Annotated in this window: 76 protein-coding genes, 1 tRNA gene and 2 pseudogenes; 59 read left to right on the top strand and 20 right to left on the bottom strand. The window is 75.1% G+C overall.

From position 1 onward, the window contains the following. The 14 genes from ACYVOF_RS08870 to ACYVOF_RS08935 all read left to right on the top strand — a co-directional run. Positions 1–1,016 (top strand): UDP-N-acetylglucosamine--N-acetylmuramyl-(pentapeptide) pyrophosphoryl-undecaprenol N-acetylglucosamine transferase (locus ACYVOF_RS08870; RefSeq protein WP_460865697.1); only part of this gene is annotated, 1,016 nt, incomplete at its 5' end. Positions 1,017–1,096: 80 nt separating this feature from the next. Continuing rightward, positions 1,097–2,479, top strand: coding sequence for a UDP-N-acetylmuramate--L-alanine ligase (gene murC, locus ACYVOF_RS08875; protein ID WP_460865866.1), 1,383 nt, complete (start codon positions 1,097–1,099; stop codon positions 2,477–2,479). Beyond that, positions 2,476–3,390 carry a cell division protein FtsQ/DivIB gene (locus ACYVOF_RS08880; RefSeq protein ID WP_460865699.1) on the top strand — a complete coding sequence of 305 codons (915 nt, stop codon included), beginning with the start codon at positions 2,476–2,478 and terminating at the stop codon, positions 3,388–3,390. Before murC ends, ACYVOF_RS08880 begins: the two co-directional genes overlap by 4 nt. A gap of 196 nt (positions 3,391–3,586) precedes the next feature. After that, positions 3,587–4,798, top strand: coding sequence for a cell division protein FtsZ (gene ftsZ, locus ACYVOF_RS08885; RefSeq protein ID WP_460865700.1), 1,212 nt, complete (start codon positions 3,587–3,589; stop codon positions 4,796–4,798). Continuing rightward, positions 4,795–5,523 (top strand): peptidoglycan editing factor PgeF, encoded by a 729-nt coding sequence (gene pgeF, locus ACYVOF_RS08890; RefSeq protein ID WP_460865702.1) that lies wholly within the window; start codon positions 4,795–4,797, stop codon positions 5,521–5,523. The genes ftsZ and pgeF overlap by 4 nt, the downstream gene beginning before the upstream one ends. Next, positions 5,520–6,257 (top strand): YggS family pyridoxal phosphate-dependent enzyme, encoded by a 738-nt coding sequence (locus ACYVOF_RS08895; protein WP_460865704.1) that lies wholly within the window; start codon positions 5,520–5,522, stop codon positions 6,255–6,257. Before pgeF ends, ACYVOF_RS08895 begins: the two co-directional genes overlap by 4 nt. A gap of 117 nt (positions 6,258–6,374) precedes the next feature. Further along, a complete protein-coding gene (locus tag ACYVOF_RS08900) occupies positions 6,375–7,118 on the top strand; it encodes a cell division protein SepF (protein ID WP_460865706.1) in 744 nt (247 codons plus the stop codon). Between the two features lie 140 nt (positions 7,119–7,258). Next, positions 7,259–7,540, top strand: coding sequence for a YggT family protein (locus ACYVOF_RS08905; protein WP_460865708.1), 282 nt, complete (start codon positions 7,259–7,261; stop codon positions 7,538–7,540). 66 nt (positions 7,541–7,606) lie between these two features. Next, the gene (wag31, locus tag ACYVOF_RS08910; RefSeq protein WP_460865710.1) at positions 7,607–8,578 is read left to right on the top strand and encodes a DivIVA-like cell division protein Wag31; all 972 of its coding nucleotides are present in this window, start codon (positions 7,607–7,609) and stop codon (positions 8,576–8,578) included. Between the two features lie 12 nt (positions 8,579–8,590). Continuing rightward, positions 8,591–9,382: a hypothetical protein gene (locus tag ACYVOF_RS08915; RefSeq protein WP_460865712.1), complete on the top strand. Its 792-nt coding sequence runs from the start codon at positions 8,591–8,593 to the stop codon at positions 9,380–9,382. Between the two features lie 256 nt (positions 9,383–9,638). Further along, positions 9,639–12,770, top strand: a complete 3,132-nt coding sequence (gene ileS / locus ACYVOF_RS08920) for an isoleucine--tRNA ligase (protein ID WP_460865714.1) — start codon at positions 9,639–9,641, stop codon at positions 12,768–12,770. 71 nt (positions 12,771–12,841) lie between these two features. Continuing rightward, complete coding sequence (locus tag ACYVOF_RS08925; protein ID WP_460865716.1) at positions 12,842–14,056, top strand: Tm-1-like ATP-binding domain-containing protein; 1,215 nt, start codon at positions 12,842–12,844, stop codon at positions 14,054–14,056. Then, positions 14,053–14,946: a phosphoenolpyruvate hydrolase family protein gene (locus tag ACYVOF_RS08930; protein ID WP_460865718.1), complete on the top strand. Its 894-nt coding sequence runs from the start codon at positions 14,053–14,055 to the stop codon at positions 14,944–14,946. The genes ACYVOF_RS08925 and ACYVOF_RS08930 overlap by 4 nt, the downstream gene beginning before the upstream one ends. Then, positions 14,943–15,347, top strand: a complete 405-nt coding sequence (locus ACYVOF_RS08935) for a cupin domain-containing protein (RefSeq protein ID WP_460865720.1) — start codon at positions 14,943–14,945, stop codon at positions 15,345–15,347. The genes ACYVOF_RS08930 and ACYVOF_RS08935 overlap by 4 nt, the downstream gene beginning before the upstream one ends. A 28-nt stretch (positions 15,348–15,375) precedes the next feature. Here ACYVOF_RS08935 and ACYVOF_RS08940 read toward each other — a convergent pair whose 3' ends face one another. After that, positions 15,376–16,893, bottom strand: coding sequence for an MFS transporter (locus ACYVOF_RS08940; RefSeq protein ID WP_460865722.1), 1,518 nt, complete (start codon positions 16,891–16,893; stop codon positions 15,376–15,378). Positions 16,894–17,114: 221 nt separating this feature from the next. On the opposite strand from ACYVOF_RS08940, the gene ACYVOF_RS08945 reads away from it, so the two are divergent. Both ACYVOF_RS08945 and ACYVOF_RS08950 read left to right on the top strand, forming a co-directional pair. Then, positions 17,115–17,495, top strand: a complete 381-nt coding sequence (locus tag ACYVOF_RS08945; protein ID WP_460865723.1) for a hypothetical protein — start codon at positions 17,115–17,117, stop codon at positions 17,493–17,495. Further along, positions 17,492–17,692 carry a hypothetical protein gene (locus ACYVOF_RS08950; protein ID WP_460865725.1) on the top strand — a complete coding sequence of 67 codons (201 nt, stop codon included), beginning with the start codon at positions 17,492–17,494 and terminating at the stop codon, positions 17,690–17,692. The genes ACYVOF_RS08945 and ACYVOF_RS08950 overlap by 4 nt, the downstream gene beginning before the upstream one ends. 16 nt (positions 17,693–17,708) lie before the next feature. Here the strand turns inward: ACYVOF_RS08950 and ACYVOF_RS08955 are convergent, their stop codons facing one another. Beyond that, positions 17,709–18,503: a sensor domain-containing protein gene (locus ACYVOF_RS08955; protein WP_460865727.1), complete on the bottom strand. Its 795-nt coding sequence runs from the start codon at positions 18,501–18,503 to the stop codon at positions 17,709–17,711. Between the two features lie 38 nt (positions 18,504–18,541). Then, entirely contained in the window at positions 18,542–19,561 is a 1,020-nt protein-coding gene (locus ACYVOF_RS08960; RefSeq protein WP_460865728.1) for a hypothetical protein, read from the bottom strand. 118 nt (positions 19,562–19,679) lie between these two features. Here ACYVOF_RS08960 and ACYVOF_RS08965 point away from each other — a divergent pair, with 118 nt between their 5' ends. The 6 genes from ACYVOF_RS08965 to ACYVOF_RS08990 all read left to right on the top strand — a co-directional run bounded on the left by ACYVOF_RS08965 (position 19,680) and on the right by ACYVOF_RS08990 (position 26,694). Continuing rightward, positions 19,680–21,158, top strand: a complete 1,479-nt coding sequence (locus ACYVOF_RS08965) for a potassium/proton antiporter (protein WP_460865730.1) — start codon at positions 19,680–19,682, stop codon at positions 21,156–21,158. A gap of 58 nt (positions 21,159–21,216) precedes the next feature. Next, complete coding sequence (lspA, locus tag ACYVOF_RS08970) at positions 21,217–21,864, top strand: signal peptidase II (RefSeq protein WP_460865732.1); 648 nt, start codon at positions 21,217–21,219, stop codon at positions 21,862–21,864. Beyond that, a complete protein-coding gene (locus ACYVOF_RS08975) occupies positions 21,857–22,792 on the top strand; it encodes an RluA family pseudouridine synthase (RefSeq protein WP_460865733.1) in 936 nt (311 codons plus the stop codon). Before lspA ends, ACYVOF_RS08975 begins: the two co-directional genes overlap by 8 nt. A gap of 11 nt (positions 22,793–22,803) precedes the next feature. Then, on the top strand, positions 22,804–23,454 hold the full coding sequence (locus ACYVOF_RS08980; protein WP_460865735.1) for a hypothetical protein: 651 nt from the start codon (positions 22,804–22,806) through the stop codon (positions 23,452–23,454). Between the two features lie 88 nt (positions 23,455–23,542). Then, entirely contained in the window at positions 23,543–24,970 is a 1,428-nt protein-coding gene (gene argG, locus ACYVOF_RS08985) for an argininosuccinate synthase (protein WP_460865736.1), read from the top strand. 101 nt (positions 24,971–25,071) lie between these two features. Next, positions 25,072–26,694, top strand: coding sequence for a long-chain-fatty-acid--CoA ligase (locus ACYVOF_RS08990; protein WP_460865738.1), 1,623 nt, complete (start codon positions 25,072–25,074; stop codon positions 26,692–26,694). 30 nt (positions 26,695–26,724) lie between these two features. On the opposite strand, the gene ACYVOF_RS08995 is transcribed toward ACYVOF_RS08990, so the two are convergent. Both ACYVOF_RS08995 and ACYVOF_RS09000 read right to left on the bottom strand, forming a co-directional pair. After that, entirely contained in the window at positions 26,725–26,940 is a 216-nt protein-coding gene (locus ACYVOF_RS08995) for a hypothetical protein (protein WP_460865740.1), read from the bottom strand. Positions 26,941–27,074: 134 nt separating this feature from the next. Continuing rightward, positions 27,075–27,905 (bottom strand): hypothetical protein, encoded by an 831-nt coding sequence (locus ACYVOF_RS09000; RefSeq protein WP_460865742.1) that lies wholly within the window; start codon positions 27,903–27,905, stop codon positions 27,075–27,077. A gap of 196 nt (positions 27,906–28,101) precedes the next feature. On the opposite strand from ACYVOF_RS09000, the gene dnaE reads away from it, so the two are divergent. The 3 genes from dnaE (at position 28,102) to ACYVOF_RS09015 (ending at position 33,041) form a co-directional block, all read left to right on the top strand. Continuing rightward, the gene (dnaE, locus tag ACYVOF_RS09005) at positions 28,102–31,701 is read left to right on the top strand and encodes a DNA polymerase III subunit alpha (protein WP_460865868.1); all 3,600 of its coding nucleotides are present in this window, start codon (positions 28,102–28,104) and stop codon (positions 31,699–31,701) included. Between the two features lie 210 nt (positions 31,702–31,911). Then, on the top strand, positions 31,912–32,460 hold the full coding sequence (locus tag ACYVOF_RS09010; protein ID WP_460865744.1) for a mycothiol transferase: 549 nt from the start codon (positions 31,912–31,914) through the stop codon (positions 32,458–32,460). Further along, on the top strand, positions 32,457–33,041 hold the full coding sequence (locus tag ACYVOF_RS09015; RefSeq protein ID WP_460865745.1) for a DinB family protein: 585 nt from the start codon (positions 32,457–32,459) through the stop codon (positions 33,039–33,041). The genes ACYVOF_RS09010 and ACYVOF_RS09015 overlap by 4 nt, the downstream gene beginning before the upstream one ends. 54 nt (positions 33,042–33,095) lie before the next feature. On the opposite strand, the gene ACYVOF_RS09020 is transcribed toward ACYVOF_RS09015, so the two are convergent. From ACYVOF_RS09020 to glgX, 7 genes are read right to left on the bottom strand one after another with little or no spacing between them, the layout of a single operon-like run. Then, a complete protein-coding gene (locus ACYVOF_RS09020; RefSeq protein ID WP_460865747.1) occupies positions 33,096–34,655 on the bottom strand; it encodes a GMC family oxidoreductase in 1,560 nt (519 codons plus the stop codon). After that, complete coding sequence (locus ACYVOF_RS09025; protein ID WP_460865749.1) at positions 34,652–36,187, bottom strand: APC family permease; 1,536 nt, start codon at positions 36,185–36,187, stop codon at positions 34,652–34,654. Before ACYVOF_RS09025 ends, ACYVOF_RS09020 begins: the two co-directional genes overlap by 4 nt. 60 nt (positions 36,188–36,247) lie before the next feature. Continuing rightward, positions 36,248–37,729, bottom strand: coding sequence for an aldehyde dehydrogenase family protein (locus tag ACYVOF_RS09030; protein ID WP_460865750.1), 1,482 nt, complete (start codon positions 37,727–37,729; stop codon positions 36,248–36,250). A 56-nt stretch (positions 37,730–37,785) separates the two neighbouring features. Then, the gene (gene treZ, locus ACYVOF_RS09035; RefSeq protein ID WP_460865751.1) at positions 37,786–39,522 is read right to left on the bottom strand and encodes a malto-oligosyltrehalose trehalohydrolase; all 1,737 of its coding nucleotides are present in this window, start codon (positions 39,520–39,522) and stop codon (positions 37,786–37,788) included. A gap of 49 nt (positions 39,523–39,571) precedes the next feature. After that, positions 39,572–40,414 (bottom strand): hypothetical protein, encoded by an 843-nt coding sequence (locus ACYVOF_RS09040; RefSeq protein ID WP_460865753.1) that lies wholly within the window; start codon positions 40,412–40,414, stop codon positions 39,572–39,574. A gap of 37 nt (positions 40,415–40,451) precedes the next feature. After that, on the bottom strand, positions 40,452–42,827 hold the full coding sequence (treY, locus tag ACYVOF_RS09045; RefSeq protein ID WP_460865870.1) for a malto-oligosyltrehalose synthase: 2,376 nt from the start codon (positions 42,825–42,827) through the stop codon (positions 40,452–40,454). Positions 42,828–42,857: 30 nt separating this feature from the next. Continuing rightward, the gene (gene glgX / locus ACYVOF_RS09050) at positions 42,858–45,026 is read right to left on the bottom strand and encodes a glycogen debranching protein GlgX (RefSeq protein ID WP_460865755.1); all 2,169 of its coding nucleotides are present in this window, start codon (positions 45,024–45,026) and stop codon (positions 42,858–42,860) included. An 85-nt stretch (positions 45,027–45,111) separates the two neighbouring features. On the opposite strand from glgX, the gene ACYVOF_RS09055 reads away from it, so the two are divergent. Genes ACYVOF_RS09055 through bioD form a run of 3 tightly spaced genes read left to right on the top strand, consistent with a single transcriptional unit; the run spans position 45,112 to position 48,192 of the window. Beyond that, complete coding sequence (locus ACYVOF_RS09055; RefSeq protein ID WP_460865757.1) at positions 45,112–46,380, top strand: adenosylmethionine--8-amino-7-oxononanoate transaminase; 1,269 nt, start codon at positions 45,112–45,114, stop codon at positions 46,378–46,380. A 22-nt stretch (positions 46,381–46,402) separates the two neighbouring features. Beyond that, entirely contained in the window at positions 46,403–47,521 is a 1,119-nt protein-coding gene (locus ACYVOF_RS09060) for an 8-amino-7-oxononanoate synthase (protein ID WP_460865759.1), read from the top strand. Further along, complete coding sequence (gene bioD / locus ACYVOF_RS09065) at positions 47,518–48,192, top strand: dethiobiotin synthase (protein ID WP_460865761.1); 675 nt, start codon at positions 47,518–47,520, stop codon at positions 48,190–48,192. The genes ACYVOF_RS09060 and bioD overlap by 4 nt, the downstream gene beginning before the upstream one ends. 24 nt (positions 48,193–48,216) lie before the next feature. Here bioD and ACYVOF_RS09070 read toward each other — a convergent pair whose 3' ends face one another. Next, positions 48,217–49,893, bottom strand: a complete 1,677-nt coding sequence (locus ACYVOF_RS09070) for a DUF885 domain-containing protein (RefSeq protein ID WP_460865763.1) — start codon at positions 49,891–49,893, stop codon at positions 48,217–48,219. A 345-nt stretch (positions 49,894–50,238) separates the two neighbouring features. On the opposite strand from ACYVOF_RS09070, the gene bioB reads away from it, so the two are divergent. Genes bioB through ACYVOF_RS09085 form a run of 3 tightly spaced genes read left to right on the top strand, consistent with a single transcriptional unit; the run spans position 50,239 to position 52,098 of the window. Next, a complete protein-coding gene (gene bioB / locus ACYVOF_RS09075; RefSeq protein ID WP_460865765.1) occupies positions 50,239–51,264 on the top strand; it encodes a biotin synthase BioB in 1,026 nt (341 codons plus the stop codon). A gap of 10 nt (positions 51,265–51,274) precedes the next feature. Continuing rightward, positions 51,275–51,481, top strand: coding sequence for a biotin synthase auxiliary protein BsaP (bsaP, locus tag ACYVOF_RS09080; RefSeq protein WP_460865767.1), 207 nt, complete (start codon positions 51,275–51,277; stop codon positions 51,479–51,481). Beyond that, complete coding sequence (locus ACYVOF_RS09085; RefSeq protein ID WP_460865769.1) at positions 51,478–52,098, top strand: DUF2567 domain-containing protein; 621 nt, start codon at positions 51,478–51,480, stop codon at positions 52,096–52,098. The genes bsaP and ACYVOF_RS09085 overlap by 4 nt, the downstream gene beginning before the upstream one ends. Here the strand turns inward: ACYVOF_RS09085 and ACYVOF_RS09090 are convergent. Then, positions 52,034–52,714 carry an LON peptidase substrate-binding domain-containing protein gene (locus ACYVOF_RS09090; protein WP_460865771.1) on the bottom strand — a complete coding sequence of 227 codons (681 nt, stop codon included), beginning with the start codon at positions 52,712–52,714 and terminating at the stop codon, positions 52,034–52,036. The genes ACYVOF_RS09085 and ACYVOF_RS09090 overlap by 65 nt on opposite strands. Before the next feature lie 51 nt (positions 52,715–52,765). Beyond that, a complete protein-coding gene (locus ACYVOF_RS09095) occupies positions 52,766–53,452 on the bottom strand; it encodes an NUDIX hydrolase (protein WP_460865773.1) in 687 nt (228 codons plus the stop codon). Positions 53,453–53,539: 87 nt separating this feature from the next. On the opposite strand from ACYVOF_RS09095, the gene nadA reads away from it, so the two are divergent. From nadA to ACYVOF_RS09120, 5 genes are read left to right on the top strand one after another with little or no spacing between them, the layout of a single operon-like run. Beyond that, positions 53,540–54,595 carry a quinolinate synthase NadA gene (gene nadA, locus ACYVOF_RS09100; RefSeq protein WP_460865774.1) on the top strand — a complete coding sequence of 352 codons (1,056 nt, stop codon included), beginning with the start codon at positions 53,540–53,542 and terminating at the stop codon, positions 54,593–54,595. Continuing rightward, positions 54,592–56,214: an L-aspartate oxidase gene (locus ACYVOF_RS09105; protein ID WP_460865776.1), complete on the top strand. Its 1,623-nt coding sequence runs from the start codon at positions 54,592–54,594 to the stop codon at positions 56,212–56,214. The genes nadA and ACYVOF_RS09105 overlap by 4 nt, the downstream gene beginning before the upstream one ends. A gap of 35 nt (positions 56,215–56,249) precedes the next feature. Continuing rightward, positions 56,250–57,122: a carboxylating nicotinate-nucleotide diphosphorylase gene (gene nadC, locus ACYVOF_RS09110; protein WP_460865871.1), complete on the top strand. Its 873-nt coding sequence runs from the start codon at positions 56,250–56,252 to the stop codon at positions 57,120–57,122. A 56-nt stretch (positions 57,123–57,178) separates the two neighbouring features. Beyond that, positions 57,179–58,495, top strand: a complete 1,317-nt coding sequence (gene hisD / locus ACYVOF_RS09115) for a histidinol dehydrogenase (RefSeq protein ID WP_460865777.1) — start codon at positions 57,179–57,181, stop codon at positions 58,493–58,495. Then, positions 58,492–59,601 carry a histidinol-phosphate transaminase gene (locus ACYVOF_RS09120; RefSeq protein ID WP_460865779.1) on the top strand — a complete coding sequence of 370 codons (1,110 nt, stop codon included), beginning with the start codon at positions 58,492–58,494 and terminating at the stop codon, positions 59,599–59,601. Before hisD ends, ACYVOF_RS09120 begins: the two co-directional genes overlap by 4 nt. A gap of 23 nt (positions 59,602–59,624) precedes the next feature. On the opposite strand, the gene ACYVOF_RS09125 is transcribed toward ACYVOF_RS09120, so the two are convergent. Beyond that, positions 59,625–60,386 (bottom strand): TMEM175 family protein, encoded by a 762-nt coding sequence (locus tag ACYVOF_RS09125; RefSeq protein WP_460865781.1) that lies wholly within the window; start codon positions 60,384–60,386, stop codon positions 59,625–59,627. Positions 60,387–60,549: 163 nt separating this feature from the next. Between ACYVOF_RS09125 and hisB the strand changes: the two genes are divergently transcribed. Next, positions 60,550–61,161, top strand: a complete 612-nt coding sequence (hisB, locus tag ACYVOF_RS09130) for an imidazoleglycerol-phosphate dehydratase HisB (protein ID WP_460865783.1) — start codon at positions 60,550–60,552, stop codon at positions 61,159–61,161. A 150-nt stretch (positions 61,162–61,311) separates the two neighbouring features. Here hisB and ACYVOF_RS09135 read toward each other — a convergent pair whose 3' ends face one another. Together ACYVOF_RS09135 and ACYVOF_RS09140 are read right to left on the bottom strand one after the other, a co-directional pair. Then, a complete protein-coding gene (locus ACYVOF_RS09135; protein WP_460865785.1) occupies positions 61,312–62,340 on the bottom strand; it encodes a TerC family protein in 1,029 nt (342 codons plus the stop codon). 130 nt (positions 62,341–62,470) lie between these two features. Then, positions 62,471–63,658, bottom strand: a complete 1,188-nt coding sequence (locus ACYVOF_RS09140) for a PucR family transcriptional regulator (protein ID WP_460865787.1) — start codon at positions 63,656–63,658, stop codon at positions 62,471–62,473. A 69-nt stretch (positions 63,659–63,727) separates the two neighbouring features. Here ACYVOF_RS09140 and ACYVOF_RS09145 point away from each other — a divergent pair, with 69 nt between their 5' ends. From ACYVOF_RS09145 to hisI, 6 genes are read left to right on the top strand one after another with little or no spacing between them, the layout of a single operon-like run. Further along, on the top strand, positions 63,728–63,880 hold the full coding sequence (locus ACYVOF_RS09145; protein ID WP_460865789.1) for a hypothetical protein: 153 nt from the start codon (positions 63,728–63,730) through the stop codon (positions 63,878–63,880). 21 nt (positions 63,881–63,901) lie between these two features. Further along, positions 63,902–64,558: an imidazole glycerol phosphate synthase subunit HisH gene (gene hisH / locus ACYVOF_RS09150; RefSeq protein ID WP_460865790.1), complete on the top strand. Its 657-nt coding sequence runs from the start codon at positions 63,902–63,904 to the stop codon at positions 64,556–64,558. A 24-nt stretch (positions 64,559–64,582) separates the two neighbouring features. Beyond that, positions 64,583–65,317 (top strand): bifunctional 1-(5-phosphoribosyl)-5-((5-phosphoribosylamino)methylideneamino)imidazole-4-carboxamide isomerase/phosphoribosylanthranilate isomerase PriA, encoded by a 735-nt coding sequence (gene priA / locus ACYVOF_RS09155; RefSeq protein ID WP_460865792.1) that lies wholly within the window; start codon positions 64,583–64,585, stop codon positions 65,315–65,317. Beyond that, entirely contained in the window at positions 65,314–66,141 is an 828-nt protein-coding gene (locus tag ACYVOF_RS09160) for an inositol monophosphatase family protein (RefSeq protein ID WP_460865794.1), read from the top strand. The genes priA and ACYVOF_RS09160 overlap by 4 nt, the downstream gene beginning before the upstream one ends. Further along, a complete protein-coding gene (gene hisF / locus ACYVOF_RS09165; protein ID WP_460865796.1) occupies positions 66,138–66,911 on the top strand; it encodes an imidazole glycerol phosphate synthase subunit HisF in 774 nt (257 codons plus the stop codon). Before ACYVOF_RS09160 ends, hisF begins: the two co-directional genes overlap by 4 nt. After that, positions 66,908–67,264, top strand: a complete 357-nt coding sequence (gene hisI / locus ACYVOF_RS09170; protein WP_460865798.1) for a phosphoribosyl-AMP cyclohydrolase — start codon at positions 66,908–66,910, stop codon at positions 67,262–67,264. Before hisF ends, hisI begins: the two co-directional genes overlap by 4 nt. Before the next feature lie 126 nt (positions 67,265–67,390). On the opposite strand, the gene ACYVOF_RS09175 is transcribed toward hisI, so the two are convergent. Further along, on the bottom strand, positions 67,391–67,846 hold the full coding sequence (locus ACYVOF_RS09175; RefSeq protein WP_460865800.1) for a peroxiredoxin: 456 nt from the start codon (positions 67,844–67,846) through the stop codon (positions 67,391–67,393). A 140-nt stretch (positions 67,847–67,986) separates the two neighbouring features. On the opposite strand from ACYVOF_RS09175, the gene ACYVOF_RS09180 reads away from it, so the two are divergent. The 13 genes from ACYVOF_RS09180 to ACYVOF_RS09240 all read left to right on the top strand — a co-directional run bounded on the left by ACYVOF_RS09180 (position 67,987) and on the right by ACYVOF_RS09240 (position 85,851). Continuing rightward, entirely contained in the window at positions 67,987–69,273 is a 1,287-nt protein-coding gene (locus tag ACYVOF_RS09180; protein WP_460865802.1) for a class I SAM-dependent methyltransferase, read from the top strand. A 14-nt stretch (positions 69,274–69,287) separates the two neighbouring features. Next, positions 69,288–70,100, top strand: a complete 813-nt coding sequence (locus ACYVOF_RS09185) for a DUF1295 domain-containing protein (protein WP_460865804.1) — start codon at positions 69,288–69,290, stop codon at positions 70,098–70,100. Positions 70,101–70,138: 38 nt separating this feature from the next. Further along, positions 70,139–71,665 carry an anthranilate synthase component I gene (locus ACYVOF_RS09190; RefSeq protein ID WP_460865806.1) on the top strand — a complete coding sequence of 509 codons (1,527 nt, stop codon included), beginning with the start codon at positions 70,139–70,141 and terminating at the stop codon, positions 71,663–71,665. Next, the gene (locus ACYVOF_RS09195; RefSeq protein ID WP_460865808.1) at positions 71,662–72,435 is read left to right on the top strand and encodes a TIGR02234 family membrane protein; all 774 of its coding nucleotides are present in this window, start codon (positions 71,662–71,664) and stop codon (positions 72,433–72,435) included. The genes ACYVOF_RS09190 and ACYVOF_RS09195 overlap by 4 nt, the downstream gene beginning before the upstream one ends. Next, positions 72,432–73,241 (top strand): indole-3-glycerol phosphate synthase TrpC, encoded by an 810-nt coding sequence (gene trpC, locus ACYVOF_RS09200; protein WP_460865810.1) that lies wholly within the window; start codon positions 72,432–72,434, stop codon positions 73,239–73,241. The genes ACYVOF_RS09195 and trpC overlap by 4 nt, the downstream gene beginning before the upstream one ends. Positions 73,242–73,323: 82 nt before the next feature. Beyond that, complete coding sequence (gene trpB / locus ACYVOF_RS09205) at positions 73,324–74,619, top strand: tryptophan synthase subunit beta (protein WP_460865873.1); 1,296 nt, start codon at positions 73,324–73,326, stop codon at positions 74,617–74,619. A gap of 35 nt (positions 74,620–74,654) precedes the next feature. Further along, positions 74,655–75,428, top strand: coding sequence for a tryptophan synthase subunit alpha (gene trpA / locus ACYVOF_RS09210; protein WP_460865874.1), 774 nt, complete (start codon positions 74,655–74,657; stop codon positions 75,426–75,428). After that, the gene (lgt, locus tag ACYVOF_RS09215; RefSeq protein WP_460865811.1) at positions 75,425–76,429 is read left to right on the top strand and encodes a prolipoprotein diacylglyceryl transferase; all 1,005 of its coding nucleotides are present in this window, start codon (positions 75,425–75,427) and stop codon (positions 76,427–76,429) included. The genes trpA and lgt overlap by 4 nt, the downstream gene beginning before the upstream one ends. A 210-nt stretch (positions 76,430–76,639) precedes the next feature. Continuing rightward, complete coding sequence (gene gltB, locus ACYVOF_RS09220) at positions 76,640–81,229, top strand: glutamate synthase large subunit (protein ID WP_460865812.1); 4,590 nt, start codon at positions 76,640–76,642, stop codon at positions 81,227–81,229. Next, entirely contained in the window at positions 81,222–82,721 is a 1,500-nt protein-coding gene (locus tag ACYVOF_RS09225) for a glutamate synthase subunit beta (protein WP_460865814.1), read from the top strand. Before gltB ends, ACYVOF_RS09225 begins: the two co-directional genes overlap by 8 nt. A 76-nt stretch (positions 82,722–82,797) precedes the next feature. After that, positions 82,798–84,222, top strand: coding sequence for a pyruvate kinase (gene pyk, locus ACYVOF_RS09230; RefSeq protein ID WP_460865815.1), 1,425 nt, complete (start codon positions 82,798–82,800; stop codon positions 84,220–84,222). Between the two features lie 19 nt (positions 84,223–84,241). Further along, positions 84,242–85,138, top strand: coding sequence for an acyl-CoA thioesterase (locus ACYVOF_RS09235; protein WP_460865817.1), 897 nt, complete (start codon positions 84,242–84,244; stop codon positions 85,136–85,138). Between the two features lie 164 nt (positions 85,139–85,302). Then, a complete protein-coding gene (locus ACYVOF_RS09240) occupies positions 85,303–85,851 on the top strand; it encodes an MmpS family transport accessory protein (RefSeq protein WP_460865818.1) in 549 nt (182 codons plus the stop codon). Between the two features lie 27 nt (positions 85,852–85,878). On the opposite strand, the gene ACYVOF_RS09245 is transcribed toward ACYVOF_RS09240, so the two are convergent. After that, positions 85,879–85,955: transfer RNA gene (locus ACYVOF_RS09245), tRNA-Leu, on the bottom strand. 124 nt (positions 85,956–86,079) lie between these two features. Here ACYVOF_RS09245 and ACYVOF_RS09250 point away from each other — a divergent pair. From ACYVOF_RS09250 to ACYVOF_RS09260, 3 genes and pseudogenes are all read left to right on the top strand, one after another. After that, positions 86,080–86,700: an ANTAR domain-containing response regulator gene (locus ACYVOF_RS09250; RefSeq protein ID WP_460865820.1), complete on the top strand. Its 621-nt coding sequence runs from the start codon at positions 86,080–86,082 to the stop codon at positions 86,698–86,700. Positions 86,701–86,902: 202 nt separating this feature from the next. Beyond that, positions 86,903–87,442: pseudogene (locus ACYVOF_RS09255) on the top strand (ABC transporter substrate-binding protein); the annotation flags it as partial. Next, a pseudogene (locus ACYVOF_RS09260) lies at positions 87,437–88,177 on the top strand (ABC transporter substrate-binding protein); the annotation flags it as partial. The pseudogenes ACYVOF_RS09255 and ACYVOF_RS09260, both read left to right, overlap by 6 nt. Between the last annotated feature and the right edge of the window lie 58 nt (positions 88,178–88,235).

The raw sequence follows: 88,235 nt of genomic DNA on the forward strand, positions 1-88,235 counted from the left end.
CGCTGCGCCGGGTCGCCCCCGGCACCCGCGTGACCGCCCTGGGCACGGCCCGCGGCCTCGAGACCACCCTGGTGCCGCAGCGGGGCTACCCGCTCGAGCTCGTGCCGCCGGTGCCGCTGCCCCGCAAGCCCACCGCCGACCTGCTGCGCCTGCCCGGCCGGGTGCTGGCCTCGGTCCGGCGCACCCGCGAGGTCCTCGACCGGGTCGAGGCGGACGTCGTGGTCGGCTTCGGCGGCTACGTGGCGCTGCCCGCCTACCTCGCCGCGCGCCGCGGCCGCCGCCGGGTGCCCGTCGTCGTGCACGAGGCCAACGCCCGGGCGGGCATCGCCAACAAGGTGGGTGCCCGCTGGGCCGCCCGGGTGCTCGCCGCCGTCCCCGGCAGCGGCCTGCGCGACGCCGAGGTGGTCGGCATCCCGCTGCGCGGGTCGATCACCGACCTCGACCGGGCCGCCGGCCGCGCCGCCGCCCGCGAGCACTTCGGCCTCGACCCCGACGCGCCCACCCTGCTGGTGTTCGGCGGCTCGCAGGGCGCCCGGAGCCTGAACGAGGCCGTCACCGCCGCGGCGCCCGCCCTCGCCGCGGCGGGGGTGGGGGTGCTCCACGCGCACGGGCCGAAGAACACGGTCACCGTCGAGCAGACCCCCGGTGCCCCCGCCTACGTCGCCGTGCCGTACCTGAGCCGGATGGACCTGGCCTACGCGGCCGCCGACGTGGCGCTGTGCCGCTCGGGGGCCATGACCGTGGCCGAGGTGTCCGCCGTCGGGCTGCCCGCCGCCTACGTGCCGCTGCCCCACGGCAACGGCGAGCAGGAGCTCAACGCCCGGCCCGTGGTCGACTCCGGCGGCGGGCTGCTGGTGGCCGACGCCGACCTGACCCCGGCCTGGATCGCCGACGTGCTCGTGCCGCTGCTCACCGACCCCGAGCGGGTCGCCGCCGCCGGGGCCGCCGCCGCGGCGTCCGGGCACCGGGGGGCCGCGGACGCCATCGCGGCGATCGTGCTGGCGGTGGCCCGGTGAGCCGCACGGCCGTGCCGCCGGGGACGCCCGACGCGCCGCGGACGCCACCGGACCTGCCGCCCGGGCTGGCGCGGGTGCACATGGTCGGCATCGGGGGAGCGGGCATGAGCGGCATCGCCCGCATCCTGCTGGCCCGCGGGGGGCAGGTCTCCGGCTCCGACGCGCGGGACTCCCGGGCGCTGCGCGCGCTGACCGCCGCCGGGGCCCGGGTCCGGGTGGGCCACGACCCGGCCGCCCTGGACCTGCTCGAGGGCGGTCCCACCGTCGTCGTCACCACCACCAGCGCGATCCCGGCCAGCAACCCCGAGCTGGTCGAGGCCCGCCGCCGCGGGGTGCCCGTCACCGTGCGGCCCGACGTCCTGGCCACGCTCATGACCGGGCACCGCAACGTGCTCGTCGCCGGCACCCACGGCAAGACCTCGACCACCTCGATGCTCGTCGTCGTCTGCCAGCGCGCCGGCCTCGACCCGTCGTTCGCGATCGGCGGGCAGCTCAACGACTCCGGGGCCAACGCCCACCACGGCAGCGGGGACGTCTTCGTCGCCGAGGCCGACGAGAGCGACGGCTCGCTGCTCGCCTACACCCCCGACGTCGCCGTGGTCACCAACGTCGACGCCGACCACCTCGACCACTTCGGCACCGTCGAGGCCTACGTCGCCGTGTTCGACCGCTTCCTCGCCCGGCTCGCCCCCGGGGCCCTGCTCGTGGCCTGCGACGACGACCCCGGCTCGGCCGCGCTGGCCGACCGGGCGGAGGCCGCCGGGCTGCGGGTCGCCCGCTACGGCCGGGCCGAGGGGCTCGCCGCCCGGCTCGTCGACCGCGACCCGGCGGGCACGGCCACCGTCGCGCTGGCCGGCGAGGACGGGACCCGCACCGTGCGCCTCGCCGTGCCCGGGGAGCACATGCTGCTCAACGCCCTCGGGGCGCTGCTCGCCGCGCGCGAGCTCGGCGTGACGACCGAGGAGGCGCTGGCCGGGCTGGCCGGCTTCGGCGGGGTCGGCCGACGCTTCCAGCCCGTCGGGCGCGCCCGCGGCGTGCGCGTGTTCGACGACTACGCCCACCACCCCACCGAGGTGCGGGCCGTGCTCACCGCCGCCCGGGACGTCGCGGGGCCCGGGCACCGCGTCGTCGTGCTGTTCCAGCCGCACCTCTACTCGCGCACCGCCACCTTCGCCGCCGAGTTCGGCGCGGCGCTGTCGCTGGCCGACGAGGTGGTGGTGCTCGACGTCTACGCCGCGCGGGAGGAGCCGGTGCCCGGCGTGACGGGCGCCCTGGTCGCCGCGTCGGTCACCGTGCCGGTGCACTTCCAGCCGTCGCTGGCCGACGCCCCGGCCCAGGTCGCGGCCCTGGCCGGCGACGGCGACGTCGTGCTGACCATGGGAGCGGGCGACGTCACCATGCTCGCCCCCCGGGTGCTCGCCGCCCTCGGCGGACCGGGCCCCGACGCCCCGGGTGCGGCGTGAGCGGGACCGAGCGCGCGACCGCGCGCGGCAGGACCACCCGGGCGGCCACCGGCGGGCGCACCGCCGGCAGCCGCGCCGCGGACGGCCGGTCGGCGGGGCGGACGGCGTCGGCGCGCAGCAGCAGCACCCGGTCCACCCCGGCGCGCACCACCCCGTCCCGCACCACCTCGGGGCGCTCCCCGGCCGCGCGCCCGACGAGCCGCAGCCGCGCCACCACACGCACCCCGCGCACCCGGCCGCCCCGCCGGCTGCTCGGCGTCACCCTGCGCACCTGGGCCGTCGGGGCGGTGCTGCTGGCCGGCGTGCTCACGGCCGTCGCCTGGCTGACCCCGGTGCTCGGCGTGCGCACCGTGACCGTCACCGGGGCCGTGGCCACCGACCGGGCGACGGTGCTCGCGGCCGTCGCCGTCGCCCGCGGCACCCCGCTGCTGCAGGTCGACCTGGACGCCGCGGCCGGCCGGGTCGCCCGGATCCCCACCGTCGGGCAGGTCGAGGTCCGCCGGGAGCTGCCCGGCACCCTCGAGGTCGTCCTCACCGAGCGCCGGGCCACCCTCGCCGTCGCCGAGCCGGACGGGACGCACCTGCTCGACGCGACCGGGGTCGACTTCGCCACCGGGGCGCCCGTGCCCGGGGTGCCCACCCTGAGCACGCCGACCCCCGGTCCCACCGACGCGGCCACCCGGGCCGCGCTGACCGTGGTCACCGCGCTGCCGCCGTCGCTCGCCGGCCAGGTCGGCGAGGTGCGCGCACCCAGCGCCGACGCGGTGTCGGTCGTGCTCCTCGACGGCCGGTCGGTGGTGTTCGGCACCGCCGCCGACGCCGCGCGCAAGGCCGCCGTCGCCGCGGCCGTGCTCAGCCAGCCCGGCACCGTCGTCGACGTCACCAGCCCGGACCTGCCCACCACGCGGTAGCCGCCGGGCCCGCCACGCCCGGGCTCACGGCGCGCCTGCTGGATCGGACCGCGGGTCGTGCCTACCGTCTGCCCCGACGCACTGCTTGACATAACTCTAAACCTGTGGTTCAGGTCGAGGGTTGACCCCCGGACCTGCGCCCACCCCCAGACTCCCGGCCACCCCGGCCGCCCACCCCCACCGAGAGGCGAGAGCCATGACGCCCCCGCACAACTACCTCGCCGTCATCAAGGTCGTCGGTATCGGCGGCGGTGGCGTGAACGCGGTCAACCGCATGATCGACGTCGGCCTCAAGGGCGTCGAGTTCATCGCGATCAACACCGACGCGCAGGCCCTGCTCATGTCCGACGCCGACGTCAAGCTCGACGTGGGCCGCGAGCTCACCCGCGGCCTCGGCGCCGGGGCGGACCCCGAGGTCGGCCGCCGTGCCGCCGAGGACCACAAGGACGAGATCGAGGAGGTCCTCAAGGGGGCCGACATGGTCTTCGTGACCGCGGGCGAGGGGGGTGGCACCGGCACCGGCGGCGCGCCGGTCGTGGCCAGCATCGCCCGCAAGCTCGGCGCCCTGACCATCGGCGTCGTCACCCGACCGTTCTCCTTCGAGGGCAAGCGCCGCGGCGGGCAGGCCGAGTCCGGCATCGGCGGGCTGCGCGAGTCCTGCGACACCCTCATCGTCATCCCGAACGACCGGCTGCTCCAGCTCGGCGACGCGGCCGTCAGCCTGATGGACGCGTTCCGCTCCGCCGACGAGGTCCTGCTCAACGGCGTGCAGGGCATCACCGACCTCATCACCACCCCGGGCCTGATCAACGTCGACTTCGCCGACGTCAAGTCCGTCATGTCCGGGGCGGGCAGCGCCCTGATGGGCATCGGCTCGGCCCGCGGTGACGGCCGGGCGGTGCAGGCGGCCCAGACGGCGATCAACTCGCCGCTGCTCGAGGCGTCCATGGAGGGCGCGCACGGCGTGCTGCTCTCCATCGCGGGCGGCTCCGACCTGGGGCTGTTCGAGATCAACGAGGCCGCCTCGCTGGTGCAGGAGTCCGCGCACGTCGACGCCAACATCATCTTCGGGACGGTCATCGACGACTCCCTCGGCGACGAGGTGCGGGTGACGGTCATCGCCGCCGGCTTCGACGGCAACGGCCCCGCCCGCACCACCACCGAGCCCACGGCCGTGGCCCCGCGCTCCGCTGCGCCCGACCGGTCACCGGGGTCGAACCAGGGCCTGCCGCCCACCCGGGACGGTGGTCGCCACGACGCCGACACCCAGGAGCGCTCCGCGGACCGCGCTGCCGGGCTGCCCCCCGCGGGCCAGCAGCGCACCGGGTTGTTCGGCGGCAGCCGGCCCGTGCCCGTCGAGGACGACGGCGACGACGAGGTCGACGTCCCCCCGTTCATGCGTCGGTGACCGCCCCGCGGGGCCGGGTCCGCGTCCGCCGGGTGCTCACCACCCGGGCGGGCGGGGCCTCCGCGGCGCCGTACGACACGTTCAACCTCGGCGACCACGTCGGCGACGACCCCGGGGCGGTGGCCGCCAACCGGCGGCGGCTGGCCGACGGGATCGGCCTCGCCCCCGAGCGGCTGGTGTGGATGGAGCAGGTCCACTCCCGCACTGTCACCGTCGTCGACGGGCCGCGCGCCGAGCCGGTGCCGGTGACCGATGCGCTCGTCACCGCTACCCCGGGGCTGGCGCTGGTCGCGCTGGCCGCGGACTGCACCCCGGTGCTGCTGGCCGACGAGGAGCGCGGCGTCGTCGCCGCGGTGCACTCGGGGAGGGTCGGCGCCCGCCTCGGGGTGGTGCCGGCGACCCTGGCGGTGATGGAGTCCCTCGGCGCCCGGGTCGGCGCGGTCACCGCGCTGCTCGGGCCGGCCGCCTGCGGGCGCTGCTACGAGGTCCCGCGGGCCATGCAGCGCGATGTCGAGGCCCACCTGCCGGGCAGCGCGTCACGCACCCGGGCCGGCACCCCCGGCCTGGACGTGCGGGCCGGCCTGCGGGCCCAGCTGCTCGCCGCCGGCGTGGCCGGGGTCGCGGTGGACGCCCGTTGCACGATCGAGGACCGCACCCTGTTCAGCCACCGGCGCGGCGCCCCCACCGGGCGGCTGGCCGGCGTCATCTGGGCCGAGCCCGCGTGAGCGCCCCGGACGGTCGGGCGGCCGAGGTCGCGGCCGCGCTGGCCGCCGTGCGCGCCCGGGTCGACGCCGCGTGCGCCGCGGCGGGGCGCGACCCGTCGGAGGTGGCGCTGCTGCCGGTGACCAAGACCTTCCCCGCCTCCGACGTGGTCCACCTCGTCGACCTCGGGGTGAGCGAGGTGGGAGAGGCGCGCGACCAGGAGGGCAGGCCGAAGGCGGCCGAGGTCGCCGAGCTGCGTCCCGGCGCCGCCCCGTCGTGGCAGGTGCTGGGCCGGCTGCAGCGAAACAAGGCCCGCTCGGTCGTCCGGTGGGCCACCAGCGTGTCCTCGGTGGACAGCCCGCGGCTGGCCGCGGCCCTGGAGAAGGCGGCCGCGGCCGCGCTCGACGCGGGGGAGCGCAGCGCACCGCTGCAGGTGCTGGTGCAGGCGAGCCTGGACTCCGACCCCGACCGCGGTGGCTGCCCCGTGCCCGACCTGCCCGCCCTGGCCGACCAGGTGGCCGGGGCGGCCCACCTCGAGCTGGTGGGGCTGATGGCCGTCGCCCCCGTGGGCGTCGACCCGGACGCCGCGTTCGCCGACCTGGCGCGGGTGCACGCCGACCTGCTCGCCGCCCACCCCGGGGCGGTGACGTTGTCGGCGGGGATGTCCGGCGACCTCGAGCAGGCGGTGGCCCACGGGTCCACGTGCGTGCGTGTCGGAACCGCCCTGCTGGGCGGGCGGCCGATAGCCTCGCCGTGAACGGACCACAGCGGCACCGGACGCCCCACGGGCCCCTCGCGCCTCTGCTGCCCCACGAGCCCGACCCCCACGACATGCACTGCAGCGCAACCCGAACCCGGTGAGGAAGGCCTTCCGATGAGCTCCCTGCACAAGCTCAAGGCGTACTTCGGCATGGTGCCCGTCGACGGCGACGACGTGGACTACGACGGCTACGACGCCGAGTACGAGACCGAGTACGCCCGGGACCGGGACGCGGACCGCCGCGACCGTCCCCGCGAGGGCTGGTCCCGCCGCGAGGAGTCCTGGGACGACCGCGAGTCCCTCGAGCGCCACCGCGAGCCCGCGCTCGCCGGCGCCCGGTCCGGGCGCAGCAGCCACGACGGCGGCCTCGAGGCCGGCGGCTACGACCGCGGCACCCGTGAGCCGGTCTCCCGCTTCGACGGCGGCTCCCGCCACGACGACGGGGAGCCCGCGCGCCCCCGGCTCGACCCGCTGCCCGCGGTCGGCTCCGCCCGACGCCCGGGCGGCTCCGCCCCCGTCACCCGGGGCGCGCTGGCCGTCGACCCCCGCGTCGAGTCACGTCGCGACGACGACCCCGCCGAGCAGGCCCGCATTACCACGGTGCACCCCACCGCCTACGCCGAGGCCAAGGTCGTGGGCGAGCGCTTCCGCGCGGGCAACCCGGTCATCATCAACCTGACCCGCATGAGCGACGCCGACGCCAAGCGGCTCGTCGACTTCTCCGCCGGGCTGGCGTTCGCCATGCGCGGGTCGATCGACAAGGTCACCACCAAGGTGTTCCTGCTCTCGCCGTCGGCCGTCGAGTTCTCCGACGAGGACCGCCGCCGGATCGTCGAGGACGGCTTCTACGACCACTGACCCACCCCCGCTCACAGCTCCACCCGTGCCCCACCCCGTCCCCGGCGCAGCGCGCCGGTCGCGAGGTGGGGCACAGTGGTCGGTGGGCGTCGTGGTCGGTGGCGCCGGTGCTCGAGGTGGTCCGAGGAGAGGTGAGCTGGGTGGTCGTGTCCGTGATCTACACGGTGCTGTTCGTGTTCTGGCTGCTGCTCATCGCGCGCGTGGTCATCGAGGTCGTGCGGTCGTTCGCGCGCGACTGGGTGCCGTCCGGCGTGGTCGTCGTCGGCCTGGAGGCGGTGTTCACCGTCACCGACCCGCCGGTCCGGCTGCTGCGCAAGGTCATCCCCACCGTGCCGCTGGGCGGGGTCAGGCTCGACCTGTCGATTATGGTTCTGCTCCTGGCGGTGGGCATACTGATGTCCGTCGTCGCCGGTTTCGCGTGAGACTGCTGTGACACGATGTGAGCCCGTCCCGCCTGCTCCCACAGGATTGCGTGAGGTGATCTACCGATGCCGCTGACACCTGCCGATGTGCACAACGTCGCGTTCAGCAAGCCCCCGATCGGCAAGCGGGGGTACAACGAGGACGAGGTGGACGCCTTCCTCGACCTGGTCGAGCAGGAGCTCGCGCGCATCATCGAGGAGAACAACGACCTCCGGCAGCGCAACGAGGAGCTGCAGCGCGAGGGTGGCTCCGGGCAGCGCTCCGCCGAGCCCGCCGCGAGCCCGGCGGCCGCGTCCGGCGCGGGCCGCACCGACGGGTCGGCGTCCACCGCGCAGTCCGCCACCGCGCAGTCGGCCACCCCGGACCTGAGCAAGGCCGACGACCGGTCGCAGGCCACCGAGGAGCCCGCGCAGCAGGAGCCGGCCGCGCGCCCGGCGCCCGTGGCCGCCCCGGCGGCGCAGGCGGCCGAGAGCGCCCCGCGCTCCTCCGGCGCCGACCACAACGTGCAGGCCGCCAAGATCATCGGCCTGGCGCAGGAGATGGCCGACCGGGTCACCGGCGAGGCCAAGAGCGAGGCCGACCAGCTGCTGGCCGAGGCCCGCACCCAGTCCGAGACGATGGTCGCCGACGCGAAGACGAAGGCCGACGGCCTCGTCGGTGACGCCCGCACCCGGTCGGAGGCCATGCTGGCCGACGCCAAGACCCGGGCCGACACCCTGCAGCGGCAGGCCAAGGAGAAGGCCGACGCCCTGGCCGCCGACGCCGAGCGCAAGCACGCCGAGCAGATGGCGACCATCGGCAACCAGCGCACCACGCTGGAGAAGCAGCTCGACGAGCTCCGCACCTTCGAGCGCGAGTACCGCACGCGCCTGAAGACCTACCTGGAGTCGCAGCTGCAGGAGCTGGGCCAGCGTGGCTCGGCCGCGCCGGCCGGGGGTGCCCAGGCGTCCTCCGGCTCGTCGAGCTCCTCGACGAGCAGTGCCGCCTCCTCCTCGGGTGCGGCCGGCTACGGTGCGCGCGCCGACCAGGGCAACTGAGCCTGAGCGGTCGTGCTCATCCTCGCCCTCGGCGGCGTCGTCCTGGGCTTCGCCTTCCTGCTCCTCTCGCTGCTGACCGACAACGCGGCGTGGGCGTACGGCTGCATCGCCGTGTGCGTGGCCGCCGGGGTCGTCCTCGTCCTCGACGTGCTGCGGCGGCGGCGCCCGTCGGCCACCGGCCAGGGGGATGCCCCGCGGGACGCACCCCCCGCCGCTGAGCCGGGGACCCCGTCGGGCGAGCCCGCCGGGGACGTCGCGGCGGCCCCCGGCACCGACGCCACGGCGACGACCCCCGTCACGGGGACCACCGCCGACGACCGGGTCGACCGGGGCGAGGGGCCGACCGAGATCATCGCCGCCGACCGGGCCGCGGGCACCACCCCGACCCTGACCACCCCGGAGACCACCCGGGATGTTGGCCCCGACCCGGACCGCGACGTCCGCACCGACGGCGGTGACGCGCCGACCCAGCAGATCCCCGCCGTGCCGGACGACGAGGTCAGCGCTGCTGAGCTGCTCGCCGAGCCCGCGGGTCGGCACGGCCGACCGGCCGAGGAGGAGCCCGCACCCGTCGTGGCGCAGGACGAGCCCGACGTCGAGGACCCCACCTCGCAGGACGGCGCCACCGCGGCCGCCAGCGAGGCCGAGGTGCTCGTGGTCGACGAGCGGCCCCGCTTCCACGTCGCGGGCTGCTCCTGGCTGGCGGACCGGGAGACGATTCCGCTGCCCGCCCGCGAGGCGGTCGACCTCGGGTTCTCCCCGTGCGCGGTGTGCCGGCCCGTCGCCGCCCTCGCCCGCGGCTGAGCACCTCCCGGCGCGCGGTAGCATCGTCCGCGGCGTCGATCCGGCCATCACCGGGGAGCCTCCGGAAGAACGGCACGGTCCCCCGGGGGACCACGCCCAGTAGAACCGGACGGGTGGGCCCGTCACAGCCCGCAGCGAGAGGTCGTGCCCCGGCCGGACCGGGTCGGCGCGCGGCAAGCGGGGTGGTACCGCGGAGCGGGCGCAGCAGCGCCGGCGTCGTCCCCGTGCCGAGGCTCGACGGCACGAGGAGCGCGACGTGACCTACCCCCTGGTGGACCTGGCCGGCAGCGGCGCGGGCACCCCCGCCCTGCCCGCGGTCGAGGAGGCGGTGCTCGCCGCCTGGCGGACCGACGGCACCTTCCAGGCCAGCATCGACGCCCGCGCGCAGGCGGAGGAGTACGTCTTCTACGACGGGCCCCCGTTCGCCAACGGCCTGCCCCACTACGGCCACCTGCTCACCGGCTACGTCAAGGACGTGGTGCCGCGCTACCAGACCATGCGCGGCCGCCGGGTCGAACGCCGCTTCGGCTGGGACTGCCACGGCCTGCCCGCCGAGGTGGAGGCCGAGAAGCAGCTCGGGATCAAGGACAAGTCCGAGATCGACGACATGGGCGTGGCCGCGTTCAACGCCGCGTGCCGGTCGTCGGTGCTGCGCTACACCGACGAGTGGCGCGACTACGTCACCCGCCAGGCCCGCTGGGTCGACTTCGAGCACGACTACAAGACCCTCGACACCGACTTCATGGAGTCGGTGATGTGGGCGTTCAAGGCGCTGTGGGACAAGGGGCTGGTCTACTCCGGCTTCCGGGTGCTGCCGTACTGCTGGCACGACCAGACCCCGCTGAGCAACCACGAGACCCGCATGGACGACACCTACCGCCAGCGGCAGGACCCGGCGGTGACGGTGGCGCTGCCGCTGCACGCCCCGGGCTCGGTGCTCGACGGGGCGCGGGCCCTGGTGTGGACGACGACGCCGTGGACGCTGCCGTCCAACCTGGCCGCCGCGGTGCACCCCGAGATCGAGTACGTGCTGGTCCGCGGCGCCGACGGCGAGCGCTACGTCCTCGCCGACGCCCGGCTGGGCCACTACGCCCGCGAGCTCGGGGACGCACCCGAGGTGCTCTCCCACCACGCGGGCACCGAGCTGCTCGGCCTCGCCTACGACCCGCCCTACGACTTCTTCGTCGGCCGGGAGCACGCGCACCGGGTGCTCGCCGCGGACTACGTCACCACCACCGACGGCACCGGGATCGTCCACATCGCCCCCGCCTTCGGCGAGGAGGACAAGGTCGTCACCGACGCCGCCGGCATCGAGCCGGTGGTGCCCGTCGACGCCGGCGGGCGCTTCACCACCGAGGTGCCCCCGTACGCGGGGATGCAGGTCTTCGAGGCCAACCCCGTCATCATCGGCGACCTCCGCGACGCCGGGCTGCTGCTGCGCCGCGAGACCTACGACCACCCGTACCCGCACTGCTGGCGCTGCGGGAACCCGCTGATCTACAAGGCCGTGTCGAGCTGGTTCGTCGCCGTGACGCAGTTCCGCGACCGGATGGTCGAGCTCAACCAGGAGATCACCTGGGTGCCCGAGCACGTCCGCGACGGCCAGTTCGGCAAGTGGCTCGAGGGCGCCCGTGACTGGTCGATCAGCCGGAACCGCTACTGGGGCAGCCCCATCCCGGTGTGGACCTCCGACGACCCGGCCCACCCCCGGGTCGACGTCTACGGCTCCCTCGACGAGCTCGAGCGCGACTTCGGGGTGCGCCCGACCGACCTGCACCGCCCGTTCGTCGACGAGCTGACCCGGCCCAACCCCGACGACCCCACGGGCCGCTCGACCATGCGCCGGGTGCCGGAGGTGCTCGACTGCTGGTTCGAGTCCGGCTCGATGCCCTACGCCCAGGTGCACTACCCGATGGAGAACCAGGCGTGGTTCGACTCGCACAACCCGGGTGACTTCATCGTCGAGTACAACGGCCAGACCCGCGGCTGGTTCTACACGCTGCACGTGCTGGCCACGGCGCTGTTCGACCGGCCCGCGTTCCGCACCGTCGTCGCCCACGGCATCGTCCTCGGCGACGACGGGCTGAAGATGAGCAAGTCCAAGCGCAACTACCCCGACGTGTCCGAGGTGTTCGACCGCGACGGCTCCGACGCCATGCGCTGGTTCCTCATGGCCAGCCCCATCCTGCGCGGGGGCAACCTCGTGGTCACCGAGCAGGGCATCCGCGAGGGGGTGCGCCAGGCGCTGCTGCCGCTGTGGAACACCTGGGGGTTCCTGCAGCTCTACGCGGAGCGGCCCGGGCGGTGGCGGACCGGCTCGACCCACGTGCTGGACCGGTACGTGCTGGCCAAGCTGGCCACCACCCGGGAGCAGATGACCCGCGCGCTCGACGCCCACGACATCGCCGGGGCGTGCGACGCGCTGCGGTGGTTCGCCGACGCGCTGACCAACTGGTACGTGCGCCGGTCGCGGTCGCGGTTCTGGGCGGGCCAGGACGAGCAGGCCGGGGGGTCCGGCGACGACGCCTTCGACACCCTGCACACCGTGCTCGAGGTGACGTGCCGGCTCGCGGCCCCGCTGCTGCCGCTCAGCGCGGAGGCGGTGTGGCGCGGCCTGACCGGGGAGCGCTCGGTGCACCTCACCGACTGGCCCGCGGCCGACGAGCTGCCCGCCGACGACGAGCTGGTGTCCACCATGGACGAGGTCCGGGCGGTGTGCTCCACCGTGCTGGGGCTGCGCAAGGCCGCCGGGCTGCGGGTGCGGCTGCCCCTGGCGAGCGTCACCGTCGCGACCCCCGACGCGGCGCGGCTGGCCCCGTTCGCCGACCTGGTCGCCGACGAGGTCAACGTCCGCCACGTCGAGCTCAGCGACGACGTCGCCCGCTTCGGCCGCTTCGAGCTGGCCGTGAACGCGCGGGCCTGCGGGCCCCGGCTCGGCAAGGACGTGCAGACCGTCATCCGGGCGGTCAAGGCGGGGGACTGGGCGGAGGGCCCCGAGGGCACCGTCGTGGCCGCCGGGATCACCCTTCTGCCCGGGGAGTTCACCCAGCGCCTCGTGGCCGCCGAGCCGGACTCGACCGCGGCGCTCCCGGGCGGCGCGGGGCTGGTGGTGCTCGACACCGCGGTCACCCCGGAGCTCGAGGCCGAGGGCTGGGCGCGCGACGTCATCCGCCGGCTGCAGGAGGCGCGCCGCGAGGCGGGCCTGGCCGTGTCCGACCGGGTGGTGCTGCGCCTGGCGGTGCCCGAGGCGCTGCGCGGGCGGGCGGAGACCCACCGCGACCTCGTGGCCCGGGAGGTCCTGGCCACCGAGGTCGAGCTGCTCGACGCCGGCGACGCCCTGGCGGTCGACATCGGGGACGGGGCCAGCGCCGCGCTGACCCGCGCCTGACCCGCGGCGCCTAGGGTCGGCCGGGAGGGTCGACGGGGGCAGTGCAGCTCCCGGGCCCGCAGGGAGGCACCGTGGCCGCACCGAGACCGGTCGTCGTCGTCGGCACCGGCGACACCAAGGGCACCGAGCTGCGCTACGTCCGTGACCGGGTGGTCGCCGCCGGTGCCCCGGCCGTGCTGGTCGACGTCGGCACCACCTCCCGCGACGGGGTCGGTGACGTCAGCCCGGCCGAGGTCGCCGCCCACCACCCCGACGGTCCCGACGCGGTGTTCGGCACCGACCGGGGTGAGTCGGTCGAGGCCATGGCGGTCGCCCTCGAGGGCTACCTGCTGGACCACGTCGACGAGCTCGGCGCGGTGCTCGGCATCGGCGGCTCCGGGGGCACCGCCCTGGTGACCCGGGCGATGCGCGCCCTGCCGGTCGGCCTGCCCAAGATCATGGTGTCCACCGTGGCCAGCGGCGACGTCGCGCCCTACGTCGGCCCGTCCGACATCGCGATGCTGTACTCCGTCGCCGACGTGGCCGGGCTCAACCGGATCACCCGGACCGTGCTCGCCAACGCCGCGCACGCCGCGGCCGGCACCGTGCTCACCCCCGCGCCCGAGGTGGCCGACGACCGTCCCGCGGTGGGCGTGTCGATGTTCGGGGTGACGACCCCCGCCGCGGTGCGGGTGGCCGAGCTGCTCGGTACGGACCACGAGGCGCTCGTCTTCCACGCCACCGGCACCGGCGGCCGGTCGATGGAGAAGCTGGCCGCCTCCGGGATGCTGCAGGGGGTCGTCGACCTGACCACCACCGAGGTCGCTGACCTGCTCGTCGGCGGGGTGTTCAGCGCCGGGGAGTCCCGGCTCGACGTGCTCGCCGCGACCGGCCTGCCGTGGGTCGGGTCGGTCGGCGCTGTCGACATGGTGAACTTCGGGGCGCGGGAGACGGTCTCGGAGGTGTTCGCGGACAGGCTGTTCCACGTGCACAACGCGAACGTCACCCTGATGCGCACGACGCCGGAGGAGAACACCCGGATCGGGCGGTGGATCGCGGGCAAGCTCAACGCGAGCACGGGGCCGGTGCGGCTGCTGGTGCCCGTGGGCGGCGTGTCGGCGCTCGACGCCCCCGGCCAGGCGTTCCACGACCCCGAGGCCGACGCGGCGCTGCTCGACGCCCTCGAGGCCACCTTCGTCCCCACCGCCGAGCACCGGCTCGTCCGCCTGCCCTACCACGTCAACGACCCGGAGCTGGCCGACGCTCTCGTCGCCGCCTACCGGGAGATCACCGGAGCCCAGCCGTGAGCCGTCGCCCCCGCTTCACCCGCGCCGAGCTGCTGGCCCGGCTGCGCGCCAAGGTCGACGCGCGCGTCCCGATCGTCGGTGGCGGCGCGGGCACCGGCATCTCCGCGAAGTGGGAGGAGGCCGGCGGGATCGACCTGATCGTGGTCTACAACTCCGGCCGCTACCGCATGGCCGGGCACGGCTCGCTGGCCGGGCTGCTGGCCTACGGCAACGCCAACGACGTCGTGGTCGAGATGGCCGACGAGGTGCTGGCCGTGGTGGAGCACACCCCGGTGCTGGCCGGGGTCAACGGCACCGACCCCTTCCTCGACACCGACCGGTTCCTGGCCCGGCTGCGCGACCTCGGCTTCGCCGGGATCCAGAACTTCCCCACCGTCGGGCTCATCGACGGCACCTTCCGGGCGAACCTGGAGGAGACCGGGATGGGCTTCGCCCAGGAGGTCGACGTCATCGCCGCGGCGCACGAGGCGGACATGCTCACCACCCCCTACGTGTTCTCGACCGACGACGCGGTGGCCATGACCGAGGCCGGCGCCGACGTCGTCGTCTGCCACCTCGGCCTGACCACGGGCGGCAGCATCGGCGCGGGCACCGCCCGGGGGCTGGCCGACTGCGTCCCGGAGATCGACGCGTGGGTGGCCGCCGCCCGGGACGTGCGCCCCGACGTGATCGCCCTGGTGCACGGCGGGCCCATCTCCTCGCCGGCCGACGCGCAGTGGGTGCTGCGCGAGTGCCGGGCCGTGGACGGCTTCTACGGCGCCTCGTCGATGGAACGGCTGCCGGTGGAGCAGGCGCTCAGGGCCCGCACCGAGGAGTTCCTGGCCATCACGTTCGAGCCCGGCCCCGACGCCGCCGGCACCCCCGACCCCGAGAGCCAGGAGCAGCCGTGACCGGGTCCTTCGTCACCCACGACGCCGTCGTCCGCGACCAGCTCGACTGGGGGGTGCTCGGCTGGGTGGTCACCCCGTCGACGGCCCCCGGAGCCCCGCTGGCCGTCCTCGACGTCACCATCGCGCCGGGGCAGGGGCACGACTTCCACCGCCACCCCGTGCAGCACGAGGTCATCACGGTGCTCTCCGGGCACGTCGAGCAGTGGGTGGACACCGAGCGGCGCGTCCTGGAGGTCGGCGAGGCGGTCCACGTGCCCGCGGGCACGGTGCACGCCACGTTCGTCCCCGCCGACGCCGACGGCCCCGCGCACCTGCACGTGGTGCTCACCCCCAGCACGGGGGAGTCGGGCTACGAGGCCGTCGACGTCGCGGGCGAGCAGCCCTGGTCGTCGCTGCGCTGATCCTGCAGCGCCGGGTGGGGCGCCCGTCCTAGTGGGCGGCGGCGGGCGCAGCCTGCCCGGTGGGGAGCACGCCGGAGGGGAGCAGCAGGCCGGTCAGCAGCGCACCGGCGACGAAGATCGACCCGGAGACCAGGAACGCGGTGGTGAACCCGTCGACGGCGCCGTCGATCGCGGCCCGCGGCCCGGGGTTGGCGGCCACGTAGCCCGTCGTCGCGGTGGCGGCCACCGTGGACAGCAGCGCGGTGCCGATGGAGCCGCCGACCTGCTGCATCGTGTTCACCATGGCCGAGGCGACCCCCGCGTCGCGGCCCTCGACCCCCGAGGTGGCCGAGGAGATCGCCGGGGCGAAGATCAGGCCGAAGCCCAGGCCGAGGACGACCAGGGACGGCAGCACCCCGGTCGCGTAGCCGGACCCGGCGTCGAGCTGGGCCAGCCAGAACATGCCCGCCGCCCCCAGCGCCATGCCCAGCGGCAGCAGCGGCCGGGGCCCGGTGCGGGGCAGCAGCGCGATGTTGGCGCTGGTCGAGGACACGACGATGCCCGCGGTCAGCGGCAGGAAGCTCACCCCGGTCACGATGGGCGAGAAGCCCTTGACCAGCTGCAGGTAGTAGGTCAGGAACAGGAACACCGCGAAGATGGCGATCGCGGACATGCCCACCGCGGCGTAGCAGGTGCCCCGCACCCGGTCGACGACGACGTGCAGCGGCAGCAGCGGGGCCGCGACGGTGCGCTGCACCAGGACGAACGCGACGAGCAGCACCACGCCGACGACGAGGCTCACCACCGTCACCGTGTCCGACCAGCCCTTGGTCGCGGCCTCGGAGAACCCGTAGACCAGACCGAACAGGCCGGCCGAGGCGAGCAGCGTGCCGGGGATGTCCAGCTTGGGCCGGTGCGGCGAGCGGGAGTTGACCATGAACACGACGGCCCCGGCGACGGCGCCGGCGGCGAAGAGCAGGTTCACGTAGAGGCACCAGCGCCAGGAGAGCCACTCGGTGAGGAAGCCGCCGAGCACCAGACCGACGGCGCTGCCGCCGCCCGCCACCGCCCCGAACACCCCGAACGCCTTGGAGCGCTCCTTCGGGTCGGAGAAGGTGGTGGCCAGGGTGGCGAGCGCGGCGGGGGCCAGCAGCGCACCGAAGATGCCCTGCAGGGCCCGCGCGCCGACGAGGACGCCGAACGACTCGGCCGCCCCGCCCAGCGCGGAGGCCAGCGCGAACCCGACCAGGCCGATGATGAACGTCTTCTTGCGGCCGAACAGGTCGCCGAGCTTGCCGCCCAGCAGGAGCAGGCTGCCGAAGCTCAGCGCGTAGGCGGTGACGATCCACTGCCGGTCGGTGTCGGCGAAGCCGAGGTCGCGCTGCGCCGAGGGCAGCGCGATGTTCACGATGGTGGCGTCGAGCACCACCATCAGCTGGGCCACCGCCACCACGACGAGGACGAGCCAGCGGCGGGGGTCGGGCTCGGCAGCGCCCGCGGACTGCGACGTCCGGGCTGGGGGCGCCGCGGCGGCCGGGTCGTCCTTGCGCAGGTCGGGCTGGGTCACGAGGGGCCTTCCGGGCAGCACGGCCTCGCGAGGCCGTGGGTGGGGTCGGCGCCGAGGGGGCACCGGACCGGGTGGACGGGGGAGCACACGGCCGGGTCGGGGGACCGCACGTCCGGGGAAGGCAACGCTGCCTCGCCCCCCGATCTTCCCCCACCCGGCCCGGACCCGCCGCCCACGCCTGCGGGGCCGGTCCTGTCGGGGTGGTGCGGCACGATCGCGGCGTGGTCCCCGCTCCCGCCCCGTGGTTCTGGCTGCAGCCCGCCGTCACCGGCCTGGCCGCGCTGCTGGTGCTGCTCGGGGCGGCCCTCACCGTCCGGCAGCGCCACCGGGCCGACCGCAAGGACCAGTGGTGGAAGCGCACCCAGTGGGCCTTCGACCTGCTCCTGGCGGGGGACCAGGACGGCGTGGTGCTGGGGCTGCAGGTGCTCTCCCAGCAGGCCCTGGCCACGGCGGCGGACCGGGAGGACGCCCAGTTCATCGCCGACGTCGTCGCGCCGCTGGTGGACGAGTACCTCGCGCAGGTGGACACTGGGGAGGACCTGGCCGAGGACCCCGACGACGGGGCCCGCGCCGATCCCGCCGGGGACGAGGAGCAGCCGTGAGCACCACCGAGCAGCGCCACGCCGGTCCCGACGCGCCCCGCACCGCCGCGGCCGACGGGGGCAGCGCCCGCACGCCGTCGCGCCGGGTCGCCGTGGCCGCGGCCCAGGTCATCGTGGCCACCGACCGCAAGCTGGGTCGTGAGACCCCCGAGGAGGTCCGCCGCCTCGCCCGGGGCAGCCTGCGCCGCTCGGCCTGAGCCCCGTCCCGCGCCGCTAGCCCTGGGCCGTGCGCAGCCTGTCGGTGGCCGCCGCGACCACGGCCCGCAGCTGGTCGGTCGGCAGCGGGTCGAGCCCGACCACGACGACCTGCACCGCCGCGCTCCCGACGACCGCCACCACCACGTCGAACACCGCGGCCACGCCCTGGCTGGTCCCCACCACGCGCAGCGCCGTCACCGCGTCGGCCCCCAGGCCGTCGGTGGACGCGTCCAGGCCGTCGAGGGCGCCGAGGGTGTAGCTGCCGGGCACCCCGTCGGCGTCGGTGGAGGTGAAGCGGGCGCAGCCGGCGGCCGTGTCGCGGACCGCGGCCAGGGCGTCGAGCGCCCCCCGGCCCGGCCAGCTGGCCACGTCCTCGGTGACGCTGGTGAACGCGTCCGCCCCGGTGAAGCTGCGCTGCGCCCGGCCGGCCGGGTCCGCGGCCAGCCCGGCCACCGGGTCCAGCACCCGCCCGCACGCCGGCGGGGTGGTGGTGCCCACGACCGACGTCGAGCCCTCCGGGGCCGGCGCACCCGGGGTGGCGGGCGCGGAGGTCGTCGGGTCCCCGGCCGGGTCGGACCCGGTGTCGTCCACCGCGAACCCGGCCGGCAGCGCGGTGACGGGCAGCAGCGCCGCGGTGAGCGCGTCCCCACCCAGCACGCGGCCCGTCGTCGCGGCGGGCAGCGGGGGCTGGGCGGGCAGCGGTGCGGGCGCGGCCACCGACGACGTCGCGGCCGGGTCGGTCGTCGTGGTGCCCGCCGCGCCCGGGGCGGGGTCGGCCGAGCCGCAGCCGGCCACGACGAGCACCGCCACCTCGGCCGCGCCCGCCTACACCCGCGCGCGCAGCCCCGTCACGACGACCACGCGACCCGGTTGGTGACGTCCTGGGCGAGCACCAGCCGGTCCGCGGTGCGGGTGTAGACCTGCCTGCCGGCCAGCTGCACCGAGCCGGCCACGGGCAGCGGTCGGCGCAGGTCGAGGGTGAGCTCCCCGGTGCCCTGCATCGGGTAGGAGTCCACCGAGAACGTGGTGCCGCCGCTGTCGGGCAGCGTCCAGGTGTTCGACAGCGGGGTCTGGGCCAGCGCGACGCCGAGGCGCACCGTGCTGCCCGCCACCTCCAGCAGCGTCACGGTCAGGTCCTGGCGCAGCGGCAGGCCGAGGCTGTCCAGCTGCTGGCTGACGGTCCACCGCGCCCCGGTGCCCACCGCCGCGGCGGGCAGCGCGACACCCAGCCCCACGGCCTGCCGCAGGGCCTGCTCCACCGCCGAGCGCGCGGTGTCGAGCGCCGCGGCGGCCGGGGTGATGGCCAGCGTGGCGACCGCGGCGCTGGGGGCGACGGCGAGGGAGGCGCCCGAGCCGGCCTCCGCGGCGAGCGCCTGGGTGAGGATGGCGTCGGGGCTGGTGGGGGTGCCGAGCGCCAGGTCGACCGGCCGCAGCCCCGACGGGTCCGCCGCGGCCCGCGGGGTGGCGGTCATCGGCACGGACACCTCGGGGCTCGACAGGTCCACCGGGTCCTGCGTGCCCACCGTCTGCACGATGCCCGCCCGCGTGGTCAGGGTGACCTGCTGGGACGGGCCGAGGTCGAGGGCCAGCACCCGCCGCGGCTCCTGGCCCGGGTCGCTGACCACGACCGAGACGGGCGCCACCGGCACCGTCGCGGTGTCGGCCTGCGCCGGGGCCGCCGAGCCGGACGCGGCGGGACCGGAGGACGCAGCAGACCCGGAGGACGCGGCGGAGTCGGCGGACCCGGAGGTCGCGGTGGACGGGCCCGCCCCGTCCGTCGCGGACGAGCACCCGAGGGCGAGCAGCGGCACCGCCAGCACGGCCACCAGGGTGGCCCGTCGGGGGCCCGGCAGGGTCGTCGGCGTCACTGGACCCACGGTAGCGGTCGAGGGGTGCGCGACCCCCCGGCGCGCACCTGGGAGGATGGGGTCCCGGCACGTCGTCGTGGTGGGTCAGGGGTCGGACGACGCGAGGGGCGGTGCAGGCGTGGCGCTGGAGGTGGTGCTCGGCGCCGGGGCCGTCGTGCTGCTCGTCGGGGTCCTCGGCGCGCGGGCCTCGTCCCGGGTGGGGCTGCCCGCCCTGCTGGGGTTCCTGGCCATCGGGCTGCTGCTCGGCGAGGCCGGGCTCGGCGTCGAGTTCTCCGACGCGCGGCTGACCGAGGAGCTCGGGATCGCCGCGCTGGTGCTCATCCTCACCGAGGGCGGCATGACCACCCGGTGGTCGTCGGTGCGGCCCTCCCTGGGGCTGGGCGTCGCGCTCTCGACCGTCTCGGTCGCGGTGAGCATCGGCGTGCTCGGGGTCGCCCTGCACCTGCTGCTCGGCCTGGACTGGCGCATCGCTCTGCTGTGGGGGGCCGTGCTCTCCTCGACCGACGCCGCCGCGGTGTTCAGCGTGCTGCGCGGCCTGGCGGTGCGCCGGCGCCTCGTCGGGGCCCTCGAGCTCGAGTCGGGGCTCAACGACGCGCCGGTGTTCATCGCCGTGGTCATCTTCGCGGGCACCGGGCCCATCGCCTGGTGGACGCCGGGCCTGGTCGTCGTCGAGCTCGCCGTCGGCCTCGGGGTGGGCCTGGCGCTCGGCAACGGCGGGGCGTGGGTGCTGCGCCGGGTGGCGCTGCCGGCCACCGGGCTCTACCCGCTGGCCGCGGTCGCGGTCTGCGTGCTCAGCTACTCCGGCGCCACGCTGCTGCACGGCTCCGGCCTCATCGCCACCTACGTCTGCGCCCTGGTGCTCGGCAACTCCCACCTGCCGCACCGGGCGGGCACGGTCTCCTTCGCCGAGGGGCTGGGCTGGCTGGCCCAGATCGGGCTGTTCGTGCTGCTGGGCCTCTACGCCTCGCCGGAGCGCCTCGGCGCCGTGCTGCTCGAGGCGGTGGTGGTGGCCGCGGTGCTGCTGCTGCTCGCCCGTCCGCTGTCGGTGCTGGCCGCGGCGGTCCCGCTACGGGTGCCCTGGCGCGAGCAGGGGTTCCTCGCGCTGGCCGGCCTGCGCGGGGCGGTGCCGATCGTGCTGGCCACCATCCCGCTGGTCGAGGGGGTGCCCGGGGCGCAGCGGCTGCTGGACGTGGTGTTCGTCCTCGTGGTGGTGCTCACCCTGCTGCAGGGCAGCTCGCTGCCGCTGCTCGCGCGCTGGCTGGGTGTCACCGTGTCCGGCGAGGCGAAGGAGGTCTCCGTCGACGCCGCCCCGCTGGAGGACCTGGGGGCCGACCTGCTGCAGGTCCGGGTGCCCGCGGGCTCACGGCTGCACGGGGTGTACATCGCCGAGCTGCGGCTGCCCCGCGGCGCCACGGTCAGCCTGGTGGTGCGCGACGGCGCCGGGTTCACCCCCGAGCCGGGGACGCGGCTGCGGCGCGGTGACCAGCTCCTCGTCGTCACCACCTCGCCGGTGCGCCGGGAGGTGGAGGAGCGGATCCGGGCCGTCGACGCGGGCGGTCGCCTGGCCCGCTGGCGCGGGGTGACGGGGACCTCCTAGGCCCGCACGACCCGGCGGGTGGTCGGGGGGCCACCGCGGCGGCGTGGATGATGGGGTCGTGAGCGACGAGACCCGCGACGTCCCCGAGGAGGTCGCCCGCGAGGAAGCCGCCCGCGAGGAGGCTGCCCCCGAGGAGGCTGCCCCCGGGGCGGCCGGCCCCACCCGGACACGGCGCACCGTCGGCCTGCTCGCCCTCGTCGCGGTGGTCATCCTGGCCGCCGACGTCCTGGCCAAGGTGGTCGTGGTCGCCCAGCTCGCGCCCGCCCGGCCGGTGCGGCTGCTCGGCGGCGCGGTGTACCTCACCCTGGTGCGCAACCCCGGCGCCGCCTTCGGCCTCGCCACCGGGATGACGTGGCTGCTCAGCGTGGTCGCCCTCGTCGTCGTGGTCGTCATCGTGCGGATGGCGCGGCGGCTGCGGTCCGTCGGCTGGGCGTGGGGCCTGGGCCTGGTGCTGGGCGGCGCGCTGGGCAACCTCGTCGACCGGGTGTTCCGCGCCCCCGGCCTGCTGCAGGGCCACGTCGTGGACTACGTGTCGCTGTTCGCCCCCGACGGCAGCGTGTGGCCCATCTTCAACGTCGCCGACTCCGCCATCGTCAGCGGCGGCGTGCTCCTCGTCGCCCTGGCCCTGTTCGGCCGGGAGCCCGACGGCACCCGGTCGTCCTCGCGGGCGGACCGCGACGCCGCGGCGGGCGGCGCGGGTGGCTGACACCCGGTCCATGCCCGTGCCCGACGGCCTGGACGGGCTGCGGGTCGACGCGGGCCTCGCCCGGCTGCTGGGGCTCAGCCGCACCGTCGTCGCGGCGCTCGCCGCCGACGGCGGGGTCAGCCTCGACGGCACCGAGGTCGGCAAGTCCGACCGGCTCGTGGGCGGCGCGTGGCTCGAGGTCACCCTGCCCCAGCCCGAGCCCGGCCCCGACGTGGTCGTCGGCGAGCCCGTCGACGGGCTCGAGGTGCTGCTGGCCGACGAGCACGTCGTCGTCGTGGACAAGCCCGTCGGCGTGGCCGCGCACCCCAGCCCCGGGTGGACCGGGCCCACCGTCAACGGCGGCCTCGTCGCCGCCGGGTACCGGCTGGCCGCGGCGGGCCCGGCCGAGCGGCAGGGCATCGTGCACCGGCTCGACGTCGGCACCTCCGGGGTGATGGTCGTCGCCGTCAGCGAGCACGCCTACACGGTGCTCAAGCGGGCCTTCAAGGAGCGCACCGTCGAGAAGCGGTACCACGCCCTGGTCCAGGGCCACCCCGACCCGAGCAGCGGCACGGTCGACGCCCCCATCGGCCGGCACCCGCGCAGCGACTGGAAGTTCGCCGTCACCGCCGACGGCAAGCCCAGCGTCACCCACTACGACACCCTCGAGGCGTTCGGCGCCGCGAGCCTGCTCGACGTGCACCTCGAGACCGGTCGCACCCACCAGATCCGGGTGCACATGTCGGCGCTGCGCCACCCCTGCTGCGGGGACACCACCTACGGCGCCGACCCCACGCTCGCCGCCCGGCTGGGCCTGGCCCGCCAGTGGCTCCACGCCCGCACCCTCGGCTTCGCCCACCCCGCCGACGGCCACGCGGTCCGGGTCAGCAGCGAGTACCCGGCCGACCTCGCGCACGCCCTGGCGGTGCTGCGCGACGCCGACGGCTGAGCCGCGCGGTGGTGCGCACCGTGCTCGCGGCCCTCGTGGTCGTGGCGGGGGTGGTCGGGCTGGGCGCGGCGACCCCGGTGCGCCCGCCCGCCACCCCGACCGTGTCCCTGGGCCCCGACCAGGGGGCGCCGGTCGCCGACGTCCTCGCCGCGGCCGGCACCGCGCTGGCGGCCGTGCCCGCCGACGACCCCCGGTGGGCGCTGGTCTCGCTGACCGCGGGGCTGACGCCGGCGGCCGCGGCGCCGCTGCTGGGCGACGTGCGGGTGTCCCGGGTGCTGCTGCACCTGGCGCTGGACCGGGTGCAGACGGCGGTGGTCGCGGTGGACACCGCGGGGCAGCGGGCCCCCCAGGTGGTGCTCGACGACGCGGCGTCCCGGGCGGCGGCCACCCAGGCGGCCGCGGCGAGCACGTCCCCGCGGCGGGCCGGGGCCACCGCGGCGGCGGAGGCGGCGGGGCTGCGGGCGGGGTGCGCCTGCGTGGTCGGCGTCGTCGTCCGCGGCGACGGCCGCGGGCGGCGGGAGCTGGCGCGGGCCGCGGGCGTCCGGTCGGTCGACCCGGCCCCGGCGGGCACGTCGTGGGGCTCGCTGGCGGTGCGCCCGCTGCTGCCCGAGCAGACCGGGGTGGTGGGCCCGGGCCCCGACGACGGGCCGGTGCCGCCGTGAGCCACCCGGGCTCGTCGGACCGGGGCTGCGGCCCCTACCCTCACCGGGCACCCGCAGCACCCCGAGACCTCAGAAGGACGGCCCCGACGTGAGCAAGGTTCTGACCTCCCTCCCGACCGGCAAGCGTGTCGGGATCGCGTTCTCCGGGGGTCTGGACACCTCGGTGGCGGTCGCCTGGATGCGCGAGAAGGGCGCGGTGCCGTGCACCTACACCGCCGACATCGGGCAGTACGACGAGACCGACATCTCCGGGGTCCCCGACCGGGCCAAGGCCTACGGCGCCGAGATCGCCCGCGCCGTCGACTGCCGCACCCAGCTGGTGGAGGAGGGCCTCGCCGCCATCGCCTGCGGGGCGTTCCACGTCCGCTCCGGCGGGCGCACCTACTTCAACACCACCCCGCTGGGCCGTGCCGTCACCGGCACGATGCTGGTGCGCGCGATGCACGAGGACGGCGTGGACATCTGGGGCGACGGCTCGACGTTCAAGGGCAACGACATCGAGCGGTTCTACCGCTACGGCCTGCTGGCCAACCCCGAGCTGCAGATCTACAAGCCGTGGCTCGACGCGGACTTCGTCGCCGAGCTGGGGGGCCGGGCGGAGATGAGCCAGTGGCTCACCGAGCGCGACCTGCCCTACCGGGACTCGCAGGAGAAGGCGTACTCCACCGACGCGAACATCTGGGGCGCCACCCACGAGGCGAAGACCCTGGAGCACCTCGACGTGTCGCTGGAGACCGTCCAGCCGATCATGGGCGTGCGCTTCTGGGACTCGGCCGTGGAGATCCCCACCGAGGACGTCACCCTGCGCTTCGAGGCGGGGCGACCGGTCGCCATCGACGGGCAGCGCTACGACGACCCCGTCGCCCTGGTCGACGCGGCCAACCGCATCGGCGGCAGGCACGGGCTGGGCATGTCCGACCAGATCGAGAACCGCATCATCGAGGCCAAGTCGCGCGGCATCTACGAGGCGCCGGCCATGGCCCTGCTGCACGTGGCCTACGAGCGGCTGGTCAACGCGATCCACAACGAGGACACCGTGGAGCAGTACCACGGGCAGGGTCGTCGGCTGGGTCGGCTGCTCTACGAGGGCCGCTGGCTGGACCCGCAGGCCCTGATGATCCGCGAGTCGATCCAGCGCTGGATCGCCTCCCTGGTCACCGGCGAGGTGACCCTGCGGCTGCGGCGCGGCGAGGACTACACCGTGCTGGCCACGGAGGGCCCGGCGTTCTCCTACCACCCGGACAAGCTCTCCATGGAGCGCACGGACAACGCCGCGTTCGGCCCCGTCGACCGCATCGGCCAGCTCACGATGCGCAACCTCGACATCGCCGACTCCCGGTCCAAGCTCGAGCTCTACGCCTCCCAGCCGCTGGACCAGGGCCAGGTGCTGGTGGAGAACGGCACCCTCTACGGCGAGCTCGAGCCCGGCGGCGCGGCCCGGATCTCCCGCGGCGCGGCCGTCGGCGACGGCGAGGCGGCGCTGGACCAGGCGGCCATGGAGGCGGGCACCGACTGACCCGTCGGCCCCTCCCGTCGGGGCCTTGCGGCGTAGCCTTGGGTCGGGTCCTCCCGCCGGGTCCTTCCGCCGCGCAGTGACCTGGGACACACTCTGCGGTCATGACCACGCTGCAGGAGCGCCCCACCCCGACCCGGGAGCCCGCGCCCGAGCCGGACCTCGCCCGCCGCAACCACTGGGTGGCCCACGTCGCGCGCCACGCCCACGAGCGGCCCGACCACCCCGCCCTGCGCTGCCGCGGGGTGAGCACGACCTACGCGCAGCTGCACGACCGCGCGGCGCGGCTGGCCTCGGCCCTCGCACGCCGCGGGGTGTCCCGGGGCGACCGGGTGGCCCTGGTGACGACGAACCGCAGCGAGTTCGTCGAGGTGCTGCTCGCCGTCACCCGGCTGGGGGCGATCTCCGTCCCGGTCAACGCCCGGCTCACCCCACCCGAGGTCCGCCACGTCCTCGACGACTCCGGGGCGGGCGTGGTCGTCACCGAGACGGCGCTGCTGCCGCTCGTCACCGCGGCCCGGACGGGCGGCACCGTGCTCTGCGTGGCCGACGGCGGCGCGGTCGGGGCGGGCGCCGAGGTGCAGGACCACGGGGTGCAGGACCACGAGGTGCAGGACTACGAGGCGGCGCTGGCCGAGCCGGGGGAGCCCGCGCCGGCGGTCGACGTGCCCGAGGACGGTCCCGCGCTGATCATGTACACCTCCGGGACCACCGGTCACCCCAAGGGCGCGGTGCTCACCCACCTCAACCTGCTGAGCCAGTCCTTCACCGTGCTGTCCGCCTGGCGGGTGCCCGGCGCGGACACCGTCAACCTCTGCGCCGCCCCGGTCTTCCACATCGCGGCCGTCGGGTGCATCGCCCCGCTGCTGCTCGCGGGCGGCACCACCGTCATCCACCCCACCGGGGGCTTCGACGCCACCGACCTGCTCGACACCCTCGAGCGCGAGCGCATCACCACGCTGTTCCTCGTCCCCGCGCAGTGGCAGGTGGTGTGCGCCGACCCCACCGTCGCCTCGCGGGACCTGCGCCTGCAGGTGATCAGCTGGGGCGCCGCACCCGCGTCGGACACGCTGCTGCGCCGCATGTCCGAGGTGTTCCCCGACGCGCTCAACGTCGCGGTGTTCGGCCAGACGGAGTGCTCGCCCATCACCTGTGCGCTCGACGGGGCGGACGCGCTGCGCAAGGTCGGCTCGGTGGGCCTGCCCGTGCCGTCGGTCAGCGTGCGGGTGGTCGACGAGCAGATGCGCGACGTGCCCGCCGGCCAGGTCGGGGAGATCGTCTACCGCGGCCCGAACCTCATGCTCGGGTACTGGCAGGACCCCGAGGCCACCGCGGAGGCGTTCCGGGGCGGCTGGTTCCACTCCGGGGACCTCGTGCGCCGCGACGTCGAGGGGTTCGTCTACGTCGTCGACCGCCTCAAGGACATGATCATCTCCGGTGGGGAGAACATCTACTGCACCGAGGTGGAGAACGCGGTCGCAGCGCACCCCGGGGTGGCGGAGGTGGCCGTCATCGGCCGGCCGGACCCGCGCTACGGCGAGGTCCCCGTCGCGGTGGTCGCCGCGACCCCCGCCGGCGCGCCCGACGCCGCCGGGCTGCGGGAGTTCCTCACCGGCACCCTCGCCCGCTACAAGCACCCCGCGGCGGTGGTCGTCGTCGACGCGCTGCCCCGCAACGCGGGCGGCAAGGTCGTCAAGGGCGAGCTGCGCGCCCGACACGCGGGCTGAGCCCGGGGCCGGACGGGGGGCGCGACCGCCCTACCAGGCCTCGCGGGCCTGGTGCTCCGTGCGGCCCGAGCCGGCGCAGCGCTCGGAGGTCGGGTCGTCGGTGTCCCAGCGGGTCCGCTGGTGCTCCCGGTAGACCCACGGCTCGGCCACGGCGAGGCCGGTGCGGCCGCGGCCCGGGGCCACGGCGGGGACGGTCACGGCGACGGAGCGGAAGCAGGCGGGGCAGAAGCGGTCCGGCAGGGTCATGGGCGTGCTCCGGGTCAGCAGGGGTCGGCAGCGGCGGGCCGCGGTGGCTGGACGGTCCCACCGACCAGCGTGCGCCCGCCCCGTTGCTGCGGGTGGTCGTCCGTGTCACGAGCGTGTTGCCCGTGCCGACCGGCTCAGACCCGCCACTCCAGCGGCGGTGCGCCGGGCACGGCCCGCCACCGCACGGCCACGATGTCGGCGTCGACCCCGAGCTCGTAGAGCGTGTGCCCGCCCACGGTCACCCCGGGCGCGGGCGGGCCCTGGAACGGCGGCCGGGAGGAGAGGGTGGCCGCGCTCTTGGCCACCTCGGTGCCGTCGGCGAGCACGAGCACCAGCAGGGCGTCGGGCACGCCCGGGTAGCCCCCGGCCCCCGTCGCGACCTCGGTGTGGACCACGGCGGCCCGCGACCCGGCGGGCAGGGCGTGCCCGGCGGCGGCGTACAGCGCGTCGGCGGTCTCGACGACCTCGACGAGGGTGAGGGCCAGGCGACCGGCGGGACCGTCGGCCTCGAGCCGGTCCCCGACCCCCGGCCGGCGGTGCGTGGCGACCCGCCCGGGTGCGGGTACCGCCCCGGTGGTGGCCCAGGCCGCGGGCTGCGGCGGTCCCCACCCCGGCGGGGCCGTGACGGGTGGTGCTGCTGGTGGCGACGGTGCGCGTGGGACCGGTGGTGGTGCCGGTGCGCGAGCTGCCTCGCGCTCCCACGCCCCGACCCAGCCGCGCAGCGCCTGCTGGTCGCCCTCCACGCCCACGACCAGCCGCAACCCGGCCTGCTGCAGCCGGGCCAGCCGGACGACGGCCTCGGTGAGGCCCATCCCGGCCGCGGCCGCGAGCTCGTCCGCCGCCAGCCGTCCCCGGTCGGCCAGGGACCGGACCAGCCGCAGGTCAGCGGGGTCGGGGGGGCCTCCCGCGGCGGCCGGCCCCACCCCGGCGACGCCGCGCGGGGGCGGACCTGGGGGGGTGCTCACGCCGGCCACGGTACCCACGGCGCCGAGCCCCGCGACGGCCCGCCGCGGGGCTCGGGTCGGGGCGGGACCGTCGTGCCCCGGGCCTACACTCGGGCACTCCACCGGAGCCGGGGTGCGCGCCACGACACGCGACCGGGAGGTGGGCAGCCAGGTGGTCGGGTCGGGGTCGGGAGTGGTGCTGGTGAGCGACGTGCAGGTGGCCCCGGGGAGCGCACGCAGCGGCGCGGGGTCGTCGACCAGGACGGGGTCCTTCGTCCACCTGCACAACCACACCGAGTTCTCGATGCTCGACGGGGCCGCCAAGATCGAGCCGATGCTGGCCGAGGCCGCGCGGCTCGGGATGCCCGCCGTCGGCATGACCGACCACGGCAACATGTACGGGGCCAGCGACTTCTACACCAAGGCCACGGAGCTGGGCATCACCCCGGTCATCGGCATCGAGGCCTACGTCGCGCCGGAGTCGCGGTTCAACCTCAAGCGCGTGCTGTGGGGCGAGGCGAGCCAGAAGTCCGACGACGTCTCCGGCTCGGGTGCGTACACCCACATGACGATGGTCGCGGAGAACGCCACCGGTCTGCGCAACCTGTTCACCCTGTCCAGCCTGGCCTCGATCGAGGGCCAGCTGGGCAAGTGGCCCCGCATGGACGCCGAGATCATCGCCCGCCACGCCGAGGGCGTCATCGCCACCACCGGCTGCCCGTCCGGCGAGGTGCAGACGCGGCTGCGCCTGGGACACGACCGCGAGGCCCTCGAGGCCGCCGCGAAGTGGCAGGAGATCTTCGGCCCGGAGAACTTCTTCCTCGAGCTGATGGACCACGGCCTGTCCATCGAGCGCCGGGTGCGCGACGGCCTGCTCGAGATCGGCCGCCGCCTCGACATCCCCCCGCTGGCGACGAACGACTGCCACTACGTCACCAAGGACGCGGCCAAGAACCACGAGGCGCTGCTGTGCATCCAGACCGGCAAGACGCTGTCGGACCCCACCCGCTTCAAGTTCGACGGTGACGGCTACTACCTGAAGTCGGCGCAGGAGATGCGCGAGCTGTGGGACGACGAGGTGCCCGGCGCGTGCGACTCCACCCTGCTCATCGCCGAGCGCGTGCAGTCCTACGCCGACGTGTGGACCAAGCGCGACCTCATGCCCGTCTTCCCGGTGCCCGAGGGCGAGACGCAGGACAGCTGGCTGCGCAAGGAGGTCCTCACCGGCCTCGACGGCCGCTTCGCCGGGCGCGACGTGCCGCGGGAGTACACCGAGCGGGTCGAGTTCGAGCTGAAGGTCATCTCCGACAAGGGCTTCCCGGCCTACTTCCTCGTGGTCGGCGACCTGGTGCGCCACGCCAAGGAGGTCGGCATCCGGGTGGGCCCGGGCCGCGGCTCGGCCGCCGGGTCGCTGGTGGCCTACTCGCTGGGCATCACCAACATCGACCCCCTCGAGCACGGCCTGCTCTTCGAGCGCTTCCTCAACCCCGAGCGCCCGTCGGACCCCGACATCGACATCGACTTCGACGACCGCCGCCGCGGCGACATGGTCCGCTACGCCACCGAGAAGTGGGGCTCGGACCGGGTCGCGCAGGTCATCACCTTCGGCACCATCAAGACCAAGGCCGCCATCAAGGACTCCGCCCGGGTGCAGTTCGGCCAGCCCGGCTTCGCCATCGCCGACCGCATCTCCAAGGCGCTGCCGCCGCCGGTCATGGCCAAGGACATCTCGCTGGCCGGCATCACCGACCCCGGCCACGAGCGGTACAAGGAGGCCGCGGAGGTCCGGGCGCTGATCGAGACCGACCGCGAGGTCGGCGCCATCTACGAGACGGCCCGCGGCCTGGAGGGCCTGGTCCGCAACGCCGGCGTGCACGCCTGCGCGGTCATCATGAGCTCGCAGCCGCTGACCGACTCCATCCCGCTGTGGAAGCGGGCGCAGGACGGCGCCATCATCACCGGCTGGGACTACCCGTCCTGCGAGGCCATCGGCCTGCTGAAGATGGACTTCCTGGGGCTGCGCAACCTCACCGTCATCGGCGACGCGATCGAGAACCTCAAGGTCAACCGGGGCATCGACCTCGACCTCGACACCCTGCCGCTGGCCGACGAGGCGACTTACCAGCTGCTGGCCCGCGGCGACACCCTCGGGGTGTTCCAGCTCGACGGCGGGCCCATGCGGGACCTGCTGCGGCGCATGCAGCCCACCGGGTTCAACGACATCGTCGCCGTGCTCGCCCTCTACCGGCCCGGCCCGATGGGCATGAACGCCCACAACGACTACGCCGACCGCAAGAACGGCCGCCAGAAGGTCACCCCGATCCACCCGGAGCTCGAGGAGCCGCTGCGCGAGGTGCTCGCGGAGACCTACGGCCTGATCGTGTACCAGGAGCAGATCATGCGCATCGCGCAGGTCGTGGCCGGGTACTCGATGGGTCGCGCCGACATCCTGCGCAAGGCGATGGGCAAGAAGAAGCTCGAGGTCCTGGAGAAGGAGTACGACGGCTTCCGGGACGGCATGGCCGCCAACGGGTACTCCGAGGCCGCGACGAAGGCGCTGTGGGAGACGATCCTGCCGTTCGCCGGGTACGCGTTCAACAAGTCCCACGCCGCCGGGTACGGCCTGGTCAGCTTCTGGACGGCCTACCTCAAGGCGAACTACCCCGCGGAGTACATGGCCGGGCTGCTCACCTCGGTCGGCGACGACAAGGACAAGGCCGCGGTGTACCTGTCGGACTGCCGCCGCCTCGGCATCACCGTGCTGCCGCCCGACGTCAACTCCTCGGTGCACAACTTCGCCTCGGTGGGCGAGGACATCCGCTTCGGCCTCGGCGGGGTGCGCAACGTGGGGACCAACCTGGTCTCGTCCATCATCGCCTCGCGCACCGCGAAGGGGGAGTTCGCCGACTTCTCCGACTACCTGGCCAAGATCGACGCGGTGGCGTGCAACAAGAAGGCCATCGAGTCCCTGGTCAAGGCGGGGGCGTTCGACTCCATGGGCCACCCCCGCAAGGGCCTGCTGCTCGTGCACGCCGACGCGGTCGACTCGGTGATGACGACGAAGAAGGCCGAGGCGATCGGCCAGTTCGACCTGTTCGGCGGGGGCGACGACGGCGCCGGGCTCGGCAACGCCGACGTGTTCCGGGTGAAGGTGCCCGACGAGGAGTGGGACACCAAGCACCGCCTCGCCCTGGAGCGGGAGATGCTGGGGCTCTACGTCTCCGGGCACCCGCTGGACGGGGTGGAGCACCTGCTGGCGGCGAAGGCCGACACCACGGTGGTGAAGATCCTCGACGGCATCGCCGAGCGGACGATGGCCGACGGGGCGCAGGTCACGGTGGGCGGCATCCTTGCCTCGGTCAACCGCCGGGTGAACAAGAACGGCCTGCCGTGGGCGTCGGCGCAGATCGAGGACATGGCCGGCTCCATCGAGGTGCTGTTCTTCCCGCAGTCGTACTCGCTGCTCGGGGCGGACGTGGTCGAGGACGCCATCGTGCTGGTCCGCGCCCGGGTCTCGGTGCGCGACGACAAGATCTCGCTCATCGCCAACGACCTCCTGGTGCCCGACCTGGCCGCGGCCGGGGTGGCGCAGCCGGTCGTGGTGAGCCTGCCCGCGCGGCAGTGCGTGCCCGAGCGGGTGGACCAGCTCAAGCAGGTGCTCTCCAGCCACCCCGGCACCGCCGACGTCCACCTGCGGCTGGTGCGCGGCGCGCAGGACCCGATCGTGCTGCGCCTCGACGACCGGCTGCGCGTCACCCCGACGTCGGCGCTGATGGGCGACCTCAAGGCCCTGCTCGGCCCCGGCTGCCTGGGCTGACCTGCACGCCCCTTCCCGCGCCCCGCCCACTTTCGGCGGGGCCCGGCCGCCCCTCCGCGCGGTTCGCCCACATTTCGCCGCCCGGTGACGGCCCTCGCCGCGTTTCGCCCACTTACCGCTGCGCCCGCACGCCCCTGCCCGCGCTGTGCCCACTTCTCGCACTCCCGGCAGGGTTCCGCGGGACCGTGCGGCCGTCCTAGGGTCGGGCGGGTGAGCGACACCCGGACCCCACCGCCCTGGGAGCCCCCGGTCCACGGCACGGAGGCCGAGCACCTGCTGGGGGCGCTGGAGCGGCAGCGCGCCACGTTCCGGTGGAAGGCCGACGGGCTGGACGCGGCCGGTCTCGCCGTCACCGTGGGCGCGTCGGACCTGACGCTGGGCGGACTGCTCGCCCACCTGGCCGCCGTCGAGGACCTGTACGCCACGGCCCGGCTCGACGGCTCCGGGCACGAGCCGGCGTCGCAGGAGGAGTGGGACGGGGTCATCGCCGGCGCGGCGGGTCGGAGCCCCGCCGAGCTGTACTCCGCCTGGGACGCCGCGGCCGCCCGGGCCCGCAGCGCGTTCGCCGACCGTGCCGCCGCCGGCGGGCTGGACCAGGACGTGCACGTCGGCGCGCCGGACGGGACCCGGGCCAGCCTGCGCCGACTGCTGCTCGACCTGCTGGAGGAGTACGCCCGCCACACGGGGCACGCCGACCTGCTGCGCGAGACGGTCGACGGCCGCGTGGGCGAGGACCCGCCGGCGGACTGGCGGCCGTGAGCACCGAGCTGGGCAGCCAGCTGGCCGGCTACCTGCAGCAGGCGCGCGACGTCGTGGTGTGGAAGCTCGACGGGCTCCCCGAGCGCGACGTGCGCCGCCCCCTCACCCCGACGGGCACGAACCTGCTCGGACTGGTCAAGCACCTGGCGGGGGTCGAGGCGGAGTACCTCGGGTCGGTCTTCGGTCGGCCGTTCCCGGAGCCGTTGACGTGGCTGCGCGAGGACGCCGAGCCGGGCGCGGACCTCTGGGCGACGACGGAGGAGTCGCGGGCGGACGTGCTGGCGCTCTACCGCCGGGTGTGGGCCCACTCCGACGCCACCGTGGCCGCGCTGCCGCTCGACGCGGTGGGGGAGGTGCCGTGGTGGGCGCCCGCGTCCCGGCGGGTCACCCTCGGCCGCGTGCTGGTGCACCTCGTGGCGGAGACGCACCGCCACGCCGGTCACGCCGACGTCGTGCGCGAGCTCGTCGACGGCGCCGCGGGGCACCGGGCGGGGTCGTCCAACCTGCCCGACGTGGACGCCGCCGGGTGGGCGCGCCACCGGGCCCGGCTGCAGGACGTGGCGGACCGGTTCGGAGCGTGAGCACGGGCCGAACCGACCGGGTCCGGCCCGACGGCACGCTGCTGGAGACCCGCGTCAGGCGTTGTCCTCCCGCACCATGTCCGCGCACTTCTCGCCGATCATCATCGTGGTGATGCAGGGGTTGACCGAGACCAGGAACGGTTGCGCCGAGCCGTCCGCCACCCGCAGGTTGCGCACCCCCTTGACGCGCAGCCGGGCGTCGAGCGGGGTGGCGGGGTCGTCGTCGCGTCCCATGGGGACGGTCGCCGACGGGTGGTACACGGTGTTGTGGGTGGCCCGGACGTAGTCGGCGACCTCGTCGTCGGACTGCACGTCGGGCCCCGGCGCGAGCTCGGCACCCCGCCACGGCGTCATCGCGTCCTGGCCGACGATCTCGCGCGCCAGCCGGATCCCCGCGGTCATCACCCGGATGTCGTGCGGGTCGGTGAAGTAGCGCGGGTCGACCCTCGGCTTGTCGCGGTGGTCGATGGAGCGCAGCCGCACCGTGCCCTCGGACCGGCTGCGGGTGACGTTGGGGGTCAGGCAGAACCCGTTCTCCGTCGTCGGGTAGCCCTGCCGAAGGGTGTTCATGTCGAACGGGACGGACCCGAAGTGGTACATCAGGTCCGGCCGGTCGAGGCCCTCCTCGGTGGTGGTGAAGATGCCGATCTCCCACCACTGGGTGGACTCGGTCGGCATGGGCTGGGCGGCGTCCCAGGCGATGATCCCCTCGGGGTGGTCCTGCAGGGTGGAGCCGACGCCGGGGGAGTCGACGACCACGTCGAGGCCCGCCTCGCGCAGGTGCTCCGCGGGCCCGATCCCGCTGAGCATCAGCAGCTTCGGGGTGTCGATGGCCCCGGCGCAGACGACGACCTCGCGGCCGGCGGTGACCGTGGTGGTGTGCAGCCCGTCCGGCTCGACGTACGCCACGCCGGTGCACGTGGTGCCGTCGAGCACCAGCCGCTTCACGTGCACGTCGGTGCGGACGGTGAGGTTCGGCCGGGTCCGGGCGATGGGGTGGAGGTAGGCCGCGGATGCGCTGGCGCGGGTGCCGTCCTCGAAGGCGTTGATCTGGAAGAAGCCGGCGCCGTGGGTGACGGTGCTGCCGGTGTTGAACGCGGTGCGCGGGATGCCCGCCTGCTCGCACGCGTCGAGCAGCGCCACCCCGGCCGGGTTGCGCGGCGGGATGGTGCGCAGCGTGACGGGGCCGTCGTGGCCGTGGTGCTCGCCGCCGTCGAGGTTGCGCTCGAGCCGGCGGTACAGCGGCCAGGTGTCCTTCGCGCCCCACCCGGTGGCGCCCATCGCCTCCCACTCGTCGAGGTCCTCGGCCGGCGCCCAGAACGCGATGCACGAGTTGTGCGAGGAGCAGCCACCCATGACCTTGGCCCGCGCGTGGCGCAGGAACGAGTTGCCGTGCGGCTGCGGCTCCACGGGGTAGTCCCAGTCGTAGCCGGACTCGAGCAGCTGCATCCAGCGGGCGAGCTCGAGCACCTCCGGCTTGTCGGCGTCGGTGGGGCCGGCCTCGAGCAGGCACACCGTCACCGACGGGTCCTCCGAGAGCCGGGCGGCCACCACGGATCCCGCGGTGCCGCCGCCGACGACGACGTAGTCGAACGACTCGGGTGTGGCGCTCATGCGGTCTCCTCGGTCTCGACGCGGCGGTGCTCGGCGAGCGTCCCGGTCTTGTGGCGCTGGACGGTCCAGTAGTAGGCGAACCCCAGCACGGCGACGCCGCCGACGAACAGGATCGCGCCGTACTGCAGGTACCAGTGGTGGGGCTCGGAGTAGTCGTAGACCTCCTGGCGCGGCCAGCTCAGGTTGACCACCATGCCCGCCCCCCACAGCACGGCGAGGACGTTGACGGCCAGGCCCCAGCGGCCGAGACCGAAGTGGCCCTCGGTGCGCGCCCCGGGCAGCGGCCAGCGGCCCCGCAGCCGGGCGATGAGCATCGGTCCGGTCACCAGCAGGTACGCGGTGTAGATGATGATGATGGCGAGGCTGGTGACGAGGGTGAAGATCTGCGGCTGGCCGATGTTGACCACGAGGATCAGCACGGCCAGCACCCCGATGACCACCGCGGGCAGCACGGGGGTGCCGAAGCGGGGGCTGACCTTGGCCAGCTTGGAGCCGGCGGGCAGGTTGTTGTCCCGCGCCATGGCGAACATCATGCGGATGCCCGCGGTGTGCACGGCCAGCACGCACACCGTGACGGCGATGACGACGGTGATGAGCAGCGCCGTCCCGAGCGACTGGCCGAGGGTCTGCAGCACGACGTACTGCAGCCCGTCGGTGGCCAGGTTCGGGTCGGTGAGGTCCGGCGTGGCCATCAGCGCCATGAGCAGGATCAGCCCGCCGATGACGAACGAGGCGATGAGCGCCCGCAGGATGGCCCGGGGGGCGTTGCGGCGCGGGTCGACGGTCTCCTCGCCCAGCGAGGCGGCGGTGTCGAAGCCGTACATGACGTAGGCCGAGGCGAGCGCGGCGACGAGGAACGCCCCGAGGTAGCCCGCGGGGTGGCTGGCCCCGGTGCCGTTGGTCTCCAGCACGACCGAGGGCCCCCGGGTGATGTGCGCGGCCAGCAGCACGATCAGGACCACCGCGGCGACGAGCTCGATGAACACCCCGGCGGTGTTGATGCGCGCCATGAGCTTGACGCCGAACGCGTTGACCAGGGTGGTGAAGCCGATGAGCACCGCGGCCAGCAGGACGGCGTTGGAGGCGAAGCTCGAGCCGGTGCCGTCCCCGATCACCTGGAAGACGCTGGAGATCTGCGGCAGCGTGAGCTGGTAGGCCAGCGCGGTCGCCGAGATGGAGACGATGGTGGCCACCAGCATCATCCAGCCCGCCAGCCAGGCGGTGTGCGGCGAGGACAGCCGCTTGGTCCAGTTGTAGATCGAGCCGGCCACCGGGTAGTGCGCCGCCAGCTCGGCGAAGCACAGGGCCACCATCAGCTGGCCGACGAAGACCATGGGCCAGCTCCACCAGTAGGCGGGCCCGCCCGATCCGATGCCGAAGTAGAAGAGCTGGAACGTGCCGGTGAGGATCGAGATGTAGCTGATCCCCGCGGCGAAGGTGTGGAAGTTGCCCAACGACCGCGTCAGCGACTGGGTGTAGCCGAAGCTGTCCACCCCGTCCGCGTCGGGTCGGGCGTCGGCATCGGTGCTCATGTCCGGTGTCTCCCTGGGTGCGTGGTCATGGGCATCCAAGCCCACCGGGACCGTGTTGCGCTAGACGGAACGGTCCGGGAACCACCCGGCGGGCGCGGGCCGCAGGTTCTGCCACACGTGCTTGAGCTCCTGGTACTCCGCCAGCCCCGACGGACCCAGCTCGCGGCCCACCCCCGAGCGGCCGAACCCGCCCCACTCCGCCTGCGGCAGGTACGGGTGGTAGTCGTTGATCCAGATCGTGCCGTGCCGCAGCCGGTTCGCCACCCGCTGCGCGCGCCCGGCGTCGGCCGTGAACACCCCGCCCGCCAGCCCGTAGTCGGTGTCGTTCGCGATCGCGACCGCGGCGTCCTCGTCCCCGTCGGCGAACGTCTCCACGGTGAGCACCGGGCCGAAGCTCTCGTCGACCACGGCGGACGTGCCGGCGGCGTGGTCGAGCACGGTGGGCGGGAAGTAGAACCCGTCGGCGTGCTCCGGGGCGGTGGACCGCGACCCGCCGCAGCGCAGCACGGCACCGTCGGCCACCCCGGCCTCGACGTAGGCGGTGACCTTGTCCAGGTGCGCCTGCGAGACCAGCGGTCCGGTGTCGGCGTCGTCGTCGAACGGCCCGCCCATCGTGATCTGCTGCGCGCGACGCGCGACCTCGTCGACCAGCGCGTCGTGCATCGACTCCTCGACCACGAGGCGCGCCCCCGCGGAGCAGACCTGCCCGGAGTGCAGGAAGACGGCCATCATGACGTGGTCGACGGCCAGGGCGAGGTCGGTGTCGGCGAAGACGACGACGGGGTTCTTGCCGCCCAGCTCGAGCGCCACCTTCTTCACGGTCTCCGCCGCCGTGGCCATGATCCGCTTCCCGGTGGCCAGGCCGCCGGTGAAGGACACCAGGTCGACGTCCGGGTGCTCGGAGAGCAGGGCCCCGGCCTGCGGGCCCGCCCCGAGCACGAGGTTGGCCACGCCCGGGGGCAGGCCCGCCTCGGTCAGCGTGGCCATGAGCAGCACCGCGGTCGACGGTGTCAGCTCGGAGGGCTTGAGCACGAACGTGTTCCCCGCGGCGATCGCCGGGGCCACCTTCCACGCGGTCTGCAGCAGCGGGTAGTTCCACGGGGTGATGAGCCCGCACACCCCGACGGGCTCGCGCTGCACCCGGCTCAGCGCGTCGGGGTTGCCGGTGTCGACGAGCCGGCCCGCCTCGGTGTCGGCGATGCCCCCGAAGTAGCGGAAGCAGGAGGCGACGTCGTCGACGTCGAACTCCGCCTCGACCAGCCGCTTGCCGGTGTCGAGCGCCTCGGCGCGGGCGTAGGCGGCCTTGTCGCGCGCCAGCAGCTCCGCCGTGCGCAGCAGCACGTCCCCGCGCTCCCGGGCCGGGGTGCTGCGCCACGGACCGGTGTCGAACGCGCGGCGAGCGGCCTCGATGGCCGCGCCGGTGTCGGCCGCGGTGGCCTCGTCGACCGTGCGCACCAGCGTGCCGTCGGCGGGGCAGCGGATCTCGCGCGTGCCCCCCTCGCGGGCGGCCACCCACTCACCGTCGATGAACAGCTCGGGCACGTCAGGCTCCTCGGGTCGGTGGTGGAGCCGCGATCATCCCACGCGGGCCGGGACGCTCAGGCGCTCGTGTCCAGCACGCAGAACGACTCCGCGGCGACCACCGTGGACCCGTCCCGCACCTCGGGGGCGGTGGAGGCCAGCACGACCGTGCCCGTCACCGGCACCTCGACGGGCGTGCCGGAGAGGTTGCACGCCACCCGCAGCGACCCCCGGTACAGCACGATCCAGCGCTCGTCCTCGTCGTACGCCGTGTGCAGCGAGCGCAGCCACGGGTCGGTCAGCTCGGGGCGGGAGCGGCGCAGCGCCAGCAGGTCCCGGTACGTCGCCAGCACCTCGGCGTGCGGCGCCTGCCCGCGCTCCGACCAGTCCAGCCGGGAGCGGGTGAAGGTGGCCTCGTCCTGGGGGTCCGGCACCTCGTCGGCGTCCCAGCCGTGCTCGGCGAACTCCGCCTTGCGCCCCTTCGCCGTCGCCTCGCCCAGCTCGGGCTCGGGGTGGGAGGTGAAGAACTGGAACGGCGTGCTCGCCCCCCACTCCTCACCCATGAAGATCATCGGGGTGTAGGGCCCGGTGAGCACCAGCGCGGCCGAGACGGCCTGCAGGCCGGGGGAGAGGTAGGACGACGGGCGGTCCCCCACGGCACGGTTGCCCACCTGGTCGTGGTCGGAGGAGTAGGCGAGGAACCGGTGGGCGGGGGTGGTGCGGGTGTCGATGGGCCGGCCGTGCACGCGCCCGCGGAAGCTCGACCACGTGCCGGCGTGGAAGTAGGCGCGGCCCAGGGTCGTCGCCAGGCACGACATCGAGCCGAAGTCGGCGTAGTAGCCCTGCCGCTCCCCGGTGACCGCGGTGTGGATGGCGTGGTGCAGGTCGTCGTCCCACTGCGCGTCCAGGCCGTACCCGCCCGCGGCGCGGGGGGTCACGAGGCGCGGGTCGTTGAGGTCGCTCTCCGCGACGAGCGAGAGCGGCCGTCCCAGGTGGACCGAGAGGGACTCGGTGCGCACCGCGAGCTCCTCGAGGACGTGGGTGGCCGACTCGTCGACCAGCGCGTGGACGGCGTCGAGCCGCAGCCCGTCGACGTGGAACTCCGAGAACCAGCGCAGCGCGTTGCCGATGACGTACTCGCGCACCTCGGTGGAGTCCGGCCCGGAGAAGTTGACGCTGTCGCCCCAGGTGTTCCCCCCGCCCTCGACGAGGTAGGGGCCGAAGCGCCCCAGGTAGTTCCCCGACGGGCCGAGGTGGTTGTAGACCACGTCGAGCACCACCCCGAGGCCGCGGGCGTGGCAGGCGTCGACGAAGCGGGCCAGGCCGTCCGGGCCGCCGTAGGGCTCGTGCACCGCGTACCAGAGCACGCCGTCGTACCCCCAGCCCCGGGTGCCGCCGAAGGCGTTGACGGGCATGAGCTCGACGAGGTCGACGCCGAGGTCGACGAGGTCGTCCAGCCGCTCGACGGCTGCGTCGAAGGTGCCGCCGGGGGTGAACGTGCCCACGTGCAGCTCGTAGAGCGTCGACCCGGCCAGCTGCCTGCCGGTCCAGGACTCGTCGGTCCACACGGCCGGGTCCACGGCGTGCAGCTGGGAGGCCTCGTGCACCCCGTCGGGCTGGCGCGCGGAGCGCGGGTCGGGCAGCGCGCGGTCCTCGCCGTCGAGCCGGAACCCGTAGCGGCTCGTGGCCGTGGCGGCCTCGACGTCGGCGTGCCACCACCCGTCGTCGGACCGGGTCATCGGGTGGACGGCACCGTCCACCTCGACCTCGACCTGCACGGGGACGGGGGCCCAGACGCTGAAGTGCTCGCTCACACCGCCGATCCTGTCGGGTCGGCGGCGGCGGGGCGAACCGGGCCCGGGGTCAGCGGGTGGCGAAGACCCGGGTGTTCTCCCCTCTTGCCCCGGAGATGGTCAGCTCCGCCCCGGGCAGGTCACCGGACGGCACGTCGAGGCAGACCGACCCGGTGGCGCGCGCCCCGGGGGCGGTGTCGCCCGACGAGACGAGGTCGTCGTCGAGGACGGCCGTGCAGTCGGTGTCCTCGTAGGTGGTGCCGCCCTGGGTGCGCAGGTTGACGTACAGCGCGAAGTAGGGGTCCTCGCTGCTGCCCGACTGGTTCAGCGCGTCGAGGGTGAGCACGAGGTAGCGGCCGTTCTTCGGCGGCGGGTTCAGCGAGCTCGCGGCGGTCACGGCGGCGGTCGCGTCCTGCACCACGCGGGTGACGGCGACGCAGAACGACCCGACGACGGCCCCCTGGCCGAGGGGCGCCGGGTCGCTGCTGGTGGCCGGCACGGCCGCGCACCCGGAGGGCCCCGGTGCCGACGCCGTGGCGGGTGTGGTCGCCGAGCCCCCCGCGGCCCCGCCGGAGCTGCCCGCGGCCTCGGCGCCGGTCGTCGGGGCCGCTCCACCGGGGGCGGCGACCGTCGACGAGCCGTCGGAGCCCCGGGTCAGCAGGACGGCGCCGACCACACCGCCCGCGACGAGCAGGAGCACCACGACGCCGACCGCGGCCCACACCGCCCCGGAACGGCGGGCCCCGCCGGACGAGCCCTCCTCCGGGACCCACAGCGCCCAGCCGGGCGGGGGCGGGCCCCACGCGGGGTCGGGCTGCCAGCCGGGTGGCGGGGACCACCCGGCCGGAGGCTGCGGCCAGGTCGGGGGTGGGTTGTACCGCACGTCTCCTCCACGGGCTCGGGGTGCGCCCATCGTGGCACCGTGTGAGCCTGCTGTGAAGTGCGGCGGGTCAGCCTCGCTCGAGCAGCGCGACCGGAAGCCGCTCGAGCAGGTCCCCGAGGTCGACGGTGCCCTCGTGGGTGGTGCCCGTGAGCCGGTCGGTCCACGTGCCGGCGGGCAGCGCCAGGGTGGTCCCGGCCCACCCGTCCAGGCGCACCGAGAGCCGGGTGGCGACGGCGACGACGTCGGGCTCGGCCGCCTCGGCCCCCCGGGCGAAGGCGACGACGTGGCGCGCGCTGCGCCCCTCGGCGAGCAGCGGCAGGTAGGCCCCGCCGACGAACGACGCGGGGCGCTCCCGGCGCAGCCGCAGCGACTCCCGGACCACGAGCAGCTTGGCGCGGCCGCTCGCGTCGACCTGCGGCGCCCAGTCGTCCAGCCCGGCCAGCAGCTCGCGGCGGTGGGCGTGGTCGACCTCGCGGCGGTTGTCCGGGTCGACGAGGCTGTCCTCCCACAGCTCGGTGCCCTGGTAGACGTCCGGCACCCCGGGCCCGGCGAGCTGGAGGAGCTTCTGCGCCAGGGAGTCCGACCACCCGTGCGGGGCGAGCTCGGCCACCAGCGCACCCAGCTCCGCGGCCACCGGGCCGGTGCACACGGCGTCGATCCACGTGTGCACGGCCGTCTCGAAGTCCTCGTCGACGTCGTTCCAGCCGGTGCGGGTGCCGGCCTCCCGCACGGCCTTCTCCGCGTAGGCGTGCAGCCGGGCGACGACGGTCGGGTCCGGGGCGCTGTCGTCGGCGGGCCACACGCCGAGCACGGTCTGCCACAGCAGGAACCCGGTGGCCGGGTCCGGGGTCGGTGCGGTGGCCTCCCAGCCGTCGACGGCGGCGGTCCAGCGCTCCGCCACCTGGGACAGCACGCCGATCCGGGCGCGGACGTCCTCCCCGCGCTTGGTGTCGTGGGTGGACAGGGTGGTCATCGCCGCGGGCCACGCGGTGGCGCGCCGGCCGGCCCGCAGGTGCGCCTCGGCCGGGCTCATCCCGAACCGACCGGGTGCCCCGCCCACCTCCTGCAGCGTCAGCAGCCGGTTGGCCCGGTAGAACAGGCAGTCCTCGACGCCTTTGGCGGTGGCGGCCCCGCACACCTGCTGGAACCGGGTGGCGGCCTCGTCCCCGGCGGCCAGCGCCGCGGCCACGTGCCCCAGCGCGGTCTCCAGGTCGGGCCGGTCGGCGGCGACCCGGGCGAGCGCCGCGGGCAGCACCGCGCCCAGCGACGGGTAGTCCGAGCGGTACAGCGGGTTGACGGCGACGACCTCGGCCAGGGCGGCCACGAGCTCCTCGTGCCCGGCACCGGGCGCGACGGCGGCCACCGCCCGGGTGAGGCGCTCGAGCTCGGGGCGCAGCCCGTCGAGCACCACCGAGCGCTTGAGCTCGCGCTCGGCCTCCTCCAGCGACGCGGCGTCGAAGCCGTCCCCGGCCCGGGCGCGGCACCACGCGGTCAGCGGCGCCTCGCCCGCCGGGTCCACGAGCACGCCGCCGACCTCGCGCAGCGCGTCGTAGCCCGTGGTGCCGGCGACGGGCAGGGCGGCGTCGAGCTCCTCGTCGGCGCCGAGGATCTTCTCGACGACGAGCCAGCGGTCGGGGCCCAGCACCCCGCGCAGCCGCGTGAGGTAGTCCAGGGGGTCCGCGAGGCCGTCGGGGTGGTCCACCCGGATGCCGTCCACCAGCCCCTCCTGCGCCCACCGCGCGACCTCGACGTGGGCGGCGTCGAACACGGCGCCGTCCTCCTGGCGCAGCGCGGCGAGGTCGCTGACGGTGAAGAAGCGGCGGTAGCCGACGAGCCCGGCCCGCCAGGAGACCAGCTGGTAGGCCTGCCGGTCGTGCACCTCCTGCGCGGTGCCCTCCCCGGTGCCGGGGGCGACGGGGTACTCGTGCTCGTAGTAGGCCAGCACCGTCTCCTCGCCGCCCGGGCCCCCGGTGCGCAGCTCGAGCTCGGCCACGTCGTCGTCGGAGCCGAGCACCGGCAGCGCGATCCGGCCGCCGCACCCGTTGTCCGGCGCCAGGTCGACGTCGAAGTACCGGGCGTACGGGGAGTCGGCGCCGTGGGTCAGCAGGTCCCACCACCAGCCGTTCTCGGCCGGGACGGCCACACCCACGTGGTTGGGCACGATGTCGACGACGACACCCATGCCGCGCTCGTGCGCGGCGGCGCCCAGCGCGGCCAGCGCCTCCGGCCCGCCCAGCTCGGCCGAGACGGCGGTGGGGTCGACCACGTCGTAGCCGTGCTGCGAGCCCGCGCTGGCCTGCAGCACCGGCGAGCAGTACACGTGGCTGACGCCCAGGTCCTGCAGCTGGTCGAGCAGGGCGGTGGCGTCGGCGAGGGTGAAGGCGGGGACACCGTCCTCACCCGGCCCGTGGAGCTGCAGGCGGTAGGTGGACAGGACCGGGATCGGGGCGGGCACGCGCCCAGTCTCGTCGGCTCAGGCCGTCTTGCGCAGCACGAGCAGCGCGCGCGCCGGGACGGTGGTGGCCGTGCCCGCGACCACCACCAGCGTGTCCTGCTCGGTGCGCTCCCCGGTGGGGGTCGCGGTGTCGAGCTCGACGGTCCACTCGTCGGCGTAGGGCCCGTCGGGGGTGACGAAGTCCAGCGGCTCGTAGTGGGCGTTGAAGCACAGCAGGAACGAGTCGTCGGTGACCCGCTCGCCGCGGCGGTCCTTCTCCGGGATGGCGTCGCCGTTGAGGAACACCGCGAGGGACTTGCCGAAGCCCGAGTCCCAGTCCTCGGGCGTCATCTCCTCGCCCGCCGGGGTCAGCCACGCGATGTCGCGGCTCTCGTCGCCGCGGCGGATGGGGCCGCCCTGGAAGAAGCGGCGACGCCGGAACACGGGGTGCTCGGTGCGCAGCGCGATCGCCCGCGCGGTGAACGCGACCAGGTCCGCCTCGGTCTCGGCCAGCTCCCAGTCCACCCAGGCCAGCTCGGAGTCCTGGCAGTAGACGTTGTTGTTGCCCAGCTGGGTGCGGCCCATCTCGTCGCCGTGGGCGAGCATCGGCGTGCCCTGGCTGACCATGAGGGTGGCGATCACGTTGCGCTGCTGGCGCGACCGCAGCGCGAGGACCTCCGGGTCGTCCGTGGGGCCCTCGACGCCGCAGTTCCAGGACCGGTTGTGGCTCTCCCCGTCGCGGCTGTCCTCGCCGTTGGCCTCGTTGTGCTTCTCGTTGTAGGACACCAGGTCACGCAACGTGAACCCGTCGTGGGCGATGACGAAGTTGATGCTCGCGGCCGGACGGCGGCTGGAGAACGCGTAGAGGTCGGAGGAACCGGTGAGCCGGGAGGCGAACTCGCCCAGGGTGGCCGGCTCGGAGCGCCAGTAGTCGCGGACGGTGTCGCGGTACTTGCCGTTCCACTCCGTCCACAGCGCGGGGAAGTTGCCCACCTGGTAGCCGCCCTCGCCGACGTCCCACGGCTCCGCGATGAGCTTGACCTGGCTGACCACCGGGTCCTGCTGGACGAGGTCGAAGAACGCGCTGAGCTTGTCGACGTCGTGCAGCTCGCGGGCCAGCGCGGAGGCCAGGTCGAAGCGGAACCCGTCGACGTGCATCTCGGTCACCCAGTACCGCAGCGAGTCCATGATGAGCTGCAGCGAGTGCGGGTGGCGGACGTTGAGGCTGTTGCCGGTGCCCGTGTAGTCCATGTAGTGCGCCTCGTCGCCGTCGACCAGGCGGTAGTAGGCGGCGTTGTCGATGCCGCGGAACATGATGGACGGACCCAGGTGGTTGCCCTCGGCGGTGTGGTTGTAGACCACGTCGAGGATGACCTCGATGCCCGCCTCGTGGAAGGTGCGCACCATCGACTTGAACTCGCCCACGGCGCCGCCCACCGCGGTGGTGGCCGCGTACTCGTCGTGCGGGGCGAGGAAGCCGAAGGAGTTGTAGCCCCAGTAGTTGCGCAGCCCCTTGTCCAGCAGCACCTGGTCCTGCATGAACTGGTGCACCGGCATGAGCTCGATCGCGGTGATCCCCAGGGTCGTCAGGTGCTCGATGATCGCCGGGTGGGCGAGGCCCGCGTAGGTGCCGCGCAGCTCGTCGGGCACCCCGGGGTGGCGCATGGTCATGCCCTTGACGTGCGCCTCGTAGATGACCGTCTCGGAGTACGGCGTCTTGGGCGCGCGGTCGTACCCCCAGTCGAAGTAGGGGATGATGACGACCGTGGTCTTGGTGTGGCCGAGCGAGTCCGCGACCACGAGCTCGTCGGGCTCGTCGGGGTCGTAGCTCAGCAGCGACGGGTCGCCGTCGAACTCGCCGTCGAACGCCTTGCCGTACGGGTCCAGCAGCAGCTTGGAGGCGTCGCAGCGCAGCCCGTTCTGCGGGTCCCACGGGCCGTGCACCCGGTAGCCGTAGCGCTGGCCGGGCTGGACCTGCGGCAGGTAGCCGTGCCAGACGAACCCGTCGACCTCCTCGAGCCGGACCCGCTGCTCCACGCCGTCGTCGTCGATCAGGCAGAGCTCGACGCGTTCGGCCACCTCGGAGAACAGCGCGAAGTTGGTGCCGGAGCCGTCGTAGGTCGAGCCGAGGGGGTACGCGCTGCCCGGCCAGACCGTGACCGGGGTCTGGTGGGTGGTCGCACTGGTCGTCGGAGTCGTCGGGGCCACCGCCAGGACCCTAGTGGGCGCCGGGGCCCGGCAGCCCCGCCTCGACCGTGATCTCGCCCGCCCGGGGGTCCGTACCGTGCCCGGGGTGAGAGAAGCGGAGATCCTCGCCCTCGACGCCGCCCACGTGTGGCACCCCTACGGCGCCGTCCCCGCCGCCGCGGAGCCGCGGGTGGTCGTCTCCGCGCAGGGCGTCCGGCTGACGTTGGCCGACGGGACCGAGCTGGTGGACGGCATGAGCTCCTGGTGGGCCGCGGTGCACGGCTACCGCCACCCGGTGCTCGACGCCGCCGCCACCGACCAGCTGGGGCGGATGAGCCACGTCATGTTCGGCGGGCTCACCCACGAGCCCGCCGTGACCCTGGCCCGGCGGCTGGTGGAGATCACCCCCGACGGCCTGGAGCACGTGTTCCTGGCCGACTCCGGGTCGGTCTCGCTCGAGGTGGCGGTCAAGATGGCGCTGCAGCACCACCGGTCCCGCGGCAACCCCGGCAAGAAGCGGCTGCTGACGTGGCGGGGCGGGTACCACGGCGACACCTTCACCCCGATGAGCGTCTGCGACCCCGACGGCGGCATGCACTCGCTGTGGACCGACGTGCTCGCCGAGCAGGTCTTCGCCGACGTGCCCCCGGTCGAGCTCACCCACGACTACGTGGCCCACCTGGCCGGGCTGGTCGAGGCCCACGCGGGCGAGCTGGCCGCCGTCGTCGTCGAGCCCGTGGTGCAGGGCGCGGGGGGCATGCGCTTCCACGACCCCCGGCTGCTGCACGTGCTCCGCGAGCTGTGCCACAGCCACGACGTGCTGCTGGTGCTCGACGAGATCGCCACCGGGTTCGGCCGCACCGGTGAGCTCTTCGCGGCCGACCACGCCGGCATCAGCCCCGACATCCTGTGCGTGGGCAAGGCGCTGACCGGCGGCTACCTGACGCTGGCGGCCACCCTGTGCACCGCCGAGGTGGCGCGCAGCATCAGCTCCGGCGAGGCGGGCGGGCTGATGCACGGCCCGACGTTCATGGGCAACCCGCTGGCCTGCGCGGTCGCGAACGCCTCGATCGACCTGCTGCTCTCCCGGGACTGGCGCGGCGAGGTGCGGCGCATCGAGGCGGGGCTGCGTGACGGGCTGGCCCCGGCCCGCCGGCTGCCCGGGGTGGCGGACGTGCGGGTGCTCGGCGCGATCGGGGTGGTGCAGCTCGACCACCCCGTCGACGTGGCCGCGGCCACCCGGGCGGCCGTGGCGGCCGGGGTGTGGCTGCGCCCGTTCCGCGACCTGGTCTACGTGATGCCGCCGTTCGTCTGCACCCCCGACGACGTCGCGACGATCTGCCGGGGCGTGCTGGCAGCGGCCGCCGCCGGGTGAGCCGGACGTAGGCTGCACGGCCGTGGACCTGCCCGAGTCGTTGCAGTGGCTGGCCGGGCACGAGGCCGCCCGCCGCCGCGACGGGGTGCGCCGCGAGCTGGTCGCGCGCGCGCCCGGGGCGGCCGGGCTGGACCTGGCCTCGAACGACTACCTCGGCCTGGCCCGGGACCCCCGCGTGGTCGCCGGCGGGGTCGCGGCGTTGCGGACGTGGGGCGCCGGCTCCACCGGGTCACGGCTGGTCACGGGCACGACGCAGGCCCACGTCGACCTGGAGGCGGCGCTGGCCCGCTTCACCGGGGCCGAGGCGGGGCTGGTGTTCTCCTCGGGCTGGACCGCCAACCTGGGTGCGGTGACGGCGCTGACCGGGCCCGGCACGCTGGTGGTCTCCGACGCGGCCAGCCACGCCTCCCTGGTCGACGCCTGCCGGCTCTCCCGGGCCCGGGTGGTCGTCAGCCACGGTGTCGAGGAGGTCCGCGCCGCGCTGGCCGGGCGCACCGAGGAGCGGGCGCTGGTGCTGTGCGACTCGGTGACCAGCACCGACGGCTCCCTGGCCCCGCTGCGCGCGCTGCACGACGTGTGCCGGGCCCACGGCGCGGTGCTGCTGGTCGACGAGGCGCACGGGCTCGGGGTGCGGGGTCGCGGCGGGCGGGGCCTGGTCGAGGAGGTCGGCCTGGCCGGCGAGCCCGACGTCGTCGTCACGCTCACCCTGTCCAAGTCGCTCGGCAGCCAGGGCGGCGCCGTGCTGGCCGCCGCGCCCGTCGTGGCGCACCTCGTCGACGCGGCCCGCAGCTTCATCTTCGACACCGGCCTGGCCCCCGCAGCCGTCGGCGCCGCCCACGCCGCGCTCGACGTGCTCGAGGCCGAGCCGGGCCTGCCGGCCGCGGTGCTGGCCCGGGCGGGCGAGGTGGCCGCGGCCGCCGGGGTCGACGTGCCCGACTCGGCCGTGGTGTCGGTGGTCCTCGGCGACCCGCACGTCGCGGTGGCCGCGGCCCGCCGCTGCGCCGAGCTCGGGGTCCGGGTCGGCTGCTTCCGGCCCCCGTCGGTGCCCGAGGGGACGTCGCGGCTGCGGCTGACGGCGCGGGCCGACCTCACCGACGACGACGTCGCCCTGGTGGGCCGCGTCCTGGCGGAGGTGCTGTGAGCACCCTGCTGGTGACGGGGACGTCCACCGACGTCGGCAAGACCGTCGTCACCGCCGCCCTGGCGTCGTGCGCGCCCGGACCGGTGGCGGTGTGCAAGCCGGGTCAGACCGGCGTGGGTCCCGACGAGCCCGGCGACCTCGCCGAGGTGGTGCGCCTGGCCGGTCCGGTGACCACCCGCGAGCTGGCCCGCTACCCGGACCCGCTGGCGCCCGACACCGCCGCCCGCCGGGCCGGCCTGCCGCTGCTCGGGCTCGACGACGTCGTCACCGCCGTCGGGGAGCTGGCCGCCCGGCACCGCACGGTCCTGGTGGAAGGGGCTGGGGGAGTGCTGGTCCGGCTGGGGGCGTTCACGCTCCTCGACGTCGCCCGGGCGCTCGGCGCGCCCGTGCTGGTGGTGGCCGCGGCCGGGCTGGGCACCCTGAACCACACCGAGCTGACGGTGCGGGCGCTGCAGCAGGCGGGCGTGGCGTGCCCCGGGGTGGTCGTCGGCTCGTGGCCCGCGGAGCCGGACCTCGCGGCGCGCTGCAACCTCACCGACCTGCCCGCGGTGACGGGGGTGCCGCTGCTGGGGGTGGTGCCCGCCGGGGTGGGACGGCTGGGCGCGCAGGAGTTCTCCGCCGCCGCCCCCGGGTGGCTGGCGCCGTCGTTGGGCGGCACCTGGTCCGGCTGAGCGCCGGCCCGGAGCCGTTCGGGCTCAGAGCCTCTCGAGCTCGGCGGCCAGCGGGTCGAGGCCGAGCGGTCCCAGGTCGAGCACCGCGCGGTGCCAGGCGACGAGGTCGAACGCCCCACCCGCCCGGGCGCGGGCCGCCTCGCGGCCCTCCAGGAACGTCCGCTCACCCACCTTGTAGACCGGGGCCTGGCCGGGCCAGCCGAGGTAGCGGTGCAGCTCGTCGCGCAGCATCGCGGGGTCCATGTCGACGTGCTGGGTGAGGAACTCCCACGCCGCGTCGTAGGTCCAGCGGTCCGCGTCCAGACCCACCCCGGGCGGGACCGGGAGGTCGAGGTGCACGCCGATGTCGAGGACGACCCGCGCCGCCCGCAGCTCCTGGGCGTCGAGCATGCCGAGGCGGTCCCCGGCGTCGTCGAGGAAGCCGAGCTCGCCCATGAGCCGCTCGGCGTAGAGGGCCCACCCCTCGGCGTGCGCGGACACGGTGCACAGCAGGCGCTGCCACCGGTTGAGCAGGTCGGCGTTCGCGACGGTCTGGCCGATCTGCAGGTGGTGGCCGGGCACGCCCTCGTGGAACACGGTGGTGGTCTCGCGCCAGGTCGTCATGTCGTCGACGCCGTCCGGCAGCGACCACCACATGCGACCGGGCCGGCTGAAGTCCTCGGTGGGCCCGGAGTAGTACACCCCGGCCCCGGAGGTGGGGGCCAGCCGACCCTCGACGCGGCGCACCGGCTCCGGCACGTCGAAGTGCACGCCGTGCAGCGCGGCGACGGCCTCGTCCGCGGTGCGCTGCAACCACTCCTGCAGCGCGGCGCGGCCGCGGACCACCCGCGACGGGTCGGCGTCGAGCACGGCCACCGCACCCGCGAAACCCCCGCCCGGGGCGATGGTCTCGGCCAGCGCGGCCTTCTCGTCGACGATCCGCGCGAGCTCCGCCCAGCCCCAGGCGTAGGTCTCCTCCAGGTCGAGGTCGGCCCCGGAGAACCACCGCGACTCCACCGCGTACCGCTGCCGGCCCACCCCGTCCGTCGTCGGCGCCTGCGGCAGCAGCGTGGTCTCGAGGTGGTCCGCCAGGTCGTGCAGCGCTCCCGCGGCCGCGGTGGCCGCGGTGCCGAGGTCGCGGCGCAGCTCGGCCGGACCCTGGGCGACGAGGTCGGCGTAGAAGCCGGGCTGCCCGGCCGTGCCGGCCCACCGCCGGGCGATCCCGGCGCAGAGCCGGACCTGGCGGGCCGCGGCCACCTGCCCGGCGGCGGCCGCCGCGTCGAGGCCGTCCCGGTAGCGGCCCACGGCGGCCGGGAGCGCGGCGAGCCGGCGGGCCACGACCGCCCAGTCCTGCGGGGTGTCGACGGGCATGAGGTCGAACGTCTCGCGGAACCACTGCAGCGGGCTGTCGATGGTGTTGAGGTCGGCCAGGACCCAGCCGGACTCGTGGCGGGCGAGCTCGGCGCCGAGGCGTTCCAGCATCGCGCTGCGGGCGACCTCGTCCCGGTGGTCGACGGGGGTGGTGGCGGTGACCTCGTCGACGGTGCGGCGCAGCAGGTCCGCGTGCGCGGCGTGGCCCGCGGGGGAGAGGTCGGGCCACCGGTCGTCGTGCCCCGGCACGCCGACGTAGGTCGCGACGACGGGCTGCGAGGCGCAGTAGGCGTCGACGAACCGGTCCGCGAGGCGGTCCAGCGCGGACGGGGCACGCTCGCTCGTGATCATCCCCGCACGCTAGCGAGCCGCGACCCTCACACGGTCGTGAGGAGGTGTCCCCAGGGTGGTTCTGGTCGTGGTTGTTGTCGGTCCCGACCTTAGCATCGAACGCGTGTTCGAGACATTGACCTCCGAGGCGGCGGCCGTGGCGGCGCTGCGTGCTGCGGGTCGGGCGGAGTCGGCCGCGACGGCGCGCACGCTCCGGTCGGCGGCGGGGTTGTGGCGGGGCGGGACGGTCGTGCCCGGGCCATGAGGCAGACTGCCGGGGACCGACCGAGCCCTCCCGTGCCCGGACCCCGGCGCGCTGCGCCGCGGGCGGGACGAGCGGTGAGCGCGAGCGAACAGGAGCCAGCAGTGACCGCAGTGGAGCCCGCGAGGACCCAGCACGCCGACATCCTGGCCGAGGCCCGCGAGCAGGTGCTCGAGCGCGGCGAGCCCCTCACCCAGGAGCAGGTGCTCGCCGTCCTCCGGCTGCCCGACGAGGCGCTGGAGGACCTGCTGGCCCTCGCCCACGCGGTCCGCATGCGCTGGTGCGGCCCCGAGGTCGAGGTCGAGGGCATCATCAGCCTCAAGACCGGCGGCTGCCCCGAGGACTGCCACTTCTGCTCGCAGTCCGGCCTGTTCACCTCCCCGGTCCGCTCCGCGTGGCTCGACATCCCGAACCTCGTCGAGGCCGCCAAGCAGACCGCCAAGACCGGCGCCACCGAGTTCTGCATCGTCGCCGCCGTCCGCGGCCCCGACGCCCGCCTCATGGCGCAGGTCGCCGCCGGCATCGAGGCCATCCGCGCCGAGGTCGACATCCAGATCGCGTGCTCGCTGGGCATGCTCACCCAGGAGCAGGTCGATGAGCTCGCCGCCATGGGCGTGCACCGCTACAACCACAACCTCGAGACCGCGCGCAGCCACTTCCCGAACGTCGTCACCACCCACTCCTGGGAGGAGCGCGCCGGCACGCTGAAGATGGTCCGCGACGCCGGCATGGAGGTCTGCTGCGGCGGCATCCTCGGCATGGGCGAGAGCCTCGAGCAGCGCGCCGAGTTCGCCGCCGACCTGGCCGCCCTGGAGCCCGACGAGGTCCCGCTGAACTTCCTCAACCCCCGCCCGGGCACCCCGTTCGGCGACCTCGAGGTGCTCCCCGCGGCCGACGCCCTGCGCGCCGTCGCCGCGTTCCGCCTGGCCCTCCCCCGCACCGTCCTGCGCTTCGCCGGCGGCCGCGAGATCACCCTGGGCGACCTCGGTGCCCGCCAGGGCATCCTCGGTGGCATCAACGCCGTCATCGTGGGCAACTACCTGACGACCCTGGGCCGCCCGGCGGAGACCGACCTCGACCTGCTCGGCGAGCTCCAGATGCCGATCAAGGCCCTCAACGACACCCTGTGACGGCCTCGCTGTGACCACCGGGTACTGCCCCGCGTGCGGCGCCGCCGACGGGGGGCACGACGCCGACCGGTGCGCGGCGGCGCTGCAGCTCGAGCCGCCCCGGTTCTGCGCCGAGTGCGGCCGCCGCATGGTCGTGCAGGTCCGCCCGCACGGTTGGCACGCCCGCTGCTCGCGGCACGGTGAGCTCGACTCGGCGTCCTCGGCCCTCCAGCGGTGAGCGCCTCGGAGCCGCAGCCGACCGGGGACGCGGCGCCCGCGTGGCCCCCGGCCTCGTCCCCGCGGACCGCGTCCGTGCGCGGGCTGGCGCTCCTCGTCGCCGCCGTCCTGGTCCTGGGTGCGGCGCTGGGCGTCGTCTGGTCCCGCCTCGCCCCCGGGCAGCGGTTCGTCGTCATCGACGCCCGCACCCTGGCCACCCTGCCCACGGAGAGCGAGCACGTCTTCGTCGACGCCGCACTGTTCGTCGTGCTGGGCCTGGTCGGGGGCCTGCTCAGCGCGGTCGCGGCCTGGCGGTGGCGGCGCGCGCGGGGCCCCGTGGTGCTGCTCGTCCTCGTCGGCGCGTCCGTCCTGGGTGCGCTGCTCGCCCACGTGGTCGGCCTCGCCCTGGTGACCCAGCCCGACGCGACCGGCGCCCTGCAGGGCACGGTGCTCACCGCGGCCCCGCAGCTGCGTACGTGGCTCGTCCTCGTCGGCCAGCCCCTGGGCGCGGCGCTCGGCTACGGCGGAGCGGTCTCGGTGAGCTCGGACGAGCTCGAGCCGGAGGCGGCCGGGCTCAGTTCAGCGAGCCCGGCGCGTCCAGCTGGCCCAGCGGAACCGGGACCGCCCGAAGCTCGCTGAGGAACGTCGTCTCCCGGGCGAGCAGCGCGCGCAGCATCCGCAGCCGCCGCACGTGCGAGGTCTCCTCCAGCAGCGCCTGCTTGTCGTCCAGCGGCAGCAGGGCGTCCGAGGCGAGCAGGTGGGCCAGCGCGGCGGGGTCGACGTCGTCGGCGGGGGAGTCCCAGTCGTCCCGCTTCCACGCCACCTGGCAGTAGCGGTGGTGGGCCGAGCGCGCGGCGTGCACCAGCGCGGGCATGAGCTGCGGCGTCACCTCCTCCGTTGCGGAGTCGGGCACCCACTCGACCGTGCCGGTGTGGTAGGGCGCCGAGGTGGAGTCGATGCCGAGCAGGGTGAAGCGGCGCTCACCGACGGTGACGATGTCGAAGCGGCCGTCGGGCAGCCGCCGCACCTCCTGGATGCGCGCGGTGCAGCCGACGTGGTGCAGCGCGTCGAGGTCGCCGTCGTTGGGGTCGAAGCCCGGCCGCACGGCCACGACGCCGAAGCAGCGGCCCGGCACGGCCCCGGTGACCAGGTCGGTCGTCAGCTGCCGGTAGCGGGGCTCGAAGATGTGCAGCGGAAGAGACGCCCCTGGCAGCAGCACGGTGCCCAGGGGGAAGATCGGAATCGTCTCCACCACGCCTGAACCGTACGTCCGAACCCCCCGCCCCGCTCGGCACCGAGGCCGCCCTCAGGCGGGGGGTCGCAGCACCGCGAAGGCGTCGGTGACCCGCAGCCGGTCGGTCGTGAAGCGGTACAGCGTCGCTGGCCTGCCCCCGCTCGGCCCGGGGTTCGCGGTCCCCCCGGTGGGAGTGACCAGGCCACGCCGGGTGAGCACCCGCTGCATGTTGGTGACGTCGACGTGGTGGCCCAGGGCGGCGCTGTAGATGTCCCGCAGCGCGGAGAGGGTGAACTCCGGCGGGGTCAGCGCGAAGGCCAGGTTGGTGTAGGAGAGCTTGGCCGCCACCCGGGTCCGGGCGTGCCCGACGATCGCGCCGTGGTCGAACGACGTCGTCGGCAGCGACGCCACCGGGTGCCAGGCGGTGTCGGGCGGCAGGCCGGGGTCGGCGGAGAACGGCACCAGCCCCAGGAAGGTGGCGGCGACCGTCCGCCGGCCCGGCACCCGCTCGGGGTCGGAGAACACCCGCAGCTGCTCCAGGTGCGCCACCTCGCGCAGGTCCACCTTCTCGGCGAGCTGGCGGCGCGCCGAGGTCTCGACGTCCTCGTCGGGCCGCAGCCGCCCGCCGGGCAACGACCAGGTGCCGCTCTGCGGGTCCTGCGCCCGCTGCCAGAGCAGCACCTCCAGCTGGGTCTGCGCCTCACCGCGGCGGACCTGCAGCACGGCGGCCAGGACCTCGGTGGTGCTATAGTCGGTCACGTTTTCGATCGTAAGTCGAAAACCCCCGTCGGGGCAACGGAGCCTCCGGCGGCGCAGGTCGAGGATCTCGACGCGAGGGAGCGGACGATGACGACGGTCGAGCAGACGGTGACCGAGCAGGGGACGCACGACGAGCTGGCCGGGCTGGTCCACACCCCGGGCGGGTGGAGCGGGGTCGAGCCCGACGCGGCCTGGGCCGCGCGCGTGCGCGAGCTGGCCGAGCAGCGCGATGCCGTGGTGCTGGCGCACAACTACCAGGTGCCCGCCATCCAGGACGTCGCCCACCACGTCGGCGACTCGCTGGCCCTCTCGCGGCTGGCCGCGGAGTCCGACGCCTCGACGATCGTGTTCTGCGGCGTCCACTTCATGGCCGAGACCGCGAAGATCCTGGCCCCGGAGAAGACGGTCCTCATCCCCGACGCCGCCGCCGGGTGCTCGCTGGCCGACTCCATCGACGCCGCCCAGCTGCAGGAGTGGAAGGACGACAACCCCGGCGCGGTCGTCGTCTCCTACGTCAACACCACCGCCGAGGTGAAGGCGCTCACCGACGTGTGCTGCACCTCCTCGAACGCGGTGGAGGTCGTGGAGTCGATCGACCCGGAGCGGCCGGTGCTGTTCCTGCCCGACCAGTTCCTCGGCGCCCACGTGCAGCGCAAGACCGGTCGGGCCAACCTGCAGGTGTGGGCCGGGGAGTGCCACGTGCACGCCGGGATCAACGGCACCGAGCTGGCCGACCAGGTCAGCGCCCACCCGGACGCCGAGCTCTACGTCCACCCCGAGTGCGGCTGCGCCACCTCGGCGCTCTACCTCGCCGGCGAGGGCATCGTCCCCGACGAGCGGGTGAAGATCCTCTCCACGGGCGGCATGCTCGACGCCGCGCGGACCTCACGGGCCCGGGAGGTGCTGGTCGCCACCGAGATCGGCATGCTGCACCAGCTGCGCCGCGCCGCGCCGCAGGTCGACTTCCGCGCCGTGAACGACCGTGCGTCGTGCCGCTACATGAAGATGATCACGCCGGCGGCCCTGCTGCGGTGCCTCGTCACCGGCCGCGACGAGGTCCACGTCGACGCCGAGACCGCCCGTCGGGCCCGCGGCGCGGTCGAGGCCATGATCGCCATCGGCCGGCCCGGGGGCGGGGAGTGAGCCCCCGCTGGGAGGCCCGCGCGGACCTCGTCGTCGTCGGCAGCGGTGTCGCCGGCCTCACCGCGGCGCTCGACGCCGCCGAGCGCGGGCTGCGGGTGCTCGTCGTCACCAAGGGTGAGCTCGACGACTCGGCCACGGCCTGGGCTCAGGGCGGCATCGCCGTCGTCGGCGCCGAGGCCCGCGCCGCGGGGGACCGGGTCGCGGCCCACGTGGCCGACACCCTCACCGCCGGCGTCGGGCTGTGCGACGAGGTCGCGGTGCGCTCGCTGCTGGCGGCCGGGGACACCGCCCTGACCCGGCTGCGCGCCCGGGGCGCGCGCTTCGACCTCGGCCCCGACGGCCGCCTGGCCACCACCCGCGAGGGCGGGCACTCGGCCCGCCGCGTCGTCCACGCCGGGGGCGACGCCACCGGTGCCGAGGTCGAGCGCGCGCTGGTGGCCGCCGCCCGCGCGGGTGGCGCCTCGCCGGTGGTGCTGGCCGGGCACGTCGCCCGGCAGGTCGTCACCGCGCCGCACGGCGTCACCGGTCTCGTCGTGCTCGACACCGAGGGGGTCGCCGGGCTGGTCCACGCCCCCGCCGTGCTGCTGGCCACCGGCGGCCTCGGCCACCTCTACGCCACGACGACCAACCCGCCGATCGCCACCGGCGACGGCCTCGCCCTCGCCCTGCGCGCCGGTGTGCCGCTGGCCGACGTCGAGTTCGTGCAGTTCCACCCGACCGCACTGGTCGGCGGCGACAGGGCCGGGCAGCTGCCGCTGGTCACCGAGGCCGTCCGGGGCGAGGGCGGGGTGCTGGTCGACCTCGCCGGCGAGCGCGTCATGGCCGGGGTGCACCCGCTGGCCGACCTGGCCCCGCGCGACGTCGTCGCCGCCGCGATCACCCGGCGCATGGCGGCCACCGGCACCGACCACGTGCTCCTCGACGCGCGCGGCGTGCCGGACTTCGCCGCCCGCTTCCCGACCGTGCACGCCGCGTGCGCCGCCCGGGGCATCGACCCGGTGCGCGACCCCATCCCCGTCGCCCCCGCCGCGCACTACAGCTGCGGCGGGGTGGTCACCGACACGGCCGGCCGCACCGGGCTGCCGGGACTGCTCGCCGCGGGCGAGGTCGGCCGCACCGGGCTGCACGGCGCCAACCGACTCGCCTCCAACAGCCTGCTGGAGGGCCTCGTCGTGGCCGAGCGGGCCGCCGCGGCCGCGGTCGAGCGGGTGGCCTCCGCACCGCGTGCCGACGCCGACCCCCGACCGGAGGCCCCGGCCCCGGTGCTGACCCGGGCCCGGCTGCAGCAGCTGATGAGCGCCCACGCCGCGGTCGGTCGGGACGCGGCCGGGCTGGCCCTGGTGGCGACCGCGCTGGCCGCGGCGCCCGTGGTCGACCCGCCGGTCCGTGCGGGGGAGGAGGACCGGGCGCTGACCCTCGTCGCCTCCGCCGTCGTCGCCGCGGCGACCGCCCGCACCGAGTCCCGCGGGGCGCACCTGCGCAGCGACCACCCCGGCACCGACGAGGCGCAGCGCCGCAGCACCCCCGTGGTGCTCGACGACACAGGCACCCCCGTGGTGCTCGACGACGCGGGCGCCCCCGTGGTCGCCTCGCTCGTCGCGGCGGGGGTGGCGTCGTGAGCAGCAGCACCGCGCTCGACGGCAGCACCGCCCGGGTGCTCGTCGCCCAGGGCCTCGACCTCGACGACGTGCAGCGGGTGGTGACCACCGCGCTCGAGGAGGACCTGCGCTACGGCGCCGACGTCACCACCCTGGCCACCGTCGGCTCCGAGGCGGTCTCCACCGCGTCGGTCGTGCCCCGCGACCCCGGGGTGCTCGCCGGCGGCGGGCTCGTGCTCGCCGTCCTCGACGCGGTGCTCGGTGCCGGCGGCTACGAGGTGCACCACCGCCTCGAGGACGGGTCCGCCCTGGTGCCCGGGGAGCCCGCCCTCACCGTCGTGGGCCCCACGGTGGGGCTGCTCACCGCGGAGCGCACCGCGCTGAACCTGGTGGGTCACCTCTCCGGGGTGGCCACGGCGACCGCGGCGTGGGCCCGCGCGTTGGAGGGCACCGGCTGCCGGGTGCGCGACACCCGCAAGACGCTGCCCGGGCTGCGGCTGCTGCAGAAGTACGCGGTGCGCTGCGGCGGCGGGGTCAACCACCGGATGGGTCTCGGCGACGCGGCGCTGGTCAAGGACAACCACGTGGCCGCGGCGGGTTCGGTGGTCGACGCGCTGCGCGCAGTGCGGGCGACGGCACCGGAGCTGCCCTGCGAGGTGGAGGTCGACACCCTCGAGCAGCTCGACGCGGTGCTGGCCGAGGGCGCGGAGCTGGTGCTGCTCGACAACTTCGACCTCGCGGACGCGGCCGAGGCCGTGCGCCGGCGTGACGCCGTCGCCCCCACCACCTGGCTCGAGGGCTCGGGCCGGCTCACCCTGGAGACCGCCGCGGCCTACGGCGCCACCGGGGTCGAGTACGTCGCCGTCGGCGGGCTCACCCACTCGGTGCGCGTGCTGGACCTCGGCCTGGACCTGCACGAGCGCGGCTGACCGCGCCCGGGCCCACTACCCTGGGGCCGCACCCACCCCGACGCCCTGGAGGCCTCGTGCTCGCCCGTCTCGACCTGCGCGGTCGCACCCCCACCACCGCCGAGCTGCGGGCCGCCGTGCCGCGCGGCCAGGTCGACGTGGCCCAGGTGCTGCACCGGGTCGAGCCGATCGTCGCCGACGTCGCCGAGCGCGGGGTCGCCGCGGTGCAGGAGCTCTCCGAGCGCTTCGACGGCGTCGCCCCCGCGACCGTCCGGGTGCCCGTCCCCGCCCTGGCCGAGGCGCTGGCGGCGCTCGACCCCGCCGTGCGGGCCGCGCTGGAGGAGTCCATCGCCCGCGCCCGGGTGGTGCACGCCGACCAGCGCCGCAGCGAGCACACCACCCGGGTGGCCGACGGCGCGACCGTCACCGAGCGCTGGGTGCCGGTGGACCGGGTCGGGCTCTACGTGCCCGGCGGCAACGCCGTCTACCCGTCCAGCGTGGTCATGAACGTGGTGCCCGCGCAGGCCGCCGAGGTCCGCTCCCTCGTCGTCGCCAGCCCGCCGCAGCGCGACCACGGCGGGCTGCCCCACCCCACGATCCTGGCCGCGTGCGCGCTGCTCGGGGTCGACGAGGTGTGGGCCGTCGGCGGGGCGCAGTCCGTCGCCCTGCTCGCCCACGGCGGCACCGACACCGACGGCGCCGAGCTCGCCCCCGTCGACCTCGTCACCGGGCCGGGCAACGTCTACGTCACCGCGGCCAAGCGCCTCGTGCGCAGCCTCGTCGGCATCGACTCCGAGGCCGGGCCCACCGAGATCGCCGTGCTGGCCGACCACACCGCCGACCCGGTGCACGTCGCCGCCGACCTCATCAGCCAGGCCGAGCACGACCCCATGGCCGCGTCCGTGCTGGTGACCACCTCCACCGAGCTGGCCGACGCCGTCGACGCCGAGGTCGCCCGCCAGCTGACGACGACCAAGCACACCGAGCGCGTCGCGACGGCGCTGTCCGGCAGCCAGTCCGGGACCGTGCTCGTCGACGACCTCGACCAGGGCGTGCGGGTGGTCGACGCCTACGCCGCCGAGCACCTCGAGGTGCAGACGGTCGACGCGGCGCAGGTCGCGCGGCAGGTCCGCAACGCCGGCGCGATCTTCGTCGGCCCCTTCGCCCCGGTCAGCCTGGGCGACTACTGCGCCGGGTCCAACCACGTGCTGCCCACCGCCGGGTGCGCGCGGCACTCGTCGGGGCTCAGCGTGCAGACCTTCCTGCGCGGCATCCACCTCGTCGAGTACACCCGGGAGGCGCTGCAGGAGGTCGCCGGGCACGTCGTGGCCCTGTCGGCCGCCGAGGACCTGCCCGCGCACGGGGACGCCGTGCGCGTCCGGTTCGAGCGGTGAGCGCCCCCGGCTCCGGGGTGACGCTGGCCGACCTGCCGCTGCGCGAGGAGCTGCGCGGCGCCCACCCCTACGGCGCGCCGCAGCTGCAGGTGCCCGTGCGGCTCAACACGAACGAGAACCCGCACCCGCCCTCGCCCGGGCTCGTGGCCGACGTCGCGGAGGCCGCGCGGGTGGCGGCGACCGAGCTGCACCGCTACCCCGACCGGGACGCCGTCGCGCTGCGCACCGCGCTGGCCCAGCACGTCACCCGCAGCACCGGGGTCGCGGTGTCGACGGCGAACGTGTGGGCGGCCAACGGGTCCAACGAGGTGCTGCAGCAGCTGATGCAGGCGTTCGGCGGCCCGGGTCGCGCTGCGCTGGGCTTCGAGCCGAGCTACTCGATGCACCCGATCATCGCGGCGGGCACGCAGACCACCTGGCTGCCGGCCCCGCGGCGCGACGACTTCTCCCTCGACGTGGACGCCGCCGTCGCGGCCGTCACCGAGCACCGGCCCGACGTCCTGTTCGTCACCAGCCCGAACAACCCGACCGGGCAGTCGGCGACGCTGGACGAGGTGCGCCGCATCGCCGCCGCGGCCCCCGGGCTGGTGGTCGTGGACGAGGCGTACGCCGAGTTCTCCGCCGCCCCCAGCGCCGTCGAGCTGATCGACGAGCTGCCCACCCAGGTCGTCGTCAGCCGCACCATGAGCAAGGCCTTCGCGTTCGCCGGGGGACGGCTGGGCTACCTGGTGGCCGCGCCCGCCCTGGTCGAGGCGATGCTGCTGGTTCGCCTGCCGTACCACCTCTCCGTGCTCACCCAAGCCGCGGCGCTGGCCGCCCTGGGCCACGCCGAGGAGACGCTGGGCTCGGTCGCCGTGCTCGCGGCGGAGCGCGACCGCGTCGTCGCCGCCCTGACCGACCTCGGGTTCGCCGTGGTGCCGTCGGACGCCAACTTCGTGCTGTTCGGCCGCTTCGCCGACGCCCCCGCCGCCTGGCAGCGCTTCCTGGACGCGGGCGTGCTCATCCGCGACGTCGGCATCCCGGGGCACCTGCGGGTGACGATCGGGCTGGCGGAGGAGAACGACGCGTTCCTCGCCGCGGCCGCCGAGGTCGGCACCGGAGCCTGAGCCGTGCGGCGGTCGGGCCCCCCTCAGTGCGCCGGGGAGTGCTCCGTCGTCGGGACGTCGGCCGCGTGGACCCGGGGCCGTTGACCGGCAGCCGTGCCCAGACCGTGCCCGTCGTTGGGCCAGAAGTTGACGAGGACGTTCAAGGCCAGGGCCACGCCGGCGGCGAGCTCGTTGACGAAGGTCAGGGCGAGCGCGACCGAGGGCAGGACCCACGCCAGGCGGCTGGCGGTGCGGAAGATCGACCACCGATCGGGGTGGACCGACGGCTCGTTGTTGACCACGCGGTGGAGGTACTCCACGAGCGCACCGAAACCGATCGACGTCGCGAGCATGATGATGCTGAGGAGCCGGAGCGCCGCGATGTTGTCGCTCTCGTCGTTGGTCGATCGCGCGAAGACCTGGACGGCGAACGGGGTGAGGACGAAGAACCCGAGCGTGACCAGGACGATGACGGTGCCCCAGTGGTCGATCGCCGGCATGTAGCGAGCCAGCCGCCGGATGGCGAGCCACCCGCCGGCGATGAAGAGGAAACCGGTGGCGTAGCCGAGGTAGGCGGGGGCGAGGGCGCTGGTCAGCTCGTGGCCCAGCTCCCCGGGACCGACCCCCGGGGAGGACGTGCTGGTCGCGGGCCCGGTCGGGTCCGGCACACGCAGGTCGAGCACGAGGAGCGTCGCCGCGATGGCGAGGATGCCGTCGACGAGGAAGTTGAGGCGCGACCAGCTCCCGCCCTCGTGGTTGCCGGGATGGGGTGACAGCTCGGGCCACAGCTTGAGCGGGTTCGCCACAGGTCGGTCCTGACTTCGGTCTCGGTGGGTTGCGCGCCATTGGAATGGACCCACCTCCAAGATCACCAGCCGTCATACCCCGCGCGCGGCGGCAAGTCGTTCGCGCGGCGGACACCCGGCGCCAGGCGTCCTGGCCCGCCGCCCCCGTGCGAGCATGACCGGCATGAGTGGACGCACAGCACGGGTGGAGCGCACGACGCGGGAGTCGAGCGTGTTCGTCGAGCTCGACCTCGACGGCACCGGCCAGGTCGAGGTGTCGACGGGGGTCGGGTTCTTCGACCACATGCTGACCGCGCTGGGCACCCACGCCAGCTTCGACCTGCGCGTGCAGGCGACCGGGGACGTCCACGTCGAGGCCCACCACACGGTCGAGGACGTCGCCATCGTGCTCGGCCAGGCGCTGCTGGAGGCGCTGGGGGACAAGAAGGGCATCCGCCGGTTCGGCGACGCCTGGATCCCGATGGACGAGACCCTGGCCCACGCCGCGGTCGACGTCTCGGGCCGGCCGTACTGCGTGCACACCGGCGAGCCCGAGCACATGCTCGGTGCGCTCATCGGCGGCACCGGCGCGCCCTACGCGACCGTCATCAACCGGCACGTGTTCGAGGCGCTCGCGCTGAACGCCCGGATCGCGCTGCACGTCCGGGTCATCCACGGCCGCGACCAGCACCACATCAGCGAGGCCGAGTTCAAGGCCGTCGCCCGGGCGCTGCGCCAGGCCGTCGAGCCCGACCCCCGCGTCACCGGCGTCCCGTCGACCAAGGGCGCGCTCTAGGACCGGACGAGCACCGGGTCGGGGACGCTGCGCCCACTCCTCACGCCCCCGACCGGACAGCAGGCCCGGTGCGCGGATCGGGTGGGCACGGGCGTCCCACGGCCGAGCCCCCGACGACCGGGTGGTCGTCGGGGGCTCGCCGCGCCGGGTCTAGCGGGTGCGGTCGTCCGCGGTGGGCGCGTCCGACTCGTCGATCTCGGTCGCGTCCGGGGTGGTCTGCTCCTCGGGCGGCAGCGGCCGGGCCAGGCTGAGCCCGATCGAGCCGGCCAGCACCACCACGATCACCGCCAGGCTCACCAGCGAGGGGATCTCGGGGATCGAGGTCGAGAAGTTCTCGTGGCTGGCCTGCAGGATGAGCTTGACCCCGATGAAGGCCAGGATGATCGCGAGGCCCTTGCCGAGGTAGTGGAACTTGTCCAGCAGCCCGGCGAGCAGGAAGTACAGCGCCCGCAGGCCCAGGATCGCGAACGCGTTCGACGTGTAGACGATGAACGGGTCCGAGCTGACGGCCAGCACGGCGGGCACGGAGTCGACGGCGAAGACCAGGTCGGCGGCCTCGATCGCCACCACCACGGCCAGCAGCGGGGTGCCGTAGCGCTTGCCCGCCTCGCGGATGAAGAACTTGGTGCCGTCGTACTCGTCCTTCATCGGCACGACCTTGCGCATGGCCTTGAGCGCCAGCGACGTGCTCGGGTCGTAGTCGTCGTCCTCGCCCTTGATCAGCTTGTAGGCGCTGTAGAGCAGGATCGCCGCGAAGAGGAACAGCACGGGGGAGAAGCGCTCCACGACCTGCACGCCGAGGGCGAGGAAGACCGCGCGGAAGACCAGGGCGCCGATGACGCCGAAGAACAGCACGCGGTGCTGGTACTTCGCGGGCACCTTGAAGTAGGCGAAGATCAGCGCGAAGACGAACAGGTTGTCCACCGACAGGCTCTTCTCCAGCAGCCACGCGGTGAAGTACTGCACCCCTGCGTTCTCCCCGGTGCCCCCGACGGGGTCGACGACCACGGCGACGACGGCACCGAAGACCACGGCCAGGCCGACCCAGCCGACGCTCCACCAGGCGGCTTCCTTGAAGCCGATCGTGTGGTCGTCGCGGTGCGCCAGCAGGTCCACCGCCAGCGCGATGACCACGGTGGCGGCGAAGCCCACCCACAACCAGCTCGGGACGTCGTACACAGCAGCTCCTCTACGCGGGGACGGTTCGTGGCTCCCCCCAATCGTGACGGAGCGGACGGGCCGGCGCGGGGTCGGCGACGGGACGAGTTCGACCCACCCCCGTTGCCGACCGTCGGCAACGAGGCCCGCGTCAGACCCCGCCGAGCGGCACCTCGGGCCACCGCAGCAGCCGCGCGGCGAGGACGGCCGCGTGCAGCGCGAAGCGGTTCGCGGGGTCGGTGGGGTCGAGGTCGAGCAGCCCGCGCACCCGGGCCAGCCGGTAGGTCACCGCCCGCACCGACAGGTGCAGCCGGGCCGCGGTCTCGGTGGCCACCCCGCCCGTGGCGTAGTAGGCGTCCAGGGTCTCCAGCAGCGGCCCCGCCCCGCCCCGGGCCCCCGCCAGCGGGCCCAGCACGGTGCGCACCAGCTCGTCGACGGCGTCCCGGTCGCGCAGCAGCACCTGGTAGACGACGAGGTCGGCGGCGTCCACGACGGGGGTGTCGAGCCGCAGCCGGCCCGCCAGCTCCAGCGCGCCGCGGGCCTGCTCGTGGGAGACCCGCACCGACGTCGCCCCGGCGAGGCTGCGGCCCACCGCGGCCTGCCACGTCGCCGGAGAGCCGCCGCCGAGGACGCCTCGCAGCCGCTCCGCGACGAGCTCGACGCTGGCCTGGTCCGGGGCCGCGAACACGCACACCAGCAGGCCGTCGCGCACCACGACCAGCGGGTTCGCGTCCCCGTGGGCGCCCCCCAGGGCCCGCTCCAGCCGGCTGGGCACGCTCGAGGTGGCGGGGTCGTCGAAGGTGCGCTCGTGCCGGGCGACGAGCACGGCGTGCGGGCTGGTGAGGTCCACCCCGAGGTCGGCCGCCCGGCCCGCGGCCGACACCGCGTCCGGCCCCCCGGCCAGCAGCTTCTCCACCACCTCGCGGCGGGTGGCCTCCTGCTGCCGCGACAGGTCGTTGCGCGCCAGCTGGAAGCCCTCGGCCAGCGCGGCCACGGCGTCGTCGGCCGCCCGCAGCACCGCCAGGCCGGCGGCGCGCACCCGGGCGGCGTCGGACCCCGCCACCACGTCGAGCTGCTCCCAGAGCCGCCAGCACGCCGAGAGGTAGAGGTCGATCAGCGCGCGCAGCGGCACCCCGGCCAGCGCGGCGGCCGCGCCCCGCTCACCGCAGGCGGTCAGCTCGGCGCGCCGCAGCCGGCGCCCCGAGCTCGCGGCCTCGACGACGATGGGCAGGAACCGGCCCAGCAGCGCGGGGTCGACCCCACCCGCGTCGTCCGCCGCCCCGGCCGCGACCGCGGCGACCACGTCGTCGGGCGCCCCGGTGTCGCGCGCGCTCGTCACGGTCCCTCCCTGCCGGACCCGGGAAGCGGCGGGCCGACGGCCATCCTCGCACCCGTACCCTCGGCGACCGTGAGCACCGCGATCGTCGTCGTCCTCGTCCTGCTCGCCGGGTTCCTGGCCGGGGGCGCGTGGACGATGCGCACGACGTCCCGCCTGTTCGCCGCCGTCCTGGCCGTGCTCACCGCGCTCGCCCTCGCCGGTGCGGTGGCCTACCTGGTCTGAGCCCGGCCCTAGGCTGGGCCGGTGAGCAGAGCCACGGTCGCCGTCCTGGACTACGGGTCGGGCAACCTGCGCTCGGCCGTGCGGGCCCTCGAGCGGACCGGGGCGCAGGTGACGCTGACGGCCGAGCCGGCGGTGGCGCTGGCCGCGGACGGCCTCGTCGTCCCCGGGGTGGGCGCCTTCGCCGCCTGCATGGCCGGGCTGCGCGCGGTCCGGGGCGACCGCATCATCGGCGAGCGCCTCGCCGGGGGCAGGCCCGTGCTCGGCATCTGCGTCGGCATGCAGGTGCTCTTCAGCTCCGGGGTGGAGTTCAGCCCCGCCTCGGGCGCGGACGAGGCCGCCCGGGGGTGCGACGAGTGGCCCGGCACCGTGGAGCGGCTGCAGGCGCCCGTGCTGCCCCACATGGGGTGGAACACCGTCGACGCCCCCGCCGGCTCGGCGCTGTTCGCCGGCCTGGACGCGGCCACCCGCTTCTACTTCGTGCACTCCTACGGGGTGCGCCGCTGGGAGATGGAGTCCTCCGGCCCGCTGCGCGCACCGCTGCTGACCTGGGCGACCCACGGCGAGCCGTTCCTGGCCGCGGTGGAGAACGGGCCGCTGAGCGCCACCCAGTTCCACCCCGAGAAGTCGGGCGACGCCGGGGCCGTGCTGCTGGGGAACTGGGTGGGCTCGCTGGGCTGAGCGGCCCGACTAGGGTTGGCCCACGTGACCCTGGAGCTGCTCCCCGCCGTCGACGTCGCCGAGGGCAAGGCCGTCCGCCTCGTCCAGGGGGAGGCGGGCAGCGAGACCGACTACGGCTCCCCGCTCGACGCCGCCCTGCAGTGGCAGGCCGACGGGGCGCAGTGGGTGCACCTGGTCGACCTCGACGCCGCCTTCGGCCGCGGCAGCAACCGGGAGCTGCTGGCCGAGGTCGTCGGCCGCCTCGACGTCGCCGTCGAGCTCTCCGGCGGCATCCGGGACGACGCCTCGCTCGACGCCGCCCTGGCCACCGGCTGCCGCCGGGTCAACCTGGGCACGGCCGCGCTGGAGGACCCCACGTGGTGCGCCTCGGCCATCGCCCGGCACGGCGACCGGGTGGCCGTCGGCCTCGACGTCCAGCTCGTCGACGGCGCGCACCGGCTCAAGGCCCGGGGCTGGGTCAGCGACGGCGGCGAGCTGTTCGACGTCCTGGCCCGCCTCGACCGGGACGGCTGCGCCCGCTACGTCGTCACCGACGTCACCAAGGACGGCACGCTGACCGGGCCCAACCTCGAGCTGCTGGCGCAGGTCTGCGCGGCGACCGACGCCCCCGTTGTCGCCTCCGGTGGGGTGTCCACCCTGGACGACCTGACCGCGCTGGCGACCATGGTGGGCACCGGCGTCGAGGGCGCGATCGTCGGCAAGGCGCTCTACGCGGGGCGGTTCACCCTGCCCGAGGCCCTCGCCGCGGTGCGGGCGTGAGCGGGCTGGACCTGCCGGGCCTGGTCGCCGAGGCGTCCGCCCTGCTCGACTCCGTCACCGACCGGTTCACCGCCGGGGTTGGCGCGCCGAGCGCGAAGGCCAAGGGGCCCACGGACTTCGCCACCGCCGTCGACCTCGAGCTGGAGCGCACCCTGGGCGCGCAGCTGACCGAGCGCACCGGGATCGCGGTGCACGGCGAGGAGTTCGGCGGGCCCGACCTGCGCTCCGGCACCGCCTGGGTGCTCGACCCGGTGGACGGCACCGCCAACTACTCCGCCGGCATGCCGCTGGCCGGCATCCTGCTCGCGCTCGTGCACGACGGGCAGCCGGTGGCGGGGCTGACCTGGCTGCCGCTGCTGGGCGAGCGCTACACCGCCGTCGAGGGCGGGCCCCTGCTGCGCGACGGCGAGGCGCTGCCCCCGCTCGCCCCGGCCACCCTGGCCGAGGTGACCACGGTCATCGGCTCGCTCGACCTGCGCGCGCGGGGCGCCTACCCCGGCCCCTTCCGGTACGCGGTGATGGGCTCGCTGTCCCAGGCGTGCCTGCGGGTGCGGCTGCTCGGGGCGACGGGGGTCGACCTGGCGTGGACGGCCGCCGGGGTGCTGGGCGGCTCGGTCACCTTCGGCCACCACCCCTGGGACAACGCCGCGGGCGTGTGCCTGGTGCGGGCCGCCGGGGGCGTGGTCACCGACCTGGCCGGGCAGCCGTGGCGCATCGACTCCCCGTCGGTGCTCGCCGCGTCCCCGGGGGTGCACGACGAGCTGCTGGCGCTGCTGGCCGAGGTGGGCGAGCCCCGGGACGTGGGCCCGGCGGTGCCGGCGTGAGCCTGGCCGTGCGCGTCATCCCCTGCCTCGACGTCGACGCCGGCCGGGTGGTCAAGGGCGTCAACTTCGAGAACCTGCGCGACGCCGGGGACCCGGTCGAGCTCGCGGCGCTCTACGACGCCCAGGGGGCCGACGAGCTGACGTTCCTCGACGTCACCGCCTCCTCCGGCGGGCGGGCCACCATGCTCGACGTCGTCGCCCGCACCGCCGAGCAGGTCTTCATCCCGCTCACCGTGGGCGGCGGGGTGCGCACCGCGGCCGACGTCGACACCCTGCTGCGCGCCGGCGCGGACAAGGTCAGCATCAACACCGCGGCCATCGCCGTGCCCGAGCTGCTGCGCGAGCTCTCCGAGCGGTTCGGCTCGCAGTGCATCGTGCTCTCCGTCGACGCGCGCACCGTGCCCGCCGGCGCGGCGCCCACCGCGTCGGGCTGGGAGGTCACCACCCACGGCGGGAAGCGCGGCACCGGCATCGACGCCGTCGGCTGGGCCGTGCGCGGCGCCGAGCTCGGGGTGGGGGAGGTCCTGCTGAACTCGATGGACGCCGACGGCACCAAGGCCGGCTTCGACCTGCGGATGCTCCGGGCCGTGCGGGCGGCGGTCACCGTGCCCGTGATCGCCAGCGGCGGGGCGGGGGCCGTCGAGCACTTCCCGCCGGCCGTCGCCGCGGGCGCCGACGCGGTCCTCGCGGCCAGCGTGTTCCACTTCGGCGAGCTCACCATCGGGCAGGTCAAGGACGCGATGCGCGCGGAGGGGGTGGTGGTGCGGTGAGCCTGGACCCGGAGGTCGCGGCGCGCCTGACGCCGAACGCCGACGGCCTCGTCGCGGCCGTCGCGCAGCAGCGGGGGACCGGCGAGGTGCTCATGGTGGCGTGGATGGACTCCGAGGCGCTGGACCGCACCCTGCGCACCCGCCGGGCCACCTACTGGTCGCGCTCGCGGCAGGAGTACTGGGTCAAGGGCGCCACCTCGGGGCACACCCAGCACGTGCACGAGGTGCGCCTGGACTGCGACGGCGACACCGTCCTGCTCACGGTCGACCAGGTGGGCGCGGCGTGCCACACCGGCGACCGCACGTGCTTCGACGCCGACGTGCTGCTGGCCCCGGAGCAGCCCCCGTCCTAGCGGTCAGTCGCGCAGCGACTGCACCAGCATCGCGATGACGAGCGCGACCACGACCAGGATGGTCAGTCCGACGACGACGAGCCCGACGATCTCCATGGGGCCAGTGTGGCAGACCGCGGCCGGGCCTCAGCCGCGCAGGGCGGCGAGGGCGTCGTCGGCGTGGTGGCGGGGCTTGCGCTCCCCGGTGACCACGGTGCGGACCGTCCGGTCCGGGTCGATGACGAAGGTGCGCCGCTGCACCGGTCCGACCTTGCCGAGCAGGCCGGACCGCTTGACCCCGAACTGCGCCGCCACCGTCCCCTCCGGGTCGGCCAGCAGCGGGAACTCCAGGGAGTGGGCGTCGGCGAACTGCCGCTGGGTGCCCACCTCGTCGGGGCTGCAGCCGACCACGGTAGCGCCGGTGCCGGCGAACGCGTCGGCGAGGTCCCGGAAGCGGCACGCCTCGGCCGTGCAGCCGTTGGAGGACGCGATGGGGAAGAAGAACAGCACCACCGGCCCGTCCGCCAGCAGCGCGCTCAGCCGCCGCGGCGTGCCCGTCTGGTCCACCAGCTCGAAGTCCGGCGCCGTCCCACCCTGCTCCACGCCTGGTCACGCTAGCCGGTGAACCGCTGCGGGTCCCACCCCCGTTCACCCAGGAGAGCCTGCCCCCGCGGCAGACTGCCCCCGACGGGCGCGGCGCCGCCGCGGCTCACCCGTCACCCCCACCCCGCAGAGGAGTCGTCGTGGCCGGTGCCGCACCGAGGTTGTCCGCCCTGCTCAACGAGGTCGCCGGGACGGACCTGCCGCTGCGCCTGCGCTGCTGGGACGGCTCCGAGGCCGGCCCCGCCGACGCCCCCGTCCTCGTCGTCCGGTCGCGGCGCGCGCTGCGCCGGCTGCTGTGGCAGCCCGACGAGCTGGGCTTCGCGCAGGCCTACGTGGCCGGGGAGCTCGACATCGAGGGCGACATGACCGCCGCGATCCAGCACTTCTGGGGCGTGGTGCGCGAGCGCGGGCTGGCGAAGCCCGAGCTCGGCGCACGCCGCGTGGTCAAGGCCGCGGGCACCGCGCTGCGCCTCGGCGCGCTGGGCCCCAAGCCGCCCGCCCCGGGCGAGGAGGCCCGGCTCAAGGGCCTGCTGCACTCGAAGGACCGCGACCGCGAGGCCATCAGCCACCACTACGACCTGTCCAACGAGTTCTACGAGCTGCTGCTCGACGAGCACGTCGCCTACTCCTGCGGGTACTGGACGCAGCCCCCCGGCACCCCGGGCTACACCGTGCACGAGGCGCAGACCGACAAGCTCGACCTGGTCTGCCAGAAGCTGGGCCTGCAGCCCGGCCAGCGCCTGCTCGACGTGGGCTGCGGCTGGGGCTCGATGATCCTGCACGCCGCCGAGCACTACGGCGTGCACGCCACCGGCGTCACCATCTCCCGCGAGCAGCGTGACTTCATCGAGAAGCGGGTTGCCGAGCGGGGTCTGGGCGAGAAGGTCACCGTGCGGCTGCAGGACTACCGCGAGGTGGCCGACGGCCCCTACGACGCGATCAGCACCATCGAGATGGGCGAGCACGTCGGGGCGAAGAACTACGACGTCTACACCGGCACCCTGTTCCGCCTGCTCAAGCAGGAGGGACGGCTGCTGCTGCAGCAGATGTCGCGGGACGGGGCGCCCGGCGGCGGCGCGTTCATCGAGAGCTACATCGCCCCCGACATGACGATGGTCCCGCTGGGCACCACGGCGAACAACATCGAGCGCGCCGGGTTCGAGATCCGCGACGTGCACGTGATGCGCGAGCACTACGTGCACACCATCCGGGCGTGGCTCGACACCTTCGAGTCCCGTTTCGACGAGGTCGTCGAGATGATCGGCGAGGCGCAGTCACGGGTGTGGCGGCTCTACATCGTCGGCAGCGCGCTGGCCTTCGAGGAGAACCGGATGGGCGTCGACCAGTTCCTCGCGGTGAAGCCGGCCGCCGACGGCACGTCCGGGCTGCCGCTGACCCGTGACGGCTGGTCCGTCACCGCGCGGTAGACGAGACTCCCGCCGTGGCCTCCGTCGGATCGATCCTGCTCACCCTGCTGGCCGCCGCCCTCGCGGTCGTGGTCCTGTTCACCGCCACCTTCTTCTGGGCCCGCGCCGCGGGCAAGCACGCCGTGGTCGACGTGGTCTGGGGTCCGGGGTTCGTGCTCGTCGCTCTGGTCTCCGCCCTCGTCGCCGACGGGGCGCCGTGGCGGCGCGTCCTGCTGCTGGTGCTCGTGGCCGCCTGGGGCCTGCGGCTGGGTGGGCACATCTTCCTGCGCAGCCGCGGCAAGGGGGAGGACCCCCGCTACGCCGACATCCTGGCCGAGGCGGACGGCGACCCGGAGCGGCACATGGTCCGCAAGGTCTACCTGCCCCAGGCGCTGGTCATGCTGGTGGTTTCGCTGCCCGTGACTGTGGGCATGGCCAGCACCGGGGGCGGGTTCGTCGCGGGCGCGCTCGTGGTGCTCGGCCTGCTGGTGTGGGGCACCGGGCTGTTCTTCGAGGCCGTCGGCGACCACCAGCTCGAGCAGTTCAAGGCCGACCCCGCCAACAAGGGCACGGTCATGGACTCTGGGCTGTGGCGCTTCACCCGCCACCCCAACTACTTCGGCGACTTCGCCGTCTGGTGGGGCGTGTTCCTCGTCGCGCTCGGCAGCCCGTGGGTGTTGCTCACCGTCGTCGGCCCGGCGCTGATGAGCCGGCTGCTGATGAAGACCACCGGCAAGGAGCTCATGGAGAAGCACATGAGCTCCCGCGAGGGCTACGCCGAGTACGTCGAGCGGACCAGCGGCTTCTTCCCGCTGCCCCCGGGCAGCGGCCCGGCCCGCGCCACCTGAGGCCGGGACGTGGGCGGCGGGCTGGGACACTGGGCCCCATGCCCGCCCCGCTCGGAGTGACCAGCCCCGCGCTCGAGGAGTTCCGCGCCCTCGCCGCCGAGCACCGCGTGGTGCCCGTGACCCGCCGCCTGCTGGCCGACGCCGAGACCCCGGTCTCGGCCTACCGCAAGCTCGCAGGCGACCGGCCCGGCACGTTCCTGCTCGAGTCCGCGGAGAACGGCCGCTCCTGGTCGCGGTGGTCGTTCGTCGGCGCGGGCAGCGCGGCCGCGCTCACCGTGGTCGACGGCGAGGCGGTGTGGCAGGGCGCGGTGCCCGCCGGTGCCCCTACGGGGGGTGACCCGCTGGCGGTGCTGCGGGAGACGTGCGAGCTGCTGCGCTCCGAGCGGCTGCCGGGCCTGCCCCCGCTGACCGGGGGGATGGTCGGCTACCTCGGCTACGACGTGGTCCGCCGGGTGGAGCGGCTGCCCGAGACCGCGACCGACGACCTGCAGCTGCCCGAGCTGGTGATGCTGCTGGCCACCGACCTGGCCGCCGTCGACCACCACGAGGGCACCATCACCCTCATCGCGAACGCGGTGAACTGGGACGGCTCCGACGACCGCGTCGACGAGGCCCACGCCGACGCCGTCGCCCGGCTCGACGCGATGGCCGCCCGGCTGGAGGCCCCCGCCGCCTCGACCGTCACCCGGTTCGACACCCCCGAGCCCCGGTTCCACCGGGCCCGCACCTCCGCCGAGCACTGCGCGGGTGTGCGCTCGCTGGTCGGGGAGATCGAGGCGGGCGAGGCGTTCCAGGTGGTGCTGAGCCAGCGCTTCGAGATGGCCACCGAGGCGGACCCGCTCGACGTGTACCGGGTGCTGCGCGCCTCGAACCCCAGCCCGTACATGTACCTGCTCAAGGTGCCCGACGGGGCGGGCGGCACCGCCTTCGACGTGGTCGGGTCGAGCCCGGAGGCCCTCGTCACCGTGGTCGACGGGGCGGCGACGACCCACCCCATCGCCGGCACCCGGTGGCGCGGGCGCGACGTCGAGGAGGACGTGCTGCTGGAGAAGGAGCTGCGCGCCGACGAGAAGGAGAACGCCGAGCACCTCATGCTCGTCGACCTCGGCCGCAACGACCTGGGCCGGGTGTGCGCGCCCGGCTCGGTCAAGGTCACCCAGTACCGGCACGTGGAGCGCTACAGCCACGTCATGCACCTGGTCTCGACGGTGGTCGGCCGGCTGGCCCGCGGCCGCAACGCCCTCGACGCGGTGCTCGCCTGCTTCCCGGCGGGCACGCTCTCCGGCGCGCCCAAGCCGCGGGCGATGGAGCTCATCGAGGCCCACGAGCCGACCCGGCGCGGCCTCTACGGCGGCATCGTCGGCTACCTGGACTTCTCCGGCGACGCCGACACCGCCATCGCCATCCGCACCGCCGTGGTCAAGGACGGCACGGCCTACGTGCAGGCGGGCGGGGGCGTGGTGGCCGACTCCGACCCCGAGGCCGAGGACACCGAGAGCCGCAACAAGGCCCTGGCCGTGCTGGCCGCGGTGGCCGCCGCGGGCACCATGCGGGCCCCGCGGTGAGGAGCCGGGTCGGCGCCGCCTGCCTGGCGCTCGTCGTCGCGGCCGCCGTGCTGTGGTCCTCCTCGCGGGTGACGTGGGTGACGGCGACCGCCAGCGACGACCTGCGCGGCACCCGCACCGCAGGCCTGGCCGGGTCGACCTGGGCGGCGGGCACGGTGCCGCTCGCGCTGGCGCTGCTGGCGGCCGTGGCCGCGGTGCTCGCGGTGCGCGGCTGGGCCCGGCGGGTGGTCGCCGTGCTGGTGGCCCTGGTCGGGGTGGGCGCCTGCCTGCCCGCGGTCTCGCTGCTCACCCAGGGCCCGGACGACGCGGTCGCGGCGTCGCTGCTCGACCCGCCCGCCGCCGCGGCCGCGGTGACGGCCTCCACGGGGGCGGCCGGGCCGGTGCTGGCGCTGCTCGCCGCCGCGGTCGCGGTGCTCGCCGCCGTCCTGCTGCTGCGCGTCGAGCGCACCGGCGGGGGTCTCTCCACCCGTTACCAGACCCCCGGCGCGCGCCGGGCGAGCGCGCGCGAGCAGGTGGGCGGCGGGGACGCGGGCCCCCGCGACCCGGCCGCCGCGGCCGCCGTCACCGAGCGCGTCCTCTGGGACGCGCTCGACGCGGGGGAGGACCCGACCGCGGACCCCGAGCCGGTCGCGCCCGGTGACGGTGCTGCGCCGGACGAGGGGGGCGACCGAGACCCAGGTCACCCGCGGTCTAGGCTGGGCCGCGATCGAGGGGGCGCCGATCGAGGCGCCGCCGACGACGGCCGGCGGGGGGGACCTGGGGCACCATGAGCGTTCTGGACTCCATCATCGAGGGCGTGCGCGCCGACATGGCCGAGCGCGAGGCCGTGCGCGACCTGGCCGCCGTCAAGGCCGCCGCCGCCGCCGCGTCACCCGCGCGTGACGCCATGGCCGCGCTGCGCACGCCGGGCATCGCCGTCATCGCCGAGGTCAAGCGCAAGAGCCCGTCGAAGGGCCCGCTGGCCGAGATCGGCGACCCGGCCGACCTCGCCCGGCAGTACGAGGCCGGGGGCGCGCGGGCCATCAGCGTGCTCACCGAGCAGCGCCGGTTCGGCGGCTCGCTGGCCGACCTCGACGCCGTGCGCGCGGCCGTGGACGTGCCCGTGCTGCGCAAGGACTTCGTCGTCAGCCCCTACCAGGTGCACGAGGCCCGGGCGCACGGCGCCGACCTCGTGCTGCTCATCGTGGCGGCGCTGGAGCAGAACGTGCTGGCCGCCCTGCTCGACCGTGTCGAGTCCCTCGGCATGACCGCGCTGGTCGAGGTGCACACCGAGGCCGAGGCGGACCGGGCCCTGCTGGCCGGGGCCAAGGTCATCGGGGTCAACGCCCGCAACCTCAAGACCCTCGAGGTCGACCGCACCAGCTTCTCCCGCATCGCCCCCGGGCTGCCGTCGGAGGTCGTCACCGTGGCCGAGTCCGGGGTGCGGGGCACCGCGGACCTGCTCGCCTGCGCCCGCGCCGGGGCCGACGCCGTGCTCGTCGGCGAGGGCCTGGTCACCAGCGGGGACCCCCGCGCCGCCGTCTCCGACCTGGTCACCGCCGGCTCGCACCCGTCCTGCCCCAAGCCCGCGCGCTGACCCACCGGGGCCCGCGGTCGGCTCGGGGCGCGTGGGGGACACTGGGGGCGTGACCGCCACCGACACCCCCACCGCGAGCACGCTGCCGCGGGCCAGCGAGGGCCTGCAGCACCGCAGCACCCACGAGCCCGACGACACCGGCCACTTCGGCGACTACGGCGGCCGGTTCGTCCCCGAGGCGCTGGTGGGTGCCCTGGAGGAGCTGACCGTCGCCTACGAGAAGGCCCGGGTGGACCCGGGGTTCCTCGCCGAGCTCGACCGGCTGCAGCGCGACTACACCGGCCGTCCCTCGCCGGTGTTCGAGGCGAGCAGGCTGGCCGAGCACGCCGGCGGCGCACGGCTGCTGCTCAAGCGGGAGGACCTCAACCACACCGGGTCCCACAAGATCAACAACGTGCTCGGCCAGGTGCTGCTGACCAAGCGGATGGGCAAGACCCGCGTCATCGCCGAGACCGGGGCCGGGCAGCACGGCGTCGCCACCGCCACCGCGTGCGCGCTGCTGGGCCTGGAGTGCGTGGTCTACATGGGCAAGGTCGACACCGAGCGCCAGGCGCTGAACGTGGCCCGGATGCGGCTGCTGGGGGCCGAGGTCGTCGCCGTCGAGACCGGCTCGGCGACCCTCAAGGACGCCATCAACGAGGCGCTGCGCGACTGGGTCAGCCACGTCGACGAGACGCACTACTGCCTGGGCACGGTGGCCGGGCCGCACCCGTTCCCGGTGATGGTCCGCGACTTCCACCGCGTCATCGGCCTCGAGGCGCGCGCCCAGCTGCTCGCCGACCACGGCGGCCTGCCCGACGCGGTCGTCGCCTGCGTCGGCGGCGGGTCCAACGCGATCGGCATCTTCCACGCCTTCCTCGACGACACCGACGTCCGGCTCGTCGGCTGCGAGCCCGGCGGCGACGGCACCGACACCGCGCGGCACGGCGCCACGCTCACCATGGGCAGCCCGGGCGCGCTGCACGGCGCGATGAGCTACCTGCTGCAGGACGCCGACGGGCAGACCTCGGAGTCGTACTCCATCTCCGCGGGCCTGGACTACCCGGGCGTCGGCCCCGAGCACTCCCTGCTCAAGGACCTCGGGCGGGCGGAGTACGTGGCCGTCACCGACGCCGAGGCCATGGCCGCCTTCCGGCTGCTGTGCCGCACCGAGGGCATCATCCCGGCCATCGAGTCCGCCCACGGCATCGCCGGGGCGCTGGCCCTGGGCCGCGAGCTCGGGCCGGGCGCCACGATCCTGGTCAACCTCTCCGGGCGCGGGGACAAGGACGTCGACACCGCCGCCCGCTACTTCGGGGTCGTCGACGAGGAGCACCTCGACCACCCCACCCCCAACCCGGAGGACGGGCCGGGGTCGGGCGCGGGGGAGCAGCTGTGAGCGGGCGCGACCGCTCCGGCGAGCGGCTGGCCCCGATGTTCGCCCGGTGCCGCGCCGAGGACCGCGCGGCCCTGGTGGGCTACCTGCCCGCGGGCTACCCCGACGTCGACACCAGCGCCGAGCTCATGGTCGCGATGGTCGAGGCGGGGGTCGACCTCGTCGAGGTCGGCGTGCCCTACTCCGACCCGGTGATGGACGGGCCCACCGTGCAGGGCGCCGCGGAGACCGCGCTGCGGGCGGGCTTCCGGCTGCGCGACGTGCTCACCGTGGTCGGCCGCGTCGCCGACGCGGGCGGACGGGCCGTGGTCATGTCGTACTGGAACCCGGTGCTGCGCTACGGGGTCGACGCCTTCGCCCGCGACCTCGCCGCGGCGGGCGGGCTGGGCCTGATCACCCCGGACCTGGTGCCCGACGAGGCCGGGGGCTGGCTCGCCGCCTCCGACACCCACGGCCTGGACCGCATCTTCCTGCTCGCCCCCTCCTCCAGCGAGGAGCGGGTGGACTCCACCGCCGAGGTCTCCCGCGGCTTCGTCTACGCCGCCTCGACGATGGGGGTCACCGGAGCCCGCGACGCCGTCTCCAGCGCCGCGCCCACCCTCGTCGAGCGCATCCGCCGCCACTCCGACGTGCCCGTCGGCGTCGGCCTCGGCATCCGGTCCCGCGAGCAGGCCGCCGAGGTCGCCGGGTACGCCGACGCGGTCATCGTCGGCTCCGCCCTGGTCACCGCGGCCGCCGACGGCCCCGCGGCGGTGGGGGCGCTGGTCGGCGAGCTCGCCGAGGGTGTGCGGGCCGCGGCGGTCGCCCCGTGAGCGGCCCGACGACCGTGCTGGCCTCGTTCCCGGCGCCCCCGCAGGGCGTGTGGGACCTCGGCCCGGTCCCGCTGCGGGCCTACGCCCTGTGCATCATCGCCGGGATCGTCGTGGCCATCTGGTGGGGCGACAAGCGTTGGGTGGCGCGCGGCGGGGCCCCGGGTGCGGTCGCCGACGTCGCCGTGTTCGCCGTCCCGTTCGGCCTCGTGGGCGGCCGGCTCTACCACGTCGCCACCGACTGGCGGACCTACTTCGGCCCCGGCGGGCACCCCGTCGACGCCCTGAAGATCTGGCAGGGCGGCCTGGGCATCTGGGGCGCGGTGCTGCTCGGCGGGGTCGGCGCGTGGATCGCGTGTCGCCGCCGCGGCATCCCGCTGCCCGCCTTCGGCGACGCGATCGCCCCCGGCATCGTCGTGGCGCAGGCCATCGGCCGGCTCGGCAACTACTTCAACCAGGAGCTCTACGGCGGCCCGACCACGCTGCCGTGGGGCATGGCCATCTACCCCCGGCTGGACGCGGCCGGGCGGGTCGACGACCTCAACGGGGTGGTCCCCGACGGGGCCGCGCCGCTGGCGGTGGTGCACCCCACGTTCCTCTACGAGCTGCTGTGGAACCTGGTGGTCGCGGCCGTCGTGGTGTGGGCGGACCGGCGCTTCCGGCTCGGGCACGGCCGCGCCTTCGCGCTCTACGTGGCGGGCTACTGCGTGGGCCGCTTCGGCATCGAGCTGATGCGGACCGACCCGGCGACGATGGTGCTGGGGCTGCGGATCAACGTCATCACCGCCACGGTCGTCTTCCTCGCCGCCGCGCTCTACGTGTGGCGCGCCCCGCGCGGCCGGGAGGACCCGGCGACCCTCGGCGGGCCCGCTGCCGAGGACGACGAGCCGGGGGACCACGAGCCCGGGGACCGCGAGCCCGGGGACGAGTCGGGGGCCCAGGAGCCGGGGGAGACCGCCGCGCGGCGCGACCCGGTCGGGTCGAAGGACCCGCCCCGGGGCTGAGACGGACGTCGCACCGACTGGCCGGGTCGGGGCACCGGCCCCAGACTTCTCACCGGGGCCCACCGACGTGCCCCGCTGCTAGTCTGCCTCCACCGCGCACGCCCGTGACCAGCCCGTGCGTGCTGCTCCACCCGCTCGACCCAGCAGCCAGAACCCCTGCTCGACCCCCACGGGCCACCGGCGTCCCGACGGACCCACGTGGAGGTACGCGTGCTCTTCTCCTCGACCCCCCAGGCCCAGGGTCTCTACGACCCGGCGAACGAGGCCGACTCCTGCGGCGTCGCGATGGTCGCCGACCTCAAGGGCCGCAGCACCCACGGCATCGTCTCCGACGGCCTGACCGCGCTGGCCAACCTGGAGCACCGGGGCGCCGCGGGCGCCGAGCCCACCAGCGGCGACGGCGCCGGCATCCTCGTCCAGCTGCCCGACGCGCTGCTGCGGGCGAGCGTCGACTTCCCGCTGCCCGAGCCGGCCGACGACGGCAGCCACCGCTACGCCGCCGGGCTGTGCTTCCTGCCCACCGACCCCGCCACGCGCGACGCGGCCCGCGCCCGGGTCGAGGAGATCGCCGCGGAGGAGGGGCTCGACGTCCTGGGCTGGCGCCACGTCCCCACCGACCCCGACGGCGCCGGCATCGGCCCCACCGCGCTGGCCTGCATGCCGCACATGGACCAGGTGTTCGTCACCGCGCACCGCGCCGAGGGCGACGACCCCGCCGCGGCCCCGTCGGGCGTGGCCCTGGACCGCCTCGCCTTCTGCCTGCGCAAGCGCGCCGAGCACACCACCGAGGCGACGACCCGGGCGGGCACGGCCGTCTACTTCCCGTCGCTGTCCTCGCGCACGATGGTCTACAAGGGGATGCTCACCACCGCGCAGCTGCCGGCGTACTTCCCCGACCTGCACGACGAGCGCTTCGCCAGCGCCATCGCCCTGGTCCACTCCCGCTTCTCGACGAACACGTTCCCCTCGTGGCCGCTGGCGCACCCGTTCCGCTACGTCGCGCACAACGGCGAGATCAACACCATCCGCGGCAACCGCAACCGCATGCGCGCCCGGGAGGCGCTGCTGCACAGCGACCTCGTCCCCGGCGACCTGCAGCGGCTCTACCCCATCTGCACGGCCGACGCGTCGGACTCCGCCTCGTTCGACGAGGTGCTCGAGCTGCTCCACCTCGGGGGCCGCTCCCTGCCGCACGCGGTGCTGATGATGGTGCCGGAGGCCTGGGAGAACAACCCGGGCATGGACCCCGCCCGGCGCGCCTTCTACCGCTTCCACGCCTCGGTGATGGAGGCCTGGGACGGCCCCGCGTGCGTCACCTTCACCGACGGCACCGTCGTCGGCGCGGTGCTCGACCGCAACGGGCTGCGCCCGGGCCGCTGGTGGCAGACCGCGGACGACCGCGTGGTGCTGGCCAGCGAGTCCGGCGTGCTCGACGTGCCCGCCGACCAGGTCGTCGCCAAGGGCCGGCTCAACCCGGGCCGGATGTTCCTCGTCGACACCGCCGAGGGCCGGATCGTGGGCGACGACGAGGTCAAGGGCGCGCTCGCCGCCGAGCACCCGTACGAGGAGTGGCTGCACGCCGGCCTGCTCTCCCTCGACGAGCTGCCCGCCCGGCCCGGCGTCACCACCACCCACGACTCGGTGGTGCGCCGGCAGGTGGTGTTCGGCTACACCTCCGAGGAGCTGGGGATGCTGCTCACCCCGATGGCGTCCTCGGCGCAGGAACCGATCGGGTCCATGGGCACCGACACCCCGGTCGCGGTGCTCTCGCAGCGCCCGCGGCTGCTCTACGACTACTTCACCCAGCTCTTCGCCCAGGTGACCAACCCCCCGCTGGACTCCATCCGCGAGGAGATCGTCACCTCGCTGGCCCGCGTGATGGGCCCGGAGCAGAACCTGCTGGCCCCCGGGCCCGCCTCGGTCCGGCAGATCGTGCTGCCGTGGCCCGTGCTGGACAACGCGGCGCTGTCGAAGATCGTGCACATCGACGACGACGGCGACCAGCCCGGCCTGCGCGCCGTGGTGCTGCCCGCCCTGTTCGAGGTCGGCCGCGGCGGCGAGGGCCTGGCCGACGCGCTGGCCCAGCTGCGGGCGACCGCGTCGGAGGCCATCGCCGGCGGGGCGCGCACCCTCGTCATCTCCGACCGCGACTCCGACCACCGGCTGGCCCCCATCCCGTCGCTGCTGGCCGTCTCCGCGGTGCACCACCACCTGGTGCGCACCCGGGAGCGCACCCGCACCGCGCTCGTCGTCGAGTCCGGCGACGCCCGCGAGGTCCACCACGTCGCGCTGCTCATCAGCTTCGGGGCCGCGGCCGTCAACCCCTACCTCGCGTTCGAGACCATCGCCGACCTCGTCGAGCGCCGCGAGTTGCGCGGCCTGGAGAAGACCACCGCGGTCCAGCACTACCTCACGGCGCTGGGCAAGGGCGTGCTCAAGGTGATGTCGAAGATGGGCATCTCCACCGTCGGGTCCTACACCGCCGCGCAGATCTTCGAGGCCGTGGGCCTGGACCGCGACGTGGTGGCCGAGTACTTCACCGGCACCACCAGCCAGCTCGGCGGGGTGGGCCTCGACGTCCTCGCCGAGGAGGTGCGGCTGCGCCACCGCCGCGCCTACCCGGAGAACCCCACCGACCGCGTGCACCGCACCCTCGAGGTCGGCGGCGAGTACGCCTTCCGCCGCGAGGGCGAGCTGCACCTGTTCACCCCCGAGACGGTGTTCCTGCTGCAGCACGCCACCAAGACCGGGCAGCACGAGGTGTACCGCAAGTACACCGCGGAGGTGGAGCGGCTGGCGGCCGAGGGCGGCACCCTGCGCGGGCTGTTCCGGCTCAAGACCGAGGACCGCACGCCGGTGCCGCTGGAGGAGGTCGAGCCCGTCGAGGCCATCGTCACCCGGTTCAACACCGGCGCCATGAGCTACGGCTCCATCTCCGCCGAGGCCCACGAGACCATGGCCGTGGCCATGAACCGGCTGGGGGCGCGCTCCAACTCCGGCGAGGGCGGCGAGGACACCGAGCGGCTGCACGACCTGACGCGGCGCTCCGCCGTCAAGCAGGTCGCCTCCGGCCGCTTCGGGGTGACCAGCGACTACCTGGTCAACGCCACCGACATCCAGATCAAGATGGCGCAGGGGGCCAAGCCCGGCGAGGGCGGCCAGCTGCCCGCGTACAAGGTGTACCCGTCCATCGCCAAGACGCGGCACTCGACGCCCGGGGTGGCGCTGATCAGCCCGCCGCCGCACCACGACATCTACTCCATCGAGGACCTCGCCCAGCTCATCCACGACCTGAAGAACGCCAATGCCGACGCCCGCATCAACGTCAAGCTCGTCAGCGCCGTCGGCGTGGGCACGGTGGCGGCCGGGGTGAGCAAGGCCCACGCCGACGTGGTCCTGGTCTCCGGGCACGACGGCGGCACCGGGGCCAGCCCGCTGACCTCGCTCAAGCACGCCGGCACGCCGTGGGAGATCGGCCTGGCCGACACCCAGCAGACCCTGGTGCTCAACGGCCTGCGCGACCGCATCACCGTGCAGGTCGACGGGGCGCTGCGCACCGGTCGCGACGTCGTCGTCGGCGCGCTGCTCGGCGCCGAGGAGTACGGCTTCTCCACCGCCCCGCTCATCGTGGCCGGCTGCATCATGATGCGCGTCTGCCACCTCGACACCTGCCCCGTCGGCGTGGCCACGCAGAACCCCGAGCTGCGCAAGCGGTACACGGGCAAGCCGGAGTTCGTCGAGGAGTTCTTCCGCTTCGTCGCCGGCGAGGTCCGCGAGCTGCTCGCCGAGCTCGGGTTCCGCAGCCTCGACGAGGCCGTCGGGCACGCCGAGCTGCTCGACACCGACGGCGCGGTGGCGCACTGGAAGAGCCGGGGCCTGGACCTGAGCCCGATCTTCGCCGTCACCACCGGCAGCGACCCGGACGCGGCGCGGCGACGCACCCGCGGCCAGGACCACGGCCTCGACGAGGCCCTGGACCAGACGCTGCTGCAGCTGGCCGACGCCGCGCTGGAGGACGCCCACGAGGTGCGCCTCGAGCTGCCGGTGCGCAACGTCAACCGCACCGTGGGGACGCTGCTGGGGGCCGAGGTCACCCGGCGGTTCGGTGCCGAGGGCCTGCCCGACTCGACCGTGACCGTCGAGCTGACCGGGTCCGCGGGCCAGTCGCTGGGGGCGTTCCTGCCGCCGGGGATCACGCTGCGGCTCACCGGGGACGCGAACGACTACGTGGGCAAGGGCCTCTCCGGCGGGCGCGTCGTCGTCACCACCGACCCCGCGGCCGGGTTCGTCCCGGAGGAGCAGGTCATCGCGGGCAACACGCTGCTCTACGGGGCGACCTCGGGCGAGGCGTTCCTGCGCGGCCGGGTCGGCGAGCGGTTCTGCGTGCGCAACTCCGGGGCGACCGCGGTGGCCGAGGGCGTGGGGGACCACGCCTGCGAGTACATGACCGGAGGCCGCGTGGTGGTGCTGGGCCCGACCGGGCGCAACGTCGCGGCGGGCATGTCCGGGGGCATCGCCTACGTCCTGGACCTCGACGCCGGCCTGGTCAACACCGCCATGGTCAGCCTCGACCCGCTGGACGACGACGACCGGGAGTTCCTGGCGCGCACGCTGTCCGACCACGAGCGCTGGACCGGCTCCACGGTGGCGCGGCGGCTGCTGGCTGACTGGGACGCCGGTGCGGCCCGGTTCACCAAGATCATGCCCACCGACTACGCCCGGGTGCTCGAGGCGACCCGCTCGGCCGAGGCGGACGGGCGCGACGTGGAGCAGGCGATCATGGAGGCGGCTCGTGGCTGACCCGTTCGGATTCCTCGAGGTCGAGCGCGCGGAGGCGGCCAAGCGGCCCGTCGACGAGCGCGTCGGCGACTGGCGGGAGGTCTACATCGACCTCCCGCTCGACCAGCTGCACCGCGAGACCGCCGAGCAGGCGACCCGCTGCATGGACTGCGGGATCCCGTTCTGCCACAGCGGCAGCGCCGGCTGCCCGCTGGGCAACCTGATCCCGGAGTGGAACGACCTCGTGCGCCGCGACCGGTGGGACGCGGCGACCGAGCGGCTGCACGCGACGAACAACTTCCCGGAGTTCACCGGGCGGCTGTGCCCCGCGCCGTGCGAGGCGGCCTGCGTGCTGTCGATCTCCGACGCCACCGGCGGCCCCGTCACCATCAAGCGGGTCGAGCAGGCCATCGCCGACTCCGCCTGGGCCACCGGGACCGTCACCCCGCAGCCCCCCGCCGTGCGCACCGGCCGCAGCGTCGCCGTCGTGGGGTCCGGCCCCGCGGGCCTCGCCGCCGCCCAGCAGCTGACCCGCGCCGGCCACGACGTGACCGTCTACGAGCGCGACGACCGGCTCGGCGGGCTGCTGCGCTACGGCATCCCCGAGTTCAAGTTGGAGAAGCACGTCCTCGACCGCCGGCTCGCCCAGCTGCGCGACGAGGGCACCCGCTTCGTCACCGGCGTCGAGGTCGGGGTGGACCTCACCGTCGACGCGCTGCGCTCCCGGCACGAGGCCGTGGTGCTGGCCGTCGGCGCGCTCGCCGGCCGCGACGACCCGGAGCTGCCGGGCCGCGACCTGACGGGCGTGCACCTGGCCATGGAGCACCTGGTGCCCTCGAACCACGAGCGGGAGGGCGACGGGCCCACCACGATCGACGCCGCCGGGCGCCACGTCGTCATCATCGGCGGCGGGGACACCGCGGCCGACTGCCTCGGCACGGCGCACCGCCAGGGTGCCGCCTCGGTGCTGCAGCTCGACCAGTATCCCGAGGCCCCCGAGACCCCGGACCGCGAGCGGTCCCCGTGGCCGGTGTGGCCGGTGCTGCTGCGCAGCTACCCCGCCCACGCCGAGGGCGGGCAGCGCCAGTTCTCCGTCGCCGTGCAGGAGTTCCGCGGCGACGACTCCGGCCACGTCCGCTCCATGGTGCTCAGCGAGGTCGAGGTGACCCGCGAGGACGGCCGCCGCGTGGTCACCCCCGTCGGCGAGCCCGAGGAGCTGCCCTGCGACCTGGCCCTGCTGGCCATCGGCTTCGAGGGCGTGGAGCCGATGGCGCTGCTCGACGGTCTCGGCCTGGAGCGCACCCCGCGGGGCTCGCTGTGGTGCGGACCCGACTGGCAGACCGCGGCCCCGGGCGTCTTCGTCTGCGGCGACGCCCACCGCGGCGCGTCGCTGGTGGTGTGGGCCATCGCCGAGGGCCGCTCGGTGGCCCACGCCGTGGACACCTACCTCACCGGGGAGTCCGACCTGCCCTCCCCGGTGCACCCCACGGCCCTGCCGCTCGCCGTGGTGTGACCCGCGCGGCAGCGGGTGACCTGCGCCTCTTGATCGGTCCCGACGGGGTGCCGGGGCAGGACTACGCTCCACAGACGTGAACCGTCGCGCGAAGATCGTCTGCACCATGGGTCCCGCCGTCAGCTCGGCGGAGCAGGTGCGCCAGCTCGTCGACTGCGGCATGGACGTCGCCCGCCTGAACTTCAGCCACGGCACCCACGCCGACCACGAGCGGATGTACCGACGGGTGCGCGAGGCCTCGGACGCCTCGGGCCACGCGGTGGGGGTCCTGGCGGACCTGCAGGGCCCCAAGATCCGGCTCGGCACGTTCGCCGACGGCCCCGTCACGTGGGCCACGGGCGAGGAGGTGCGGGTCACCGTCGCCGACGTCGAGGGCACCCACGACCGGGTGTCCACCACGTACGACAAGCTCGCCGAGGACGCCGTGGTCGGCGACCGGCTGCTCGTCGACGACGGCAAGGTCGGGCTCACCGTCACCGCGGTCGAGGGCGACGACGTGGTCTGCCGGGTCACCGAGGGCGGCCCGGTCAGCGACCACAAGGGACTGTCGATGCCCGGGATGAACGTCTCGGTGCCCGCGATGAGCGAGAAGGACACCGCCGACCTGGAGTTCGCGCTGCGCCTCGGCGTCGACTTCATCGCCCTGTCGTTCGTCCGCTCGCCGGCCGACGTCGAGCTCGTGCACGCGGTCATGGACCGGGTCGGCTCGCGGCGGCTGCCCGTCATCGCCAAGCTCGAGAAGCCCGAGGCCGTCGACAACCTCGAGGCCATCGTGCTGGCCTTCGACGCCGTCATGGTCGCGCGGGGCGACCTCGGCGTGGAGCTGCCGCTCGAGGAGGTGCCGCTGGTGCAGAAGCGGGCCATCCAGATCGCCCGGGAGAACGCCAAGCCCGTCATCGTGGCCACGCAGATGCTCGAGTCGATGATCACCAACTCCCGGCCCACCCGGGCCGAGGCCTCCGACGTCGCCAACGCGGTGCTCGACGGCGCCGACGCGGTGATGCTCTCGGGCGAGACGTCGGTGGGGAAGTTCCCCATGGAGACGGTCCGCACCATGGGCCGCATCGTGCGGGCGGTGGAGAACGAGTCCACCGTGGTGCCCCCGCTGAACCACGTGCCGCGGACCAAGCGCGGCGTGCTGTCCTACGCGGCCCGCGACATCGGCGAGCGGCTCAACGCCGTCGCGCTCGTCGCCTTCACCCAGTCCGGGGACACCGTGCGCCGGCTCGCCCGGCTGCACACCGACATCCCGCTGCTCGCCTTCACCCCCGAGCCCGGGGTGCGCAGCCAGCTGGCCATGACGTGGGGCACCGAGACGTTCCTGGTGCCGAGCTTCGACTCCACCGATGCGATGGTGCAGCAGGTCGACCAGGCCATGCTCGAGCTCGGCACCTACGCCCGCGGCGACCTCGTCGTCATCGTGGCCGGGTCGCCGCCCAAGACCGTCGGCTCGACCAACCTCATCCACGTCCACCGCCTCGGCGAGGACGACCACCGGTGACCCGGGCGCGGTCGCGGCCGTGAGGCAGCCCCTGGTGGGCCAGCCCGCCCTGGACCTGCTGGTGTCGATCCTCGACCTCGAGCAGGTCGACGACGACCACTTCCGCGGCGTCAGCCCGACGCCGTCGCCCACCCGCGTCTTCGGCGGCCAAGTGGCGTCGCAGGCCCTCGTGGCCGCGGCCCGCACCGTGCCCGACGACCGCGCCGTGCACTCGCTGCACTCCTACTTCATCCGGGGCGGGGACCCGCGCCTGCCCATCGACTTCCACGTGCAGCGGGTGCGGGACGGGCACGGTTTCACCACCCGCCGGGTCGACGCGGTGCAGCGCGGCGAGGTCGTGTTCACCCTGTCCGCCTCGTTCGCCCGCGGCGGCGCCGGGCCCGAGCACGCCGCACCCATGCCGGACGTGGCCCCGCCCGAGGAGCTGCCCAGCCTGGCCGAGCGGTTCGCCGGCCACGAGCACCTCAGCGCGCTGGCCGCGGTCGCCCGGCTCAACCGCCCCGTGGACGTCCGCTACGTCGACGACCCGCCCTGGGCCGCGCACGGCACGAGCCGCCCGCTCGGCCGCACCCAGGTGTGGATGCGGCCCGACGGCGTGCTGCCGGACTCGTCCGTGCTGCGGGTGTGCGTGCTGGCCTGGGCCTCGGACCTCACCCTGCTCGACGCGGTGCTCGCCGCCCACGGGTTGTACTGGGGCGTCGACCGGGTGATGGGGGCGAGCCTGGACCACGCGATGTGGTTCCACCGCACCCCGCCCGCGGGGGAGTGGGTGCTCTACGACTGCGAGTCCCCGGCCGCCGGCGGCTCGCGCGGGCTGGCGCTGGGCCGGTTCTTCGCCCGGGACGGCACGCTGCTCGCCACCACCGTCCAGGAAGGGCTGCTGCGGGTGCCGGGGCAGGGCACAGCGGCACCGTGACCGCGCCACCACCACCACCGCCCTGGGGACCGGGGTCGTGGCCGCCGCCGGGCCCGCCCCCGGGAGGCCATGGGCCCCACGGGCCGACGGCTGCGCTGCCGGGGCAGCCCGGCTACGGCGGCGGGCCCGTTCGCCCGGCCCCCGCCCACCTCGGTCCGGCCTGGGTGGCCGCCGCACCGCCGGGTGCCGCGCCGCCGCCCCCGGGGGGCCCGCCGCGCTGGGTGCCCGCCGTCGTCGCCGCGGTGCTCGTCGTGCCCGTGGTCGTCGTCGGGGCCGTCCTCGTCGTCCGGGGCACCGGCGGCACCGGCCCGTCCGCCGCGCCCGCGGTCACCAGCGCCGCCACCGCTCCTCCCACCACCCCCCGCTCCACCGCGCCCCGCCCGGCGCCGACGGGGGGCGCAGAGCCCACCCTGCCCACCCTGCCCGGGCCCACCGCCGGACCCGGCTCCCAGGTCACCTACGAGGTCACCGGCACCGCGACGGGCGTCTCGCTCGTGCTGGCGGGGCCGTCCGGGGAGATCACCACCACCCCGGTCGGCGCGCTGCCCTACACCTCCAGCTTCACCGCCGGGCCGGGCTTCCTGCTCGCGACGCTGAGCGCCACGGGCACCGGCGGGGACCTGAGCTGCCGCATCACCGTCGACGGCGCGGTCGTGGCGCAGGACACCGCCGCCGGCGGGGTCGTCGCGCTCGCCCTGTGCTCGGCGTTCTGACGACCGCTCCGGGGCGCCGCGGTGGTGTGGTGCCCCCGGTCGGGTTCGAACCGACGCTGGACGGGTTTTGAGTCCGTTGCCTCTGCCAGTTGGGCTACGGGGGCGGGCCGCGACCACCTTAGACAGCGCGGCCGGCCCACCCGCGCGGAGCGTCCGCGCCGCTAGTCTGGTCCCCGGCCCCCCGCCACCCGCGGGTCCGGCCACCCGCCAGACCAGGAGGACCCACCGGTGACCCAGGACGCCGTCGCGACCAGCCCGACCAAGCGGGTGCTCGTCGCCGAGGACGAGGCGCTGATCCGGCTCGACCTCGTCGAGATGCTCCGCGAGGAGGGCTACGACGTCGTCGGGCAGGCGGTCGACGGGCAGGACGCGGTCGAGCAGGCCCGGGAGCTGCGGCCCGACATGGTGATCATGGACGTCAAGATGCCCCGTCGCGACGGGATCGACGCGGCCTCCGAGATCGCCGCGGAGCGCATCGCCCCGGTCGTCATCCTCACCGCGTTCAGCCAGCGCGAGCTCGTCGAGCGCGCGCGGGACGCCGGCGCCATGGCCTACCTCGTCAAGCCGTTCTCCAAGGCCGACCTGGTGCCCGCCGTCGAGCTGGCCGCGAGCCGCTTCGCCGAGGTTGCCGCGCTGGAGGGCGAGGTCGCCGACCTCACCGAGCGGCTCGAGACCCGCAAGGTGGTGGAGCGGGCCAAGGGGGCGCTGATGGAGTCGCAGTCGCTCAGCGAGCCGCAGGCGTTCCGGTGGATCCAGCGGGCCGCGATGGACCGTCGCACGACGATGAGGGCCGTCGCCCAGGCCGTGCTCGACAGCCTCGAGGCGGCGCCGGGGGACACCGTCCGCTGAGCCCGTGTGACGGCCGTGGGTCGGCGCGTCACAGTCTCGCAACGAGCGGGCACGGGTCTCGTGCCGGGCACCAAGATCGGTCTACGGTCACCCGACACCCGTGGTGGGCGTGCTTCCGTGCGCCCACCGCACCCGCAATCACAAGGAGACTTTGGTGGCTGATCGCACCCTGCTCAGGGCCGCAGCTGTCGTCGGTGCGCTGAGCGTCGCGCTCGTCGGCTGCAGCAGCTCGGACAGCTCGTCCGGTGGCTCGACGGACACGTCCGCCGCCGCGGCCAGCGGCAAGTTCGTCTACGGCGTCGACGGCAACATGGGCAACGCGCTGGGCGAGGGCCTGCCCGCGGGCCTTCTCGCCGGCATGAAGGGCACCACCCCGCTCACCGACACCGGCAAGGACTTCCAGGACCGCCTGAAGGGCGTCAACCCGAGCCTGGTCGACTTCAACTACTCCGGTGAGTCCTACGACGCGGTCGTCATCTCCGCGCTCGCCGCGGTGCAGGCCAAGTCCACCGCGGGCACCGCCATCGCGGCGAACATCAACTCCGTCACCGAGGGCGGGCAGAAGTGCACCTCCTTCCAGGAGTGCCTGCCCCTGGCCAAGGCCGGGACCGACCTCGACTACGACGGCGTCACCGGCCAGCTGGCCTTCAACGCCGCCGGCGAGCCCACCGTCGGCTCGTACGGGGTGCTGAAGTTCAACGACCAGAACCAGACCGAGGACCCGACGTTCACCGTCGTGGGTGACCCGAACAACCCGACCCCGCTGGACTGCACCCCGGAGACGGCCACCGCCGGCGCCCCGGTCACCACCCCGCTCAAGGTCGGCACCCTGCTGCCCGACACCGGCAGCCTCGCCTTCCTCGGCCCCCCCGAGGTCGCGGGTGTCCAGCTCGCGATCAACGACGTCAACTCCGCCGGCGGCGTGCTCGACCAGCCCGTCCAGCTCGACCAGGGCGACTCCGGTGACACCACCACCGACACCGCGAACCAGACCGTCGACCGCGAGCTCGCGGCGGGCGACCAGGTCATCGTCGGTGCGGCCTCGTCCTCGGTCTCGCTGAAGGTCGTCGACAAGATCGCCACCGCGGGCACGGTCATGTTCTCCCCGGCCAACACCTCCGACCAGTTCACCTGCTACGCCGACAAGGGGCAGTACTTCCGCACCGCCCCGGCCGACACCCTGCAGGCGCAGGCGCAGGCCCAGCTGATCACCGGTGACGGCGTCCAGCGGCTCTCCATGCTCGCCCTGAACGACCCGTACGGCACCGGTCTCGCGGCCAACATCCGCAAGAACCTCACCGCCGCCGGCATCCCGGACGACCAGATCCAGACGGTCATCTACGACCCGAACGCGCAGTCCTTCAACGCCGAGGTCGACCAGGTCAAGCAGTTCAACCCGGACGGCATCGTCGTGATCGGCTTCGACGAGTCCAAGAAGATCCTCACCCGCATGGCCGAGGTGGGCATCGGCCCGTCGGCCAGCAAGTAGCACCCCCCGCGGTGCCGACGCACCGCTGATCGACCCGCTCACCACC

It is taken from the genome of Rhodococcus aerolatus (assembly GCF_054783215.1).

What these genes read in the sequence shown, in the direction of transcription:
- murC (WP_460865866.1), top strand. Translation starts at nt 1,097, where the DNA reads ATGGTCGGCATCGGGGGAGCGGGCATGAGCGGCATCGCCCGCATCCTG.
- ftsZ (WP_460865700.1), top strand. Translation starts at nt 3,587, where the DNA reads ATGACGCCCCCGCACAACTACCTCGCCGTCATCAAGGTCGTCGGTATC.
- ACYVOF_RS08900 (WP_460865706.1), top strand. Translation starts at nt 6,375, where the DNA reads ATGAGCTCCCTGCACAAGCTCAAGGCGTACTTCGGCATGGTGCCCGTC.
- wag31 (WP_460865710.1), top strand. Translation starts at nt 7,607, where the DNA reads ATGCCGCTGACACCTGCCGATGTGCACAACGTCGCGTTCAGCAAGCCC.
- ACYVOF_RS08990 (WP_460865738.1), top strand. Translation starts at nt 25,072, where the DNA reads ATGACCACGCTGCAGGAGCGCCCCACCCCGACCCGGGAGCCCGCGCCC.
- ACYVOF_RS08995 (WP_460865740.1), bottom strand. Translation starts at nt 26,940, where the DNA reads ATGACCCTGCCGGACCGCTTCTGCCCCGCCTGCTTCCGCTCCGTCGCC.
- ACYVOF_RS09020 (WP_460865747.1), bottom strand. Translation starts at nt 34,655, where the DNA reads ATGAGCGCCACACCCGAGTCGTTCGACTACGTCGTCGTCGGCGGCGGC.
- ACYVOF_RS09025 (WP_460865749.1), bottom strand. Translation starts at nt 36,187, where the DNA reads ATGAGCACCGATGCCGACGCCCGACCCGACGCGGACGGGGTGGACAGC.
- ACYVOF_RS09040 (WP_460865753.1), bottom strand. Translation starts at nt 40,414, where the DNA reads ATGGGCGCACCCCGAGCCCGTGGAGGAGACGTGCGGTACAACCCACCC.
- ACYVOF_RS09070 (WP_460865763.1), bottom strand. Translation starts at nt 49,893, where the DNA reads ATGATCACGAGCGAGCGTGCCCCGTCCGCGCTGGACCGCCTCGCGGAC.
- nadA (WP_460865774.1), top strand. Translation starts at nt 53,540, where the DNA reads ATGACGACGGTCGAGCAGACGGTGACCGAGCAGGGGACGCACGACGAG.
- hisB (WP_460865783.1), top strand. Translation starts at nt 60,550, where the DNA reads ATGAGTGGACGCACAGCACGGGTGGAGCGCACGACGCGGGAGTCGAGC.
- ACYVOF_RS09190 (WP_460865806.1), top strand. Translation starts at nt 70,139, where the DNA reads ATGCCCGCCCCGCTCGGAGTGACCAGCCCCGCGCTCGAGGAGTTCCGC.
- trpC (WP_460865810.1), top strand. Translation starts at nt 72,432, where the DNA reads ATGAGCGTTCTGGACTCCATCATCGAGGGCGTGCGCGCCGACATGGCC.
- trpA (WP_460865874.1), top strand. Translation starts at nt 74,655, where the DNA reads ATGTTCGCCCGGTGCCGCGCCGAGGACCGCGCGGCCCTGGTGGGCTAC.